Source organism: Sphingomonas palmae (assembly GCF_900109565.1).
Taxonomy (GTDB): domain Bacteria; phylum Pseudomonadota; class Alphaproteobacteria; order Sphingomonadales; family Sphingomonadaceae; genus Sphingomonas; species Sphingomonas palmae.
This window is the reverse complement of record NZ_FNZZ01000001.1, coordinates 57202-170341: the sequence shown is the minus strand read 5'-3', so window position 1 is coordinate 170341 and position 113140 is coordinate 57202. Positions and strand designations below refer to the sequence as shown.

At 67.1% G+C, this 113140-nt stretch carries 110 protein-coding genes and 2 tRNA genes (1 of these 112 cut by a window edge); 58 read left to right on the top strand and 54 right to left on the bottom strand.

Annotation, left to right across the window (positions count from 1 at the left end):
• Together mltA and BMW51_RS00800 are read right to left on the bottom strand one after the other, a co-directional pair.
• Positions 1-316, bottom strand: the beginning of a protein-coding gene (gene mltA / locus BMW51_RS00805; RefSeq protein ID WP_245708220.1) for a murein transglycosylase A. Its footprint begins 992 nt before the window's first position; the window shows 316 of its 1308 coding nt (coding positions 1-316); it begins with the start codon at positions 314-316; its stop codon lies beyond the left edge, outside the window.
• Entirely contained in the window at positions 313-957 is a 645-nt protein-coding gene (locus BMW51_RS00800; RefSeq protein WP_143051772.1) for a Tim44/TimA family putative adaptor protein, read from the bottom strand. The genes mltA and BMW51_RS00800 overlap by 4 nt, the downstream gene beginning before the upstream one ends.
• 166 nt (positions 958-1123) lie before the next feature.
• Here BMW51_RS00800 and secB point away from each other — a divergent pair, with 166 nt between their 5' ends.
• The 4 genes from secB to BMW51_RS00780 all read left to right on the top strand — a co-directional run bounded on the left by secB (position 1124) and on the right by BMW51_RS00780 (position 4725).
• A complete protein-coding gene (secB, locus tag BMW51_RS00795; protein WP_093002420.1) occupies positions 1124-1636 on the top strand; it encodes a protein-export chaperone SecB in 513 nt (170 codons plus the stop codon).
• 29 nt (positions 1637-1665) lie between these two features.
• Positions 1666-3255, top strand: coding sequence for a murein biosynthesis integral membrane protein MurJ (gene murJ, locus BMW51_RS00790; protein ID WP_093002418.1), 1590 nt, complete (start codon positions 1666-1668; stop codon positions 3253-3255).
• 5 nt (positions 3256-3260) lie between these two features.
• Positions 3261-4268, top strand: a complete 1008-nt coding sequence (gene trpS / locus BMW51_RS00785) for a tryptophan--tRNA ligase (RefSeq protein WP_093003738.1) — start codon at positions 3261-3263, stop codon at positions 4266-4268.
• 154 nt (positions 4269-4422) lie between these two features.
• Positions 4423-4725 (top strand): PspC domain-containing protein, encoded by a 303-nt coding sequence (locus BMW51_RS00780; protein ID WP_093002416.1) that lies wholly within the window; start codon positions 4423-4425, stop codon positions 4723-4725.
• Positions 4726-4730: 5 nt separating this feature from the next.
• Here BMW51_RS00780 and dnaA read toward each other — a convergent pair whose 3' ends face one another.
• The 3 genes from dnaA to mutM all read right to left on the bottom strand — a co-directional run bounded on the left by dnaA (position 4731) and on the right by mutM (position 7841).
• Positions 4731-6194, bottom strand: coding sequence for a chromosomal replication initiator protein DnaA (gene dnaA / locus BMW51_RS00775; protein WP_093002414.1), 1464 nt, complete (start codon positions 6192-6194; stop codon positions 4731-4733).
• 444 nt (positions 6195-6638) lie between these two features.
• A complete protein-coding gene (gene rpsT / locus BMW51_RS00770; RefSeq protein ID WP_093002412.1) occupies positions 6639-6902 on the bottom strand; it encodes a 30S ribosomal protein S20 in 264 nt (87 codons plus the stop codon).
• 96 nt (positions 6903-6998) lie between these two features.
• Complete coding sequence (gene mutM, locus BMW51_RS00765; RefSeq protein WP_093002410.1) at positions 6999-7841, bottom strand: bifunctional DNA-formamidopyrimidine glycosylase/DNA-(apurinic or apyrimidinic site) lyase; 843 nt, start codon at positions 7839-7841, stop codon at positions 6999-7001.
• A 122-nt stretch (positions 7842-7963) separates the two neighbouring features.
• Between mutM and BMW51_RS00760 the strand changes: the two genes are divergently transcribed.
• Genes BMW51_RS00760 through BMW51_RS00730 form a run of 7 tightly spaced genes read left to right on the top strand, consistent with a single transcriptional unit; the run spans position 7964 to position 14032 of the window.
• Entirely contained in the window at positions 7964-8701 is a 738-nt protein-coding gene (locus tag BMW51_RS00760; protein ID WP_093002408.1) for a class I SAM-dependent methyltransferase, read from the top strand.
• Positions 8698-10236: a 2-polyprenylphenol 6-hydroxylase gene (ubiB, locus tag BMW51_RS00755; RefSeq protein WP_093002406.1), complete on the top strand. Its 1539-nt coding sequence runs from the start codon at positions 8698-8700 to the stop codon at positions 10234-10236. Before BMW51_RS00760 ends, ubiB begins: the two co-directional genes overlap by 4 nt.
• Entirely contained in the window at positions 10230-11264 is a 1035-nt protein-coding gene (locus BMW51_RS00750) for a hypothetical protein (RefSeq protein ID WP_093002404.1), read from the top strand. Before ubiB ends, BMW51_RS00750 begins: the two co-directional genes overlap by 7 nt.
• A 24-nt stretch (positions 11265-11288) precedes the next feature.
• Positions 11289-12467, top strand: a complete 1179-nt coding sequence (gene coaBC / locus BMW51_RS00745) for a bifunctional phosphopantothenoylcysteine decarboxylase/phosphopantothenate--cysteine ligase CoaBC (protein ID WP_093002402.1) — start codon at positions 11289-11291, stop codon at positions 12465-12467.
• Positions 12457-12906, top strand: a complete 450-nt coding sequence (dut, locus tag BMW51_RS00740) for a dUTP diphosphatase (protein WP_093003736.1) — start codon at positions 12457-12459, stop codon at positions 12904-12906. The genes coaBC and dut overlap by 11 nt, the downstream gene beginning before the upstream one ends.
• Positions 12906-13265 (top strand): hypothetical protein, encoded by a 360-nt coding sequence (locus BMW51_RS00735; protein WP_093002400.1) that lies wholly within the window; start codon positions 12906-12908, stop codon positions 13263-13265. The genes dut and BMW51_RS00735 overlap by 1 nt, the downstream gene beginning before the upstream one ends.
• The gene (locus BMW51_RS00730; protein WP_093003734.1) at positions 13262-14032 is read left to right on the top strand and encodes a HesA/MoeB/ThiF family protein; all 771 of its coding nucleotides are present in this window, start codon (positions 13262-13264) and stop codon (positions 14030-14032) included. Before BMW51_RS00735 ends, BMW51_RS00730 begins: the two co-directional genes overlap by 4 nt.
• A gap of 4 nt (positions 14033-14036) precedes the next feature.
• Here the strand turns inward: BMW51_RS00730 and galU are convergent, their stop codons facing one another.
• Complete coding sequence (gene galU / locus BMW51_RS00725) at positions 14037-14906, bottom strand: UTP--glucose-1-phosphate uridylyltransferase GalU (RefSeq protein WP_093002398.1); 870 nt, start codon at positions 14904-14906, stop codon at positions 14037-14039.
• 194 nt (positions 14907-15100) lie between these two features.
• Between galU and BMW51_RS00720 the strand changes: the two genes are divergently transcribed.
• Positions 15101-15814 carry a metallophosphoesterase family protein gene (locus tag BMW51_RS00720; protein ID WP_177171467.1) on the top strand — a complete coding sequence of 238 codons (714 nt, stop codon included), beginning with the start codon at positions 15101-15103 and terminating at the stop codon, positions 15812-15814.
• Between the two features lie 106 nt (positions 15815-15920).
• Entirely contained in the window at positions 15921-16160 is a 240-nt protein-coding gene (locus BMW51_RS00715; protein ID WP_245708219.1) for a hypothetical protein, read from the top strand.
• A 383-nt stretch (positions 16161-16543) separates the two neighbouring features.
• On the opposite strand, the gene BMW51_RS00710 is transcribed toward BMW51_RS00715, so the two are convergent.
• The 3 genes from BMW51_RS00710 to BMW51_RS00700 all read right to left on the bottom strand — a co-directional run bounded on the left by BMW51_RS00710 (position 16544) and on the right by BMW51_RS00700 (position 18344).
• Positions 16544-17098, bottom strand: a complete 555-nt coding sequence (locus BMW51_RS00710) for an FKBP-type peptidyl-prolyl cis-trans isomerase (protein ID WP_093002391.1) — start codon at positions 17096-17098, stop codon at positions 16544-16546.
• Between the two features lie 103 nt (positions 17099-17201).
• Complete coding sequence (rpsU, locus tag BMW51_RS00705; protein WP_007404630.1) at positions 17202-17408, bottom strand: 30S ribosomal protein S21; 207 nt, start codon at positions 17406-17408, stop codon at positions 17202-17204.
• A gap of 111 nt (positions 17409-17519) precedes the next feature.
• On the bottom strand, positions 17520-18344 hold the full coding sequence (locus BMW51_RS00700) for a carbon-nitrogen hydrolase family protein (RefSeq protein WP_093002388.1): 825 nt from the start codon (positions 18342-18344) through the stop codon (positions 17520-17522).
• 105 nt (positions 18345-18449) lie between these two features.
• Between BMW51_RS00700 and cysS the strand changes: the two genes are divergently transcribed.
• The 12 genes from cysS to BMW51_RS00640 all read left to right on the top strand — a co-directional run bounded on the left by cysS (position 18450) and on the right by BMW51_RS00640 (position 29263).
• Positions 18450-19877: a cysteine--tRNA ligase gene (gene cysS, locus BMW51_RS00695; protein ID WP_093002386.1), complete on the top strand. Its 1428-nt coding sequence runs from the start codon at positions 18450-18452 to the stop codon at positions 19875-19877.
• Positions 19874-20812 carry a D-2-hydroxyacid dehydrogenase gene (locus BMW51_RS00690; RefSeq protein WP_093002384.1) on the top strand — a complete coding sequence of 313 codons (939 nt, stop codon included), beginning with the start codon at positions 19874-19876 and terminating at the stop codon, positions 20810-20812. Before cysS ends, BMW51_RS00690 begins: the two co-directional genes overlap by 4 nt.
• Before the next feature lie 730 nt (positions 20813-21542).
• Positions 21543-22913 (top strand): class II 3-deoxy-7-phosphoheptulonate synthase, encoded by a 1371-nt coding sequence (locus tag BMW51_RS00685; RefSeq protein ID WP_093003732.1) that lies wholly within the window; start codon positions 21543-21545, stop codon positions 22911-22913.
• A gap of 109 nt (positions 22914-23022) precedes the next feature.
• Positions 23023-23097, top strand: a tRNA-Glu gene (locus BMW51_RS00680).
• Positions 23098-23193: 96 nt separating this feature from the next.
• Positions 23194-23898, top strand: a complete 705-nt coding sequence (locus BMW51_RS00675) for a response regulator transcription factor (RefSeq protein WP_093002382.1) — start codon at positions 23194-23196, stop codon at positions 23896-23898.
• Positions 23867-25441: an ATP-binding protein gene (locus BMW51_RS00670; protein WP_093002380.1), complete on the top strand. Its 1575-nt coding sequence runs from the start codon at positions 23867-23869 to the stop codon at positions 25439-25441. The genes BMW51_RS00675 and BMW51_RS00670 overlap by 32 nt, the downstream gene beginning before the upstream one ends.
• Complete coding sequence (locus tag BMW51_RS00665) at positions 25438-25878, top strand: HPr kinase/phosphorylase (protein ID WP_093002378.1); 441 nt, start codon at positions 25438-25440, stop codon at positions 25876-25878. Before BMW51_RS00670 ends, BMW51_RS00665 begins: the two co-directional genes overlap by 4 nt.
• A 2-nt stretch (positions 25879-25880) precedes the next feature.
• A complete protein-coding gene (gene rapZ / locus BMW51_RS00660; protein WP_093002376.1) occupies positions 25881-26780 on the top strand; it encodes an RNase adapter RapZ in 900 nt (299 codons plus the stop codon).
• Between the two features lie 17 nt (positions 26781-26797).
• Positions 26798-27205, top strand: a complete 408-nt coding sequence (locus BMW51_RS00655; protein WP_093003730.1) for a PTS sugar transporter subunit IIA — start codon at positions 26798-26800, stop codon at positions 27203-27205.
• A complete protein-coding gene (locus BMW51_RS00650; RefSeq protein ID WP_093002374.1) occupies positions 27202-27471 on the top strand; it encodes an HPr family phosphocarrier protein in 270 nt (89 codons plus the stop codon). Before BMW51_RS00655 ends, BMW51_RS00650 begins: the two co-directional genes overlap by 4 nt.
• Before the next feature lie 22 nt (positions 27472-27493).
• Positions 27494-28291, top strand: coding sequence for a TrmH family RNA methyltransferase (locus BMW51_RS00645; RefSeq protein ID WP_093003728.1), 798 nt, complete (start codon positions 27494-27496; stop codon positions 28289-28291).
• 48 nt (positions 28292-28339) lie between these two features.
• The gene (locus tag BMW51_RS00640; protein ID WP_093002372.1) at positions 28340-29263 is read left to right on the top strand and encodes an arginase family protein; all 924 of its coding nucleotides are present in this window, start codon (positions 28340-28342) and stop codon (positions 29261-29263) included.
• A gap of 3 nt (positions 29264-29266) precedes the next feature.
• Here BMW51_RS00640 and BMW51_RS00635 read toward each other — a convergent pair whose 3' ends face one another.
• From BMW51_RS00635 to recR, 3 genes are all read right to left on the bottom strand, one after another.
• Positions 29267-30685 (bottom strand): DNA recombination protein RmuC, encoded by a 1419-nt coding sequence (locus BMW51_RS00635; RefSeq protein ID WP_093002370.1) that lies wholly within the window; start codon positions 30683-30685, stop codon positions 29267-29269.
• A 158-nt stretch (positions 30686-30843) separates the two neighbouring features.
• On the bottom strand, positions 30844-31401 hold the full coding sequence (gene def, locus BMW51_RS00630; RefSeq protein ID WP_093002369.1) for a peptide deformylase: 558 nt from the start codon (positions 31399-31401) through the stop codon (positions 30844-30846).
• A 46-nt stretch (positions 31402-31447) separates the two neighbouring features.
• Positions 31448-32044 (bottom strand): recombination mediator RecR, encoded by a 597-nt coding sequence (recR, locus tag BMW51_RS00625; protein ID WP_093002367.1) that lies wholly within the window; start codon positions 32042-32044, stop codon positions 31448-31450.
• An 81-nt stretch (positions 32045-32125) separates the two neighbouring features.
• On the opposite strand from recR, the gene fmt reads away from it, so the two are divergent.
• Entirely contained in the window at positions 32126-33040 is a 915-nt protein-coding gene (gene fmt / locus BMW51_RS00620; RefSeq protein ID WP_093003726.1) for a methionyl-tRNA formyltransferase, read from the top strand.
• A complete protein-coding gene (gene truA, locus BMW51_RS00615; protein WP_093002365.1) occupies positions 33037-33774 on the top strand; it encodes a tRNA pseudouridine(38-40) synthase TruA in 738 nt (245 codons plus the stop codon). The genes fmt and truA overlap by 4 nt, the downstream gene beginning before the upstream one ends.
• Here truA and BMW51_RS00610 read toward each other — a convergent pair.
• From BMW51_RS00610 to dapA, 11 genes are all read right to left on the bottom strand, one after another.
• Entirely contained in the window at positions 33768-34940 is a 1173-nt protein-coding gene (locus BMW51_RS00610) for a class I SAM-dependent RNA methyltransferase (protein WP_093002363.1), read from the bottom strand. The genes truA and BMW51_RS00610 overlap by 7 nt on opposite strands.
• 31 nt (positions 34941-34971) lie before the next feature.
• Entirely contained in the window at positions 34972-36354 is a 1383-nt protein-coding gene (locus tag BMW51_RS00605) for an NAD(P)H-hydrate dehydratase (protein WP_093002361.1), read from the bottom strand.
• Positions 36351-36761: a hypothetical protein gene (locus BMW51_RS00600; protein WP_093002359.1), complete on the bottom strand. Its 411-nt coding sequence runs from the start codon at positions 36759-36761 to the stop codon at positions 36351-36353. Before BMW51_RS00600 ends, BMW51_RS00605 begins: the two co-directional genes overlap by 4 nt.
• On the bottom strand, positions 36742-38463 hold the full coding sequence (gene ilvD / locus BMW51_RS00595; RefSeq protein WP_093002357.1) for a dihydroxy-acid dehydratase: 1722 nt from the start codon (positions 38461-38463) through the stop codon (positions 36742-36744). Before ilvD ends, BMW51_RS00600 begins: the two co-directional genes overlap by 20 nt.
• Positions 38464-38554: 91 nt before the next feature.
• Positions 38555-38902: a response regulator gene (locus BMW51_RS00590; protein ID WP_093002355.1), complete on the bottom strand. Its 348-nt coding sequence runs from the start codon at positions 38900-38902 to the stop codon at positions 38555-38557.
• A 63-nt stretch (positions 38903-38965) separates the two neighbouring features.
• The gene (locus tag BMW51_RS00585) at positions 38966-41338 is read right to left on the bottom strand and encodes a hybrid sensor histidine kinase/response regulator (RefSeq protein WP_093002353.1); all 2373 of its coding nucleotides are present in this window, start codon (positions 41336-41338) and stop codon (positions 38966-38968) included.
• A gap of 13 nt (positions 41339-41351) precedes the next feature.
• The gene (locus BMW51_RS00580; RefSeq protein WP_093002351.1) at positions 41352-43403 is read right to left on the bottom strand and encodes a M13 family metallopeptidase; all 2052 of its coding nucleotides are present in this window, start codon (positions 43401-43403) and stop codon (positions 41352-41354) included.
• 73 nt (positions 43404-43476) lie between these two features.
• Entirely contained in the window at positions 43477-44010 is a 534-nt protein-coding gene (locus BMW51_RS00575; protein ID WP_245708218.1) for a DUF2062 domain-containing protein, read from the bottom strand.
• A 14-nt stretch (positions 44011-44024) separates the two neighbouring features.
• Positions 44025-44507, bottom strand: a complete 483-nt coding sequence (smpB, locus tag BMW51_RS00570; RefSeq protein WP_093002347.1) for an SsrA-binding protein SmpB — start codon at positions 44505-44507, stop codon at positions 44025-44027.
• Between the two features lie 101 nt (positions 44508-44608).
• Positions 44609-44914 carry a hypothetical protein gene (locus BMW51_RS00565; RefSeq protein WP_093002345.1) on the bottom strand — a complete coding sequence of 102 codons (306 nt, stop codon included), beginning with the start codon at positions 44912-44914 and terminating at the stop codon, positions 44609-44611.
• A gap of 52 nt (positions 44915-44966) precedes the next feature.
• Entirely contained in the window at positions 44967-45848 is an 882-nt protein-coding gene (dapA, locus tag BMW51_RS00560; protein WP_093002343.1) for a 4-hydroxy-tetrahydrodipicolinate synthase, read from the bottom strand.
• A gap of 88 nt (positions 45849-45936) precedes the next feature.
• Here dapA and BMW51_RS00555 point away from each other — a divergent pair, with 88 nt between their 5' ends.
• The 5 genes from BMW51_RS00555 to BMW51_RS00535 all read left to right on the top strand — a co-directional run bounded on the left by BMW51_RS00555 (position 45937) and on the right by BMW51_RS00535 (position 51225).
• On the top strand, positions 45937-47922 hold the full coding sequence (locus BMW51_RS00555) for a lytic transglycosylase domain-containing protein (RefSeq protein WP_093002341.1): 1986 nt from the start codon (positions 45937-45939) through the stop codon (positions 47920-47922).
• Positions 47923-47954: 32 nt separating this feature from the next.
• The gene (locus BMW51_RS00550) at positions 47955-48437 is read left to right on the top strand and encodes a GreA/GreB family elongation factor (protein ID WP_093002339.1); all 483 of its coding nucleotides are present in this window, start codon (positions 47955-47957) and stop codon (positions 48435-48437) included.
• A 48-nt stretch (positions 48438-48485) separates the two neighbouring features.
• Entirely contained in the window at positions 48486-48713 is a 228-nt protein-coding gene (locus BMW51_RS00545) for a hypothetical protein (protein ID WP_093003724.1), read from the top strand.
• A gap of 74 nt (positions 48714-48787) precedes the next feature.
• A complete protein-coding gene (locus tag BMW51_RS00540; RefSeq protein ID WP_093002337.1) occupies positions 48788-49597 on the top strand; it encodes an NYN domain-containing protein in 810 nt (269 codons plus the stop codon).
• Positions 49597-51225, top strand: coding sequence for a M28 family peptidase (locus BMW51_RS00535; protein WP_093002335.1), 1629 nt, complete (start codon positions 49597-49599; stop codon positions 51223-51225). Before BMW51_RS00540 ends, BMW51_RS00535 begins: the two co-directional genes overlap by 1 nt.
• A gap of 6 nt (positions 51226-51231) precedes the next feature.
• Here the strand turns inward: BMW51_RS00535 and BMW51_RS00530 are convergent, their stop codons facing one another.
• The 11 genes from BMW51_RS00530 to BMW51_RS00480 form a co-directional block, all read right to left on the bottom strand.
• Positions 51232-51618, bottom strand: coding sequence for an Hpt domain-containing protein (locus BMW51_RS00530; protein WP_093002333.1), 387 nt, complete (start codon positions 51616-51618; stop codon positions 51232-51234).
• Positions 51615-52259 carry a LuxR C-terminal-related transcriptional regulator gene (locus BMW51_RS00525; RefSeq protein WP_093002331.1) on the bottom strand — a complete coding sequence of 215 codons (645 nt, stop codon included), beginning with the start codon at positions 52257-52259 and terminating at the stop codon, positions 51615-51617. The genes BMW51_RS00530 and BMW51_RS00525 overlap by 4 nt, the downstream gene beginning before the upstream one ends.
• A gap of 110 nt (positions 52260-52369) precedes the next feature.
• Positions 52370-52654 (bottom strand): hypothetical protein, encoded by a 285-nt coding sequence (locus tag BMW51_RS00520; RefSeq protein WP_093002329.1) that lies wholly within the window; start codon positions 52652-52654, stop codon positions 52370-52372.
• 98 nt (positions 52655-52752) lie between these two features.
• On the bottom strand, positions 52753-56190 hold the full coding sequence (locus tag BMW51_RS00515) for a PAS domain S-box protein (protein WP_093002327.1): 3438 nt from the start codon (positions 56188-56190) through the stop codon (positions 52753-52755).
• Positions 56191-56242: 52 nt separating this feature from the next.
• Positions 56243-56878 (bottom strand): glutathione S-transferase family protein, encoded by a 636-nt coding sequence (locus tag BMW51_RS00510; protein WP_093002325.1) that lies wholly within the window; start codon positions 56876-56878, stop codon positions 56243-56245.
• On the bottom strand, positions 56875-57714 hold the full coding sequence (locus BMW51_RS00505) for a class I SAM-dependent methyltransferase (RefSeq protein ID WP_093002323.1): 840 nt from the start codon (positions 57712-57714) through the stop codon (positions 56875-56877). The genes BMW51_RS00510 and BMW51_RS00505 overlap by 4 nt, the downstream gene beginning before the upstream one ends.
• A gap of 101 nt (positions 57715-57815) precedes the next feature.
• Entirely contained in the window at positions 57816-58889 is a 1074-nt protein-coding gene (recA, locus tag BMW51_RS00500; protein WP_093002321.1) for a recombinase RecA, read from the bottom strand.
• Between the two features lie 103 nt (positions 58890-58992).
• Positions 58993-59721: an enoyl-CoA hydratase/isomerase family protein gene (locus BMW51_RS00495; RefSeq protein ID WP_245708217.1), complete on the bottom strand. Its 729-nt coding sequence runs from the start codon at positions 59719-59721 to the stop codon at positions 58993-58995.
• The gene (locus tag BMW51_RS00490) at positions 59694-60521 is read right to left on the bottom strand and encodes a 4-(cytidine 5'-diphospho)-2-C-methyl-D-erythritol kinase (protein WP_093003720.1); all 828 of its coding nucleotides are present in this window, start codon (positions 60519-60521) and stop codon (positions 59694-59696) included. Before BMW51_RS00490 ends, BMW51_RS00495 begins: the two co-directional genes overlap by 28 nt.
• A 23-nt stretch (positions 60522-60544) precedes the next feature.
• Positions 60545-62155 carry a tetratricopeptide repeat protein gene (locus BMW51_RS00485; RefSeq protein ID WP_245708216.1) on the bottom strand — a complete coding sequence of 537 codons (1611 nt, stop codon included), beginning with the start codon at positions 62153-62155 and terminating at the stop codon, positions 60545-60547.
• Positions 62156-62207: 52 nt separating this feature from the next.
• The gene (locus BMW51_RS00480) at positions 62208-63869 is read right to left on the bottom strand and encodes an electron transfer flavoprotein-ubiquinone oxidoreductase (protein ID WP_177171466.1); all 1662 of its coding nucleotides are present in this window, start codon (positions 63867-63869) and stop codon (positions 62208-62210) included.
• Between the two features lie 117 nt (positions 63870-63986).
• On the opposite strand from BMW51_RS00480, the gene BMW51_RS00475 reads away from it, so the two are divergent.
• Genes BMW51_RS00475 through BMW51_RS00460 form a run of 4 tightly spaced genes read left to right on the top strand, consistent with a single transcriptional unit; the run spans position 63987 to position 68211 of the window.
• Positions 63987-64757, top strand: a complete 771-nt coding sequence (locus BMW51_RS00475; RefSeq protein ID WP_093002317.1) for a uracil-DNA glycosylase family protein — start codon at positions 63987-63989, stop codon at positions 64755-64757.
• 50 nt (positions 64758-64807) lie between these two features.
• The gene (locus tag BMW51_RS00470) at positions 64808-66550 is read left to right on the top strand and encodes a lytic transglycosylase domain-containing protein (RefSeq protein ID WP_245708270.1); all 1743 of its coding nucleotides are present in this window, start codon (positions 64808-64810) and stop codon (positions 66548-66550) included.
• 4 nt (positions 66551-66554) lie between these two features.
• On the top strand, positions 66555-67082 hold the full coding sequence (gene moaB / locus BMW51_RS00465; RefSeq protein ID WP_093002313.1) for a molybdenum cofactor biosynthesis protein B: 528 nt from the start codon (positions 66555-66557) through the stop codon (positions 67080-67082).
• A gap of 46 nt (positions 67083-67128) precedes the next feature.
• Positions 67129-68211 (top strand): PA0069 family radical SAM protein, encoded by a 1083-nt coding sequence (locus BMW51_RS00460; protein ID WP_093002311.1) that lies wholly within the window; start codon positions 67129-67131, stop codon positions 68209-68211.
• Here BMW51_RS00460 and dnaE read toward each other — a convergent pair.
• Entirely contained in the window at positions 68208-71711 is a 3504-nt protein-coding gene (dnaE, locus tag BMW51_RS00455; protein WP_093002309.1) for a DNA polymerase III subunit alpha, read from the bottom strand. The two genes, BMW51_RS00460 and dnaE, sit on opposite strands and share 4 nt — an antisense overlap.
• Positions 71712-71801: 90 nt before the next feature.
• Between dnaE and BMW51_RS00450 the strand changes: the two genes are divergently transcribed.
• Positions 71802-72377 (top strand): HdeD family acid-resistance protein, encoded by a 576-nt coding sequence (locus tag BMW51_RS00450; protein WP_093002307.1) that lies wholly within the window; start codon positions 71802-71804, stop codon positions 72375-72377.
• Positions 72378-72381: 4 nt separating this feature from the next.
• Here the strand turns inward: BMW51_RS00450 and BMW51_RS00445 are convergent, their stop codons facing one another.
• The 6 genes from BMW51_RS00445 to BMW51_RS00425 all read right to left on the bottom strand — a co-directional run bounded on the left by BMW51_RS00445 (position 72382) and on the right by BMW51_RS00425 (position 78339).
• A complete protein-coding gene (locus BMW51_RS00445) occupies positions 72382-72861 on the bottom strand; it encodes a glutathione peroxidase (protein ID WP_093002305.1) in 480 nt (159 codons plus the stop codon).
• Entirely contained in the window at positions 72858-73064 is a 207-nt protein-coding gene (locus tag BMW51_RS16215) for a GNAT family N-acetyltransferase (RefSeq protein WP_245708215.1), read from the bottom strand. The genes BMW51_RS00445 and BMW51_RS16215 overlap by 4 nt, the downstream gene beginning before the upstream one ends.
• Positions 73065-73115: 51 nt before the next feature.
• Entirely contained in the window at positions 73116-73451 is a 336-nt protein-coding gene (locus tag BMW51_RS16210) for a GNAT family N-acetyltransferase (protein ID WP_245708214.1), read from the bottom strand.
• Positions 73448-74167, bottom strand: coding sequence for an ABC transporter ATP-binding protein (locus BMW51_RS00435; protein ID WP_245708213.1), 720 nt, complete (start codon positions 74165-74167; stop codon positions 73448-73450). Before BMW51_RS00435 ends, BMW51_RS16210 begins: the two co-directional genes overlap by 4 nt.
• Positions 74168-74177: 10 nt before the next feature.
• Positions 74178-75428 carry a lipoprotein-releasing ABC transporter permease subunit gene (locus BMW51_RS00430; protein WP_093002303.1) on the bottom strand — a complete coding sequence of 417 codons (1251 nt, stop codon included), beginning with the start codon at positions 75426-75428 and terminating at the stop codon, positions 74178-74180.
• A gap of 403 nt (positions 75429-75831) precedes the next feature.
• On the bottom strand, positions 75832-78339 hold the full coding sequence (locus BMW51_RS00425) for a TonB-dependent receptor (protein ID WP_093002301.1): 2508 nt from the start codon (positions 78337-78339) through the stop codon (positions 75832-75834).
• A 203-nt stretch (positions 78340-78542) separates the two neighbouring features.
• Between BMW51_RS00425 and BMW51_RS00420 the strand changes: the two genes are divergently transcribed.
• Entirely contained in the window at positions 78543-79010 is a 468-nt protein-coding gene (locus BMW51_RS00420) for an Hsp20 family protein (protein ID WP_093002299.1), read from the top strand.
• A gap of 96 nt (positions 79011-79106) precedes the next feature.
• Here the strand turns inward: BMW51_RS00420 and BMW51_RS00415 are convergent, their stop codons facing one another.
• The 3 genes from BMW51_RS00415 to secG form a co-directional block, all read right to left on the bottom strand.
• Positions 79107-79322 (bottom strand): hypothetical protein, encoded by a 216-nt coding sequence (locus BMW51_RS00415; protein WP_093002297.1) that lies wholly within the window; start codon positions 79320-79322, stop codon positions 79107-79109.
• Positions 79323-79467: 145 nt separating this feature from the next.
• A complete protein-coding gene (locus BMW51_RS00410; RefSeq protein ID WP_093002295.1) occupies positions 79468-81102 on the bottom strand; it encodes a CTP synthase in 1635 nt (544 codons plus the stop codon).
• A gap of 128 nt (positions 81103-81230) precedes the next feature.
• Complete coding sequence (gene secG / locus BMW51_RS00405) at positions 81231-81611, bottom strand: preprotein translocase subunit SecG (RefSeq protein ID WP_093002293.1); 381 nt, start codon at positions 81609-81611, stop codon at positions 81231-81233.
• Between the two features lie 280 nt (positions 81612-81891).
• On the opposite strand from secG, the gene BMW51_RS00400 reads away from it, so the two are divergent.
• The 8 genes from BMW51_RS00400 to eda all read left to right on the top strand — a co-directional run bounded on the left by BMW51_RS00400 (position 81892) and on the right by eda (position 89304).
• Entirely contained in the window at positions 81892-82221 is a 330-nt protein-coding gene (locus tag BMW51_RS00400; protein WP_093002291.1) for a MarR family transcriptional regulator, read from the top strand.
• Positions 82222-82243: 22 nt separating this feature from the next.
• A complete protein-coding gene (locus tag BMW51_RS00395; RefSeq protein ID WP_245708212.1) occupies positions 82244-82606 on the top strand; it encodes an SH3 domain-containing protein in 363 nt (120 codons plus the stop codon).
• The gene (argC, locus tag BMW51_RS00390; protein ID WP_093002289.1) at positions 82603-83532 is read left to right on the top strand and encodes an N-acetyl-gamma-glutamyl-phosphate reductase; all 930 of its coding nucleotides are present in this window, start codon (positions 82603-82605) and stop codon (positions 83530-83532) included. Before BMW51_RS00395 ends, argC begins: the two co-directional genes overlap by 4 nt.
• Positions 83533-83610: 78 nt before the next feature.
• Positions 83611-85074, top strand: a complete 1464-nt coding sequence (zwf, locus tag BMW51_RS00385; protein ID WP_093002287.1) for a glucose-6-phosphate dehydrogenase — start codon at positions 83611-83613, stop codon at positions 85072-85074.
• Between the two features lie 44 nt (positions 85075-85118).
• Complete coding sequence (pgl, locus tag BMW51_RS00380; protein WP_093002285.1) at positions 85119-85826, top strand: 6-phosphogluconolactonase; 708 nt, start codon at positions 85119-85121, stop codon at positions 85824-85826.
• 102 nt (positions 85827-85928) lie between these two features.
• Positions 85929-87740 (top strand): phosphogluconate dehydratase, encoded by a 1812-nt coding sequence (gene edd / locus BMW51_RS00375; protein WP_093002283.1) that lies wholly within the window; start codon positions 85929-85931, stop codon positions 87738-87740.
• Positions 87737-88705 (top strand): glucokinase, encoded by a 969-nt coding sequence (gene glk, locus BMW51_RS00370; protein WP_093002281.1) that lies wholly within the window; start codon positions 87737-87739, stop codon positions 88703-88705. Before edd ends, glk begins: the two co-directional genes overlap by 4 nt.
• On the top strand, positions 88702-89304 hold the full coding sequence (gene eda / locus BMW51_RS00365) for a bifunctional 4-hydroxy-2-oxoglutarate aldolase/2-dehydro-3-deoxy-phosphogluconate aldolase (protein ID WP_093002279.1): 603 nt from the start codon (positions 88702-88704) through the stop codon (positions 89302-89304). Before glk ends, eda begins: the two co-directional genes overlap by 4 nt.
• A 12-nt stretch (positions 89305-89316) precedes the next feature.
• Here eda and BMW51_RS00360 read toward each other — a convergent pair whose 3' ends face one another.
• From BMW51_RS00360 to BMW51_RS00330, 7 genes are all read right to left on the bottom strand, one after another.
• Entirely contained in the window at positions 89317-90255 is a 939-nt protein-coding gene (locus BMW51_RS00360; RefSeq protein WP_245708211.1) for a serine hydrolase, read from the bottom strand.
• 375 nt (positions 90256-90630) lie between these two features.
• Positions 90631-91599, bottom strand: coding sequence for an endolytic transglycosylase MltG (mltG, locus tag BMW51_RS00355; RefSeq protein WP_093002277.1), 969 nt, complete (start codon positions 91597-91599; stop codon positions 90631-90633).
• Positions 91600-91609: 10 nt separating this feature from the next.
• Positions 91610-92866 carry a beta-ketoacyl-ACP synthase II gene (gene fabF / locus BMW51_RS00350; protein WP_093002275.1) on the bottom strand — a complete coding sequence of 419 codons (1257 nt, stop codon included), beginning with the start codon at positions 92864-92866 and terminating at the stop codon, positions 91610-91612.
• Between the two features lie 144 nt (positions 92867-93010).
• Positions 93011-93247 (bottom strand): acyl carrier protein, encoded by a 237-nt coding sequence (locus BMW51_RS00345; protein ID WP_017979028.1) that lies wholly within the window; start codon positions 93245-93247, stop codon positions 93011-93013.
• A 132-nt stretch (positions 93248-93379) separates the two neighbouring features.
• On the bottom strand, positions 93380-94120 hold the full coding sequence (gene fabG / locus BMW51_RS00340) for a 3-oxoacyl-[acyl-carrier-protein] reductase (RefSeq protein ID WP_093002273.1): 741 nt from the start codon (positions 94118-94120) through the stop codon (positions 93380-93382).
• 22 nt (positions 94121-94142) lie between these two features.
• The gene (gene fabD, locus BMW51_RS00335; protein ID WP_093003710.1) at positions 94143-95102 is read right to left on the bottom strand and encodes an ACP S-malonyltransferase; all 960 of its coding nucleotides are present in this window, start codon (positions 95100-95102) and stop codon (positions 94143-94145) included.
• Between the two features lie 65 nt (positions 95103-95167).
• Positions 95168-96622, bottom strand: a complete 1455-nt coding sequence (locus BMW51_RS00330) for a glycosyltransferase family 39 protein (RefSeq protein ID WP_093002271.1) — start codon at positions 96620-96622, stop codon at positions 95168-95170.
• Between the two features lie 206 nt (positions 96623-96828).
• On the opposite strand from BMW51_RS00330, the gene BMW51_RS00325 reads away from it, so the two are divergent.
• From BMW51_RS00325 to rplI, 4 genes are all read left to right on the top strand, one after another.
• Positions 96829-97188 (top strand): RcnB family protein, encoded by a 360-nt coding sequence (locus BMW51_RS00325; protein WP_093002269.1) that lies wholly within the window; start codon positions 96829-96831, stop codon positions 97186-97188.
• Positions 97189-97349: 161 nt separating this feature from the next.
• Entirely contained in the window at positions 97350-97787 is a 438-nt protein-coding gene (gene rpsF, locus BMW51_RS00320; RefSeq protein WP_093002267.1) for a 30S ribosomal protein S6, read from the top strand.
• On the top strand, positions 97787-98011 hold the full coding sequence (gene rpsR, locus BMW51_RS00315; RefSeq protein WP_010163758.1) for a 30S ribosomal protein S18: 225 nt from the start codon (positions 97787-97789) through the stop codon (positions 98009-98011). Before rpsF ends, rpsR begins: the two co-directional genes overlap by 1 nt.
• Positions 98012-98023: 12 nt before the next feature.
• Complete coding sequence (rplI, locus tag BMW51_RS00310; protein ID WP_093002265.1) at positions 98024-98617, top strand: 50S ribosomal protein L9; 594 nt, start codon at positions 98024-98026, stop codon at positions 98615-98617.
• Between the two features lie 312 nt (positions 98618-98929).
• Here rplI and BMW51_RS00305 read toward each other — a convergent pair whose 3' ends face one another.
• Together BMW51_RS00305 and mutL are read right to left on the bottom strand one after the other, a co-directional pair.
• Positions 98930-99421, bottom strand: coding sequence for a MarR family winged helix-turn-helix transcriptional regulator (locus BMW51_RS00305; RefSeq protein ID WP_093002263.1), 492 nt, complete (start codon positions 99419-99421; stop codon positions 98930-98932).
• Between the two features lie 76 nt (positions 99422-99497).
• The gene (gene mutL, locus BMW51_RS00300; RefSeq protein WP_093002261.1) at positions 99498-101267 is read right to left on the bottom strand and encodes a DNA mismatch repair endonuclease MutL; all 1770 of its coding nucleotides are present in this window, start codon (positions 101265-101267) and stop codon (positions 99498-99500) included.
• 135 nt (positions 101268-101402) lie between these two features.
• Between mutL and BMW51_RS00295 the strand changes: the two genes are divergently transcribed.
• From BMW51_RS00295 to BMW51_RS00270, 6 genes are all read left to right on the top strand, one after another.
• Positions 101403-102443, top strand: a complete 1041-nt coding sequence (locus tag BMW51_RS00295; RefSeq protein WP_093002259.1) for a rod shape-determining protein — start codon at positions 101403-101405, stop codon at positions 102441-102443.
• A 16-nt stretch (positions 102444-102459) separates the two neighbouring features.
• The gene (locus BMW51_RS00290) at positions 102460-103377 is read left to right on the top strand and encodes a rod shape-determining protein MreC (RefSeq protein WP_245708210.1); all 918 of its coding nucleotides are present in this window, start codon (positions 102460-102462) and stop codon (positions 103375-103377) included.
• A complete protein-coding gene (gene mreD, locus BMW51_RS00285) occupies positions 103377-103883 on the top strand; it encodes a rod shape-determining protein MreD (protein ID WP_093002257.1) in 507 nt (168 codons plus the stop codon). Before BMW51_RS00290 ends, mreD begins: the two co-directional genes overlap by 1 nt.
• On the top strand, positions 103880-106024 hold the full coding sequence (mrdA, locus tag BMW51_RS00280; protein WP_093002255.1) for a penicillin-binding protein 2: 2145 nt from the start codon (positions 103880-103882) through the stop codon (positions 106022-106024). Before mreD ends, mrdA begins: the two co-directional genes overlap by 4 nt.
• Positions 106021-107127 (top strand): rod shape-determining protein RodA, encoded by a 1107-nt coding sequence (gene rodA, locus BMW51_RS00275; protein WP_093002253.1) that lies wholly within the window; start codon positions 106021-106023, stop codon positions 107125-107127. Before mrdA ends, rodA begins: the two co-directional genes overlap by 4 nt.
• A 121-nt stretch (positions 107128-107248) precedes the next feature.
• Positions 107249-107324 (top strand) — tRNA-Lys (locus BMW51_RS00270).
• A 603-nt stretch (positions 107325-107927) separates the two neighbouring features.
• On the opposite strand, the gene BMW51_RS00265 is transcribed toward BMW51_RS00270, so the two are convergent.
• Positions 107928-108653: an SDR family oxidoreductase gene (locus tag BMW51_RS00265; RefSeq protein WP_093002251.1), complete on the bottom strand. Its 726-nt coding sequence runs from the start codon at positions 108651-108653 to the stop codon at positions 107928-107930.
• Positions 108654-108801: 148 nt separating this feature from the next.
• On the opposite strand from BMW51_RS00265, the gene BMW51_RS00260 reads away from it, so the two are divergent.
• Together BMW51_RS00260 and BMW51_RS00255 are read left to right on the top strand one after the other, a co-directional pair.
• Positions 108802-109698, top strand: a complete 897-nt coding sequence (locus tag BMW51_RS00260; protein ID WP_093002249.1) for an AraC family transcriptional regulator — start codon at positions 108802-108804, stop codon at positions 109696-109698.
• A 180-nt stretch (positions 109699-109878) separates the two neighbouring features.
• A complete protein-coding gene (locus BMW51_RS00255) occupies positions 109879-113010 on the top strand; it encodes a hybrid sensor histidine kinase/response regulator (RefSeq protein ID WP_143051771.1) in 3132 nt (1043 codons plus the stop codon).
• The last annotated feature ends 130 nt before the right edge of the window (positions 113011-113140 follow it).

The window sequence follows — 113140 nt, the reverse complement described above, 5'->3', positions numbered from 1 at the left end:
ATGCCTGCAACGCCAGCGCGGCATTGTCGGGCGAGATCGGTAGTGCGCTCCACTCCACGCCCCGCGTCGTCCCCGCCTGCACCGCGGTGAGCGCGCCAGGTGTTGCAACGGCAGGTACCGGAAGGATCGGCACCGACGCGACCGGCTGACGCGGGCCCGGCTCGTCATCCTGGCGCGGCTGGTCACGATCACGCTGCGACCACGATGGAGGCGGCGGAACCGCACCGATCCCGCGGTCGGATGACGAAACCCCGCCGACGCACGCCGACAACGCCAGCGCGCCGGCCAGCGCAACTACCCCCCGACGGTACCTCACGCTTCGTCGGTGTCCGCGAGCATCCAGTTCGGATCGGTGCTCTTGAGCGTGCGGGTAAAGGTCCACAAGTCATGCGTCTGCACTGCGTCGCTCAGCGAGCCCGCGACCACATTGCCGTCGGTGTCGCGCGTGACCGCCGCGATGTCGGCGTCGAACCGGACTGCAATCTGCGCGGCCCGGCCGTCGACCGACGCCGAGACGATCGATGCGCGCTCGATCGTAACCAGACGATTGTCGAGCACGTGACCCGCGTCGCGGCGCGCTTGAATGGCCTCCACGAACGCTTCGCGCACGTCGGGGACGACCAGATCGGCGAGCGCGTCCTCGTCACCGCGCCAGAACGCCTCAAGGATCATGCGGTACGCCGCCTGCGATCCGTCGATGAAGCGCGTCACGTCGAAGCCCGGCTCGGCTGCCGCAACGGCGCGAAGGCCGCTCTCGGCGCCGCTGTCAAACGGACGAACGGTGGCACCGCGCACGTCGGGCACGTTCTCGACCGTTCGTGGCTGCCCGACGGCCGCTACACGCTCTTCGGCTGCGCGCGGCAGCGATTGCTCGTGACCACCGCGCTTGCCGAGCACCGAATATAAGCGAAGCGCCAGGAACGCGGCGACCATCGCTAGCAGGACAACGTAGAACACCGGGCCTCCGATCAGCAGACGCACAACATAGTCCGAGCCTGCGCGAACTTCAAATCGACGAGCAGGCACGTTGTATCCACGGGTTCGCGCTGCTAGTCGCCCCGCAATTGGGCTAGGCGCGCGGCATTCGGCGCGACGGCGCTCTTTTCTCGCAAGGATCAGGATCATGGACGAGCAGGACAATGGCGTAACGCAGGACGGCAACCCGTTCGAGAACGGTGCCGACCAGACGCCCGCGGCCGGGCTCATCTCGCAGTACGTGAAGGATCTGTCGTTCGAGAATCCGAACGCGCCCGCGATCTACCAAAACGAGACCCCGCCCGAGATCAACGTGCAGTTCGATATCGGTGCGAATCAGGTCGGCGAGGAAGTGCACGAGGTCGTGCTGAAGATCGAGGTCAAGGCGACCTCGAATGGGCAGACCGCGTTCATCACCGAGCTGAGCTACGCCGGTCTGTTCGGGTTGCGCAACATCCCGGCCGAGCACGTTCAGCCATTCCTGCTGGGCGAAGGCCCGCGCCTGCTCTTCCCGTTTGCGCGCCGCGTCGTGTCGGATGCGATCCGCGACGGCGGCTTCCCGCCGCTGGTGCTCGAGCCGATCGACTTCAACGCGCTGTTCCTCCAGCAGGCGCAGCAGCAGGGCATCCAGTTCGGCGACGGTCAGGTCGGCCACGCCTGATCCCTGACGGGCCGGGAGCGACGTAGCCGATGAACCTGGCCCGTGCCCTCGGCTCGGTCGGCGGGCTGACGCTCGCCAGTCGCGTGCTGGCGCTGGTGCGCGACACGCTGCAGGCGACCTATGTCGGCGCGAGTTTCGCGTCCGACGCCTTCTTCGTCGCGTTTCGACTACCCAACATGTTCCGCGCGCTTTTCGCGGAAGGCGCCTTCTCCGCCGCGTTCATTCCGCTGTTCAACCGCAAGGTGGCGGACGGCGGCGGCACCGCGGCGGGCGTAGACTTCGCCGAGCGCGCCCTGGCCGTGCTGTTCCCGGTGCTGGTCGCGTTCACCGCAATCATGCTGATCGCCGCTTATCCGATCACCTGGGGGCTGTCGGGTGGGTTCGAGCGGCAGCACCCGAACCCGGCGCAGTTCGCCTTCGCGGTGACGCTTTCGCGCTTCACCATCCCGTATCTGATGCTGATCTCGCTGGTGTCGCTGCTGGGCGGCATTCTCAACTCGCTCAACAAGTTCTGGGTCAACGCCGCCGCGCCGATCCTGCTCAACGTCGCGATGATCGCCGGGCTGCTGTTCTTCCACGGCGACAATGCGTACGAGACCGCGCGCGCGCAGGCGATTTCGGTCACCGCGGGCGGCGCGCTGCAGCTTCTTTGGTTGATGTGGGCGTGCCGGCGCGCTGGCGTGTCGCTGCGACTACGCTTTCCGAAGCTCGACGACGACGTGAAGCAGTTGATGAAGCTGATCGTGCCCGCCGCCGCGGGTGCGGGCGCGGCGCAGATCAACCTCGCTATCTCCACTGCGTTGGCAGGCGGGCTGCTGTCGGCGGGATCGATCTCGGCGATCTATTACGCCGACCGGCTGAACCAGCTGCCGCTCGGTATGATCGGCATCGGCCTCGGCACCATCCTGCTCCCCGTCGTGTCGCGCCTGCTGAGCGAGGGACGCGAGGCGGAGGCGATGGAGACGCAGAACCGCGGGCTCGAACTCGCGCTGTTTCTGACTTTGCCCGCAACCGCCGCCTTCGTCTTCGCGGCCGAGCCGATCGTGCGCGGGCTGTTCCAGCACGGCGCCTTCGACGCCGCCGACACGACACGCGCCGCGCTGGCACTGTCGGCCTTCTCGATCGGCCTGCCGAGCTACGTGCTAGTCAAGGTGCTGACCCCCGGCTTCTACGCGCGCGCGGATACCAAGACGCCGGTGCGGCTGGCGCTGTGGTCGGTCGCGATCAATCTGGTCGGCAATCTGATCCTGATCCCGGTGCTCGGCCGCTACGACATCGGGCAGGTCGGACCACCGCTCGCCACCGCGATCGCGTCGACGGTCAACGTTTCCTCGCTCTACGTCACGCTGGCGCGACGCGGGCATTTCACGCTCGACGCGCAGGTGCGGCGCAAGGCTCCCCGCCTCGCTATCGCTGCCGCGCTGATGGGTGCGACGCTGCTGCTCGTCACGCCGCGGATTGATCCCTATCTGACGGGCAGCCTGCTGACGCGTGGCCTCGCCCTGGCCGTGCTGGTCGGCGCGGGCGTCCTCGTCTACGCGCTCGCCTGCTTCGCGACCGGGGCGTTCCGCGTCGCAGATCTTCGCTCCCTCCTTCGCCGCAGAGCCTCTTCCCGATGACGAATATGCGCGTTGTTTCCGGCATCAAGCCGACCGGCAATCTCCACCTCGGCAACTACCTCGGTGCGGTGAAGCAGTGGGTCGCGATGCAGGATCAGATCCTGTCGCAGGGCGGCGAGACGATGTACTTCATCGCCGACCTTCACGGCCTGACCGAATGGATCGCGCCCGCGGACCTGCGCGCCAACACGATCGAGATGACCGCGACTCTAGTCGCTGCCGGGATCGATCCCGAACGCTCGATCCTGTTCAACCAGGCCCGGGTGCCGCAGCACAGCGAGCTGTCGTGCCTGCTCAACAACGTCGCGCGCGTCGGCTGGCTGAACCGCATGACGCAGTTCAAGGACAAGGCGGGGAAGAACCGTGAAGGCGCGAGCGTCGGTCTGTACGATTACCCGGTGCTGATGGCGGCGGACGTGCTGCTCTACAATGCGACGCACGTGCCCGTCGGCGAGGATCAGAAGCAGCACCTCGAGCTCGCGCGCGACATCGCCACGAAGTTCAATGCCGATTACGAAACCGAGCTGTTCACCCTGCCCGCTCCGCTGGTGAGCCAGGCCGCGCCACGCATCATGAGCCTGCGCGATGCGGGCGCCAAGATGTCGAAGTCGAACCCGTCCGAGCAGTCGGTCGTGAAGCTGATCGACTCGGACGAAGTGATCGCGGACAAGTTCCGCCGCGCGAAGACCGACCCCGACCTGTTGCCCGAAACCTGGGAGGAGCTGGGGAGTCGCCCCGAGGCGCGCAATCTCGTCACCATCTTCGCCGCGCTGGCGGATCGCACGACCGCCGAGGTCGTGGCGGAGTATGCCGGCAAGGGGTTCGGGCAGTTCAAGCCCGCGCTTGCCGACCTAGCGGTGGCGAAACTCGGTCCGATCCGCGACGAGATGACGCGGCTGCTCGCCGATCAGGGCGCGATCGACGCGATCCTCGAACGCGGGGCGGAGCGTGCGCGGGAACTGGCTGCGCCATTGCTGCGGCGAGCACAGGAGGCGATGGGGCTGCTCGTCTAAGCGTGTCCCCACGCCAGATATTGGCGCATCGCACCACGTCAAATTTTGCAAGCGCCTGCGGTTAGCGCAAAGTCAATGACTTAGCGACTTGGCACGATTGGTGCTGAGCAATCCGTATCGAGGCTGCGGCCTCCCATGATGCGGAGCGAAGACCATGACCAATCAGGCGAACTCGACCAGCGTAAAACCAGGGCGCGACAGCATCTTTGGCGTCTGCGCCGCGCTTGCCGCCGATTTCGGGTTCAATCCGCTGTGGCTGCGCCTCGCGATCGGTGCGGGGCTGATGGTAAACATGGAAGCAGCGCTCGCCGCTTATGTCGTGCTCGGGGCAATTGTGGTGATCAGCCGCGTTGCTGCTCCGGATGCCAAGACGCGCCTGCCGCCTGCCCCGGACGTTGCCGCAGTCGCCTCCTCCGAGCAGGACGTCGAGGAGGTACCGCTCACCCGCGCCGCCTGAGCGTGTCAGGCCTCGAGCTGGTGGATCAGCGTGCGCACCGCGCCGTCGACATCGCGGTCGGTGTCGCGCAGCTCCTCGATCCGGCGGACCGCGTGAATTACTGTGCTGTGATCGCGGCCGCCGAACTTGCGGCCGATCTCGGGCAGCGAGCGCGTCGTCATCCGCTTGGCAAGGTACATCGCGATCTGACGCGGCCGGGCGACGGCGCGCGCGCGGCGGGCAGAGACCAGGTCGATCTGCTTGATCTCGAAATGCTCGGACACGAGCTTCTGGATCTCGTCGATCGTCACGCGCCGCTGCACGCCCCGCAGCGTGTCGCCGAGCACGCTTTGTGCGAAGCCGAGATCGATCACCTCACCCGTTAGCGACGCGTAGGCGACCACGCGGTTGAGCGCGCCTTCGACCTCGCGGATCGACGAAGCAATCCGACACGCGATCATATCCACGACATCTTCGGGTACGATCGCGTCGGGTAGCTCGGCGAGGCGCTGCGCCAATACCGCGCGCCGCAACTCCAGCGTCGATCCCTTCACGTCGGCGACCAGGCCCGCGCTCATTCGACCGAGAATGCGCGACTCGACCCCGTCGAGTGCCTGCGGCGCGCGATCGGCGGAGATCACCAGCCGCTTGCCCGCGGCCATGATCTCGTTGATCGTGTGGAAGAACTCTTCCTGCGTCGCGTCCTTGCCGGCGATGAACTGGAGATCGTCGATCAGCAGCAGGTCGCAGCCGCGCAGCCGCGACTTGAACGCGTGCGTGTCACGCGCGCGCATCGCGGCGACGAAATCGAACATGAAACGCTCGGCCGACATGCACAGCACGCGCGCGTCGGGGCGGGCTTCGAGAAAGGCGTGGCCGATCGCGTGCATCAGGTGCGATTTGCCCTGCCCGGTGCCGCCGTGGATGAAGAGCGGGCTGAACCGGACCGGACCCGGCTCGGCGAGCGCGCGCGCGGCATTCAGCGCGACGCGGTTGGACGGATCAGCGACGAAACGCTCGAAGGTATAGCGCGGGTCGAGCTGCGGACGCTCGATGTGAAGGACCGGCTCCGAGGCAGCGCGCGGCGCGGCGGGCACCGGCGCGGCGGCGAGATCGAGCAGGGGAGTCGCCGCGGCCCCCGCAAGCGCCGCCGGGCGCTGCGCAGGCGCGGGCGCCGCGATCGTCATCACCTCGGGCGCAGGCGTCGCGCGGCGGGTCTCGATCGCCACGCTACGCACCCGTGGCAGCAGCGCGCGGAATTCATGCACCAGCCGTTCGGCATAATGGTTGCGGACCCAGTCGGTCATGAAGGCGGAGGGCAGCGCCAGACGCACGTCCTCGCCGTCACACGGCTCCACCAGCGACATCGGGGCGAGCCATTGATCGAACAGGCGAGCGCCGGCGGACAGGCGCAGGTTGGCGCGGACGCGGGCCCATGCCCGGCCCGTATCGCTCAACCCCGTCTGATCACCGCCGTGAAGCACGCACAACTCTCCCGTTGCCGCGAACGGGTGTTCGCGACGTACCATCTTCGAAGGTCAGAACTGCCCGGACGCGGTCCCCACCACGTCTGGTCGCCAAGCTGATCCGTTTGCCCCAACCGAGCGAACGCCGGCCTGGAGCGACAGGATTAGGAACAAGGGCGTGAGTCGATCAAGTCCGCGCGCGGACACAAAAACGAAATAAAGCGGATTGACACGGAATTCGGCGCTGAAACGCGTCGGAATTCTTACAAGTCTCTGATTACGCGACTATTTGTTCAATCGTGCATGACGTCGGCCAACACGAATCGCGGACTTACCTAGCTTTTCCGAAACGCGACAAATCAGCTGCCATTTTGGTCGCCGAATGTTCCGTTCATCCAACGCCGGGCATGAAAAAAGGCCCGCCGGAACAACCCCGACGAGCCTTTAACAATCGCGTTGAGGCGCTGATCAGGCGAGCGCGGTCAGACGCTTCGTCAGGCGCGAGAATTTGCGCGACGCGGTGTTCTTGTGGAGCACGCCCTTGGCAACGCCACGCGCCAGCTCGGGCTGCACGGCCGCGAGCGCGGTGGTCGCCGCTGCCTTGTCACCGGCCGCGAGCGCTGCCTCGACCTTCTTCACGAAGGTACGGATGCGGCTGACGCGGGCACCGTTCACTTCGGCCCGGCGCTCGTTGCGACGGATGCGCTTCTTGGCTTGCGGCGTGTTCGCCATGTATGTCCTCTGGTCTGCTGAAACGTTGACAAAGGGCGCGGGAACGGCCCGCCACCCTCGTGAAGGTGCCGCGCATAGCGATCCGCCGTGGAAGCGTCAACTCTTGCGACGACTTGGCCGCGGCTTTCCCTCCTGACAGGTCGGGCACCAGAAGGTCGAACGGCCACCCTCGGCGTAACGCGCGACCGTCCCGCCGCATCCGCACGCCTCGCCTTCGCGCCCGTAGACCGCGAACTGTTTGGAAAAGTAGCCGAGCTCGCCGTCGGGCCGCGCATAATTGCGCAGGGTCGAACCACCTGCCATGATCGCTGCATCGAGCACCAGGCGGATAGCGTCGATCAGCCGGACCAGGTGGGCGAGGCCGATCTCCCCCGCGGCGCGATGCGGATCGATCCGGGCATCGTACAGTGCTTCGCACACGTAGATATTGCCGAGCCCCGCCACGACGCGCTGGTCAAGCAGCGCGAGCTTGATCGAGGTGCGCTTGCCCGCGAGCGCGGCGTGCAGATAGGGCGCGTCGAACGAGGGATCTAGCGGCTCCGGCCCGAGCAGTTGAAAGGCGGGAAACGTCGGCAGCGTATCGGTCGCAACCAGGTCAACCGAGCCGAACCGCCGCGCGTCGTTGAGCGCGAGCCGACGCCCCTGCCCCGTCTCGATCACCAGATGGTCGTGGGTCTGCAGCTCTTCCGGATCGACCCGCCATCGCCCCGACATGCCGAGATGAAAGATCATGGTGTCGCCGCGGTCGGTGCCGATCAGACCGTATTTGGCGCGCCGGCCAAGCGAGACGACGCGCGCGCCGGTCAAGCGCTGCCGCAAGTCATCGGGAAAGGCGCGGCGCAGATTGGCACGGCGCGCCTCGACCGCGGTGATCACCTGATCCTGCAGCACGGGGCGCAGTCCCCGCACCGTGGTCTCTACTTCGGGAAGCTCTGGCACGCTGGGCGAGCTAGGTTGCGTTTGCCCGACCGGCAAGGCTTGGCTAGAGCGGCGTCATCTGTCCCGCACAGCGTGCGCATCCGCGCCACGCCCGCTGGCACCGACGACGAACGGATGAAACGTTGAGCGAGCAAGAAACCGTCTCCTTCGGGTACGAAGACGTGTCCCCGACCGAGAAGACGCAGCGCGTGCGCGGCGTGTTCTCCAACGTGGCGAGCCGATACGACCTGATGAACGATGCGATGTCGGGGGGCATGCACCGTTTGTGGAAGGACCGCTTCGTGCGCCGCGTGAAGCCGCGCCAGGGCGAGCAGATCCTCGACATGGCGGGTGGCACCGGCGACATCGCGTTCCGCATGGCGCCGTCGGGCGCGGCGATCACGGTTGCCGATATCAACCCGGAAATGCTCGGCGTGGGCATGAAGCGCGCGCAGGAGCGCGGGCTGACCGGCCTCGTGTGGACCGAGGCGAATGCCGAAACGCTGACCTTTCCCGACAAGTTCTTCGACGCCTACACGATCGCGTTCGGCATCCGGAACGTGACCGACATTCCGAAGGCGCTGCGCGAGGCACACCGGGTGCTGCGACGCGGGGGTCGCTTCTTCTGCCTCGAATTCTCGACGACCACCTGGCCGGGCTTCGGTGAGGTCTACGACGCTTACTCGCACAAGGTCGTGCCGCAACTGGGCAAGCTGCTGGCGAACGATCCCGACAGCTACCGCTACCTGATCGAATCGATCCGTCGTTTCCCCGATATGCCGTCGTTCGAACGGATGATCGGCGAGGCGGGCTTCGTGCGCACGCAGGTCGAGCCGATGCTGGGCGGGCTGGTCGCGATCCACAGCGGCTGGAAGATTTGACCTCTCCGATCGTCCACACCTGGCGATTGCTTAGCTGGGGCCGCACACTGGCGCGCCACGGGGCGCTGCGCGGGATCGAGCGTGATCCCAACACGCCCGCGCGGCTGCGGCGGCTGCTGCGGCTCGCCCGGTTCGGCGCGCGCGTGCCCGAGCAGCCGCGCTACGCCGACGCGTTCGAGGCGCTGGGACCGGCCGCGATCAAGCTTGGCCAGACCCTCGCGACGCGTCCCGATATCGTCGGCGAGGATGCCGCGACCGGCCTGCTACGGTTGCAGGACGCGGTGCCGCCCATCCCTTTCTCTGTCGTTTGTGCGCAGTTGAAGGCGAGTTTCGGCAGACCGCTGGACGAGCTGTTCGCCGAGATCGAGGAGGTACCGGTCGGCGCCGCGTCGATCGCGCAAGTGCACCGCGCGACCACGACCGACGGGCGGCGGGTCGCGGTCAAGGTGCTGCGTCCCAACGTCGAGGAAGATTTCGCGCGCGCGATCGACACCTATGAATGGGCGGCGGCGCAGATCGAGCCGATGGGCGGCGAGATCGCCCGGCTGCAACCGCGGCTGGTGATCGAGACGTTCAAGCGCTGGACCGCGCGCGAACTCGACCTGCGACGCGAGGCGGCGTCGTCGTCCGAACTCGCCGAGAATATGTCGGCCGAACCCGGCTTCCTTGTCCCCGCGATCGACTGGCAGCGCACGACCGGCAAGGTGCTGACCAGCGAGTGGATCGACGGGATCAAACTCTCGAACCGCGCGGCGCTGATCGCCGCGGGCTACGACCTGCGCGAACTGGCGCGCGTGCTGATCCACGCGTTCCTGCGGCAGGCGATCGCCGACGGCTTCTTCCACGCCGACATGCACCAAGGCAATCTGTTCGCGGTGCCCGGCAATCGCGTCGTCGCGATCGATTTCGGCATCATGGGGCGGATCGACCGGCGCGCGCGCGTCTGGCTGGCGGAGATCCTCTACGGCCTCATCACCGGCAATTACCGGCGCGTCGCCGAGATCCATTTTGAGGCAGGCTACGTCCCCGCGCACCACGACGTCGGCGAGTTCGCGACCGCGCTGCGGGCGGTCGGCGAGCCGATGCGCGGGCTGCCGGTCAAGGAAATGTCGATCGGCATGATGCTCGACTCGCTCTTCTCGATCACGCGCGACTTCGACATGATCACGCAGCCGCACCTGCTGCTGCTGCAGAAGACGATGGTGATGGTGGAGGGCGTCGCGACCAGCCTCGATCCCGACATCAACCTGTGGGAAACGGCGGGTCCATTCGTCGAGGAGTGGATCCGCAACGAACTGGGTCCCGAGGCCGCGATCGCGGATCGCCTCGTCGCCGACGTGCGGACGCTGGCGCGATTGCCCGAGCTCGTCCGCCGGATCGAGGCGCGCTACCCGGCCCCGGGCGGCGCGCCGCCTGCCCCGCCGCTGCGACAGATTGAGGTGGTGCGGATCGGCGCCGGCTGGCGCTACGTCGCGGTAGCCGCAGTGAGCGCGGCGGTCGCGGTCGGCGCGATGCTCATCGGCACGGCGTGGTAGCGATCGCCGACCGCCGCGCCGCGCTCGCGGCGAACCGCGTGACGGGAATGCGACGCACGACTGCGCGGATCGTGCTGGCCACTGCCACGCTCTTGATCGTCGGTGCCGCGCTGCTGGCCGGACCTGCGCTCACGCTCGGTGACCAGGACCATGTCGCTGTGGTGTCGGCGATGCGCGACGGTAGCGGCTTCTACGGGCTGATCGCCGGGATCGTGCCCGCCGGCGCGTTTGCGGGACGGCTAGTGCCGCTACCGACGCTGGCGGTCATCGAGAGCCACGTCGACGTGTTCGCCCTGACGATCCTGCTCTGCGCAGTGCTCGCGTCTATTCTGCTGGTCGGCTGGAACCGGCTCGGGGAGCTCTGCACGCATTTGCCTGCACGCCTGACCGGCGCGTTGCTGTTGTTCGGCGGGAGCACGCTGGGCGCGCTGTTGACCATTGTCGAGCCGCACGCGGGCTGGACCGCGCTTCTGATCGCCTGGTCGTTGCTGCTGCGGCGCCGCGGACGATGGGTGGAGGCGGCCGCGCTCGGCGCTGCGGCGACGACGATCGATCCTGCGGCGCTGCCATTCGTAATCGTCATGGCAGCGGCTGCGATGCGCGAAGGCGAGGCACGCGATTCGGGTGGTTGGCTGCTCGCGGCGGTGCTTGGCCTGGGGACGTGGATCGCGCACCGGGTGGCGCTGTTAAACCTGGGCGTCGTGACAATCGGAGTTGGTGCACCGTCGGCCCCGATCGACGTCGCGGCCGCAGCGTTCCTGCCCGGTCTTCCGGCGTGGCTGAGCGCGGCAAGCTGGATGTTCGCTTTGCTAGGCTGGTTTTCGGTGCGCAACCCGCTCGCTGTCCGTGTGGCGGTGACCACGACCGTGGCGATGCTGCTAGCACTTCTGCCGGGCATGCAATCGGCAGCCACCCTCACCGTCGTCCTGCTTCCCCTCGGGTTGATGTTCGCGGTAGATGCATCCGCGTCGCTGATCCGTCAGGCATCGAGCCGGCGCCGCATCACCGTGACGCGCGTGGCGCGTTGAGCACGAGCGAGGTAGGTTGAGCAGGTGAGCCGGATATTGCTGATCGTCGGCGGCGGCATCGCGGCCTATAAGGCGTGCGAGATCGTGCGCGGCCTGCGCAAGCGGGGCCATTCGGTGCGCTGCGTGATGACCGAGGCCGCCGGGCATTTCGTCACACCGATGACGCTGGCTGCCCTCTCGGAGGACAAAGTCTACACGACCTTGTGGGACCTGAAGGACGAGGCCGAGATGGGTCACATCCAGCTCAGCCGTGAAGCCGATCTGGTCGTGGTCGCGCCCGCCTCTGCCGATCTGCTAGCGCGCATGGCGGGCGGGATCGCCAACGATCTGGCGACGACGCTGCTGCTCGCGACCGACAAGCTTGTGCTTGCCGCGCCGGCGATGAACGTGCGGATGTGGCACCACGCCGCCACGCAGCGCAACGTCGCGCAGCTCCGAGCCGATGGGATTGTCGTCATGGAGCCCGACGAGGGCGCGATGGCGTGCGGCGAATGGGGAGCGGGCCGACTGCCCGAGCCGGACGCGATCGTCGCGGCGATCGAGGCGGCATTGGTTCCTGCGTCCGACCGACCGCTCGCCGGCAAGCGCGTGATCGTCACCGCCGGCCCGACGCACGAGCCGATCGACCCGGTCCGCTACATCGGCAATCGCTCCTCGGGAAAACAGGGCTTCGCGATCGCCGCGTCACTGGCGGCGCTCGGTGCCGACGTGCGGTTAGTCGCCGGACCGGTGACGCTGCCCACACCTGCGGGCGTGACGCGCGTCGACGTGGAAACCGCGCGCGAGATGGCGCTCGCGGTCGAGCACGCGCTCCCAGCCGACGCCGCGGTGATGGTCGCGGCGGTCGCCGACTGGCGCGTCGACGCTGCTGCGGGACAGAAGATCAAGAAGGGCGAGGCACAGCCGGCACTGACGCTGGTGGAGAACCCCGACATTCTTGCCGCGCTGGGGAAGAGCGATCGTCGTCCCGGATTGCTGATCGGCTTCGCGGCCGAAACCGAGCGCGTGGTCGAGCACGCCACCGCGAAACGTCTGCGCAAGAGCGCCGACTGGATCGTCGCCAACGACGTGTCCGGCGATGTCATGGGTGGTGACGCCAATACCGTCCATCTCGTCACCGCCGACGGGGTTGAAAGCTGGACCAGACTGCCGAAGCGCGATGTGGCGCAACGGCTCGCACGAAGGATCGCCGATGCCCTCTGACTTGATCCGCATCGCGGTGCAGCGCCTGCCCAACGGTGATGATCTGCCGTTCCCCGCCTACGCGACCGACGGCGCGGCTGGCATGGACGTCGTCGCGGCGGAGGATATCGTGCTCGAACCCGGCGCACGCGCGGCGATCGCGACGGGTTTTGCACTCGCGATCCCAACGGGTTATGAGGTTCAGGTGCGTCCACGCTCCGGTCTTGCCCTCAAACACGGCGTCACGTGCCTGAACACGCCGGGCACGATCGACAGCGATTATCGCGGCGAGGTGAAGGTTATCCTCGCCAACCTCGGTCAAGAGTCGTTTGCCGTGTGCCGCGGGGACCGGATCGCGCAACTCGTGCCCGCCCCCGTCCTACGCGCCGAGCTGGCCTTGGCAGAGACGCTCGACGATACTGCGCGCGGCGCCGGCGGGTTCGGCTCCACCGGGCGCTGATGCTGTTCGCGCTCTTCCTACAGGTCGCCGCGACGATCAACAGCCCGCCGGCTGACTGGAGGACGCTCCCGGCCTTGCGTGCGCCCACCACCGAGGCTGCGGAACTCGTATCCGACTACGTGCGCGACGAAGTTCGCGCGGGACGCTGCGCGGCGCCGCAGCCAGGCACGCTGTCGATTGATCTGGCGGTTTATGTCGCCGAGACCGGACGTGTGCGTCGCATCGTCCCACGCGCGATCAATTGCCCAACTGTGGAGCAATATGCCTCCGGTGTCGCGTTGCGCAGCCTTCGCGGTCAGATCGAGCCGCCCGAGATGGTCGGCTGGCACCGGATGACGATCGCCTTCACGTGGCGGTGACGCTCTCCGCGGACGAAGTCGCCCGCTACGCGCGCCACGTCGTCCTCCCCGAAATCGGTGGCCCCGGTCAGCTTCGATTGAAGCGCGCGCACGTTGCCGTGATCGGCGCAGGAGGTATCGGCTCGCCCGCGCTGCAATACCTCGCCGGGGCCGGTTTCGGCCGCATCACCGTCATCGACGACGACCGGATCGATACGTCGAACCTTCATCGCCAGACGCTGTTCTCGGGCGATGAACGCGGCGACGCCAAGGCAGCGCGCGCTGTCGAGGCGATCCAGCGGATCAATCCTCACGTTGAGGCTTATGCCGCGATCGAGCGGATCAATGCCGCCAACGCCGACCGCTTACTCGATAGCGCCGACGTCGTGATCGACGGTAGCGATAACTTTGCGACAAGGCTCGCGGTGGCAGATACGGCGCTGGCGCGACGTATTCCACTCGTCTCCGCCGCGGTTAGCCGGTTCGAAGGTCAGGTCGCCGTGTTCCGCGGCTGGGAAGCCGGCAAGCCGTGCTACCGCTGCTTCGTCGGCGACGATCCGGCGCGCGAGGGCCTGACCTGCGCCGAGGAAGGCGTGCTCGGTCCCGTGACGGGCGTGCTCGGCAGCATGGCCGCGCTGGAGGCAATCCGCGCCGTCGCGCCCTTCGGTGACGATAGCGCGGGCACGTTGCTGCTCGTCGATCTGCTCGCGCTGCGCTTTCGTACGCTACGCCTGCCCAAGGACCCTGGATGCCGTGCGTGCGGCGGCGCGGACGTGCGCGCCGCCTGACGCATCAGGCGAGCAACTCGCTTGCGAATTTGCGCACCGCCGGTCCGATGTCCTCGCGCGCGAGCGCCAGCGCGAGGTTCGCCTGGATGAAGCCTTCCTTGCCGCCGCAGTCGTAACGCTCGCCGTCGAAGGTGAAGCCGTGGAACGGCTGACGACCGATCAGCTGCGCCATTGCGTCGGTCAGCTGGATTTCACCGCCGGCGCCGGTCTCCTTGGCATCGAGGATGCGCATCACCTCGGGCTGTAGGATGTAACGGCCGGGGATCATCAGGTTCGACGGCGAGGTGCCTTTCGCAGGCTTCTCGACCAGCGCGGTGACCTCAGTTAGCCGGCCGTCGACCTTGCCCGGCGAGATGATGCCGTATTTGCTCGTCTCCTCGTCCGCGACCTCGAGCGCGCCGATGACGTTCCCGCCTACCTGATTGTACGCATTGACCATCTGCGCCGTGAAGTTGGGGCTGCCCACCATCAACTCGTCGGGAAGCAGCACGGCGAACGGTTCGTCACCGACGATCTCGCGCGCGCACCAAACCGCATGGCCGAGACCGAGCGGCTCCTGCTGGCGCACGTAGACGGGCGAGCCGGGCTGCTGGCGGATATGCTCGATCAGCGACAGGCTCTTGCCCCGCTCGCGCATCGTCGTCTCGAGTTCGTAGGAGATGTCGAAGTGATCCTCGAGCGCGGCCTTGCCGCGGCCTGTGACGAAGATGATCTGCTCGATCCCGGCCTCAAGCGCTTCCTCGACCGCGTACTGGATCAACGGCTTGTCGACGACCGTCAGCATTTCCTTCGGCATCGCCTTCGTCGCCGGCAGGAAACGGGTGCCAAGCCCCGCCACCGGGAACACTGCCTTGCGCACCCTCTTGATCGTCATGCGTATCCCCGTTTCGATCTCTTGTCGTGGCGCTCTAACGGCCGCAGCCGAGGCGAGCAAACGCCATATCATCCAAAGCGATACGGCCTGATCGCCGGGCTTGCCGGCTGCGATCACACCCGTTAACCGGCTGACCTTCGTCTATGCTGCGTAAACTCTTTCGCGGCGGCCGTGCGTCCGCTGCTCCGCCCCCGATGATCCCCGCAGGCCAGCGCGTGTACGCGATCGGCGACGTGCACGGCTGCGTGGTCCAACTGCGACAGCTGTTGGCGATGATGGCCGCCGATGATGCCACGCGCGGTGCTGCCGAAACGACGATCATTCTGCTCGGCGATCTGGTCGACCGCGGTCCGGGGTCGGCCGCGGTCATCGACGAGCTCATCGCCCTGCGCGAGCGTGCGCCGGCCACGCGCTTCATCGCCGGCAATCACGAAGAGGTCTTCCTTCACGCGCTGGAAGGCGACGAGCAGGCCTTGCGCATGTTCTGTCGCATCGGCGGCCGCGAGACGATCATGAGTTATGGCCTGAGTGGGCCCGAGTACGAGCGGCTCGATTATGTCGAGCTTGCCGGCGAACTGCAGCGGATCGTACCGCCTGCGCACACCGCCTTTCTCCAGTCGTTCGAGGATGTGATTGCGATCGGCGACTATGCCTTCGTGCACGCCGGCGTCCGACCCGGCGTCGCCTTGTCGGAGCAGAAGGTGTCCGACCTGCGCTGGATCCGCAGCACGTTTCTCGACTTCGCCGGCCGGCACGAGAAGATGATCGTGCACGGTCATACGATCACACCCGAGGTGGAGCGAAAAGCCGGGCGAATCGGGATCGATACCGGAGCCTATGCCGGAGGGCCGTTGACCGCACTGGGGCTGGAGGGCGAGGACAACTGGGTCTTGCAGGCTACGCCCTAGTCTCTTTTCACCAACGCGACCCGCGAAACGTCACAACTCCTGCCACAGGGGTTGATTTTGCTGCATTGGCGCTATATCGGCCGGCGGGAAGCAAAGGGAGTTTCACATGCGTCTTGCTAAGTACATGCTCGCCGCCGCTGCGGCGTCAGTTTCGGTTGCTCCGGCGATGGCCGCTCCGGTGAACCCGGCCAGCAGCCTGTCGGTGTCGCGCGCTGCTGCGCCGTCGGCGAAGAAGAACGAACTCGCCGGTGGCGGCGTGATCATCGCGATCGTCGCGGCTGCAGCCGTGATCGCGGGCATTGTGGTTGTCGCGACCGACGGCGACGACACGCCCGACAGCAACTAAGTTCAGCCACAAGCTGAAAAGAGATAGCGGCCTTCGGGCCGCTATTTTTTTGTCCAGCGATCGCCGGTCCTCGTTCCCGCACGTTCGCTTTAAATAGCGCGCATGGACTTCTCGCCCACGAGAAGACGTTCTCGGGCATCGCTGCAACAGCTAGAACGGGCTAGCGCGCTGACCAGGACGCGGGCGGCACTCTGGTTAGGACTTTAACAGCACGCAGCGCTGACCGGACACCAAGCAGTGCTGAAAGTTCAACCCCCATGCGCCAATCCGCCGACTGAGGCGCGCGGCATCAAGCCGATAGGTAAGCGACTCGACAAGCACGAAAGAGGCGGGCTCGACCCTGTCGAACCCGCCTCTTGTATATCGATGTGGTTGAGCGCGGATCAGCGGCCCTGCGGCTCGCCTCCCGGAACGGCGCTGCCCGCTGCGGCGCCACCAAGCATGCCGCCCTGCTGCTGCATCATCATCTGCTGCATGGCGCGGATCTGCTCTTCCGACATGAAGTCGACCAGTTCGACGTCGAACTGCAGCGTCGAGTTCGCCGGGATCGGCCCCTTGTCCTCGGCACCATAGGCGAGTTCGGGCTTGATCCAGAAGCGGTACTTCGCTCCCTTGCTCATCAGCTTCAACCCCTCCGTGAAGCCCGGGATCATGCGCGCGACCGGTAGCGCCGTCGGCTGGTCGGCCTTATCGAAGACGGTACCGTTCATCAGCCGGCCTTCGTAGCGCACCAGCGCCACATCAGCGTCGGTCGGGTGCGGCCCGCTGCCCTGCTTCAGCACCTTGTAGCGGAGCCCAGACGCGGTCGTCTGGATGCCGGTCGAACCCGCCTGTGCTAGCGCGACACCCGCGACGAGCGCAAAGGCGAGCCCGAGCCACAGCCACAACACGTAGGCGCGCTTCACCGGGGCAATCGGAACGGCGGTGACGGTCGACATGGATCAGGACACCTGCATTTGGCGCGGTCACGCCGGACCGCCATCACCCGTGAAGGTCAGAAGCCGCACCCCAGCGTTTGCGCGTGGGGTGCGCCCCTGATGCTTACCGTGCGCCGTCGCGCTCGGCGCGCTTGCGCTCCAGCTTGCGTGCGCGACGGACCGCCGCGGCACGCTCACGTGCGCGCTTTTCCGACGGCTTCTCGTAGTGACGACGCAGCTTCATCTCGCGGTACACACCCTCACGCTGCAGCTTCTTCTTGAGCGCGCGAAGGGCTTGGTCGACGTTGTTGTCGCGAACGATGATCTGCATAAAACCAATGAACTCCGGGAAAACGGCTACAGCGGCGACAGGCAGGCCTGCGCCGAACGCGCCGCGTCTATCAGCTAGGTAGCGGCTCCGCAAGGCGCGAAGCACGCTCACTCACTCGATGCGGAGAACCTCGCCGATCGTTCTGCGGTGGCGAAGTACCGGAACGCGCGCCTGAACGCGATCGATCGCGGCAAGGTCGAGATCGACGTAGCCGATGCCTGGCTGATCGCCCATGTCGAGCAGCACCTCGCCCCAGGGATCAACCACCAGCGAATGGCCAAAGGTTTCGCGTCCATCCTGATGCACGCCCGTCTGCGCCGCGGCGATAACGAATGCGCCGGCCTCGATTGCGCGGGCACGGAGCAGCACGTGCCAATGCGCCTTCCCCGTCGGGCGCGTGAAGGCGGCGGGGACGGAGAAAACGCGCGCGCCGGCGTTGCTCAAGGCACGAAACAGGTCGGGAAAGCGCAGATCGTAGCAGATCGTCATGCCCAGCGGTCCGAGCGAGCTGCCGACGACCACCGCCTGCTCGCCCGACACGTACGCAGCTGATTCGCGCCATGCCTCACCCGTCGGTAGGTCGACGTCGAACAGATGCATCTTGTCGTAGCGCGCCTTGATGCCGCCGGCCGCATCGATGACGAAGCCGCGGTTGGCGAGCATGCCGTCCGCTCGCCGGAGCGCGAGCGAGCCGAGGTGAACCCAGATGCCGGCGGATCGCGCCGCCTGCCTCACCGCCGCGAGAACCGGATCGTCACCCTCGGCGTGGATGGCACTGGCAGCACGCGCGCGGTCGCGGTCGAGCAATCCCGACATCTCGGGCGTGAACAGCATCACGGCGCCCGCTCTGCCCGCTTCCTCGATCGCGGCGACGAGTGCGGCAGCGTTGGCGTCGGGATCGATGCCGGTGGTGGTCTGGGCAAGTGCGATCTTCATGGGGTCGGTTGTGCCACAGGCAGTGCTTGGACGCCCGCGCTTTCAACGCCGATGAGCCGAAGCGAGCGGCTTGGCGCAGGCGCGTGCCTGCGGTTAAGAGGCCGCATGACCGGCGCTCCCCTCACCTTCTACAACAGCCTGACCCGCGCCACCGAACGGTTCGTGCCGATCGATCCCGGCAACGTGCGGGTCTATTCGTGCGGGCCGACCGTCTACCATTACGCACACATCGGCAACCTTCGCGCTTACGTCTTCACCGATACGCTCTCGCGCGTGCTGACGTGGAAAGGCTTTCCGCTGACGCACGTCATCAACATCACCGATGTCGGACATCTAACCTCGGACGCGGACGCGGGCGACGACAAGATGGAGGCTGCGGCTCGCGCGAGCGGACGCGACATCTGGGAAATTTCCCGTCACTATACCGCTGCGTTCAAACGCAATCTCGTCGACCTGAACATCCGCGAGCCGAGCCGCTTTCCGCTCGCGACCGATCACGTCGCGGAAATGATCGAGTGGGGTCAGGCGATCGAGGCCAAGCACTGCTACCGGCTCGATGACGGGTTGTACTTCGACACGACCACTGTGCCCGACTATGGCGCGTTAGCGGGCGCGGCAGACGATGCCGCGGCGGGGCGGATCGACGCGGTCGCGGGCAAGCGCCATCCGCAGGATTTCGCGATCTGGCGCACCACGCCCGCCGGCGAGACGCGGCAGATGGAGTGGGACTCGCCCTGGGGTCGCGGTGCGCCGGGGTGGCATCTCGAATGCTCGGTCATGGCCGCGAAATATCTCGGGCCATCGTTCGACATTCACACCGGCGGGATCGATCACCGCGAGATCCACCATCCGAACGAGATCGCGCAGAACCAGGCACATTGCGGCTGCGCGGACACGGGCGCGACCTTCTGGATGCACAACAACTTCCTGGTCGATCGTACCGGAAAGATGAGCAAATCTTCGGGCGAGACACTGACGCTCGACCTATTGGTGTCGCGCGGCTTTCACCCGCTCGCTTATCGGCTGATGTGCCTGCAGGCGCATTATCGGTCCGAACTGGAGTTTTCCTGGGAAAACCTTGCCGCGGCGCAGGTGCGGTTGAAGCGGCTGGTTCACGCCGTTGGCGCGCTACGCGACCGCCCGGCCAAGCCCGGCGCGACGGTGACCGCTTACCTCGAGCAACTCGACGCCGCGGTATCGGATGATCTCAACACCGCGAGGGCGTTGCCGGTGCTCGACGCGATGCTCGCCGACAAGAAGGTTTCGCCACCCGATCGCCTGGCCGCGCTCGCCGACTTCGACGCAGTGCTGGGGCTCGGTCTGACGAAGCTGACACGCGAGGCATTGCGGGTCCGTCCCGCCGCCGCCACGATCACCGCCGACGAGGTCGAGCTGCGACTGGCTCAGCGTCGCGAGGCCCGCGCGGCAAAGGACTTCCCTCGCTCCGACGCAATCCGGGATGGGCTGGCGGCGGCCGGGGTCGAGGTGATGGACGGCGACCCGCTCGGTTGGGATTGGAAGGTGACGCTATGAAGGCCGTTCTGCCCGCGATCGCGCGTCCGCTGCTGGAGCCGCATTTGCCCGCCGACATCGAGGTCGCGTGGTTTTCCTCGCCCGACGAGGCGAAGGCGATGATCGCCGACGCGGAGATCGCCTGGGTCGATATGCAGCCGACCGAGCATGTCGCCGAGGCGATCCGCGCGTCGGGCCATGCGCTCAAGTGGGTATCGACGATCTACGCCGGGCTGGACGCCTTTCCGCTCGATCTGCTGCGCGAGCGCGGCGTGACGCTGACCAACGGAAACGGCATCAACGCGATCGCGGTCGCCGAATATGCCGTCATGGGCGTGCTGGTTGCGGCCAAGCGCTTCGACGAGGTCGTGCGCGCGCAGGACCGGTGCGAGTGGCCGAAGGATGCACCGGGCAAGGTGGAACTCGCTGATACAAGTGCGCTGATCGTCGGCATGGGGGCGATCGGTCGCCTGATCGCGGAGCGATTGCAGGCTTTCGGGGTCGAGGTGACGGGTGTCACCCGATCCGGTCGCGACGGAACGTTGACGCCCGATGCGTGGCGAACTCGCCTCAACGAATTCGACTGGGTCATCCTTGCCGCTCCGTCGACTGACGAGACCAAGGCAATGATCGGCGCCGACGAGCTCGCTGCGATGAAGCGCGATGCGTGGCTGATCAACATCGCGCGCGGCGACATGATCGACGACGAGGCACTGCTATCGGCGCTGAACGAGCGACGGATCGGCGGCGCGTTCCTCGACCCGACCAGTCCCGAGCCGCTGCCGGCAAACCATTCGCTATGGCGCGCGCCGAATTGCATGATCACCATGCACCTGTCGGGACGCAGCCAGACCAAAATGTTCCAGCGCGCAGCGGCGCTATTCCTCGACAATCTCGCTGCTTACCGGTCCGGCGGGAGGCTCAAGAATGTAGCCGATCTGGACGCAGGCTACTGATCCTGCCGGGCAGCTTGGGACTATTCCTAGACCTTTGGCCTACGGGTCCTATAGCATATCTCGTATCCGATCATTGCGGCCAGCGAATATTCTTCCTACGACGGTCCCGCTTTGAACCGGGAGTTTAGAGTTGGAAGCTAGACTAATGTTGGCTTACGGTCTGATCGCCGCAATCGCGATCGTCGGAAGCATCGCTGGCCTGATATGGTCGCGCAAGAACAAGGCACGCAAGCGGCGGCTGCGTGGAATCAAATCGTACACGCCGGCGAGCGAGCGCTCGGCCGCGCGCTAGGATTTCACCATCCAGGAAATCTGAGTGCGCGACCCTGCGGGCTGCGTGCAAGCGCGTGCTCTCCTTACGATTCAATGCGGAAAGCATGCCCAGTGCGGCGTGCGGGCGCTTCGTCGCAGCGCTTGGCAGGCGTGACTCGCGGTGACACTCCCCGCTGCTCAGCCGCGGTTCAGCAAACCGGGTGCACCTCGCATCTGCCGGGACAGGCAGGCGATCGATCATGCGACGCGGTACGCAGTGGACGTTGTTGTGGGCCTTCTGCCTTTGCGGATGGGCGCTCGCGATTGCGTATATGATCTTCGATGTCCGTGGTGGTGCGCTCGACCTTTTCTGATGCGCCGCCACAACAGAGCGTGACTATCTGCAAGGTTTCCTTCGTTGCGTGTAGAGGGTAACGGACGCACGGATTATTGCTCGAACATCAAGATGGAATTGATCATGGCCGCGAATTGGGCCCCCGACAGCTGGACCCGTCACGAGGCACGCCAGCTTCCCGTCTACCCCGACGCGGCGCGCTTGCAGGATGCGACAAACCGGTTGTCCAACTTCCCGCCGCTGGTCTTCGCGGGCGAGGCGCGCAACCTGACCGGCGATCTCGCCCGCGTCGCAGAAGGGAAAGCATTTCTGCTACAGGGTGGCGATTGCGCGGAGAGTTTCGCTGAATTCCATCCCAACAACATCCGTGACACGTTTCGCGTCATCCTGCAGATGGCAGTGGTGATGACCTTCGCCAGCAAGCTGCCGGTGGTCAAGCTGGGGCGCATGGCGGGCCAGTTCGCTAAGCCACGCTCGGCACCGAACGAGGTGATCGACGGCGTCGAACTGCCGAGCTACCGCGGCGACAACGTCAACGACATCGCGTTCACGCCCGAGTCGCGATTGCCCGACCCTGAGCGGATGGTGCGCGCCTATGCGCAGTCTGCCGCGACGCTAAACCTGCTGCGCGCCTTCGCACAGGGCGGCTACGCCAACCTGCACCAAGTGCATCGCTGGACGCACGACTTCATGGGTCGCAGCCCGTGGGCGAAGAAATACGCCGAAACTGCCGATCGCATCGGCGAGGCGCTCGACTTCATGGAAGCGTGCGGGATCGGCCCCGATACCGTGCCGCAGCTGTCGCAGACCACCTTCTACACCAGCCACGAGGCGCTGCTGCTGCCGTTCGAGCAGGCAATGACGCGACAGGATTCGCTGACCGGCGACTGGTACGACACGTCGGCGCACTTTCTCTGGATCGGTGATCGCACGCGCTTCGAAGGCTCGGCCCACGTCGAATTCCTGCGCGGGATCGGCAATCCGATCGGGATCAAGTGCGGACCGAGCCTTGAGCCCGACGCCTTGCTGCGGATGCTCGACACGCTCAACCCCGCGCGCGTGCCCGGCCGCATGACGCTCATCACCCGCTACGGTCACGACAAGATCGAGGCGCATCTGCCGCGTCTCGTGCGCGCGGTGACACGCGAGGGCCATCCGGTGATCTGGTCGTGTGACCCGATGCACGGCAACGTCGTGAAGGCGGCGAACGGCTACAAGACGCGACCGTTCGATCGCATCCTGACCGAGGTGCGCGGCTTCTTCGCCGTACACCGCGCCGAAGGAACGCACGCCGGCGGCATCCACGCCGAGATGACGGGGCAGAACGTTACCGAATGCACCGGCGGCGCAATCGACGTGACCGAACAGAGCCTGGCCGACCGCTACCACACGCATTGCGATCCGCGCTTGAACGCAGGTCAGAGCCTCGAGCTCGCCTTCCTGCTGGCGGAGATGCTCAACACCGAGATGGCGGAGCGTCGCAAGGCTGCCTGACTACCCACGCTGGCAGAGAACGGCGGCGCCGCTCTCCGCCAGCGCGCGTCCAAAAGGGTGCTTGACGAGGCTGACAGCCACCCGTATCAGCGCGCCTCACACCGCGCACGGCCCCTTCGTCTAGCGGTTAGGACGTCGCCCTCTCACGGCGAAAACACGAGTTCGATTCTCGTAGGGGTCACCAGCTCAGTCACGCGGTTCACGTCACCATCATGCAACGGCCTGCTCGGCGCATCGTAGCGCATTGAGCCTCGCCGTCGTTTGGACTAGCGAGCGCGTCATGAGTGCAACGATCGCCCTGGTCGACGATGATCGCAACATCCTGATCTCGGTCTCGATCGCACTGCAGGCGGAGGGCTTCCTGACACGCCTCTATCCTGACGGCGAAGCGGCGTTGAAGGCGTTGATCGAGAACCCGCCCGATCTCGCGATTCTCGACATCAAGATGCCCCGGATGGACGGGCTCGAGCTGCTGCGTCGCCTGCGCGAGAAGCAGACGACGCCGGTGATCTTCCTGACCAGCAAGGACGATGAGCTTGACGAGGCGCTGGGCCTCGCCCTCGGTGCAGACGATTACATCGCCAAGCCGTTCAGCCAGCGACTGCTGATCGCGCGTATCCGTGCAATCCTGCGGCGTACCGAATTGTCCGCCGGCCACGACGCCGACCAGGCCGAGGCGAACGGACCGATCGAGCGCGGTCGCCTAATCATGGATCCAGCGCGGCACCGGGTTTCGTGGAACGGCACGCCGGTTACGCTGACCGTCACCGAGTTCCTGATCCTGGAGACGCTGGCGCAGCGGCCCGGCATCGTGAAGACGCGCAACCAGTTGATGGACGCGGCGTACCAGGACGACATCTACGTCGACGATCGCACGATCGACTCGCACATCAAGCGCGTCCGACGCAAATTCCGCGAGGTCGACCGCGACTTCGATTCGATCGAGACGCTGTATGGCGCCGGCTACCGCTTCTCCGAGGAGTGATCCGCGCGACCCCACCGCGCGGTGGTCGGATCAGGTATCGCTGACGCCGCGTATCCTGGCGGTGAACGTCTTCGCGCTGCTGCTGCTCGGCGGCGGGTTCTTCTATCTCGACTCGTTCCGCACGCGCATCCTCGACAGCCGGGTCGATCAGGTCAGGCGCGAGGCGGGGCTGATGGCGGAAGCGCTCGCCACCGCCCCCAAGGCCGCACGACCTGCCTTGCTGACGCGACTGGCGCGTGACACGGGTGCGCGTCTGCAACTGCTCGCGCCCGACGATGCTGTCCTGCTCGACAGCGAGCAGTTGGGCGGTCCCGCCTTCACGCTGGTTGACCCGCGCACCGACGGGTTGAGCCAGCGCGCCGCGCGGTGGCTCGATGCGGGCATCGACTTCATCGTTCGCGCACCGTCCTCTCCGACCTACGATCCGGCACGAAACGGGATGCCACCCGATCCCGACATGGCACGCAGCACGCATGCGCTGTCGGCAACGGTGTGGCGCGCGCCCGATCGTACCCCCGTCATCACCGCCGCTGCCGTGCTACCCAATCGATCGACCATCCTGTCGACGATCAACGCGCGCGACATCACCGAGCGGGTTCGTGTCGAGCGATATCGCCTGAGCCTGGTCGTGCTGACGGCGCTGCTGATCTCGGTCGCGCTCTCGCTGTTCCTCGCACGCACAATCGTCGATCCGTTGCGTCGCTTGGCGCGCGCGGCGGTACGTGTCCGCCTCGGCCGCGCCCGTGAGGTCGTCGTGCCCCGCCTGCCTGAGCGACGCGACGAGATCGGGATGCTCGCGCGCGCGCTATCCGACATGAGCCTTGCGCTGCGTGCGCGAATCGACGCGACCGAGGCGTTCGCTGCCGACGTGACGCACGAGTTGAAGAACCCCCTCGCCTCGCTCCGCAGCGCGGTCGACGTGCTCGCCCGAGTCGACGACCGCGACGCGCAGGCGCGACTGCTCGCGATCGTCGCCGACGACGTGCACCGGCTCGATCGCCTGATCACCGACATTTCGGAAGCCTCGCGATTGGACGCGCAGTTGAGCCGCGCGAAGTTCGAGCGGATCGACCTGATCGCGATGATCGAGGGCCTGCTCGCACAGCGCAATCAGCGCGGGTCGACGCGCGGCATTCGCCTTCATCTCGACTTGCTGCCCGGCGCGGAGGTGCCGGTGATGGCGGAGGGCGCGCGGCTGGAACGCGTCTTCGACAATCTGCTCGACAATGCGCTGTCCTTCTCGCCCGACGGCGGCATCGTCTCGATCGCCGTCCGCCGCATCGATCACGATGTCGAGGTGCGGGTGGAAGACGAGGGGCCGGGCGTTCCCGCCGAGGCGCGCGAAGCAATCTTCCGTCGCTTCCACTCGGTTCGGCCGAGCGAAGAGGCATTCGGGAAGCACTCGGGGCTGGGGCTGGCGATCGCGCGAACGATCGTCGAGGCGCATCAGGGCAGCATCGCGGTCGAGAGCCGGGAGGATCGCCTGAGTGGTGCCCGCTTCGTGGTACGACTGCCGATCGCCGAGCGCGACGACTCGGCGTGAGTGCGGAATCGCCCACCTCATGTGTCCACGCGACCACGATCGCGATCGATGGGCAGGGCGTGATGCTCACCGGTCCCTCAGGCGCGGGCAAATCCGATCTGGCGCTACGCTTGATCGATCGCGGCGCGTTGCTGGTCAGCGACGACTACACTGATCTGGTTCGCGCCGGCGACGCGGTGATCGCCTCTCCGCCGCCCACTATCGCCGGCAAGATCGAGATACGCGGGCTGGGCATCGTAGAGCGCGCGTTTGCGGCCTCCACCCCGGTGAAATTGGTGGTAAGCCTCGGCGATGAAGTCGACCGTATGCCCGAAGCGCGCTGGCGCATGATCGCGGGCCTTCGCGTACGCGAGGTCGTGATTGACCCTCGCCCTCCCTCCGCCCCGATCAAGGTTGAAGCGACGCTGCGGCAGATCATCGCCGAGGTAGACGCGTGACGATGCAGGTGCTGCTGGTCGTCGGCATGTCGGGCGCCGGTAAGTCGACGGTGCTGAAGACGCTGGAAGACATCGGCTGGGAGACGGTGGACAATCTGCCGCTGACGCTCCTGATGCGGTTCCTGCACGGCACGCAGCCCGATGCTGGAGGAGAGAACCGCCCACTCGCGCTCGGCTTCGGATCGCGCACGCGCGACTTCGATCCCGACGCGTTCATCACGCAGGTGACGGCGCTGCGCGAGCGTGCCGATTTGGACATCGGACTGCTGTTTCTCGATTGCTCCAGCGACGAGCTCGCGCGTCGCTACGCCGAGACGCGACGCCGCCATCCGATGGCGGAGGACCGACCCGTCCGCGACGGTATCATCGCCGAGCGCGGTCTGCTCGCGCCGCTGCGCCGCTGGGCCAACCGGCTGATCGACACGACCGATCTGAAGGCGAATGCGCTGGCCCAACAGGTGCGCGCGCTGTTCGAACGTCGAGCAGAGGCCGCGACGACGCTGACGATCGAGTCGTTCGGTTTCTCCCGCGGCGTCCCGCACGAGGCCGATCTGATGTTCGACATGCGCTTTCTGCGCAATCCACACTGGGAGCCGAGCCTTCGCCCCAGAACGGGACGCGATCCGGCGGTCGCCGCCTACGTCGCCGCCGACCCGGCGTATGAAGAGGCGGTGAGCCGGATCGAGGAGCTGCTGCTGCTGTTGCTGCCGCGCTACCGAGCGGAGGGAAAGCCCTATGTTACGGTCGCGTTCGGGTGTACCGGGGGAAAACATCGATCGGTGCACGTGACGGAGCGAGTAGCGGCGCGGTTGCGCGACGCGGGGTTTTCGCCCACCATCCTGCACCGCGATCTGGCGGTAGCACCGCAGGACACGCTTGAGGGGCGACCGCAGGGTCAATGAACGGTAAGTCAATGCAGATCATCGGGCTGGTGCTCGTCACGCATGGCCGGCTGGCCGATGAGTTCGTCACCGCGATGGAGCACGTCGTCGGTCCGCAGAAGCAGGTGGCGACCGTCGCGATCGGTCCCGACGACGACATGGAAGCGCGCCGCGCCGACATCGCGCGCGCGATCGCCGATGTCGATGGCGGGCGCGGCGTGATCGTGCTGACCGATCTGTTCGGCGGCACGCCGTCCAATCTCGCGATCTCGCTGATGGAACGTGGCCGTATCGAAGTGATCGCGGGCATCAATCTGCCGATGCTGATCCGGCTAGAATCGGCACGCAAGGCGATGTCGGTCGTGGCCGCGGTTGCCGCCGCACGAGAGGCGGGGCGCAAGTATATCTCGGTCGCCTCCGAAGTGCTCGGCGAGGCAGCGGCGTGACCGCGTCGCGCACCGTGGAGATCACCAACCGCCGCGGGCTGCACGCGCGTGCCAGCGCCAAGTTCGTGACGCTCGCCGCCGCACAGCCGGTTCCGGTCGAAGTGGCGCGTGGCGGCTCCACCGTCACCGGCACGTCGATCATGGGGTTGATGATGCTGGGCGCGGCGAAGGGCGACACGATCACGATCAGTGCGGCCGGCGACGATGCCGAGATGGTCGTCGCAACGATGTGCGCGCTGGTGGAGGACAAGTTCGGCGAGGATTGATCCCGCCTGACGAGTGTACGCGATGCCACGCACGATTACCGCTTATTCCAACCCGCTGATCAAGCAGGTCCGCGACCTGCGCGACAAGCGTCACCGTCGCGAACAGGGCCTGTTTCTGGCGGAGGGGCTGCGTATTCTGACCGAGGCGCGCGAGACCGGTCGCGTGCCGCGCTACCTTTTCTTCGCCGCGGCATCGGCTCGGCACCCGCTCGTCGAGGCGCTGATCCACGCCGTCGAGGGTGCCGGCGGCGAGGCGATCGAGACGACGCCCGACATTCTCTCCAAACTGTCCGGGAAAGACAATCCGCAGGCAGTCGTGGGCGTCTTCGCCGCGTTCGAGACCGGGCTCGCCGATCTCGATCGCCGTGCCGCGCCGATCTGGCTGGTGGCGGAGCGGCTGCGCGATCCCGGCAATCTCGGCACGATCCTGCGCACCGGCGACGCGGTCGGCGCAGGCGGGCTGATCCTGATCGGCGAGTGCGTCGATCCATTCTCGGTCGAGGCGGTGCGCGCCAGCATGGGGGCATTGTTCACGGTGCCGATCGTGCGGACCGAGTGGACGCCGTTCGTTGATTGGCTGCGCGGCGGCGCCGGCCAGCTCGTCGGATTGAGCCTGCAGACCGAGCATGATTATCGCAGCGCCGATTATGCCGCGCCGACATTCCTGCTGACCGGCAACGAGGCGCAGGGGCTGCCCGAGGCTTACGAGGCGGAGTGCGATCTGCTGGTCAAGCTGCCGATGCTGGGCAAGGCCGACAGCCTGAACGCGGCGGTGGCAACCGCGGTGATGGCGTACGAGGTGCTTGCCCATCATCGCTGAACCGCGAGACAGCGGCAACGAAGCGGGCGCCCGGCAGTTTGCAGCGGCGTGACCATCGGTTTTCCCACATTCCTCCGCCTTCCCGCCGCCACGCTCGACAACCTGCCCGACACGCCCGTCGTGGTGCTGGGTGCGGCGGAGGCAACGCCGTACGATCCCGCTCGCCGCAGCCACTCGGCTGATGCACCCGGCGCGATCCGCGCAGCATCCCAGCAGTTTGCGGGGCAGGTCTTCCAACACGATTTCGACCTTGATGCGACGCTGCTGGTGAAGGGTGAGCGCCGCGAAGCGATCGGCGTCGACGCAGGCGACGTCGTGACGGAGGTGCAGGACGCCGCGGGCAATCGCCACCGTATCGCCGCCGCGGTCGAGCAGGTGCTGGCGGCGGGCGCGCTGCCGGTTGTGCTGGGCGGCGACGATTCGGTGCCGATCCCGGTGATCGCCGCCTTTGACGGCTATGGTCCGATCACCGTGGTGCAGATCGACGCGCATGTCGATTGGGGCGACACGATCCAGGACGAGGATAACGGCTACGGCTCGCCAATGCGGCGGGCGGCCGAGATGCCGTGGGTGACGGGCATGGTGCAGGTCGGCATCCGGGGCTTAGGCAGCGGCGAAGCGTGGCAGCACGACGATGCACGCGGGTTCGGCGACCAGATCGTCACCGCGCGCGAGTGGCACCGCCGCGGTGCCGACGCGGTGCTGGCGGAGCGACCCGGGGGCGAGCGCTACGTCGTGTCGATCGACTGCGACGGGATCGATCCGGCGGTGTTTCCGGCCGTGGCGATGCCGACGCCGGGCGGACTCAGCTACGAGGATTGCCTCGACCTGCTCCACGGACTCGCCGCGCGCGGCACGATCGTGGGTCTGATCCTCGCCGAGTACGTCCCCGATCGCGACGATCCGCACCGCTTGTGCGCGCAGATCGCGGCGCGGCTGGTGACGGTGGCGATGGGGCTGATGCGGCGCTGACGCTTACTCGGCCGCGGCGTCGTAGCTGAGCTTGGTGAGCGGGCGCACCGCCTGCTCGCCCACGGGAAGCGTCTCGATCGACTTGGTGCCGGTGTCGATGTTGAGCGCCTCGAACCGCCGCGCGCTGGTCAGCACCTGACTCTCGAGGCTGCCGACGAACGAGTTGTACGCGCCCATCGCGGTGTCAAGATTCTTGCCCAACTTCGCAACGTGCCCGCCCATCACCGCCAGGCGGCTGTAGAGCTCCTTGCCGAGCGTTGCGATCTCCTGCGCCTGCGCGGCGAGCTTCTCCTGGCGCCACACTGCCGACACGGTACGCGCGATCGCGATCAGATTGGTCGGCGTCGCCAGCAGCACCTTGCGATCGAAGGCGTCGTCCCAGAGCTTCGGATCATGCTCGAGCGCGGCACCAAGGAAATGCTCGCCGGGCACGAACATGATGACATAGTCGGGCGCGTCGTCGAACTGGCTCCAATAGGCCTTGTTGCCGAGCGAGGTGACGTGGTTGCGCATCGACAAGGCGTGCGCGGCGAGGCCCAACTGGCGCTCGTTCTCGTCCACCGCTCCGAACGCGTCCTGATAGGCGTTGAGCGACACCTTGGCATCGATGATGAGCGACTTGCCGCCCGGGATGCGGACAATCGCATCGGGGCGCAATCGCGCGCCGTCGTCGAGCGCGACACTGACCTCCATCTGAAAGTCGGTGTGCTCGGCGAGACCACACGACTCGAGCACGTTGCGCAATTGCTGCTCGCCCCAGCGGCCGCGCGCCTTCGGCGCGTTGCGCAGCGCATTGACGAGCTTCGCCGCCTCGCCCGAGACGCGCTCCTGCCCGGCGCGCATTGCCTCGATCTGACCGTGAAGCTGGCCAAACGCATCGCGGCGCTCGGCCTCGATCCGCTGGACGCCCTCCTCGTAGCGCAGCAGGCGATCGTTTACCGGCTGAAGCAGCGCCTTGATCCCCTGCCCCGTCGCTTCCTCGCTCTGGCGCAGCCGAGCCTCGGCACGTTCGAGGAACTGCTTCTGCGCGTCCCCCAGCGCCGATTGCGCGACTTCCTTGAAGCGCAGGCTCATCTCGTCGGCGGCGAGTTTCAGGTCGGCGATCCGCTGCTCCGCGGCGCGTCCTTCCGCCTCCAGCCGCGACACGTGGAGCCGCGCGGTTTCGCGCTCGTCGCGGGCTTGCGCGAGATCGTGGCGCAACTGCTCGGCGGCGCGTGCGCGCTCCTCGGCGCCTGCCAGATCGGCGATCGCGCGGCGGAACTGCTCGGCCTGCGCGTCGCGCTCGGCGCGTGCGGCATCGCGCTCGGTACGGACCTGATCGCGCTCCGCCATCACGCCGCTTGTCCCCTGCCGCGCCAGGAACCAGCCGAGCGCCACGCCGACGACCAAGGCAACAAGGGCGATCAGCAATGTCTCGGCCATGCGGGACTCCGGTGGAAAGTCACAAAGGTCACAGCCCTACGCAGGTGCGCGCGGGCGTATGCGCGCGAATGCGCCGCGCGAAGGGAACATAGAACGAACGTTTGTCGTAGGAAAGCGCGAATGTACCCGCGGGTTCTACTACCGCATCACGCCGGCACTCAGCCGTTGCGGCGCATCTTCTCGAGCTTCTTCATCAACATGCCGCGCTTCAACCGCGAGATATGGTCGGTGAAGAGCACGCCGTTCAAATGGTCGATCTCGTGCTGCATGCAGGTCGCCATCAGCCCGTCGAACTCCTGCTCGCGCGATTGACCGTCGGTGTCGAGCCAGCGAACGTGGCAGCGCGCAGGGCGGGTCACCTCGGCATATTGCTCGGGGATCGACAGGCAGCCCTCGTTGTAGGTCGAGGTTTCCTCGCTGACCGACACCAGTTCGGGGTTGATGAACGCGTGCGGGTTGCGCGTGCCGCCCGCGTCAGCCTCCGCGGCGTCGTCGGCCGGCTCACCCTCGCCTTCTGGCCGTTCCTGCAGATCGATCACGACGATCCGCTGGAGGATACCGACCTGGCTCGCTGCCAGGCCGATGCCACGCGCGTCGTACATCGTGTCGAACATGTCGGCGACGATGCCGCGCACCTCGTCGGTGACCTGCGCGACGGGCTCGCACACCTTGCGCAGGACGGGATCGGGAACTTCGACGATCGGGAGAATGGCCATGACCGCGGCAGCTAGGTCGCTGTCATTCCAGCGTCAAGCGATGCGGTCAGGCGACAGGACGGCGAGCCCGCAGCGCCTGCGCGAGCGTACCCTCGTCGAGATAGTCGAGCTCACCGCCCACCGGCAAACCGTGCGCCAGCTGCGTCAGTCGTACCGGATAACGCTCCAGCCGGTCGGCGACATAGTGCGCGGTCGTCTGCCCCTCCAGTGTCGCGTTCATCGCGAGCACGACCTCATCGATCTCGCCTTTCGCGACGCGCGCGACCAGCGGCTCGATCGCGAGATCCTCGGGCCGGACGCCTTCCAGCGCCGACAGTCGCCCGCCCAGCACGTGGAAGCGACCGGGGAACAGACGCGATCGCTCCAGCGCCCACAGGTCGCTCACGTCCTCCACCACGCACAGCGAGCGCGGATCGCGTCGTGGGTCGGCGCAGATTGCGCACGGATCGCTGGTATCGACGTTCCCGCACGTCGAGCAGGTCGACAGCCGCTCCTCAACCGCCGCGAGCGCGCTGCGCAGAGGAACGAGCGCATTTTCGCGCTTCTTGACCAGGTGCAGCACCGCGCGCCGTGCGGATCGGGGACCGAAGCCGGGCAGACGGGCGAGCGCCTGCGTCAGCGCCTCGATCTCGGGGGATGCCATATCCGGTATATGGCAACGCGGCGGCGTTCGCGCCAGCGTGTGGGGTGACGCGACCCGCGCGTTGTGGAAAAGGCGGCGCTTATGCGGATCGTCTTCATGGGAACCCCCGACTTCGCGGTGCCGACGCTCGACGCGCTGGTCGAGGCGGGACACGAGATCGTCGCGGCGTACAGCCAGCCGCCGCGACCGGGCGGGCGACGCGGGCGCGAGCTGGTCGCCTCGCCGGTGCAGCGCCGGGCGGAGGCGCTCGGCATTCCGGTGCGCACGCCGGTGTCGCTGAAGGGCGCGGAGGAACAGGTGGCGTTGGCAGGCCTGAACGCCGACATCGGCGTCGTCGCCGCCTACGGGCTGATTCTGCCGCAGGCGGTGCTCGACGCGCCGCGGCTCGGGTGCCTGAACGTCCACGGCTCGCTGCTGCCGCGCTGGCGCGGCGCGGCGCCGATCCAGCGCGCGATCATGGCGGGTGACGCGGAGACGGGCGTCGGGATCATGCAGATGGAGGCCGGGCTCGACACCGGACCGGTGCGGCTGGAAGGGCGTACGGAGATCGACGGAAAGACCGCGGGCGAGCTGACGGTCGAGCTGGCGCACATGGGGGCGAGACTGATGGTCGAGGTGCTCGCCGACGTGGACGCGCATCCGCCGGTGCCGCAGCCCGACGCGGGCGTCACCTACGCCGCGAAGATCAGCAAGGCCGAGGCGAAGATCGACTGGACGCGCAGCGCGCGCGAGATCGAGCGGCTGGTGCGTGGGCTTAACCCGGCCCCCGGAGCGTGGTTCGAGGTTTCGGGTGAGCGGGTAAAGGTGCTCGCCGCCGACGTGCTGCCCTTCACCTTCCCGGGTGGCGAGGGCGTCACGGTCGACGCGGCGCTGACGATCGGCTGCGGCGACGGCGCGCTGCGCCCGAGGCTGGTGCAACGCGCAGGGCGGGGGATGACGAGCGCGGAGGAGATGCTGCGTGGCTTTCCGGTTCGGTCGGGGACCGAACTGACGTGACGCGCTTCGCGCTAACGGTCGAGTTCGACGGGCGGCCGTTCATGGGGTGGCAGCGCCAGCCACACGGCGCCAGCGTGCAGGGCGCGATCGAGGATGCGCTGCACTCGGTTACCGGCGAGGCGGCGACGGTCCACGCCGCCGGGCGGACCGACGCGGGCGTCCACGGTCTCGCAATGCGCGCGCACGTCGACGTGGCGAAGGCGATCACGCCGTTTCGCCTGATGGAGGCGCTCAACGCGCGGCTCAGGCCCGCTCCGGTCGCAGTGCTGGCATGCGAGGAAGTGGCGGACGACTGGCACGCGCGCTTCTCGTGTCTGGGGCGTGCTTACGAATACCGCATCGTCAACCGCCGCGCGCCGCTGACGTTCGAGCGCGGTCTCGCGTGGCAGGTGCCGCAGCCGCTCGACACAGGAGCGATGGCGGAGGCCGCGCAGGTGCTGGTCGGTCGCCACGACTTCACCACCTTTCGTTCGGTGCACTGCCAGTCGGCCAGCCCGGTGAAGACGCTCGCGCGGCTCGACGTGCGACGTGTCGGTGACCGCGTGATGGTGGAGGCGGCGGCGCGGTCATTTCTCCATCATCAGGTACGATCGATGGTCGGGTGCCTCGTGCTCGTCGGCCTCGCGCGGTGGAGCGTCGAGCGGCTGCGCGAGGCTCTGGTCGCGGCGGACCGCGCGGAGCTCGGGCTCAACGCGCCGCCCGATGGGTTGTTCTTCGTCGCCGCGGATTATTGACGCGAGAAGCGCGCGGCGAGTTCGGTATGGGTGGACCACCGGAACTGACCCACGGGCACGATCCAGTCGAGCCGGTATCCGCCCTCGCACATGATCTTCGCATCGCGCGCGAAGCTGCTGGGATTGCAGGAGACATACGCGATCACCGGCACGCGCGCGGCGGCCAGCGCGTCGATCTGCTCGCGCGCGCCGGCGCGCGGCGGGTCGAGCACGACCGCGTCGAAGCGATCGAGTTCGGCGGTCGTGAGCGGGCGGCGATACAGGTCGCGGTGCTCGGTGAAGACAAGCCGTTGCGCACGGTCGGCGCCGGCCTTGAGCGACAGGATCGCGTCGCGCCCGCCTTCGGCGGCGTAGACACGCCCTGGCAGCGACAGCGCAAAGGTGCCGAGCCCGGCGAACAGATCGGCGGTGATCCGCGGGCTACCGATCGCTTCACGTACGGCAGCGACCAGCGCCGCCTCCCCCTCGCGTGTCGCCTGCAGGAACGCGGCGGGGGGCAGCGGGACCGGCTTGCCGCCGAGCGTGATCGTGACTGCATCAGGCTCCCAGTGCGTCTCGGGGCCGAGCCCGTCATCGAACGCAATGCGTGCAATGCGATGCGCCTGCGCGAAGTCGGCGATCGCATCGGCGTGCGCCAGCCCAGACGGCGTCACGCCGGTGATCAGCACGTCGACGCCCTGATCGGCGAGGATCAGGTGAAGGTCGAGTCGGCACTTGGGCTTGAAGACCGGCAGCAGCCGCTTGAGCGGGCGCACCAGCGCGAACAGTTCGGGCGCGAGCACGTGGCACTCGTGCAGGTCGATCAGCTGGTGGCTTTTCTCGGCGGCGAAGCCGAGGCGGCCGGCGGGGTCGTAGTGGAGCGTCGCGCGACGACGCGTGCGCGGTGGCGAAAGCTGCGCGGCGCGGATCTCGGTCGACAGGCCCTGCGCGGCGAGTGCGCCGGCGATGCGGTCGGTCAGGAACGCGGACCAGCTTTCGTCGTCCAAATGCTGCAGCTGGCATCCGCCGCAGGTTGGAAAGTGGCGGCACGGCGGGCTCTGATGGTGGAGGCCGGGCGTGATCGCGCCATCGGGGCCGAGCGTGTCGCCGGGCGCAGCAAAGGGCACGTGGCGACCGTCCTCGGCAACGCCCTCGCCGCGCGCTGCGACGCGTATAATCGTGGTCATGCCGGCGCCCTAGAACGGTTTGCCCCGCGCGTCACGTCAGCGCGGCGCGGGCCTGCGTCAGCGCGCGTGCGAGATCGTCGGCGATGAAAGCCGCACCGCAGCGCCTTGCCGCCTCGCCGTGGAGCCACACGCCCGCCGCTGCCGCAGCGAGCGGGTCGAGACCGGCGGCCAGGCAGGATGCGATCGCACCTGCGAGCACGTCACCGCTACCCGCGGTCGACAGCCAGTTGTTCGCCGCCGGGGCGAGCCGCGTCCGGCCGTCGGGTGCCGCGATGACCGTGTCGGGACCCTTGAACACCACGGTCGCGCCTGACGCGTTCGCGGCGGCGCGGGCGCGGTCGAGTTTGCTGCCGTCACTGCGTCCGAACAGCGCCTCGAACTCGCCGGCATGGGGCGTCAGGATGATCTGCCCGCCGCGCGTGCGCAGTTGCTCGGGGGTGACGAGATGAAGCGCGTCGCCGTCGATGACGAGCGCGTGCTCGCTGGCGAGCGCCCGTTCGACCAGCGCGCGCATGTCGTCGTCGCGACCCAGCCCCGGTCCGACGACCAGCGCGGCGATGCGGCGATCGGCGAGCGCCTCGTCGTCGAGCCTGCGCCGGACCAAGGCGTGCGGTGCACCGGGCATCGACGCGCCGAGCAGCGCGACATAGCCTGCGCCCGCGTGCATCGCCGCCGTGGCGCATAACTCCGCCGCACCCGCCATCCGCCCGCGCACGACCGCGACCATGCCGCGGTTGAACTTGTGCGACTGCGGACCGGGCTCCGGCAGCGTTGGTGGTCCAATGACTTGCGCCGTTGCGGAAGCGTCGACTCCGATGTCGAGCAGGCGCACCGTGCCACACAGCGCCGCCGCGGGTTGCAGCAGGTGTGCGGGCTTGAGCGCGCCGAGTGCCAGCGTGAGGTCGACCGGTGCCGGACAGCCGAGCCGCGCGCCGCTGTCACTGTCAACGCCGCTCGGCAGATCGACCGCGATCGTCAGCCGTGCCGCCTCGCCCAGGCGCGAGAGCGCAGCCACTACCGTGTCATCGAGTGGACACGATATGCCGATGCCGAACAGCGCATCGACCAGCACCGGGGCCGGGAAGGCTTCACCGAGCGCCTCGACCGGACGATGCCAGCCGGTCCGCGCCTGCACCGCCGTGTCGGTGTTCGGCGCACCCAGAGCCGCGACCCGGACCGGCTGCCCGGCAGCCGCCAGGCTCGCCGCGATCACGTAACCATCGCCGCCGTTATTCCCCGGCCCGCACAGCACCAGCACCTCCGCGCCGGCGGAGAGACGGCCGACCGCTGCGGCGCACGCGTGCCCCGCGCGCTGCATCATTGCGACTGCGTCATCGCCGCGGTCGAACGCACCCGCCTCTGCCGCGCGCATCTCGACTGCGGTCAGCACCGCGGCGCCGGCGATCTTTCTCACTGGCGCTTGAGGTCGGTCGGCTTCACCGTGACCGGCAAGCGGTAGATGTCGTCGCCGAGCGCGACCTCGATCTCGTTGGTGCCGACGAGCGTCACCTGCGCCTGCTGCGCACCGTCCGCCGCGACCACGCCGTGCCCGTCCTTGGTCACGAGCAGACGCCGGAAACCCCCATCAGGGTGCCGCACCGTCAGCAGCAGCCCACGATCGCTATCCTGCCGCTCGACACTGCATACGCGCGACAAGGTCGCCGCGGCGCCGACCGCGCAGTTGATCAGCCCGTCATCGGCCGCTTCCTGGTCCTGCGCCGCCTCGACATTCGCCAGCACCTGCGTGTTCGCGGTCTGCTCAGGCGAGCAGGCGGCGGCGACCGTGGCGAACAGCAGAGCGCTAGATATCCGCGTAGACATGCGTTTCCGCAGCGGCGCCGGGGTGGGTGACAGCGCCCTTGCAGGCAGGACCGACATTCTGAGCATAACGCCACAATGCGCCCGAGCCGTAGTCGTTGCGCCGCGCCTGCCAGCCAGCGCGCCGACGTGCGAGCACATCATTGGCGACGTCGAGATCGATCGTGCCTGCGTCGGCGTCGATACGGATCGTGTCGCCGTCCTCGACCAGCGCGATCGGCCCGCCCTGGGCCGCCTCCGGTCCGACGTGGCCGATGCAGAAGCCGCGGGTACCACCCGAGAAGCGGCCGTCCGTGATCAGTGCGACCTTCTCGCCCAATCCGAGCCCGTAGAGCGCAGCGGTGGTCGACAGCATCTCGCGCATGCCCGGACCGCCTTTGGGTCCTTCGTAGCGAATGATGACGACCTCACCTTCGTTGATCGCACGCGCCTCGACCGCGGCAAAGGCATCCTCCTCGCAGTCGAAACAGCGCGCCGGCCCCTCGAACTGCAGTCGGTGCATGCCGGCGACCTTGACGATCGCGCCATCGGGCGCGAGGCTGCCGCGCAGACCGACAACACCGCCGGTTGGTGTGATCGGGGTACGTGCGTCGTAGATCACCTTCTGATCGGGGTTCCACGTCACCTGGTCGATGTTCTCGGCGAGCGTCCGGCCCGTTACCGTCAGGCAGTTGCCGTAGAGCAAGCCTTCGACGAGCAGCGTCTTCATCAGCATGTAGACGCCCCCGGCCTCGTACATGTCCTTGGCGACGTACTTCCCGCCAGGCTTGAGGTCGGCGACGTAAGGCGTTGTTTTGAAGATGTCGGCGACGTCGAACAGGTCGAACTCGATGCCCGCCTCGTGCGCCATCGCGGGCAGGTGCAGCGCGCCATTGGTCGATCCGCCGGTCGCCGCGACGATGCGCGCGGCGTTGACGAAGGCTTCGCGCGTGCAGATGTCGCGCGGGCGGATGTTGGCGGCGAGCAGCTCCATCACCTGCGCGCCGGCCGCAACCGCGATCTGCTCACGCGAGGTGTAAGGTGCGGGCACCATGTTGCTGTTCGGCAACGACAATCCGATCGCCTCGCCGACGCAGGCCATCGTGTTGGCGGTATACTGCCCGCCGCAGGCGCCGTGTCCCGGACAGGCAACCTTCTCGAGCGCGTGAACCTCGCTGATCGGACACGTTCCGGCGGCGTACCGGCCGACGACCTCGAATACGTCGACGACAGTCACGTCGCGGTCCTCGAACCGACCGGGCAGGATCGACCCGCCGTAGACGAAGATGCTGGGAACGTTGAGGCGGAGCATCGCCATCATCATGCCGGGCAGCGACTTGTCGCAGCCGGCGAAACCAACCAGCGCGTCGTAGCAGTGACCGCGCACTGAAAGTTCGACCGAATCGGCGATTACCTCGCGGCTGACGAGGCTGGACTTCATGCCTTGATGCCCCATCGCGATACCGTCGGTGACGGTGATGGTGTTGAAGCGCCGCGGCATGCCCCCGCCCTGCTCCACCCCGCGCCGTGCCGCGTCGGCCTGCGCGTCGAGCGTGGTGTTGCACGGGGCGCTGTCGTTGCCCGCCGAGGCGAGTGCCACGAACGGCCGAGCGATCTCCTCTTCGGTGAGCCCCATCGCGTAATAATAGCTGCGGTGCGGCGCGCGCTCGGGTCCGACCGAGACGTGGCGGCTGGGCAGGCGGTTCTTGTCGAAACGTGTCGTCATGGCGCGCGCTATGCTGCGCGCGCGCAAGCTATGGCAAGCCTAGAAGCGGGTTGATGACAGAAAAGTTCGTCGACACCGCTGCGGCAGCAGGTCAGCCGAGCTTGGCCAGCGCCTGCTCAACGCCTTCCATCGTATAGGGCTTGGGCAGCATCGGGCGATCACGGTACTCGGGCGCGATGTCATCACCGCCGCCGCCGCTCGCGAAGACGAACGGAATGTTCTTTGCCGCCAGCGCGTCGGCGATCGCGAAGCTCTTCTCGCCGCCACGCAGGTTGACGTCGAGAATCGCGGCGTCGAGCGCCCCTTCCTCGACCATCGGCAGCGCCGCCGCAACGCTGTCGGCGGTACCGGCATGCTGGCGGTCGAGTGCGTCGAGGAAGTCCTCGAGCATCATCGCGATCAATGGTTCGTCTTCGACCAGGAGCACGCGCATCGTCATCGCGCGAAGCCATAACGCCCGTTCGGGGGAGTGCAACCGCTGCCCCCGCGGCATTGATCCAGATCAACCATTCGCGAGCGCGTCGCGCGCGGCCTCAGCCAGCTGCTGGACCGAGAAGGGCTTCGGCAGGAAGGCGACGTGATCGAGGTCGATCGAGCGACGCAGCTGCTCCTCGGCATAGCCCGACATGAACAGGATCGGGATGTCGGGATAACGCTCCCGCACCGCACGTGCGAGCGTCGGGCCATCCATCACCGGCATCATCACGTCGGACACGATCAGGCTTGGCCGCTCGGCGGTTTCGAGCAGCTCTAGCGCCGCCTCGCCGTGGTCGGCGGACAGCACCGTATAGCCCTGCCGCGTCAGCGCGCGCTCTGCGATCGCGCGGACCATGTCCTCGTCCTCGACCAGCAGGATCGTGCCGCTGCCCCAGGTATCGGTCGTTTTGGTCCGCGCCGGCGTGCGCGGCACGGCAGCCTCGTCCCCGGCGGCGTGGACCGGGAAATAGATCGTGAAGGTCGCGCCCTGCCCCGGCCGCGAGTCGGCGAAGATGTACCCGCCCGATTGTTTGACGATGCCGTAAACGGTGGAGAGGCCGAGCCCGGTCCCCTTGCCGACTTCCTTGGTGGTGAAGAAGGGCTCGAATATCTTTGGCAGTACTTCGGGCGGAATGCCCGTACCCGTGTCGGCGATCTCCAGCGCGGTATAGTCGCCGATCGGCATGATGTCGGTGCCGCGTTGGCGTAGTTCTGCGATGGTCGCAGCGCGGGTCTGGATCGTGACGCGACCGCCCGCGCCCTTCGCCAGCATCGCGTCGCGCGCGTTGACCGCGAGATTCACGACGACCTGTTCCAATTGCCCCGGATCGGCGCGCACCGCGCCCAGGTCGCGACCATGCTTGACCTCCAGCACCACCGTCTCGCCGAGCAGGCGGCGCAGCAGCGTCGACACCTCCGACACCACGTCGGGCAGCTGCAACACCTGCGGCCGAAGCGTCTGCTGGCGCGAGAAGGCGAGTAATTGCCGCGTCAGGCTCGCCGCGCGATTCGAATTGGCGCGGATCTGCTGAATGTCGTCGTAATCGCTGTCGCCGGGCGAATGGCGCATCAGCATCAGGTCGCAGTGGCCGATGATCGCGGTCAGGATGTTGTTGAAGTCATGCGCGACGCCGCCCGCCAGCTGGCCGACCGCCTGCATCTTGGTCGCCTGCGCGACCTCGCGCTTCAAGCGGTTCTCCTCGCCATTGTCCTTGAACGACAACAGCACCGATGCGCCGCCGAAGCCCCTCGTCGCCGCGATCGACAGCGCCACCGTCTCGTCGGGATGGTCCTTCAGCCGGATCGCGAGATCGGCCGATTGCGCGCCGCCTGTCGTGAAGCGGCGGACCGCGTCGGCAACGGCGGCCTTGTCCTCGCGAACGACCAGATCGCCGGGATAGAGCGGCGGCGCGGCGGGTTCCGCGCCGGCCATGCGCGCGAAGGCCGCGTTCATCGCGAGGAAGCGCCCTTCGCGATCGACCAGCGCTAGTCCGAATGGGATCACCGACAGCAGCGTCTCGACGTCGTGCGGATCGCCGACCGCGGCGGCGCTGCCCGCATCTTCGATCAGCGCGACGAGCGTCGGCGAATGATCGCCGCTGCCCAGCGCGACCTGCAGCAGGCGCACTGCGCCCGCGTCCTCGTCCTCGCGTGCGAAGCGGATGCCGCGCTGCGCGTCGCCGACGAGCAAGTTGGCCAGATCCTGTCCCTCGATCGGCGCGTTGGCACGTCCGAAGGCGCGCGCGCGCAGCGCACGGTTGCCGGCGACGACCTTGCCATCGGCGTCGAGCAGCGCGGCCATCAGCCCCGCCTCACCCATGCGGTCGCCCATGACGCCGTCGAGTTCGTCGGCGATGCCGCCCAGCATGTCGATCGTGCGCTGCCCGGTGAAGCGCCAGACGAGATGATCGGCGGCGTGGCCCGAGCGTGTCACCTCGACCGAGACCGGCTGTCCCGCGATCTCGATCCGCGCAGCAGCGGCATGGCCGTCGCGCCACGCGTCGCGCCCCGTCGCGGTCAGCCGCGCCAGATCGGGGTCGGACAGCGCGAGTGCGGGCGGCGTCGGAAACCCGCCGCACATGGTCTCGTAAGCCTCGTTCGCGCAGACGAGATGCCCCGTGCGCCCGGTCACCGCAACCGCGTCGGCATTGGCACCCGCCAGCGCCGCGGCGAGCGACCAGTCGGCGGTCTGCTGGCTGACCGGCGGCTTCGTAACTGCTACCCGCAGCGCGACCGCGACGCCTGCGACCACGACCGCCGCAGCAAGGAATGTGCCCGCGACGACGATGCTGCCGATCAGCCACAGCACGATCCCGCCCGCGACCGCGCCGGCGGCGAGCGCGATCAGCAGCGCGTCGCGGGGTCCGCCGATGATCTCTCCTGTTTTGCCGCCGCGCATCGACGCGTGATCGTTACCAGATCTTCACGCGCGCGTCGGGCGCAAGGTACAGCTTGTCGCCGGGCTTGGGCTGGAACGCCGGGTACCACGGGTCCATGTTGCGAACGATGTCGGTGCGCTGTTCCGATGGCGCGTGCGGGTCGGTCAGCAGCCGCTGGCGCAGGTTCGCCTCGCGGTAGTTGCGCCGCCACACCTGCGCCCAGCCGAGATAGAAGCGCTGGTCGGGGGTGAAGCCGTTCAGCACCGGAGCGGGCTTCCCGCCGAGCGACGCGTGATAAGCGTCGTAGGCGGCAGAGAGCCCGGCGAGATCGGCCGAATTCTCCCCCAGCGTCAGCGCGCCCTTGACGTGCATCCCGGGCAGCGCTTCGTACGCGTCATACTGCTTGACGAGCCGCTGGCTGAGCGCGTTAAAACGCCGCACGTCGGCGTCGGTCCACCACTGCGTCAGACGGCCGTGTACGTCATATTTCGCACCCTGATCGTCGAAATGGTGGCTCATCTCGTGGCCGATCACCGCGCCGATGCCGCCATAGTTGACCGCAGGGTCGGCCTTGGGATCGAAGAACGGTGGCTGCAGGATCGCTGCCGGGAAGGTGATTGCGACCAGCCCGAAATCAGCCTGCGCGTTGACCGTCATCGGGGTCATGCCCCACTCCCAACGGTAGATCGGCTTGCCCAGCTTGGTCGCGTTATAATCGTGACGCCACTGGTTCGCGCGCAGTTCGTTGCCGAACGCGTCGCCCGCCTTGATCTCCAGCGCCGAATAATCGCGCCATTTCGATGGATAGCCGATCCTGGGCGTAAAGGCGGCGAGCTTCGCGTGCGCCTTGACCTTGGTTTCGGGCGCCATCCAGGTCAGCGCGTCGATGCGGCGGTTCATCGCCTGAATGACGTTCCGGACGAGCTGATCAGCCGCTGCCTTGGTCTCGGGCGGGAAGTAGCGCGCGACATAGACCTTGCCGACCTCGTCGGCGAGCGCGCCGCTGGTGAAATCGACCGCGCGCTTCCAGCGCTCCTGCTGCTGCGGCGTGCCGCTCAGCGTGGTACCGTAGAAAGCGAAACTCTCCTGATCGACCGCGCGCGGCAGCACGTCGGCGAAGCCGTCCAGGCTGCGCACCAGCAACTGGTCGCGCAGCACCGCGATCGGTGCCGCGCCCACGGCTTGCGCGATGCCGGTTATCGCGGTCGGCTGCGCGACGATCAGCGTGTCGGCCACGGTCCCGTTCGCGCGCATGAAGGTTGCGAAATCGAACCCGGCCGCGGACTGCTGCAGCTGCGCCAGAGTCATCTTGTTGTAGGTCTTGTCGGCGTCGCGGCTGTCGACGCGGGTCCAGCTGACCTGCGCGATCTGCGTCTCGAACGCGACCAGCGCGGCGGCGCGTGCCTCCGCGTTCGGCTCACCCGCCAGCGTCAGCAGCTTGGCGAGATGTGCCTGATACGCGGCCTTGGTCTGCGCCAGCTTCGGGTCGGTGCTGAGGTAATAATCGCGGTCGGGCATGCCGAGCCCGGCCTGCGACAGGCTGACCGCGTAGGTGTCCGGGTTCTTGTCGTCCTGCCCGACGTAGACGCCGAACGGCGTGTCGACGCCGTTGCGATTCGCCTCGGCCAGCAGCGCGGCATAGCCCGCCTTGTCGGTCGCCTTGATCTTCGCGAGCCACGGCCGGATCGGCGCCATGCCGGCGCGCTCGATCGCGGCGGTGTCGAGGTAGCTCGCATAGGCGCGGCCGATCTTCGATCCCGCATCCGCCCGCGCCGCCTCGAGCAGCCCGCGCGTCCGCTGGCGCGACAGGTCAGCGAGCACGGAGAAGGCGCCGTAGCTCGCCTCATCGGCCGGGATCGCGGTCGTCTTCGCCCAGGTGCCGTTGGCGTAACCGTAGAAATCGTCACCGGGCTTGACCGAGCGATCCATGCCGGCGGTGTCGAAGCCGAACGTGCCATAGCGCGGACCGGCGCGCGGTGCCTCGTCGGCGGCTGGCGCAGGCTGCTGCGCAACCGATTGGGCGAACAACGCGGCCGGGATCAGTGCCGCGGCGGAAAGTGCAGGAAACAGGATCGAACGACGCATGAACAATCACCTGTACGAGGAATGATCATTCCTTAGGCCCGGCCGCGAAGCCGCGCCAGTCTGCCCGTCACGCTCAATCGCGCTGGTGGCGCGCCTTCCACTTGCGTGCGATCCACAGCCGCCAGCCGAGCGCGGCCAAGCCGTAGCCCAAGAGCGCGCAGACGGTGGTGATCAGCAGCAATCCGAGCACCAGCGGCGGCCCTGCGTTCCACAACCATTGCAGCCAGCCGGTCGCCGCCTCCGCCACGGGCTGCGCCACGGTCGGCGCGTTGGTGCGCAGCAGCCAGGCGCCGACCTGATAGGCCGCGAACAGGATGAACGGCGTCGTTAGCGGATTGGTGATGAAGGTAGTCAGCGCTGCGACTGGCACGTTGGCGCGGAACGGCAGCGCGATCAGCGCCGCGATCGCGATCTGCCCGACCGGGAACAGGATGCCCGCGACCATGCCGAGTGCGACGCCGCGCGGCACCGAACGCCTGGTGAAGCGCCACAGTTCGGGCGCGAGCACGCGGTGCGCGACCGGGCGCAGGATGCGGCTCTTTTCCATCGATTCGCGCGTCGGCAGGTTGCGCCTGCTCCACGCCGCGAACCGGTCCCACGTCGTCATCGGCCGCGTCGCCATCAGCCGTGGTCGCGCATGATGCGCCCGGCATCACGCTTCCACTCGCGCTCCTTGATGTGTTCGCGCTTGTCGTGCGCTTTTCTGCCCTTCGCCAACGCCAACTCCACCTTCGCGCGACCCTGCCCGTTGAAATACACGGTCAGGGGAACGAGCGTCATGCCCTCGCGCGCGACCGCACCGTGCAGCTTGTTTATCTCGCGCTCGTGAAGCAGGAGTTTACGCGGGCGCTTCGCTTCGTGGTTGAAGCGGTTGCCGTGGCTGAATTCGGGAACGTTGGAATTGACCAGCCACACCTCGTCGCCGCGCACCTCGGCGTAGCTTTCCGCGATCGATCCCTCGCCGAAGCGGAGCGATTTCACCTCGGTGCCGGTCAGGACGATGCCCGCCTCGTACACGGTGTCGACCGCGTAATCGAACCGCGCGCGGCGGTTCTCGGCAACGATCTTCTTCTTGTCGAAGGTGGCAGGCTTGGGACGCGACATGGCTGCGATGTAGGCACAAGGGTGCGCGGCGGCAAAGGGCGTTCGTTACGATTGGCCGCGTTCGCTGACCGATCGGCCCCGCAAGCGTGCGCGTACGCAGATCAGAACGGACGCTTCAACCGCAGCATAACGCGGTTGCTGGTGAAGCCGCCGACGTCGCCCTGCTCGGTTTCCGCCGCCACCGTGTTGTCGCTGATCTTCAACGCCGCCTTGGGCAGCGCCTGCGGATCGGATGAGTAACGCTCTGGTACTGCGCGCAGGCGGAACTCCTCCTGCCCGCGGGCGCAGACGACGATCGAGGCATCGCCCGGCTGAGCCTTAGGACATTCGCGCGGCAGCACCGACTTTGGCTCGGGGAGGACCGGGCCGGACACCGCGGCCTGTAGGAACAAGGCCGCGATCAGCATCGCGTCATCTCTCGTCGGGAAGGCTGCCGCATCGCTTCCTCCCCGACCACCATCACAGTCCCGCGTGGGCCAGGCCGGCGTCAACCGCGTGGCGTGACGCCTCGCCCGGCCATGTCATGGGCAGCCGGAGGCCGCGCGGGAAGTCAGGCCGCACTTTGCTGACCGCGTACTTGACCGGCCCCGGCGAGGCATCGGTGAACAAGGCGGTGTGGAGCGGGAACAGCCGGTCGTGCAGCGTCCGCGCTTTCGCGTAGTCACCGCTCGCGCACGCAGCCTGGAAGTCGGCGCACAACCTGGGCGCGACATTGGCGCTGACCGAAATGCAGCCGACACCCCCGGTGGCATTGAAGGCGAGCGCGAGATCGTCGTTGCCCGACAGTTGGCAGAAATTCTCACCCAGGCTGGCACGATGCTGCGACACGCGGGTGATGACGCCCGAGGCATCCTTGACCGCGACGAACACCTGCGGGAACGCCTGAACGATCCGCGCGAGCGTATCGGGCAGTATGTCGGTGACCGTGCGCGCGGGCACGTTGTAGAGCACGATCGGCAGCGGGGCGTCCTGCGCCAGCGTCTCGAAATGGCGGAAAATACCCTCCTGCCCCGGCCGGTTGTAATAAGGCGGCACCATCAGCGCGGCGTCGGCGCCGGCCTCTTTAGCGGCGAGCAGATTGGCGCGTGCGACGCGGGTGTCGTTCGAGCCCGCGCCCGCGATCACCGGTACGCGTCCGCGCGCCTGATCGACGCAGACGCGGACGATCGCGAACTGTTCTTCCTTGGTCAGCGTCGCCGCCTCGCCCGTCGTTCCGCACGGCACCAGCGCGGATGATCCTTCGGAAATCTGCCACTCGATGAAGTCGCGGTAGATCTGCTCGGCGAAGGCCCCATCGTCGTCGAACGGGGTGACCAGCGCGGGGATCGAACCTGTGAACATAAGACGGACGCTCTCTCCGGCGCGATGAATATTCGAAGTCGTTCAGGACAGATACGGGTTGGATCGCTATCCTGTCCACCGATCTGGAATGGTGATGAAGGCGGGCGTGTTGATCGGTATCGTGGCGGGAGTTGGGGCGGCGCTGTTACTGGCGCAGGGCCAGGTCGGTTCTGTGGGGCAATATCCCGCGAGCGTGCAGCCGAACGCGCAGGCGCAGGCCGCGGGCCTTGCGCAGGCGGTCGCGCAGTGGAAGGTGTTGCAACAGAGCGACTCGCTGCCGTTCGACACCTACGCCAATTTCCTGCTCGCGCATCCCGGCTGGCCCAACCAGACCGCCAATCGCCGCGCCGCGGAAAAGCAGGCGGCGAGCGGCTATGCCTCGCCCGCGAACGTCATCGCCTTCTGCCGGCGCTTTCCGCCGCTGACCGGCGGCGGATGGGTGGCGTGTGCGCGTGCCTATCAGGCGAGCGGCAATCAGGGTGAGGCCTATGCCGCGGCGCGCGCGGCGTGGCGCAGCGGCAGCCTGTCGCCGACCGACGAGAGCGCGGTGCTGACCGGCTTTTCGGGAGCGCTGACCCCGGCCGACCATGACGCGCGCATGGATACTTTGCTGTGGCAGGGGCAGACCGGCGCGGCGGCGCGGCAGATCGCGCTGACCAGCGCGGGCGCGCGGCCACTGTTCGAGGCGCGGCTCGCGTTCCGCACCGGCGGGGAGAATGCGTCCGCGCTCGCCTCGGTCAACGATGCGGCGGGCTCCGCGGACGCCGGGTACATCGCCGACAAGGCGGTGTGGCTGCGCAACAGCGGCGCTTCGCCCAGCGCGCGCAGCTGGCTGGCACGCGCGCGGCAGGGCATGATCCAGCCGGGCAATGTCGAGAAATTCTACGAGGTGCTGCTGACCAACGCCCGCGGCGCGGCGGCGGATCACCAGTGGCAGACCGCCTACGACATCGCGCGGCAGGTCGACGACGCCTACCCCTCGGGCACGGACATCTCGACCAAGCCGTACGGCGAGCGCGACGATTACACGAGCCTCGCCTGGCTCGCCGGGCAGACCGCGCTCAAGCAGCTCAACCGTCCGGCTGACGCGGCCTTCCTGTTCCAGCGCTACGGCGAGGCGAGCCAGTCGCCGCAGACGAGAGCCAAGGGGTTCTACTGGGCGGCCCGCGCGGCGGAGGCGGCGGGGAAGCCCGAGGCGCGGGGGCTGTTCGCGCGCGCGGGCGGCTACCGCGACCAATATTACGGCCAGCTCGCGCTCGAGCATCTGCGCCAGCCGCTGGTCGCGCCGCCGGCGGTGCCGCAGCGCGCGATCGATCCGGCGGTGCGTGCCGCGTTCTTCAACCAGGAAACGGTGCGCGCGGCGCAGCTGCTGGGACAGACCGGGCAGCGGCAGGACCAGACCGCGTTCATCCGCCTGATCGCCGCCGACGCGACCAGCGATACCGACCACCTGCTCGCCGACGAACTGTCGCGCCAGCTCGGCCGCCCGGACCTGGCGGTGCTGGTCGGGCGCAGCGCGATGCAGAACGGGTTGACCGAGTATAGCGCGGTTGCGTTCCCGACCGTGCCGGTGCCGGGCGGATACGAGAACCAGTGGACGATGATCCACGCGGTCAGCCGGCAGGAAAGCCAGTTCGATCGCGAAGCGCGCAGCCCCGTGGGTGCGAGCGGGCTGATGCAGCTGATGCCCGCCACCGCGCGCGAGCAGGCGAGCAAGCTGGGACTGCCGTATGACGCGGGCCGGCTTACGAGCGACACGAGCTACAACGTCATGCTCGGATCGAGCTATTTCCAGCGCATCTTCGGGCTGTACGGCAGTTATCCGCTCGCGATCGCGGCGTATAATGCTGGTCCGGGCAACGTGAATAAGTGGCTGCGCGCCAACGGCGATCCGCGCACCGGCGGGGTCGACATGGTCGATTGGGTCGAGGCGATCCCGTACAATGAGACGCGCAACTACGTGCAACGCGTGCTGGAGAATGCGGTCGTCTACGACCTGATGAATCCGGCGCGTGCGAAGAGTCGTGGTCCGGCGAACCTCAGCTGGTACCTGGGGCGCAGCAGGACGGGGTGACGCGGCTGTGCCCGGTCGGCTAGTCGGGCGCGATGGATCGACCCAATCACATCACCCCGGCGGGCTATGCCGTGCTGCGCCGCGAGTACGAGCAATTGTTCGCGATTGAGCGGCCCAAGCTGGTCGAGACGATCTCCTGGGCGGCGGGCAACGGCGACCGCAGCGAGAACGGCGACTATATCTACGGACGCAAGCGGCTGCGCGAGATCGACCGGCGGCTCGGCTGGTTGTCGCGGCGAATGAAGGCGGCGAAGGTGGTCGATCCCGCCGCCGCGCCCGATCGCTCGCGCATCTTCTTCGGTGCGACCGCGCGGATCGTCGACGAGGACGATCACGAGCGCGAGCTGACGCTGGTCGGCGACGACGAGGCGGATGCGGGCAAGGGGCTGGTCGGGTGGAACGCGCCCCTCGCCCGTGCGCTGCGCGGGGCCGCGGTCGGCGACGTGCGCCGCGTGACGCTGCCCGCGGGCGAGCGCGAATATGAGGTGTTGTCAGTCTCCTATCCCGATCCTTGAGGAACGCGGGCGCGCGCCCGTCCGTTCGTGTGCGTGAAGGAGACGACCATGACCGAGCAGACTCGCACCGACACCGCGCGCGACCACGACGACAAGGATTTGATCGAGGGAATGATCCCCGCCGGAGAGGCGCAGACCGGCACCAGCGGCGGCGCGCTCGCCCGCGATATCGGGTCGCAGGCCGACATGAAGACCGTGACCGATCCCGACGGCACCACGCGCGCGACCAAGCAGGACGACATCGACGCGGGCGTCGCCTACGACAGCGATCGATAAGAAGCGTTAGCCCGCGCGTTGAACCACGACGCGCGGGTTGACCTCGCTGCCCCGCCGGTCGACACCGCTGAACGATGCCGACTGACGATACCCCCACTCGCAACATCGCGCTGCTGATCGACGCCGACAATGCGTCGTGGCACGCGCTTGACCCCGTGCTGACCGTGCTGGCGGAGCTTGGCACCGTCAACATCCGACGCGTCTACGGTAATTGGTCAAAGCCGGGGCTGAAGGGCTGGCGCGACATGAGCGTGCGCCACGGGATCGAACCGCAGCAGCAGTTCGACTTGACCAAGGGCAAGAACGCCACCGACATGAAGATGACGATCGACGCGATGGACCTGCTGTTCCGCGGCCGCGTGCAGGGGTTCGGGATCATGTCGTCGGATAGCGACTTCATGCCGCTCGCCACCCGCATCCGGCAGGACGGCCTGCCCGTCTATGGGTTCGGCACTGCCAAGACGCCGCAGGGTTTTCGCCAGGCGTGCAGCCGCTTCATCGACGTGGCCGCGCTGGAGCAGGCGAATGGCGCTGAGGCAGCGCCCGCCACTGCCGCAGAGCCGACCGCCGAGACGCCGTCCAACGACCTAGGGCTGACCGATGCGCTGCCGCCCTCGATCGGCGCGAAGCCTGCTGCGGCGAAGAAGGCAAAGCCGCCGGTCGATCAGGAACTGCTCAAGCTGCTGATCGATGCCTATGACGCCTCGAAGCGCGACGAGAAAGGCTATGTCAGCCTGTCGGCGATGGGACAGCTCGCCGCCAACCGCTCGTCGTTCGACGTGCGCAATTACGGGTTCAAGCGGCTGTCCGACCTGGTCGAGTCGGTGCCGAATTTCCAGATCGAGCGGCGTGACGGCCGCGCTCTCGTCAAAAGGGTTCGTTGATGCGCTCCATCCTGCTCGCCGGCGTCGCCGCGGCGCTGCTGTCGGCTGCCGCCGTGGCGCAGACCGATCCGGCGCGCCTGTCAGAGACGGTGAAGACGCTCGCATCCGATCGCTTCGGCGGCCGCGCGCCGGGCACGGCGGGCGAGAAGGTCACGGTCGACTGGCTGGTCGCAAAGTTCAAGTCGCTGGGGCTGGAGCCCGGCGGGGAGAACGGCGCGTGGACGCAGGCGGTGCCGATGATCCACACGCAGATCGCCGCCAACGCCGCGCTGCGCGTGGGCAAGACCGTGCTGACGCAAGGCAAGGAGATCGCGGTCACCACCGTGCGCGCCGCGCCGAGCATCGCGATCCGCAACGCGCCGATGGTCTTCGTCGGCTACGGTGTCTCGGCGCCCGAGGCGAAATGGGACGACTTCAAGGGACAGGACCTTCGCGGCAAGGTCGCCGTGTTCCTGGTCAACGATCCCGACTTCGAAGCGAAGGCGGGTGACGACGCGAAAGGCCGCTTCGGCGACCGGCGCATGACCTATTACGGCCGCTGGACTTACAAGTTCGAGGAAGCCGCGCGGCGCGGAGCAGTGGCGGCGCTGATTGTTCACGACACCGGTGGTGCGGGATATCCGTGGTCGACGGTGAATGCCTCGAACGGCGAGAATTACGACATCGTCCGTGCGGCGAACGACCCGCGCGTGCCGTTGCAGGGCTGGATCGAGCATGACGCCGCAGATCGCCTGTTCAAGGATGCGGGGTTCGATCTCGCCGCCCTGCGTGTCCAGGCGCGATCGGCGTCGTTCCGGCCGGTCGACATAAAGACGGGCTTCTCCGCCGACGCCAAGGTCGCGGTCGAGCGCATCCAGAGCGCCAACGTGCTCGCCAAGATCTCCGGCAGCAAACGTCCGCGCGAGAGCGTGATGTTCGGTGCGCACTGGGATGCGTACGGCGAGGGTCCGGCGGACGCGAGCGGCGCGACGCTGCGGCCCGGTGGCAACGACGACGCGCTCGGCATTGCCGGGATCATCGAGCTGGCGCGGCAGTTCAAGGCAATGCCGGCGCCCGACCGCACGTTGGTCTTCGCTGCATGGACGGGCGAAGAGCGCGGGCTGCTCGGTTCCGAATATTACGCGACGCATCCGGTCTATCCACTCGGCCTGACTGCGGCCAACCTGACGCTCGATATCCTGCAGACCGCGGGGCCGGCGCGAGACGTAATCCTGATCGGCAAGGGGCAGACCTCGCTCGATGATCTGCTGGCGCGCGCGGCAGCGGGACAGGGGCGCACGATCACGCCCGAGACGTTCAGCGAGCGCGGGCTGTTCTACCGTGCCGACCATTTCTCGGTCGTGCGGCGCGGCGTGCCGTCGTTGCTGCTGATGGCGCTGGGCGGTGCACCCGACCTGCGCGACGGCGGCGCGGTTGCGGGGCAGAAGTGGCTCGACGGCTACATGGCCTGCTACCACAAGACGTGCGATCGCTGGTCGGCCGACTGGAACCTCGTCGGCGCCGCGCAGGACGTCGACCTGTTCCGCGACATGGGTGAGCGGTTGAGCCACGCCGGCGTCTGGCCGACGTGGAGCGCCGGGTCGGAGTTCGCTGCGACCCGCGCGCAGACCGCATCCGAGCGCCGCTAGCGCGCCTCAGGCAGCGTCGCGCAAATCGGCCTGCACCGTTTCCAGCTCTGCCAGCGTGTCGAGCGCGCATGCCGGTAGCTCCTGCGCCTGCATGACGATCGTGTCGTCTGCGGCATGTTCGACCGTGTCGGCGATCAGCGCGATCCGGCGCGCACCGATGCTGAGCGCGGCACCTTTCAGGAAATGCGCCGCCGCGCGCGCGTTAGCGAGGTCGCCCTGGCGCGCGAGGTGGAGCACCATCGACGGACGCGTCTCCAGTTCCTTGGTAAAGGTGCGGATCAGCTGGAGCACCTGCGCGCCCGGTAGGAAGTCCGCGTAATCGCGCAGCTGAGCCGGATTGATCAGCGGAGCGTGTTCGCAGTCGATCGCGGCAGGATGGAGGGTGACGGTCACGATTGTGCTCGCTGTAGCATGAGGATGGCCTGTGTGCGGTTGGGCACCGCCAGCTTCTTCAGAATGGCTTTGACGTGCGCCTTCACCGTGATCTCCGACAAACCGAGGTCGAAGGCGATCTGCTTGTTCAGTCGCCCGCTCTCCATCGCGTTCAGCACGCGAGACTGTGCGCCGGTCAGCGATGACAGCCGCGCGAAGTCGCTGTCGGCAGGCATGGTGGCGTCGGCGAGGGGGAAGGAGAACCACGCCTCGCCCGCGATCACCGCGCGGATCGCGTCCACCATGACTGAGATCGGCGTCGCTTTCGACAGATAGCCGTGCGCACCGGTCGCGGCGACCTGCTGCTCAATATCGGGATTGAGCGCCCCGCTGATCACCAGCATCCGAAGGTGCGGGAAGCGCTCCAGCAAGGCTGGCACGCCGAGCACCGATTTATTGTCGGGCAGCGCCAGATCGAGCGTCATCAGTGTCGCATCCGCCGCATGCTCGCTTGCCTCGGCCAGCGACGCGGCCTCCACCACCGTCAGCTGCGGCGCCGCCACACCCAGCGCCATCGCGGTCGCCTGTCGGCACATCGGATGGTCGTCGACGACGATCGCGAGTGCCGGGGTTTGGCGGAATGCGAGAGGGGCGGCGGACATGAAAAGCGGCTCCGATTGGTTCGCACCCGTACAGCGGTGCGATCGATCGGCGATTAGGGCAGCAATGGTAAGCAAAGCGGTAACGATGCCCGGAGGCGCGTCCGCGCCGATCAGTTGATGCTGGCGATCAGCGCGCTCAACTGACGGCGGCCGAGGTCGTTGACCGAGATGTTGGTACGCGACGCCGCGGCCTTCTGACCCACCGTGCGCAGCAGCGTCGCCTGATAGCTGGCGCACCCGGCGCTCTCTGCCGTGCGCAAGCAGACGGTGCTGCCGTCCATCGCGGTGCGGGTGATAACGGCGCGCGACGGGACGGCGCGACCGGTGTCGGCCTGTGCGCTGCCAGCCAGCGTGGCGGCAAAGGCGGCGGCGGCGATCAGGGTCTGGCGGATCATGGTTCGGCTCCGTGGTATCTGGTTGTCGGGGCGACTGACGCCCTCTCGATGGTCCGCTTCTGCCCGGTCTGACGAGCGCGCGATATTACCCCTTGGGGTCAGGCGGCGCGGGTCAGTTCACTCAATCCGCGCGCGAGCACCTCGGGCAGGTCATCGCCGACGCAGCCCGCCACCGCCTGCTCGACATCGGCGGCGGCATCGGCGAGCGGCGAGGTACCGCTTGCCGCCAGTGTGCGCAGGTGCGCCGAAATCTCGATCAGCGTCGCTTCCTCGAACGCGCCGGTGCGGATCAGCCGCGACAAGGTTTCCAGCACGTCCTTGCAGTCGGGCGTTGCCGCCCTGCCCCAACGGTCGAGCACCTGCTGCAGCTCGGCAAGCCGCAGCGGCTTCGCCAGGTGCGCCTGCATCCCCGCCGCCAGGCACAGGTCGATGTCGTCGGCGTAGGCATTCGCGGTCAGCGCGACGATCGGCAGCGTGTCGGGTCCATGTCCGGCGGCACGCAGGCGACGCGTCGCCTCCAGTCCGTCGACCTCGGGCATCTGCATGTCCATCAGCACGAGTGCGAACGGGTCGCCTGCCGCCTGCGCCTCGGCAACCGCGGCCACTGCGGCGGCGCCGTCCGCCGCGACGACGCAGCGCGCGCCCAGCCGCTCGAGCATCGCCGATGCAAGCATCTGGTTGATCTCGTGATCCTCCGCCAGCAACACACGAATGTCGGGCGACCCGCCGCGGGCCGGCAGCGCGAGCGGCGCCACCGCAGACGTGGGCGCGGCCTCGGCGGCGATCAGCGGCACACGCAGCACGAACGAGCTGCCCTCGCCCGGCACACTTTCCAACCGCAGCGCGCCCCGCATCAACCGCGCGAGCTGCGCGCCGATCGCCAGACCCAGCCCCGACCCGCCGAAGCGGCGCGCGGTGGAGGTGTCCGACTGCGTGAACTTGTCGAAGATCGCGGCGTGGCGGGCGGGATTGATCCCGATGCCGGTGTCGCGAACCTCGATCTCCAGCCACTCGCCCTCATCGTCGCTAACCACGTCGGCACGAAGCGCGACTGATCCCGCATCGGTGAACTTGACCGCGTTGCCGAGCAGGTTGAGCACGATCTGGCGCAGCCGCAGCCCGTCGCCCTCGATCCGCGCGGGCACCGCGTTGGCGACCTCGCAGGTAAGCGTCAGCGCCTTCTGTTCGGCGAGCGGCGCCATCAGCTTCGCACAGCCGCGCAGCGCGTGGCGCAGGTCGACCGGCTCGGCCGCGATCTGCATCTGCCCCGCGTCGATCTTCGAGAGATCGAGAATGTCGTTGAGCAGCCGCATCATGGCGCGGCCCGAATCGGCGATCACTTGCACGCGGGCGCGCTGCGCTGGATCGAGCTTGCCGTCGAGCAGCAGCTCGGTCGCGCCGATCACCCCGTTCATCGGCGTGCGGATTTCGTGGCTCATGTTGGCGAGGAAGGTCGCCTTCGCCGCGCCCGCGATCTCGGCGGCATCGCGTGCCGCGGCGAGTTGCAGTTCCAGCTCCTTGCGCCCGGTCACGTCGCGGATCGAGACGATGATCTCCTGCGCCGCACCGGTCGCGGGATTGCGGACCAGCCCGCAATTCGCCTCCAGCCAGCGCCACGTACCCGGACGATCGACCGGTTCGGAACGATAGCTGACCACCATTTTGTCGATGATGCCGCGCGCAAGGTCCCGATACGCGCCGCGAACGATCGCGTCGTCGTCCGGGTGGAAGCGCGACAGCATCGAGGCGCCCAGAAGCTGCTCCGGAGGTGCGCCGATCACATCACGCACCGATGGCGACGCGTAGAGGCAGGTGCCGTCGAGCGTCAGGCGGAACACCGCGTCGGTGGCGTTGCTGGCGAGCAGACGCAGCTGGTTCTCGCTGTCGGCCAGCGCGGCGGCAGCGAAGGTGCGCTCGCTGATGTCGATCGTGACCCCGATGTGACCGACGGGGCAGGCGAACAGGTCGCGTTCGACTGCGCTCATTGCATCGGCCCAGATCTGCGTTCCGTCGGCGTGCACGAAGCGGAACTCTCCGCGGTAATTGCCGCTGGTTGCCGCGGTCGCCTGCCAGTCGGCGAACACCTTCGCGCGGTCGGCGGGATGAACCGCGTTCGCCCAGCCGTCGCCCGCTGCCTGCTCGGGCGTCTGTCCCGCGAGCACGTACCAGGCGCGGTTGGCGTAGGTGAGGCCACCCTTCGCATCGGTGCGAAAAATGCCGACGGGCGCCAGATCGGCGAGCGTTTGGAAACGATGCTCGCTCTCGCGCAGCGCCTGCTCGAATAGCAGACGATCGGTCACGTCATTGAGCGAGCCAACCGTCGATTGCGGCACGCCGTGCTGATCGAACAGGATACGTGCGCTCACGTCGACGTGCCGGATCGCGCCGTCGCGACGGATGATGCGCAGGCGCCCGACCTGTCCCTCGAGCGTTTGCGCGACGAAGCGCCGCTGCATCGCGGCCAGGATCGGCAGGTCGGCGGGGTGGACGGCATCGCGGACGTGCGAGCCGAGCGCCTCGCCGACCGGCACGCCCGTCAGCTTCTGCCACGCGGGATTGAGGAACGACCAGCGACCATCCGCGTCGATGCGGTAAAGTACCTCCTGCATGTTCGCGAGCATCGCCTGCGCATTGTCGTTGCGCGAGCGCAGGTCGTTGCGCGCACGCTCCAGTCTTTTCAGGATTGCGGCGATCGGCAGCCCCATGCTGAAATTGACGGCGAGGAACAGCTGCAGCACCAGCATACGCCCGTGTGCGCCGCCTTGGGCGAGCGTGATCGGACCAATCCCGACGTAGGTGAAGATCGACGCTACGACCGCCAGGATCGCAACGGTGATCGCGGCTCCCACCGCGCCGAGTCGAAGCGCCGCGAGCATGACGACCGGCCCGGTCATGAACAGCAAGGGGTAGCGCGATTGCGAGAACAGCAGCACGGCGAGGACGAGGGCAGCGGTGCCGAACGCGGCAATCTCACCGCGGCGCACGAGTACGTCGTTGTTTTTGCCGCTCACCGCGTCGTGGAAGACGCAGACGAGCGGCGTCAGCAACACGAGGCCCAGTGCGTGCGCCCCCGCCCAGGTCAGCCCCGTCGCTATCGCGAAAGCAGCACCAGCCGACCAGAATGCGCCGACGATCAGCAGCGACAGCGTGAGCGGCGTCAATGCGGATAGCAGGGTGAAACGGCCGAGCTGGCGCAGGCTGTCGAGCCCGCGCGCGCGCCCGCGCCGCTGCATGCCGAGCGCGACGATCAGTACTTCCGCCAGGTTGATGCTCGCGCGCACGGCGATCTGCGGCATGCTCAGGTCCGCGCTGAGCAGCGCCGCGATCAGCAACGCCGCGCCGCTCAAGGCGAACAAACGCCATCTGATCGCACGCGACTGGATCAGTACGCCGACGAGCAGCGCGTTGGGCAACCACACGATCGCTACCGGCGAGCTCTCCCGCCCTAGCGCAAGGCACAGCCACGCGACGATGCCGAACACGGCAGCGAGGGCGAGATCGACGGCGAGCGAGCGCGATAGCCGGACGGGGGTCATGCTCCGGGCCTAGCCGCCGGTGGTTAACGAGCGGCTAACGCACTCTATTCATTCACGCATAAGCGTAGGGACCACCCTCCTCCAGCGCCTTCTGATAGGCCGGACGCGCATGGATCTTCTCCAACCACGCGATCGTGTTGGGTCGGCTCTTGTCCAGCCCGCCCCGGCTGCGCGCGGCCTCGAGCGGAAAGCTCATCATGATGTCGGCGGCGGTCAGTTGATCGCCCGCGAACCAGGATCGGCCAGCGAGCGACTGTTCGACGAAATCGAGGTGGACGTCGATCATCGGCTGGATACGCCGGGTCGCGGGCTTGCCCATCAAGGGTATGCGGCCGAGCACCAGCTTGAGCAGCAGCGGCGGCATCAGCGACCCTTCGGCGTAATGAAGCCAGAAGCGGTAGGAGAGCGCATCGTCGCGCTTCGCCGGCGCGCCGAGCTTGCCGTCCGCCTTATCGACCAGATATTCGACGATCGCCCCCGTCTCGGCGATCACGCGGCCACCATCGTCGGTGTCCTCGATGACGGGCGATTTGCCGAGCGGGTGGACCCGGCGCAGCTCGGGCGGCGCGAGCATCGTCTTCTTGTTGCGCTCGTAGCGTTTCACCTCGTGCGGCAGCCCGAGTTCCTCCAGCATCCACAACACACGCTGCGAACGGGAATCTTCGAGATGATGGACGATAATGGTCATGCGTGCTCCCCTGCGGCGCGAGCGGTCCAGATCCAGGCCGATGCCGGTATCTCGACCCGCCCCGAGACGGCATAACGCGCGAGCCGCCCTCCGATCCGCTCGAGCAAATCGCGGCGCGCATCGCCAGCTGCCGCGCGGATCGCCGCCGCGGCGGGACCAATCCGTTCGAAGAAGTCCAGCGCGTCGGCGAGGGCGTCCTCGTCGCTCGCCCCCTCGCCCGCGACATAATCGAAGTCGGCCCGCTCCACCGTAACGACCTCCCAACCGGCATGCGCCAACATGTCGGCGACAAAGGCGCTGTCGGCGAAGGCGAACGGTCCGGGCGAGTAGCTCGCACCTTCGCACCCCGGTGCGCCAATCGCACGATCAAGTTCGTCCACCCACCGGTTTTCACCTCGTGCGCGGAAGCAGGAGAAGACCAGCGGCGCGCCGGCGACTGCTCTGCGACGCAGGTGACCGAACGCGGCTTGCGGGTCGCCGAAGAACATGACGCCGTGGCGCGAAAAGATCAGGCCAAGCGGCGGCACGTCGAGCGTCAGGGCATCGCCGGACAGGAAACATAGGTTGGGCAGCGCGTGGCGTTCGCGTGCAATCGCCACCATCGGCTCGGACAGGTCCACACCCGCTACCGACGCGAGCGGACGCGCCTGCGCCACATCGGCGCTTGTGCTGCCAACGCCGCAGCCCAGGTCGAGGAACTGCCCCTGCTCGGGTGCGACCGCGAGGATTGCGCGGGTGAGCTGCGGAGCGAGATACGAGAAGCTACGCTCCGTTCGCCGCCACTCCCGCGCCCAGACATCGCCGACCTTTCCGGTCCAGTCACCCGCTGCGGTCATCTACGCCTCCCTCCTCCACCGATCCGCGCCCGGACTGCAAACACGAACGGCCCGCCATTGCTGACGAGCCGCGCTTAACTGCTTATCAGGGTCGACCCGGATCAGATGTCGTCGTCTTCCGACGGTCCCGCCATCATCTCCTCCGCTACCGCCTCGGTGCGCGCACGAATCGCCTTCTCCAGACGATCGGCCATTTCCTTGTTGTCGCGCAGGAAGTTCTTGGCGTTCTCACGCCCCTGCCCGATCCGCACGCTGTCGTAAGAGAACCACGCGCCCGACTTCTCGACCAGCCCGGCCTTGACGCCGAGATCGAGGATCTCGCCGATCTTGGAGATGCCCTCGCCGTACATGATGTCGAACTCGACCTGCTTGAACGGCGGCGCGACCTTGTTCTTCACGACCTTCACGCGGGTCGAGTTGCCGGTCACCTCGTCGCGGTCCTTGATCGCGCCGGTGCGGCGAATGTCGAGGCGGACCGAAGCGTAGAACTTGAGCGCATTGCCGCCCGTCGTCGTCTCCGGGTTGCCGTACATTACGCCGATCTTCATGCGCAGCTGGTTGATGAAGATCACCATGCAGCGCGAGCGGCTGATCGAGCCGGTCAGCTTGCGCAAACTCTGCGACATGAGGCGAGCCTGGAGCCCGACGTGGCTGTCGCCCATCTCGCCCTCGATCTCCGCGCGCGGAACGAGCGCCGCGACCGAATCGACCACCAGCACGTCGATCGCGTTCGAGCGGACCAGCGTGTCGGTGATCTCCAGCGCCTGCTCGCCGGTGTCGGGCTGCGACACGATCAGCTCGTCGATGTTGACGCCCAGCTTCTTGGCGTAAACGGGATCGAGCGCGTGCTCAGCGTCGACGAACGCCGCGGTGCCGCCGTTCTTCTGCGCCTCAGCGATGACGTGAAGCGCGAGCGTCGTTTTCCCCGAGCTTTCCGGGCCGTACACCTCGATCACGCGGCCGCGCGGCAATCCACCGACCCCGAGCGCAATGTCGAGCCCGAGCGATCCGGTCGAAATCGCCTCGACCTGCATCGCTTCCTTCTGCCCGAGCTTCATCGCCGAGCCTTTGCCGAACGCACGGTCGATCTGCGCGAGGGCGGCGTCGAGTGCCTTTTGACGGTCGTTAGTCGCGGTTGCCATGCCGGTATCGATCACCTGAAGTTTTGCGGCCATTGCCGATCCCTTTCGCTAGAGCACCCGCGCACGACGTTCAACGCGTTCCTGCTCGTGTACACACTTTGTTCCACGTGAACAAGTAGGGAACATGCGCGCGTGATCAAGCCTTTCTGTAACGATCGGTGCCGGCGGCGAAGCGAGGGGAGCCGAACGAATCCTCGAAGGCGCCGTCGTGTGCGGGATCACGCGGGTCGACGAGCATCCGCTTAAGCAATCGGAGCGCCTCGCCATCATTGGTTGCGATCGCTGCCGCGATCTGCGCCGGGTCGCCGATCACATCGACCAGGCCGATGGGCAGCGCCTCGTCCGCGTTGATCGTCTCCGCGGTGAACAGCAGCCGCGCAGCCTGACCGCGCCCGACGCGGGCCGACAGGCGCGCCACGTCCTGCGCCGGATAGCCGATGCCGAGCCGAGCGGGCGGGATCGCGAAGTGCGCCGCGGGACCGGCGACGATCAGGTCGCAGGCGAGCGCGACCGCCACGCCGGCGCCGTGACAACCGCCCTCTACCCCCGCAATTACCGGCATCGGCAGGCTGGCTAACGCCTCGATGCCGTCCCGCATCGCCGTGCGGAAGGAGGCACGTGCGGGAACATCGTCGGCGAGCCGGGCGAGATCGCGCAGGTCGGCGCCGGCACAGAAGATGCCAGGTACGTCGGAGGCGAGCAGCACGGCGCGCGCGTTGGCGGGCACCTGCGCCACCACACGGGCAAGTTCGAGCCAGCCGGTCGTCGGTAACGCGTTGCGCGCCGCGGCGCGATCGAGCGCGATCCGCGCGACGCCTGCCTCGACCGAGAGCCGGATCATTGCACCGTGGTCGCGAGCTGCCACCAGTCCGGCTGCGCCGCCGCAATCGCGAGCGCGGCGGTATCACGCAACGAAGGCGTCTCGAACAGCGCGAAGCAGGTCGCCCCCGACCCTGACATGCGCGCGAGCCGCACGCCGGCTTGTTGCGTGAGCACGCTCATGACCTCGGCGATCACTGGCGCAACCTGCTCGGCAGCTAGCTGAAGGTCGTTGCGACCGCCGATCGCGCGCTCCAGCGTGTCGCCGTCGGGCAGCGCTCCGCGATCGTGACGGTCCCAACGCGCGAACACCGCGGCGGTCGACACGCCCACGCCGGGATTGACCAGCAACGCAGGCATGTCGCCCAACCCGGCGATCTTCTCCAGCGCGTCCCCCTTCCCACGCCCGAACGCTGCGTGGCCGAGCAGGCAGGCCGGCACGTCGGCGCCGAGCGAGGCCGCGAGCGCGAACAATCGCTCGTCGTGTGCCGCGATGCCATGCAGCCGCGCCAGCGCGCGCAGCGTCGCCGCCGCATCGGCCGAGCCGCCGCCGATCCCCGACGCGATCGGCAGATGCTTGTCGAGCGTGATCGCGTGGCTCGCGTCGATGCCGAACGTCGCCTTGAAGGCGCCTTCCGCGCGCAGGATCAGATTGTCGGGGCCGCTGCCCAAGCCGTTGGCGAACGGGCCGGTGATCCGTAGCGACGCTTCTCCAGGCGCCACGGTCACCGTATCGCCATCGCGCGCAAAGGCGAAGATCGTGTCAAGCTCGTGATAGCCGTCATCGCGGCGTCGGCGGACGTGTAGTGCGAGGTTGAGCTTCGCCGGCGCTGTTTCGACGATCACCTGCCCCGCCACACTGCTTCCTTCTACAATCCGTTCGCGACCTTGGCCGACAGACGCGCGGCGACGACGAGTGTCTCGGCCGTAGCGCGCGCGGCGGTCCAGGCATAGCGCGCCTCGTAGCGACGACCGATGCGCCAATAAACATCGCCCAGATGCTCGCCGATCTCGGCATTGGTCGGGTCGGCCGCGGCTGCGCGCTCGATCAACGGCAATGCTCGCGCGGTCTGCCCGCGCCGGAACAAGGCCCAGCCGAGCGAATCGGTGATCGCGGGATCGCCCGGTTTCGCACGCGCGGCGCGCTCCAGCATCGCCTGCGCCTCTGCCATACGTTCGTTGTGCTCGATCAGCGCGTAACCGAGATAATTGAGCACCAGCGGCTGCTCGGGCGCACGCGCGTAGGCCTGTTTCAGCGCAGCGCGCGCCGCGGGCCAATCACCGGCGCGGTCGAGCGCGGCGCCATATTGCAGCCAATCGGACCAATCGGCGCCCGCGCGCTCTGCCAGCCGGCGATACAGCGGCGCCGCGTCGCTCGGCCGGTTCAGCCGCAGGTACAGGTCGGCCAATTGCTGCACGTCGGTCAGGTCGCCGTCGCTCGGGCTTGCGAGCAGTTGCGCCAATCTGAGCGCCTCCTGCGTTCGCCCCGCCTCGGCGAGTATCTGCACGCGCCCATCGATCGCCTGCGCGGCGTAGATGCCACGAGGATCGACCTGATCCAGCACCGCCAGCGCCCGCGCCGTCGCTCCATCCTTCGACAAGGCACCCGCGAGCAGCAGGCGCGCGCGGTCGTTACCCGGATCGGCGCGAAGCGCGGACTGGACGAGCGTATAGCTGAGCCCGGTCGGCTTGCCGAGCGCGAGGTCCGACGCCACGCGGGTCAGCAGCCACGACATGCCGAAGCTGAGCCCAGGCCCAAGCCGCGCGCGCGGCCGTTCGCGCAGGGCGACCACCGGCGGCGCATCGCCGACGAGCAGGCTGCGCGCGAGGTCGCGCTTGCCCCGCGCGATCAGCAGTCGTGCGGCGGCGATGCGGGTGTCGGTGCTCGCCTGGTCGTTGCCGAGCAGCGGGCGCAGCGCCGCCACGCCCTCCTCGCTTCGGCCCTGCGCGAGAATGATCAGCGCGCGCGTTTCGGCGACGAAGCGGCGGGCGACCGCGTCGGCGGGCTGGACGGCGAGCGCGGCCGCCGGGTCGCCCTTCCACTCGAGTGCCGCCCAGGCACGCAGCGGTGCCGACAAGATCTTGAGCGGCGTCGCGTCAAGCGCAGTCAACGCGCGCTCGGGAGCGGCGCGATCATCGGCGCGCGCGGTCGCGGCGAGCGCGAGCAGCGGCGCGTCGCTCGGCAACACCCCCTTGCGGGCCAACACCGCGGCGGCGCGGTCGGCGAGCGCGTAATCGCCCGCACGCACCGCCTCGCGATAGGCGCGGATCGCGACGATCGGGTCGTTGGATGACGCGCCGAGCGCTGCATCATAGTCGCTCGCGGCGAGAGCGACCTTCCCGTCCGCATCGGCCACTCTGGCGCGCAGATAGGCCGCGACCTCTGGTTCGGCGACGCTCCTGTCCGCGCGATCGACGACGGCGGTGTCGGCAACATTGGTCTGCGCGAGCGCTGGCGTACCGAACAGCAATCCCGTCAAGAACAAGAGGCTCGCCGCCGCAGGGTGGCGGCGGCGAGCGGATCGGGCAAAGTCACATGTTCGGGTAATTGGGTCCACCACCGCCTTCGGGCACGACCCAGTTGATGTTCTGCGTCGGGTCCTTGATGTCGCACGTCTTGCAGTGGACGCAGTTCTGCGCGTTGATCACCAGACGGGGATCGTGCGTGTCTTCGCCCACGATCTCGTAAACGCCCGCAGGACAATAACGCTGCGCCGGTTCGTCGTAGAGCGGCAGATTGTGCTCGACCGGCACCGCCGCGTCCTTGAGCGTCAGGTGAACCGGCTGATCCTCCTCATGGTTGGTGTTCGACAGGAACACCGAGGACAGCTTGTCGAACGTCAGCACGCCGTCGGGCTTCGCGTACTCGACCTTCTTCACCATGTCCTTGCGCCACAATGTTTCGTGGTCTGGATGATGGTGCATGGTGAACGGCATCTTGAGCCCGAGATACTCGGACCACATCGTGATGCCGGCGAGGCCCGAGCCCATGAAGTCGCCGAACTTCTTCACCAGCGGCACGACGTTGCGGACGATCGACAGCTCTTTTTTCACCCAGCTGTTCTCGAACGCGTCTGGGTAAGCCGTTAGTTCGTCGCCCTGCCGCTGCGACAGGATCGCGTCGACCGCGGCCTCCGCCGCCATCGTGCCCGACTTCATCGCGGTATGGGTACCCTTGATTCGCGGCACGTTGAGGAAGCCGGCGCTGTCCCCGATCAGCGCGCCGCCGGGGAATACGAGCTTGGGGATCGACTGCAATCCGCCGTCCGAGATCGCGCGCGCGCCGTAGCTGACGCGCTTGCCGCCCTTCAGAAGTGCCGCGACCTCGGGATGGGTCTTCCACTTCTGCATTTCCTGGAACGGCGACACGTACGGATTGGTGTAATTGAGCCACGTGACGAAGCCGATCGACACCTGCCCGTTCGCCTGGTGGTAGATCCAGCCGCCGCCGTTTGAGCCATCGGTTTCGCTCAGCGGCCACCCTTGCGTGTGGATGACTTTACCCGGCGTGTGGAGTTCGGGATCGATATCCCACAATTCCTTGATGCCGAGACCATAGACCTGCGGATCGCAACTGGCGCGCAGGTCAAAGATGCGCATCAGTTCCTTTGACAGATGCCCGCGGCATCCTTCGGAAAAGAAGGTGTATTTGGCGTGCAGTTCCAGTCCCGGCTGGTAATCGCCCTTGTGCGTGCCGTCGCGCGCGACGCCCATGTCGCCGGTCGCGACGCCCTTGACGCTGCCGTCCTCGTTGAACAGCACCTCGGCAGCGGCGAAGCCGGGGAAGATTTCGACGCCCAGCTCCTCGGCCTTGCCCGCCAGCCAGCGGCAAAGGTTGGCGAGGCTGCCGGTATAGGTACCCTTGTTGTGGAGGAACGGCGGGGTCCAAAGGTGCGGCAGGTTGACCTTCTTGTTCTTGGTCAGCACCCAGTGAATGTTCTCGGTGACGGGTACTTCGGCCAGCGGGCAGCCGTCGTCGCGCCAGTCGGGCAGGAACTCGTCGAGCGTGCGCGGATCGATCACCGCGCCCGACAGGATGTGTGCGCCGACCTCTGAGCCCTTCTCGAGCACGCAGACCGAGATATCGGCCTCCTTCTCGGCGGCGAGTTGTTTGATGCGGATCGCCGCCGACAGCCCGGCGGGGCCGGCGCCGACGATCACCACGTCGTACGGCATCGATTCGCGATCGCTCACTTCACACTCTCCTCTCGCGCGGGCGCGCTCCTCGTCGCACCGCAGCACCATCCTGCCTGTGCTGCGGTGCCAGTACATTGACCTTCGCGTCAACCGCGCATCCTATGCCGCGCGACAATGGGGGCAGATCAGCACATCGACTGGTCCGGTGAGAACTGGACCGAACTTGCGGCGAGCACGCTCGACTGGTGGCGCAACGCCGGGGTCGACGTGGTGGTGGGCGACGAACCCGTCAACTGGTTGAAGCAGAACAATTTACCGCCTGCTGACCTGGCCAGCGCGACGCACGCCGATCCTGTCGGCCGATTGTCTTCTTCGGTCGCGGCGCCGTCCGCCGCGATGCCGGCGACGCTGGCCGAGTTCGTGACCTGGCGCGCGGGGAAGGACGCGCCCGACGCCGCGTGGTCGGGCGAGCCGATCGACGCGACTGGGCCGGCCGACGCGGCGCTGATGGTGCTGGTCGACTGTCCGGAGCGCGGCGACCGTGACCAACTGCTCGGCGGCGAGACGGGCAAGCTGTTCGACAACATGTTACGCGCGATCGGCCTGACGCGCGGCGACGTGCTGCTCGCCTCGGTCTGCGTGCGCCGCCCGACGATCGGCCGCGTACCGCGTGATCTCGAGCAGCGACTGGGCGAGGTGACGCGCCATCATCTGTCGCTCGCCGCTCCTGCGAACCTGCTTGTCCTGGGCGATGCGGCGACCCGTGCGGTTCTGTCGACGAACGTGGCCAGCGCGCGCGAGCGTTTGCACGCCTTTAACCATAAGGATGGCACCAGCACGCGTGTCGTTGCAAGCCATCATCCCCGCGTCCTGCTGGACCGGCCGGCGTGCAAGGCGGAAGCGTGGAAGGATCTGATCTTGCTGAACGAGGGGCTTCGGAAGTGAGAACGGGGTTGAAGCGGGCATGGTTGGCCGCGGCCTGCACTCTGGTGGCGATGGCCGCGCCCGCGGTGGCGGAGCCGGCTGCTGCCGCGCGCCGGTCGGGTATTCCGCCGCAACTGACGCCCGAGCAGCGCGACGGCTATCGTGCCGTGTTCGCCGCGATCAACGAGAGTCGCTGGAGCGACGCGCAGATTGCGCTCGACAGCATGCCGCAGGGGCCCCTGCACGCCTACGCACGCGCAGAACTCTACACCGCAAAGGGCAGCCCCAAGGTCGAAGCCGACGCGCTGCTCAAGCTCATCAACGAAGCACCCGAATTGCCGCAGGCCGACCAGCTGGAGCGGATCGCCAAGCTGCGCGGCGTCACCGAGTTGCCGCCGCTTCCCGCGCAGCAGCGCCTGATCTGGAACGATGGCGCCCCCGTCCGTGCCCGCGCGAAGGCCACCAAGAGCGACCTGATCGCCGCCGATCTCGCAACCAGGATGCAGCCGTTCATCAAGGCCGATTCCGGCGCCGAGGCCGAGGCGCTGCTCGACCAGACGCAAGGGCTCTCGCCCGAGGCGCAGACCGAGTGGCAGGCACGCATCGCGTGGATCTACTTCCTCCAGGGTCTCGATACCCAGGCGCGGGCGCTGGCGGCAAAGGCGGAGAGCGGCGCGGGCGACTGGACGATCCAGGCGCGCTGGACCGGCGCGCTCGCGGCGTGGCGGCAGAAGGATTGCGGCGCGACGGCCCCCGCGTTCGAGAATGTCGCGGCGCGCGCGCCCGACACCGACCTGCGCGCGACCGCCCTATACTGGGCCGCGCGCGCCGACATGATGTGCGGCCGACCCGACAAGGTCGAGGCTAGGTTGAAGCAGGCGTCGCAGTTCGGCGAAACTTTCTACGGCCTGCTCGCGCGGCAGGCACTCGGGATCGATCTCGCGAAATCGCGTCCGCAGCGCGTGACCGACGACTGGGCCGCGCTCGAACGCCGCCCCAACGTCCGCGTCGCTGCCGCGCTGGTCGAGATCGGCGAGGATGACGAGGCCGACACCGTGTTGCGTCAGCAGGCGCGGATCGGTTCGCCGAGCGAATTTGGCAGCCTGACGCGGCTCGCCGAGCAGCTCGATCTCGCGTCCACGACCGTGTGGCTGGCGCACAACATGCCGCAGGGGGTCACCGCGCTCGCCGAGGCGCGTTATCCGCAGCCGAGCTGGACGCCCGACAGCGGCTGGCGGATCGACAAGGCATTGGTCTACGCGCATACGCTGCAGGAATCGGGCTTTCGCACCAAGGTGAAGAGCCAGGCGGGCGCTTATGGCCTGATGCAGATCATGCCCGCGGCGGCGACCGATTACATGCGCGAACGTGGGGTAACAGTTGATCAGGCCGCGCTGACCCGTCCGTCGACCAATTTCGACATCGGTCAGCGTCACATCGAGCGGCTGCGCGACATGGGGATGACCGGCGGGCTGCTGCCCAAGGTGATCGCCGCCTATAACGCGGGCCCGCAGCACGTCGGCGAGTGGAACGGCATCGTTCGCGACGGCGGTGATCCGCTGCTCTACATCGAGAGCATTCCCTATTGGGAGACGCGCGGTTACGTCGTGACGGTGCTGCGCAATTACTGGATGTACGAGGCGCAGGGCGGCAAAGCCGCCTCGCCCAGCCGGTCGGCGCTGGCGCAGGGCATGTGGCCGCGATTCCCCGGCCTGCCCGGTGCGACCGCGGTGCGGATGAACGCGCAGGCGCCCAACACCGCGATCGCGGTCAACGGCACCGTCAGCCCCGCCTCCTCTACCCGCGCCGAATAGTCGCGTGCCGATCGACGAGAGCCGCACCTTCACGCCCGTTCGCATCGCGGTGCTGACGGTATCGGACACGCGCGGGCTGGCGGAGGACAGATCGGGTGACACCTTGGTCGCGCGGCTTGAGGCAGCGGGGCACCTGCTCGCCGACCGGGTGATCCTGCGCGACGACGCCGACGCGATCGTCGATCAGCTCGATCGCTGGATCGATGACACCCAAGTCGACTGCGTCATCACCACTGGCGGCACCGGCGTGACCGGGCGCGACGTGACGCCCGAGGCGGTCGAGCGTGTCGCGGACAAGATGATCCCCGGTTTTGGCGAGCTGTTCCGCTGGTTGTCCTACCAGACGATCGGCACCTCCACCGTGCAGAGCCGCGCCTGCGCGTGCGTCGCGCGTGGCACCTACATCTTCGCGCTGCCGGGTTCGACCGGCGCGGTGAAGGACGCGTGGGACGGCATCCTCAAGGACCAGCTCGACAGCCGTCACCGGCCCTGCAACTTCGTCGAGCTGATGCCGCGGCTGATGGAGCGCTGACGCCAATGTTCTTGCTATGTTCCGACGGCTTTTCTAAGCTCGGAACATGGCAGCTCAGAAGAAACGGAGCACGCGAGGCGCGACGCTCAACGCGGAGAGCCGTCGTTTCAACCTGCCGCAGAGCGAAGCCGATGGCGACTGGCTCGATCTACGTGAGGATATCGACGGCGCTGCACCGCCCGTCGGCACCACGGTCTTGATCGAGCATCCGCGCACGATCATCTCGCGCAACACCTCGCCCGACGTGCCGTTCGATCGTTCGATCAATGCTTACCGGGGCTGCGAGCACGGCTGCATCTACTGTTTCGCGCGGCCGAGCCACGCTTTTCACGACCTCTCGCCCGGGCTCGATTTCGAGACGAGGCTGTTCGCCAAGCCGGACGCCGCCGACCTACTCAAGGCCGAGTTGCGCAAGCCCGGCTATGCCTGTGCGCCGATCGCGATGGGTACCAACACTGACCCGTATCAGCCGATCGAGCGCGAGTGGCAGATCACGCGCGCGCTGCTGGAGGTGCTCGCCGCGTGCGACCATCCGGTGGTCATCACGACCAAGTCCGACCGGGTGGTGCGCGACCTCGATCTCTTGGCGCCAATGGCGGCAAAACGGCAGGTGGCGGTCGCGATCTCAATCACCTCGCTAGACCCGCGGATCGCGATGACCGTCGAGCCGCGTGCGCCGACTCCGGCACGGCGGTTAGCGGCGGTTCGAACGCTCAGCGACGCGGGCGTGCCGGTCTACGTCAACATGGCCCCCGTCATTCCCGCGATCACCGATCACGAGGTTGAAGCGGTCGTCGCGACGGCAGCCGACGCGGGTGCGCTGGGCGTATCGTACATCCCGGTGCGCCTGCCGTGGGAGGTAGCGCCCCTGTTTCGCGCGTGGCTCGACACGCATTTTCCCGATCGCGCGGGCAAGGTGATGGCGACGATCCAGAGCTTGCGCGGTGGCAAGGACAATGATCCCGGCTTCTTCTCACGTATGCGCGGGCAAGGCGTGTGGGCGGAGCTGCTGCGCACCCGCTTCCGCATCGCGCGGGCGAAACACGGGTTTTCCGACGATCGCCGGCGGTTGAACCTCGACTGCTCACGCTTCCGCCCACCGGCGGGCGCGCAGGGCGAGTTGTTCTAGCCGACCGCACGCAGGCGGACTTCCTCCACGTCGAAGCTGACCGACGTGACCCCCGCCAGCCCCTCGATCTGTTCGGCGAGTTCAGCGTCGAGCGAGAAATCGTGTCCCAGCAGCACGCGCGCGGTGCTGCCGTCCCCCGCCGGCACGCTCAGCGTCACCTTGCCGCGCTGCCCGCGCCGTTCGCCGATCAGCGCGGCGAGCGCCGGGATGGCAGCGGCGTCACTCACCGAAACGTCGAGCGCGAAGCGGGTCGTCGCGGCGAGCGTCTCGAACGGCTTGATCGCCTTGATGCTGACGCGTGGCGTTTCCTCACCCGGCCGGCGATCGAGTTCGACCGTCAGCAGCCCGCAACCGCCGATCCGCGCCGCCTCCTCGAGATCCTCGGTCGTACCGTCTTCGAAGCAGGTGGCGGCAAACTGCCCCGTCGCGTCGGAACAGGTCGCCATCATGAACCGCCGCCCGCGCGCCGAGGTGCGCCAGCGCGCTTCCTCGACCAGCACCGCCAGCGTCGCGCCGACGCGCGCGCCATCGGCGATGTGCAGCTCGTTCAACGACGCGAAGGTGCGTGCACCGTGCATCTTGGCGAGCATGCGGTGGCGATCGACCGGGTGCGCGGAGAAATAGAAGCCGAAGGCGTCTTTCTCCTGCTCCATTCGCTCCATCAGGCTCCAGCGCGCAGTCGTCGGCAGCTTGATGACGTCGCCGGCGTGGCTCTCCTCGCCGAACAGCCCTCCCTGCCCGCTGGTGCGGCCGTGATGCGCGCTGGCGGCAACCGCCAGGATCGTCTCGGCCACCGCGTGAACGCCGGCACGATTGGCGTCGAGGCCGTCGAACGCACCCGCCGCCGCCAGCGTCTCTAGCTGGCGTTTGTTGATAAGGCGCGGATCGACTCGGTCGGCGAGATCGCTGAGGTTCTTGAAGGCGCCGCCTTGGTCGCGCGCCTCAACCAGCCGCTCCATCGCGCCCTCACCCACCGACTTGAGCGCCGCGAGCGCGAAGCGGACCGCGAGGCCACCGTCCGCAGTTGTCTGCACGTCGAACTCGGCCTGGCTGGCGTTGATGCACGGCGGCAGAAGCTCAACGTTCATCCGCCGCGCATCCTCGACGAAGATGGCGAGCTTGTCCGTCAAGTGCAGGTCGTAGCACATTGAAGCGGCAAAGAATTCGTGCGGATGGTGCGCCTTCAACCACGCGGTTTGGTAGGCAAGCAGCGCGTACGCCGCGGCGTGGCTCTTGTTAAAACCGTAGCCGGCGAACTTGTCGATCAAGTCGAACAGCTCGTTCGCCTTGGCCTTGGGAATGCCGTTCACCTCCTGGCACCCGGCGACGAAGATCGAGCGCTGCGCGTCCATCTCCGCCTTGACCTTCTTGCCCATCGCGCGACGAAGCAGGTCGGCGCCGCCGAGCGAATAGCCCGCCAGCACCTGCGCCGCCTGCATCACCTGTTCCTGATAGACGAAGATGCCGTAGGTTTCGGCGAGGATCGGCTCGAGCAGCGCGTGCGGGTATTCGATCGGCTCGGTGCCCTGCTTGCGTCGGCCGAACGACGGAATATTGTCCATCGGACCCGGTCGGTAGAGCGAGACGAGCGCGACGATATCGCCGAAATTGGACGGACGTACCGCCGACAGCGTGCGCCGCATGCCCTCGGATTCGAGCTGGAACACGCCCACGGTGTTGCCGCTTTGAAGCAGATCGTAGACCGCGGTATCGTCCCACAGCAATGCGTCGAGATCGACCGAGACACCGCGCTTCGCAAGCAGTTGGACGGCTTTCTTGAGAACCGACAGCGTTTTCAGGCCGAGGAAGTCGAACTTCACCAACCCTGCGCCCTCGACATATTTCATGTCGAATTGCGTCACCGGCATGTCGGAGCGTGGATCGCGGTAGAGCGGCACGAGCTGCGCCAGCGGTCGGTCGCCGATCACCACGCCCGCGGCGTGCGTCGACGAGTGGCGCGGCAGCCCCTCCAGCTGTGTCGCCAGGTCGAGGAGGTGCCGGACCTGATTGTCGTTGGCATATTCCTTGGCCAGCTCGGGGACGCCGTTCAGCGCGCGCTTCAGGTCCCACGGATCGGTCGGGTGATTGGGAACGAGCTTGGCGAGGCGGTCGACCTGACCGTAGCTCATCTGGAGCACGCGGCCGGTGTCCTTCAACACCGCGCGCGCCTTCAGCTTACCGAAGGTGATGATTTGCGCCACCTGATCGCGGCCGTATTTCTCCTGCACGTAGCGGATCACCTCGCCGCGGCGCGTTTCGCAGAAGTCGATGTCGAAGTCGGGCATCGAGACGCGCTCGGGATTGAGGAAGCGTTCGAACAACAGCCCGAGCTTGATCGGATCGAGGTCGGTGATCGTCAGCGCCCAGGCAACCGCACTGCCCGCGCCCGATCCGCGGCCCGGACCGACCGGGATGTCGTGCGACTTCGCCCATTGGATGAAATCGGCGACGATCAGGAAGTAGCCCGGAAAGCCCATCTGAATGATGACGTCGAGCTCGAACTCGAGCCGGTCGCGGTAACCCTGCTTCCAGTCCGGCGCGAGCGGTTCGGCCACGTCGGCCAGCTCCTCGATCCGCGCGAGCCGCGCTTCCAGCCCCTCGCGCGCGCGATCGCGCAGCATCGCCGCCTCGCCCTCGCGATCGCCGGCGAGGCTGGGCAGGATCGGCTTACGCTTGGGTGCCGCGACGGCGCAGCGCTGCGCGACGATCAGCGTGTTATCGATCGCCTCAGGCAGGTCATGGAACAGCGCGCGCATTTCAGCCGCCGGCTTCATCCACGCCTCGGGTGAGCTACGAGGCCGATCCTCCGTCTCGACATAGGTCGAATTGGCGATGCACAGCATCGTGTCGTGCGCTTCGCCGAAGCTCGCCTCCTCGAAGCAGGACGGGTTGGTCGCGACGAGCGGCAGGTCGCGCGCGTAGGCTAAATCGATCAGCGCCTCTTCAGCCGCCTCCTCCACCGTGTCGCCGCGCCGGACGAGTTCGACGTAGAGCCGGTCGGGGAACAATGCCTGCAACCGGTCGGCATAGGCGGTGGCACGTGCGGGCTGATCCTCCGCAAACAGCCGGGCTAGTGCTCCTTCCCCACCCGCGGTCAGCGCGATCAGCCCGGCGGTATGCCGCTCAAGCGCGTCGAACGTCACGTGCGGCGCGTGCTCGAGCGGTCGGTCGAGATGCGCCTGGCTGACCAGCGCGCACAGATTGTCGTAACCGGTGGCATCCTGCGCGTAGAGTGCGATCCAATCGACCACCGGAGCACCACCATCCGGCATGTCCGGGCGGCAGATGCCCAGCATCGTCCCGATCACCGGCTGCACGCCGGCCGCGAACGCACCGTCCGAGAAGGCCATCGCGGCGTAGAGCCCGTTGCGGTCGGTCAATCCCGCGGCAGGGAAGCCGAGCTTCGCCGCGCGCTTGGCGATCGCCTTCGGATCGATCGCGCCATCGAGCATGGTGTAGCAGGAGAAGATGCGGAGCGGCACGAACCCGGAATGCGGCATTACCACAACCTAGGCGTGCCCGCGTGATTCGGCCAGCGCGGAACCGTCCACTCGTGCGTCCGTTCGGCGGCGCAGACAGGAGATTGGACGATGACGGACGTGCGCGGTGCCGGCGGGATCGCCGGGGTCGAAATGGGACGCGGCTGGGGCTGGATCATGGCCTACGGCATCGTGTCGGTGCTGCTCGGGATTGCCGCCTTCGTGTGGCCATTCGCCGCTACATTCGCCGCGACCGTGGTGATCGGCGCCTTCTTCTTCGTCGCGGGCGGCTTCGCGGTCGCGGCGGCGCTGTTCGGTCACGGCAGTGCGCATCGCGGTTACTCGATCCTGTTCGGCATCGTGTCGCTGATCGTCGGACTGATCATGATGCTGGAGCCGGCGACTGGCGCGTTGTCACTGACGTTGATGGTCGCCATCTGGCTAAGTGTGCGCGGCGTGCTCGAGCTGGTCTATGGTTTTCGGCTAAGACGGCAGCGCGGCATGCTGATCGCGCTCGGCATCATCAACATCCTGCTCGCGCTGTTCATTCTTGCAACCGTCCCGTTCTCGGCGCTGACCCTGCCCGGCTACATCCTCGGCATCAGCTTCCTTTTCGGCGGTGTCACCTCGATCACCAACGCGGCGGATCATCGCAAGGGCGCGAGCGCGTTCGGCGTTCCGGCCTGATCGATCAGAGCAGTGCCTCGATGTCGCGGCGGATCTCATCAGGCTTCGTGGTCGGGGCGTAACGTCGAACGACCTCGCCGGCGCGATCGATCAGGAACTTGGTGAAGTTCCACTTGATCGCCTTGGTTCCCATCAACCCCGGCGCCGCTGATTTGAGCCGGTCGAACAGTGGATCGGCCGCGGCGCCGTTCACGTCGACCTTGGCGAAGACCGGAAAGGTCACGTCGTAGGTCAGCGAGCAGAAGCTGGCGATCTCGGTCGCGTCACCCGGCTCCTGCGCGCCGAACTGGTTGCAGGGAAATGCCAGTACCTCGAACCCGCGTGGACCAAGCTCGCGGTGAAGCGCCTCCAGCCCCTCATATTGCGGCGTGAAGCCGCACTTGGACGCGGTGTTGACGATCAGCAGCACCTTTCCGCGCCATTGATCGAGCGAAATGGGCGTGCCGTCGGCGACACGAACGGTTATGTCGGTGATCGTGGTCATTGAGGCTCCCCGCGTGACAACAGGTGGTCGAGATTGCGGCGCACCTGCGGCCATTCATGCGCCAGTACCGAGTAGACCGCGCTGTCGCGCACCTCACTACCAGGGGTGAGCATGTGCCCGCGCAGGATGCCGTCGAGCCTTGCGCCCAGGCGCTCGATCGCGGTGCGTGAGGCGCGGTTGAGCACATTGGTGCGAAGCTGCACGCACTGGCATCCGAGCACGTCGAAGGCATGGGCTAGCAGCAGGCGCTTCGCCTAGGTATTGAGGCCGGTGCGCTGGACACGCCAAGCGTAGACGGTGCCGCCGATCTCGATGCGGCGATGCGCCTCGTTCATCCGCAGAAAGCGCGTGACGCCCGAAACTGTACCGCCTGCATCGAGCACGACGAAGGGCAGCGCGCGACCGGCCGCGACCTGCTCCTCGATCGCATCATACCAACGATCGATCGTCGACGCGTCGGGTACGATGGTGGCGAAGCTCAGCCCGACATCGGCAAGCGCGGCGACAATCTCGTCGCGGTCACCGCGCGAGAGCGGGCGAAGCGTGACGTACCGGCCCGAGAGCGTCACCGCCTCGCGCCAGACGCTCACTGCAGCTGACCCTCGTGCAGCCGCACGACCCGGTCCATGCGCTTGGCCAACCGCTCGTTGTGGGTCGCGATCAACGCGGCCGAGCCTTCTTCGCGTACCAGCCGAAGGAACTCGGCCAGCACCACGTCGGCGGTATGTTCGTCGAGGTTACCGGTCGGCTCATCCGCCAGGATCAGCGCGGGCCGATTGGCGAGCGCGCGGGCGACGGCTACGCGCTGCTGCTCGCCGCCCGACAGCTGTGAGGGGCGGTGCGTCAAACGATGGCCCAGCCCGAGCACGCTCAGCAGCCTCGTCGCGCGGGCCTCCGCCGCCGGACGCTCGGCGCCGTGGACGAGCTGCGGCAGGATCACGTTCTCGATCGCGTTGAAATCGGCGAGCAGGTGATGGAACTGGTAGACGAAGCCGAGCTGATCGCGACGCACCGCGGTGCGGCCGGCGGCGTCGAGTCTGGCCGCTTCCTCGCCGGCGATGCGGATCGATCCCTCGAACCCGCCTTCGAGCAGCCCGATGGCCTGAAGCATCGTCGACTTGCCCGAGCCGGAGGGGCCGAGCAGCGCGACGATTTCACCCGGCGCGATCGACAGATCGACGCCGCGCAGCACGTGGATCGTCTCCGATCCTTGCGTGAAGCTGCGGGCGAGACCGCGAGTCTCAAGGACAGCGCCGCTCGATCCCTGCCTCTCACCGGTCGCGGCTCCGATAGGCCGACCGGTCACGCCGCCGTCGCTATTCATAGCGTAGTACCTGCACCGGATCGGTACTCGCCGCCTTGTAGGCAGGGTAGATCGTCGCGAGAAAGGTCATGATCAGCGTGATGACGACAATCGCCGCAATCTCCACGGGATCGGGTTTCGACGGCAGCTCGGTCAGATAGCGGATCGAGGGGTCCCACAGATTCTGTCCCGTCACGAGCTGCACGAAATTGACCACCGCCTGCCGGTAGAACAGGAACACCGCACCGAGTAGCAGCCCCGCGATCGTGCCGAGCACGCCGATCGTCGTGCCGACCGTCATGAAGATGCGCAGCATCGCCCCCCTGCTCGCCCCCATCGTGCGCAGGATCGCGATGTCGCGCGTCTTGGCGCGCACCAGCATGATGAGCGAACTGGCAATATTGAACGCGGCGACGAGGATGATGATGCACAGCACGACGAACATCGCGACGCGCTCGACCGCCAATGCATCGAACAATTCGGCGTTCAGCTGCCGCCAATCGCGGATGATCGCGTAGCCCTGCACCTTGGGCGCGAGGGGGGCGAGGATCTCGCCCACTTTGTCGGCATTCGCGGTCTCAAGCTCGATCATGCTGACCGAATCGCCCATCAGCAGCAGCGTCTGCGCGTCCTGGATCGGCATGATCACATAGGCCTTGTCGTAATCGTAGATGCCGACCTCGAAGATCGCGCCGACGGTGTAGCTGACCTGCCGCGGCACGGTGCCGAACGGCGTCGACTGACCCTGAGGGTTCCAGATCGTGATCTGCGACCCAACGGTCGCGCCCAGCGCCTCCGCCAGCCGCGCGCCGATCGCGACATTGCCGCTGCCGGGCGTTACCGAGTTGAGGCTGCCGACCAGCACCTTCGACCGGATCGTCGCATTGTCGCGGATGTCCTGCACGCGCATGCCGCGCAGCAGGATGAACTCGGCGCGGCCATTGTAGGTGGCGAACAGCGGCTGTTCGATCAGCGGGGTCGCTTCCGTCACGCCGGGTGTCGCGCGTGCCTCGCGCACCACCTGCTGCCAGTCGGGCAGACGACCACCGACCCCTTGCACCACTGCGTGGCCGTTCAGCCCGACGATCTTGTCGAACAGCTCGGCACGGAAACCGTTCATCACGCTCATGACGATCACCAGCGCGGCGACGCCGAGCATCACCGCGCCCAGGCTGAACCCGGCGACCAGGACAATGAAGCGTTCACCACGGCCGGGCAGCAGGTACCGGCGCGCGATCATGCTCTCGTAGCGCGACAGCAACATGGCTGCCGCTCTACGGCGGGTGCAGGCGGCTGGCAACGGGCAGCCGCCGCACTTGCGCAGACACCGGGCTGTGGCGAATACATCACAGCCGCGCCACAATCGGTTTAGCCGGCATTCATAACAGTCGACAGCCAACCCCGGCTAACCTAGCAATGATCGCACTGGCACACAGGCAGAAGCCGTGGTTCGGGGAAAGCAGACCAGCCCCGCCTCATCGATGATGCGGCGTGCGGGCGGAATGCAGGATTAGGGGGCTGACGAGTTGATCGTCACGCAGGCGCCCGGGTCGGAAACGGCCCGGGCGTTTGCTTTGTAACAACAATCGAACACTTGCGCGTTCAGGTTCTCGCCTGCGCTGCTCAAGACAAGATCAGCCACGTCTGCCGCTCCGGCGTCATCAAACTCAAAAGGACGCCGAGAAGGTCACGCCGTAGGTGCGCGGGTCACCCGGTTGACCGACGACGAGGCCGGTGTTGCCCGACTGAGTCGCTAAAAGCTCGAAATAATCCTGGTCGAACACATTGCGTACCCAGCCGAATATGTTGAGCCGGCTGCCCTCGCGATAACCGACGCGCACGTTGGAGATCGAATAGCCGTCCACCCGCGTGTAGATCGACTCGGACGGATTGGACGAGAAGTTCGAGCGGTAGCTGCCGTCATAGCCCAGGTAGACGTTACCCTCGTTCCCGCCGAAGTTGGTCGGCACGCCATATTCCGCGCCGTAGGAGAACGCCCATTTCGACACGCCCGGAATTCGCTGTCCCGACACGTTGCAGAACGGCAGGCTGTTGCCCGGCGTCCCCGCGGCGGCGGGGGTGCCGATGATCTGCCCGTTCACGATCGGTAACGCGGTGCCGCCCGACAGCTCGGGCGGGCAAGGCGCATCGGTGAAGCGCTGGTACTTGGCGTCGGTATAGGCGGCGTTGCCGTAGACGTTCAGCCGGCTGGTAGGTCGGAACGCCGAGTCGATCTCGACCCCGCGGGTGCGGACATGGCCGGCATTGGCGAGATAGCCGCGCAGCACGCTCAACTGGCTGTTGGTGACGGTCGCCTGATAGTCGAAGATGTCGGTCCAGAACGCGGCCACGTTCACGGTCGCGCGACGGTCGAGGAACTGGTTCTTGAGCCCGAGTTCGTAATGATTGACCGTCTCAGGCTTGACGGTCGCGGTGGCTAGCAGCGGAAGATTGTCCCCGCCCAGTGGCAAGCCCGACAGGTTGATCCCGCCCGATTTGTAGCTGCGCGCGTAGGTCGCGTAGAAGTGATTGTCGGCGGACAGGTCGTAGGCGAGCGTGACGTCGCCTGACACGTTCCAGTCATCGAAGTCGGGTTGATAGCGCTGCGGTGCCAGCACCCCGCAGCGGTCGCGCGTCACGCTGCTAAGCCCCTGCGCCGCCGCCGAGCAGTCGAGCGTCGCGCCGCTCCCCGTCGTCACCAGCGACAGATAGTCACCCTTCTTCTTGTCGTAGTTGACGCGCAGACCCGGCGCGAGCGACAGCCGGTCGGTCACGTGCCACGTCAACTTGCCGAACGCCGCCGCGCTGGTGTTGCTGAAGCCAATCGTGTTGCGCGAGGTGAGCCCATTCAGCACCGCCGGATTGCACGCGTTGGCAGTGCTGGTGGGCGTGCAACCGCCGGCGGGCGGGTTGAGCAACCAGCGGCTCGCCGCCGATCCCTGCACCTGCAACCCTTGCGTGTCGATCGTCTGGTGAAAATAGAACAGCCCCGCGACGTAATCGACCTCGCGTCGGCCGTTCGAGGCCACGCGCAGTTCCTGGCTGACCTGTTCCTGCTGCGACGGGTTGGCCGACACGGTCGTAATCGGCAGCCCGATAAAGTCACGATCGTTCGACGGCTTCCAGTCCCATTTACGCCACGCGCTGACCGAGGTGAGCGACGCCGCGCCGAGGTCCAGTTCGCCGACCAGCGACACGCCGCCCAGCTCCTGCTGTGCGCGCAACGGGGTATCGAGGTCGGTCACGCGGTCAAAGGCGTCACGCGACGGCGGATGATAGCCGAACGCGGCGGCGAGCGCCTCGTACTGGCGCGCGACTGGGCGCTGCGTCGCGCCGACGCGGACGTAATATTGCGCGCAGCAATCCGGGTCCTGCTGGTTGTAGTCGGCGGACAGCGTCAGGTCGAGCGTGTCGGTCGCGTGCCAGTATAGCTGTCCGCGCAGGCTCTTGTTGTCCTGGGCGTTGGCGCGCACGCCGGTGCGGACGTTGTCGATCGTGCCGTCGCGTCGCGTGACCGACGCGGACAGTCTCACCGCGAGCTTGTCGTCGACCAGCGGCCCCGACGCCGACGCCTTGGCCTGAACGAAGTCGTAATTGCCCGCGGTCAGCTCGACGCGCGCCTCGGGGGTGAAGCTGGGTTTGCGTGTCGTGATGTTGATCGCGCCCGCGGTCGTGTTCTTGCCGTAGAGCGTGCCTTGCGGCCCGCGCAGGATCTCGATCCGCTCGGTATCGGTAAAGTCGAACGTCGCGGACGCAATGCGGCTGTAATAGACCTGGTCGACGTAGATGCCGACGCCCTGCTCGATCCCGTCGTTGGTAAGCCCGAACGGCGCGCCGAGACCACGGATGTTGGCGGCCGAGTTGCGCGGGTTGGTAGAGTAGAATTGCAAGCTCGGTTGCAGCTGCGTCAGCCGGTTGACGTTGTACGCGCCCGTATCCGCCAGTGATTGCCCGCCGATCACCGAGATGGCGATCGGCACCTGCTGCACCGTCTCGCTGCGCCGCCTTGCAGTCACGACGATGTCGCCCCCGCTCTGCTGTGCGTTGCCGAGTCGCCCGCTCGCGGCGTCGTCCTCGGTACCGTCCTGGGCCGCTGGTGTTGGTTCGGCTACCACGGGCGCCGTCGGCAGCTGGGAAGCGGTCTGAGCAAGCAGCAACGCGAGCGTGACGGTCATGGCAATGATCCCCTCTTCTGCCCCGGAACGTAGATCGGCGCTGCAAACCCTATCAATGAAGTAGATGTTTAGAGGGCGCTTGAAACGCTTCGTCGGTTTACCATCTTGGTTGGTGCGCGGTGCCGCTCGGTCGGGCCGCGCGATGCCGGCGTCGCGGACATCCGGACGCTGCTTTTCAACTCGCTCATAGAAGAGGATTTGAGATGCGTTTCGACCTTACCCCCTATCGCCGCTCGACCATCGGGTTCGATCGTCTGTTCGACATGATCGAGGCCAATGCGCGCGGCGCCTCAGAGAATTACCCGCCGTTCAATCTCGAGCGGATCGCCGATGATCGCTACCGCATTACGCTGGCGGTCGCCGGGTTCAGTCGCGACGAGGTGGAGATCACCGCGCAGCAGAACCTGCTGCTGGTCGCCGGGCGCAAGGACGACAAGGCCGAGGGGCCGAGCTTCCTGCACGTCGGCATCGCCAACCGCAGCTTTGAGCGGCGGTTCGAGCTCGCTGACTTCGTCTTCGTCGAGGACGCGCGGTTGAACGACGGCTTGCTGGTGATCGATCTGGTGCGCGAAGTGCCTGAGGCGATGAAGCCGAAGAAGATTGCGGTGCGGACCGGTGCGCCGCTCGCCGCGGTCGAGAACGAGCCCGCCGGCGAGGCGCAGGCCGCCTGACCGCCTAGACGGGTCGACAAGTTCGGCGCCTCTTTGCTCCCTTTCGAGGCGTCGTGGGGCGTCCGGGCGAACAGCCCGGGCGCCTTTATTCCATCATCAGCCGGTAATCACGCGCAGCACGGCCAGGCCGGCGGCGGTGAGTACGACGTGACCCATGAAGTGGCGCGTCAGCCCAAGATCGAACAGCAGCGACAGGATCGATCGATCGGTGTCGGGCGGGAGGAAGTGACGCGGTCCGGCCTGCCTGGCCGAGCAGATCGCCGATCGCGCGGGTTGCGGCAGGCCGGCGGCCGCCGTTGCTGCAAATGACATGGATTCGATCCCCACCGGTCCCAATGCGCCGGGTACAGCATGGCCACTGCGCCCCGATCAACCTGCCCGGTAGCACGAAGCGATGAACGACAGCTTGACCGGGACAGTCCGAACGCGCGTGAAGATCACCGACGTTGCGTCGGCGTCAGACCAGCCGGCTTTGCTTGACTGCGGCGGCGATGAAGCTGGCGAACAGCGGGTGCGGGTCGAACGGCTTTGACTTCAATTCCGGGTGGAATTGCACGCCGACGAACCACGGATGGTCGGGCCGCTCAACGATTTCGGGCAGCATGCCGTCGGGCGACAGGCCCGAGAAGACGAGCCCGCCCGCCTCGAGCCGTTCACGATAGGCGGTGTTGACCTCGTAGCGGTGGCGATGGCGCTCTTCGATCTCGTCCGCGCCGTAGACGGAGGCGACGACGCTGTTGCCGGTCAGCTTGGCGGGATAGGCACCCAGCCGCATCGTGCCGCCCAGGTCACCGTCAGCGGCGCGCTTCTCCAGCCCGCGCTCGCTCATCCATTCGGTGATGAGGCCGACGACTGGTTCGTCGGTCGGGCCGAACTCGGTCGACGACGCATGTTCGATGCCGGCCAGATCGCGCGCGCCCTCGACGCACGCCATCTGCATGCCGAAGCAGATGCCGAAATAGGGCACGCGGCGCTCGCGTGCGAAGCGGACCGACTCGATCTTGCCCTCCGCGCCGCGCGAACCGAACGCGCCGGGGACGAGGATGGCGTGGCACGGCTCGAGCTGGGCGGCGATCTCCGCCTCGTCGCCCTCGAACAATTCGGCGTCGATCCAGCGGATGTTGACCTTGACGCGGTTGGCGATCCCGCCGTGGACCAGCGCCTCGTTGAGAGACTTATAGGCGTCCTGCAGCCCGACGTACTTGCCGACGACGCCGATCGTCACCTCGCCCTCGGGATGTTCCAGCCGCTCGACGATCTCCTCCCAGCGGCTGAGGTCTGGCGCGGACGACGGCGTGATGCCGAACGCGCGCAGCACCTCCGAGTCGAGCCCTTCGCCGTGATATTGCAGCGGCACCGCGTAGATGCTCTTCGCATCGAGCGCGGGGATGACTGCGGTTTCGGGCACGTTGCAGAACAATGCGATCTTGGCGCGCTCGGACGGTGGGAGCGGCTGCTCGCAGCGGCACACCAGCACGTCGGGCTGGACGCCGAGTGCCGCCAATTCGCGCACCGAATGCTGCGTCGGCTTGGTCTTCAACTCGCCCGCCGCGGCGATGTAGGGCACCAGCGTCACGTGGATGCTGATCGCGTTGCCGCGGCCAAGCTCGTTCTTCAGCTGGCGGATCGCCTCGATGAAGGGCAGCGACTCAATATCGCCGACGGTGCCGCCGATCTCGCACAGCACGAAATCGACGTCGTCGGTCTCAGCAAGCGCGAACGCCTTGATTGCGTCGGTCACGTGCGGGATCACCTGCACCGTGGCACCTAGATAGTCGCCGCGCCGCTCACGCTCGATGATCGTCTTGTAGATGCGGCCCGAGGTGACGTTGTCCGACTGGCGCGAGGCGACGCCGGTGAAACGCTCGTAATGGCCGAGGTCGAGGTCAGTCTCAGCGCCGTCGTCGGTCACGTAGACCTCGCCGTGCTGATACGGGCTCATCGTGCCCGGATCGACGTTCAGGTAGGGATCGAACTTGCGGATGCGGACGCGGTAGCCACGCGTCTGCAACAGTGCGGCGAGGCTCGCCGCCATGAGACCCTTGCCGAGCGAGGAAACCACGCCGCCGGTGATGAAGATGAACCGCGCCATGACGATAAACGCCTAACCCTGAAATACGAACGACCACAAGCGCGCGGTCGCCCACGCGCGGCGAAAATCACGATGAACTGCTTGTCGACGCCACTCGTGGTGTCGACAGCTAGACAATCAGACGAAGCTCAGCGCGCGAGCGGCACGCCGTTGTCGGCCTGCGCCGGCGCTGCTGCAGCCGCGGCGTTGCGCGCCGCGTCGGACAATGCGTCCTGACCGGTCGGCGCAGGAGCGGCGGCGGCAGCGGGCGCGCGCCGCTGGAGCGAGGTGTCGACCGAGGTCGCGTTGCGGTTCGCCGCCAGGAACGCGAGCAGGATCGAGAGAAGAATAAAGGCGCCGGCCAGTACCGATGTCGCGCGCGTCAGGAAATCGGCGGCGCCACGTGCCGACATCAGGCCCGACGGGCTGCCGCTCGAGGTCAGGCCACCGCCCTCCGACCGCTGCATCAGGATGACCGTGACGAGCGCGGCGGCGACGATCGCGTGAATGACGAGCAGAAAGGTGAACATGGAGCGAGCGCGCACTTCTTTGGACGGGAGCGCCTTGGCGGCGCGACGCGCGGCGACATAGGCGAGAGCGCCCGCGCAATCAACCGCGGCGCCCCCTCGTCTGCCAGCGCGGCGACCCGTTTGCGCATGGCGGCGAAGGCCGGTCAATTTCATGACGTTGCTGAAACCAGTGCGTGGACAGGACGTTAAGCAAAGCAACAGAACCGGAACGACTTTCCGGGACGCGAACAATCGGGACGAGGCAGTGGCAGGTCTTATTCAGCCCGAACTTGGTCAGTGGATGAATGCGCTGGTCGATTACGTGCGGTCGGGCGAGCCCGATCTCACCAACCGTCAGATGGCATTGCTGCTGGTCGTTTATCTGCGGCCGGGTCCGCATACCGTGCGCGGATTGGCGCGCGCGCTCAACGTGTCGAAACCGGTCGTCACTCGCGCCTTGAACAGGCTGGGGACGCTCGGCTATCTGCGCCGGCAACGCGACGACAGCGACAAACGCAACATCTTTGTCGCGCGCACATCCGAAGGGGCAGATTTTCTTGAGGAGTTCGGGCAGTTCATCGGTGACGGCGACAGCCACGCCACATCCGTCAGGGCCGCAGTCAACGCCTGATCTGGCTCTGGCTGGTGGATCGATGGGCCGCACCGCCGCCGCTCATTCCGACTCCGTTTCGGCACGCGAGGCACGGCGCACCTTCGCCTTGTCGGGCCCTTCGGTCCGGCTCGATCCAACGACCAACGCCGTTCGCGCCGACATCGCCGATGTGCGACTCGCCGACCGCGTGTTCGCACCGCATTACGCCGCCCCGCTGCGTCGTACAGTGGTGCGCGACACCGGGCTTCGTGATGGTCGCGCCATTGACGGGGCGGTGATCGCGTCGCTGGCGTCCGGCTCCGCCTTCGACCTGCTCGATCTGACCGGCGGCGTCGCTTGGGGCATCGCGGTTGATGCAGGGCTGGTCGGCTACGTCGATGCGGACGACGTGGCAGCGAAGTGAGTACGTCGGTCTTCATCGACGGCGCGGTCGGCACGACAGGGTTGGAGATCCGCGAGCGACTGTCGAACCGGGCGGACGTATCGCTGCTGATCCTCGACGAGGCGCGCCGCAAGGACGCGGTCGCGCGTCGCGAAGCGCTGAACGACGCCGATGTCGTCATCCTGTGCCTGCCCGACGATGCGGCACGCGAGGCCGTGGCGATGATCAACAACGACACCACGCGCGTCATCGACGCGTCGACGGCGCATCGGGTGGCGGATGGATGGACCTACGGCTTCGCAGAGCTCGAACCCGACCAGGCTGAGCGGATCGCGCGCGCCCGCTTCGTCGCCAATCCAGGCTGCTACCCCACTGGTTTTCTGGCGCTCGTGCGTCCGCTGGTGCGCGAAGGGTTGCTGCCGGCCGACGCACTCGTGATGGTCAATGCGACCTCCGGCTATTCAGGTGGCGGCAAGTCGATGATCGCCGAGTTCGAGAGCGGTGCGGCGAACACGGCCTTCCGCCCCTACGCGCTCGCGCTCGGACACAAGCACGTGCCCGAAATGACGAGGCACGCCGGCCTGTCGCACGGCCCCGTCTTCCAGCCCGCGGTCGCCAACACCTTTCGCGGCATGGTGGTCGAAGTGCCGTTGCACCTCGCGCAGCTTGCGAACGGCGCCGATCGGCAGGCGGTCGAGCAGGCGCTGCGCGAGGCCTACGCCGGCTGCGACCTGGTGCGCGTCTCCGACACGGCGCCGGCCACCATCACGATCGAGGACGATGCGAATAGCGATCGCATGACGCTCCACGTCTTCGGCAACGACGACCTGCGCCAGCTACGCCTCGTCGCGACGCTCGACAACCTCGGCAAGGGCGCGGCGGGCGCGGCGGTGCAGAACCTGAATTTGATGGCGGGGCTGGACCCGTTGGCCGGGCTCACGCGCTAACGCCGCTGACCAACTCAACCCGCCCGTGCGGTCGCGCCTACCCGGGTGCACCGCGGGCACAACGACCACGGAGCCACCATGCAGCGCAATCCCGTCGGCAAACTCCTCCTGTTCGGCGCCACCGGCGACCTGTCGAAGCGTATGCTGCTGCCGTCGCTGTTCGGCCTTCACGCCGACGGGCTGCTGCCCGAAGGCCTGACGATCACCGGATCGGCACGCGGCGACGAGGATGACGACAGCTTTCGCGAGATCGCGCGCGCGGCACTCGACGAGTATCTGAGCGACGACCGCAAGGACAAGGAGAAGATCGCTTCCTTCCTGCAACGCCTGTCGTTCCAGCCCGCCGACCTGTCCGACGAGTCGACGTTCCAGGCGCTCGCCGACAAGATCGGTGACATCTCGGGCGGGCTCGCGATCTTTCTGTCGACCGCGCCGTCGCTGTTCGAGCCGGCGGTGAAGGGGCTGGAGAAGGTCGGCCTCGCCGGCGACACGGTGCGGATCGGGCTGGAGAAGCCGCTGGGCTACGACCTCGCCTCCAGCCGCGAGATCAACGACACCGTCGCGGCGGTCTTCCCCGAGGACCGGATCTTCCGCATCGATCACTATCTCGGCAAGGAGACGGTGCAGAACATCCTCGCGCTGCGCTTCGGCAACAGCTTCTTCGAGCCGGTGTGGAACGCGCAAGGGATCGACAACGTCCAGATCACGATCGCGGAAACGGTCGGGCTGGAGGATCGCGCCGGTTACTACGAGGGCGCGGGCGCGCTGCGCGACATGATCACCAACCACACGCTGCAACTGCTCGCGCTGATCGCGATGGAGCCGCCCGCACGCTACAGCAAGGACGACATCCGCGACGAAAAGGCCAAGGTGTTCCGCTCGCTGCGCGTGATGACGCCGACCGACGTGCCGCAAAACACGGTCACCGGCCAGTATGAGGAAGGCGCGGTCAGCAGCAAGGTCGTCAAGGGCTATGACGACGAGCTCGGCTACGACTCGGACGTTGAAACCTTCGTCGCGATCAAGGCGCACGTCGACAATTGGCGCTGGCAGGGCGTGCCCTTCTACCTGCGCACCGGCAAGCGGATGGCAAAGCGGCGCAGCGAGATCGCGATACAGTTCAAACCGGTGCCGCACTCGATGTTTTCGGGGCGAGGCGGGCTGCTGCAACCCAATACGCTCGTCATCCGCTTGCAGCCGGAAGAATATATCGAGCTGCTGGTGATGGCGAAGGAGCCCGGGCTCGACCGCGACGGCGTCCGCCTGCGCGAGGTGCCATTGAAGCTCAGCCTCGATACCGAGTTCGCGGGTCAGCGCCGCCGTATCGCCTACGAGCGGCTGCTGCTCGACCTGATCGAGGGTGACCAGACGCTGTTCGTCCGCCGCGACGAGGTGGAGGCGCAGTGGGTCTGGACCGACGCGATCCGTGCCGGCTGGGCGGCGAACGGGACCAAGCCGAAACATTATCCCGCGGGCACCTGGGGTCCGTCGGCGGCGATCGCGCTGACCGAGCGCGACGGCGTAACCTGGCAGGACGATTGAGCGCGGTACAGCCTCCTGCCCCAATTCAACACGAGTAACTGACGATGACGACCGAAATCGAATGGTGGGAATATGACGACGCGGCCGAGCTGGCCGACGCGGTCGCGGGCGACATCCAGTTCGTGATCGAGAGCGCGATCGACGCGCGCGGCTCCGCCGTGATCGCGCTGGCGGGCGGAAAGACCCCGCTGCCGGCGTACGCAAAGCTGGCTCAGGCGAAGCTCGACTGGAAGCGGGTAACGATTATCCCCAGCGACGAGCGGATCGTGCCGCTGGGCGACGCGCTGTCGAACGTCACCGCGCTCGGCAAGACGTTCATTCCGAAGGGCGCGCGCGTGATGCCGATCGTGCCCAAGGCAACCGACGACTATAAGACGGCGGGCCGCTCCGCCGACGCGCTGATGCAGGACCTGCACTGGCCGCTCGACCTGTGCGTGCTGGGCGTTGGCGGTGACGGTCATACCGCATCGATCTTTACCGGCCCCGACTATGACGAGGCGTTGAACGGCCCGCGTGAGCGCCGCGCATTGGGCGTCATGCCCGATCCGCTGCCGCCCGAGGCGCCGGTCGCGCGCGTGACGCTGAGCCGCGCCGGGATTATCACCGCGCGCGCGCTGTTGATCGCGGTGACGGGCGATGCCAAGCGCAAGGTGATCGAGGACGCGATCAGCGAGGGTGCGGGGTCGCCCTACCCGATCGGTCGCGTGCTGGCCGATGTCGAGCTGCCGGTCGACATCCACTGGGCGCCCTGACCCCGCACGCATGTGCGGCATAGACCACGTACCGCATTGTCCTGACGCCCTGAGCGACTAGAAGCGCCCTTCGACCAGCTCAGGGCAGATGGAAGTTTTCGCATGAACCCCGCCGTACAGGCTGTCACCGATCGCATCATCGCGCGCTCGCAGCCGAGCCGACGCGCCTATCTCGACCTGATCGAGCGCGAGCGCGACACCTGGATCGGCCGCCCGCGGCTCGGTTGCGCGAATCTCGCGCACGCTTATGCCGGCACGCCCGAGGATCGCGCCGCGATGCGCGACGGCGCGGGCATGAACATCGGCATCGTCACCTCGTACAACGACATGCTGTCGGCGCACGCGGTCTATTACCGCTATCCCGAACAGATGAAGGTGTGGGCGCGTGAGGTCGGGGCGACCGCACAGGTCGCAGGCGGCGTGCCCGCGATGTGCGACGGCGTGACGCAAGGCTATCCGGGGATGGAGCTGTCGCTGTTCAGCCGCGACACGATCGCGCTGTCGACCGCGGTTGCCCTCTCCCACGGCACATTCGAGGGCGCGGCGTTGCTCGGCATCTGCGACAAGATTGTGCCTGGATTGCTGATGGGGGCGTTGCGCTTCGGACATTTGCCGATGGTGATGGTGCCGGGCGGTCCGATGCCCTCCGGCCTATCGAACAAGGAAAAGGCCGCGGTGCGCGAGCGCTTCGCGGTCGGCGAGGCGGGGCGCGAGGAACTGCTGGAGGCCGAGATCGGCGCCTACCACAGCCAGGGCACCTGCACCTTCTATGGCACCGCCAACACCAATCAGATGATGATGGAGGTGATGGGCCTGCACATGCCCGGCGCCGCGTTCGTCAACCCGGGCACGAAGCTGCGGCAGGCACTGACCCGCGCGGCGGTGCATCGCCTCGCCGCGATCGGCACCGCAAGCGACAATTACCGCCCGCTCGGGCTGTGCGTCGACGAGAAGGCGATCGTCAACGCCGCAGTCGGGTTGCTCGCGACCGGCGGTTCGACCAACCACCTGCTCCACGTGCCCGCGATCGCGCGTGCGGCGGGGATCGTCATCGATTGGGAGGATTTCGACCGGCTGTCAGCCGCCGTGCCCTTGCTTGCACGCGTCTACCCCAATGGCTCCGCCGACGTGAACGCGTTCGAGGCGGCGGGCGGCATGCCCTATGTCATCGGCGAATTACTCGCGAGCGGGCACCTCCACCGCGACATCACGACGGTCGCGGGCGACGACCTGTCCGCCTACGCGAGCAAGCCCGTGCTCGACGGCGACGCGCTCGCCTGGGCACCGCCGGGTGCGAGCGGTGACGAGACAATCCTGCGCCCCGCTGCTGCACCCTTCTCGCCCGACGGTGGGATGCGTATTCTGCAGGGCAACGTCGGTCGCGCCTGCATCAAGGTGTCGGCCGTCGAGCGTGAGCGCTGGATCGTCGAGGCGCCCGCGCGCGTGTTCGACGATCAGCTAGACGTGATCGAGGCGTTCAAGTCGGGCGAACTCGACCGCGACGTGGTCGTCGTGGTCCGGTTCCAGGGTCCGCGCGCCAACGGCATGCCCGAGTTGCACAAGCTGACCCCGCCGCTCGGTGTGCTACAAAACCGCGGGCACAAGGTCGCGCTCGTCACCGACGGGCGCATGTCGGGCGCGAGCGGCAAGGTGCCGTGCGCGATCCACGTCAGCCCGGAAGCGCTCGGGGGAGGAAACATCGGCCTGATCCGCGACGGCGACGTGGTGCGCGTTGACGCGGTCGCGGGCACGCTCGACATGCTGGTCGACGCCGAGACGCTGGCTGCGCGCGAGCGGCCTGCCCCGCCGCCCGCACCGTCGGGCATGGGACGCGAGCTGTTCGGCATGTTCCGGGGACAAGCCGACGAGGCGGAAAAGGGAGCGAGTGCGATGCTGGCGGGAGCGATGCTGTGACCGAAATCGTGACGGCCGACATCGGCGGTACCAACGCGCGATTCGCGATCGCCGAGGTAGAGGGCGGCAAGGTCGTGTCGCTGGGCGATCCGGTAACGCTGCGCACCGCCGACCACGCCAGCCTGCAGACCGCGTGGCAGGCTTTCGCCGCGACGCTCAACCGCCCGATGCCCAAGGCGGCAGCACTGTCGGTCGCCTCGCCGATCACGGGCGACGTGATCCGCATGACCAATAACCCCTGGGTGATCCGTCCCTCGCTGATCCCGGAGCGGCTCGACGCCGAAATCTACACGATCATCAACGATTTCGGCGCGGTCGGCCACGCCGTGGGGCAGTTGCCGCACGAAGATTTCGAGCATCTGTGCGGTCCCGACGTGCCGCTGCCGGCGGAGGGCGTGACCACCGTCTGCGGCCCCGGAACCGGCCTGGGCGTGGCACAGGTGTTCAAGACCGGAGGCCGCTATCTCGTGCTGCCGACCGAGGGCGGGCACATGGACTATGCCCCGCTCGATCCCATCGAGGACGCGATCCTCAAGCGCCTGCGCCGGACCTTCACGCGCGTATCGACCGAACGGATCGTCGCGGGTCCCGGAATCGTCGCGATCTACGAGACACTCGCGAGCCTCGAGGGGCGCGCAATCCGCGAGCGCACCGATAAGGAAATCTGGACCGACGCGCTCGACGGCGACGACTCGCTCGCGCTCGCTGCGCTTGACCGTTTCTGCCTGGCGCTCGGCGCCGTGGCGGGCGATCTGGCGCTCGCGCATGGTGCCAAGGGCGTCGTGATCGCGGGCGGGCTGGGTCTGCGCATCAAGGACAAGCTGCTCCGCTCCGGCTTCGACCAGCGTTTCGTTGCCAAGGGGCGGTTCCAACAGTTGATGGCCGCGATCCCGGTCAAGCTCATCACCCATCCCCAGCCCGGCCTGTTCGGCGCCGCGGCCGCTTTCGCGCAGGAGCACACATGAACATTCAGGACATCATGCAGACTGCGCCGGTCATCCCGGTGCTGGTGATCCACGACGCCGCGCAGGCACGTCCGCTCGCCGAGGCGCTGGTCGCGGGCGGTTTGCGCGTGCTCGAAGTGACGCTGCGCACCCCCGCCGCGCTCGATGCGATCCGCGAGATGAAGCAGGTGCCGCGCGCGATCGTCGGCGCGGGCACGGTCGTGTCGCCCGATCAGTTCGACCAGGCGGTGGACGCCGGCGCGGAGTTCATCGTCTCGCCGGGGCTGTCGCATCGCCTCAGCGAGCGGATCATCGACAGTAAGCTGCCCTATCTGCCCGGCGTCGCGACCGCGGGCGACATCATGCGCGGCCTCGACCTGGGCCTGACCCACTTCAAGTTCTTTCCGGCCGAGACATCGGGCGGGGTCAAGGCATTGAAGGCGCTCGCCGCACCCTTCTACCAGTGCAAGTTCTGCCCGACCGGCGGGATCAGCGCAAAGAATGCGCCTGACTGGCTCGCGCTCGATCCCGTGCTCTGCGTCGGCGGCAGCTGGGTGACCGAGGGCACGATGCCCGAGGTGATCGAGCGCGCGAAGAAGGCCGCGGCGCTGAAGGGCTGAGCCGCCCGCCGCCTAACGGGCGGCGTTCGCAACGATCGCGCGCGTGACATTGCCCATCAACCGCATGCGCGTGGGGATCGGCTGGTGTGTGCTCGCGATCATCACCGCGACCGCGTAGCGGTGACCGTCGGGTGCGACGAGCAGCCCGACATCGTTGTAGCCGGTCGACCAGCTGTTCAGGTCCTGACCCGTCCCGGTCTTGTGCGCCAGCGTCCAGCCGGGTCGCAGGCCTGACTTGAGCCGCAGCGGCCCGGTCTTGCTCGACCGCATCAGCGTCAGCAGCGACGCGGTCGACCGTGGCGTGAGCAACTTGCCTTCCGCCAGCAGCGACAGCCCCAAGGTCACGCCGTTCGCCGATGCGCCGTCCATCGGTGCCGCCAGGTAGCGCCGCAGCGCCTTCGCACGCGCTTCGTACGTCATCGCCGCGCGGGCCTGCAGGAAACCCCAGCCGCCGGCCCATTTCGGTTTCCATTCCAACCCTGCGGTGCGTGCCTGCAACTTGCGCTCACCGGGGCCAAACTTCACCCCGTCGATGCCCTTCTCTCGCAGCATGCGGTTGATCGCGGACGGGCCACCCACCTTCCACAGCAGCACGTCGTTGCAGGTGTTGTCGCTGCGCGTCATCGCGCCGCGCAGCAGCGCGCCGATCGTGGTCGTGTAGCCATTCTTGCCGACCAGCGCGCGTATGGGCTGGTGAAACAGCGTGAGGTCCGACCGCCTGACCGTTACCCGATCAGCGAGCGACAAGCGCCCGTGCTCCACCGCGTCCATGACCGCGATCGCGACCCACAATTTGCTGACGCTCTGTTGCGGGCGGGCGCGGTCACCTTCCCACGCGACCACCCAGCCTTCGTCGATGTTGCGCACGCTGATACCCACCGCACCCTTGAAGCCGCGACCCAGCGCCTGCACCGCGTTGACGAGGCGCGCGGACGGCTGCGAGCGCGACACAGGCCGATCAGGTCGCGCGAGTGACGGAGCCGGTGCGTCCTCAGGAGGTGTCGACTGCACCGTGATCGGCACTGCCGCGGCAGGGGCGGCGGGTGGACGGCCAGCGGGGACACAGGCGGATAGAATGGTCGTGCCGGCCACGAGGCAGGCACAGCGAAACGGCAGGTTCAACGGCAACGATGCTTCCCTTTTGCCGCCTTCTACCGGCTAGGCGCGTGCGCGGCACCCTTGCTCGCCGTACCAGAGGCTCGGTTCGACGCGGCACGCGCTCAGCGTTGCAAGATCAACGTTTTAGCAGAAGAGCTTACGACCGTGCGGCATCACAAATCGCACTTGATCAGATGCTTGGAGGAACGTGCTCCGAAGTCCGCGCGATCACATTTCGCCGCGAGCGCGACGGATCGCGTACCACTTCTTCACGTTCGCGTTATGCTCGGCCAGCGTGTCGGCGAAAACGTGCCCGCCGGTGCCGTCCGCCACGAAATACAGCGCCTTGGTATGCGCCGGGTCGAGCACCGCGTCGATCGACAGCCGCCCCGGGTTGGCGATCGGCCCGACCGGTAGACCGGGTGACGCATAAGTGTTGTAGCCGTTCTTCGCGCGCAGCTCGGACTGGCGGATACGCCGACCCAGCGGACGTCCCTTCGTGATCGGATAGATGACGGTCGGGTCGGCCTGCAGCGGCATGCCGATCCGCAGTCGGTTGGAATAAACGGCGGCGACCATCCGCCGCTCGGACGGCTTGCCCGTCTCCTTTTCTACGACGGATGCGAGGATCACTGCCTGTTCGGGTGTCTTCGCGACGGTGGTGGGGCGCCGCTTGGCCCAGGCCTGCGCCACGTAGCGTTTCATCGCCGCCTGCATCCGCGCCAGCACCGCCGCACGCGTCTCGTCCCGCTCGAACGAGTAACCGTCGGGCAGAACCGATCCTTCGGCGGGCACAGCGACGCTGCCGGTCAGCGCAGGCGCTGTCATCAGCTTGTCGCGCACCATCACCGATGGCAGCCCCTCGGGGATCACGACCAGCCGCTGCACCGCCTTGCCGCCCTGCAAGATCGACAGGATGGTCGACTCGCTCGCACCGGCAGGGATCGCGAACTCGCCCGCCTTGATCGATCCCGAACCGCCGAACAGCCGCGCGCGCAGCCGGAAGCGCGAGGCCGAGCGGATCGCCCCCGCCTTCTCCAGCTGCTCCGCCGCGCTCGCCAGGCTAGAGCCTTGCGCGATCTCGACGTTCATCGGCTTGGCGGCCGGGCCGCTGCCCGACCAGCCGAGCAGCACCCACGCGCCCGCCACGATGATGACCAGCCCGGCGATCAGCGCCAGACAACCGGGACGGCGCATCGATGCTATCTCAGATCGCCTTCATCACGAGCGACGCGTTCGTTCCGCCAAACCCGAAGCTGTTGTTGAGTACCGCGCGCACCTCACGCTTCTTGGCCACGAGCGGAACGAGGTCGACGCCCTCGGTACCCTCGTCGGGATTGTGGAGGTTGAGCGTCGGCGGCACAACCTGGTCGCGCAGCGCCAGAATGCAGAAGATGCTCTCCACTGCACCGGCCCCGCCGAGCAGGTGGCCGATCGCCGACTTGGTGCTCGACATCGACGCACCCGACAGATCGTCGCCGAAAACGCGCTTGGCCGCCGCCAGCTCGATCGTATCCGCCATCGTGGAGGTGCCGTGCGCGTTGATGTAATCGATGTCGGCAGGCTCCATGCCCGCCTTGCGCAGCGCCATGCGCATGGCATTCTCCGCGCCCTTCCCTTCGGGATGCGGCGCGGTCACGTGATAGGCGTCGCCCGACAGACCGTAGCCGACGACCTCGGCATAGATCTTCGCGCCGCGTGCCTTGGCATGCTCGTACTCCTCCAGCACAACGACGCCCGCGCCCTCGCCCATCACGAAGCCGTCGCGGTCCTTGTCGTAAGGACGGCTCGCCTCAGTCGGGCGGTCGTTCATGCTCATGTTGAGCGCGCGCGCCTGCGCGAAGCCGGCGACGCCGAGTGGGTTGACCGTGCTCTCAGCACCGCCCGCCAGCATGATGTCGGCATCGTCGTCGCGGATCATGCGAGCGGCGTCGCCGATCGAGTGCGCGCCGGTCGAGCAGGCGGTGACGACCGCGTGGTTCGGCCCCATCAGCCCGTATTTGATCGACACCTGCCCGCTGATCAGGTTGATCAGCCGACCGTGAACGAAGTGCGGGCTTACGCGCCCCGGGCCGCGCTCGTGCAGGTTGATCGACTCGATCTCAATTCCTGGCAGTCCGCCGATGCCCGACCCAATCGAGACGCCGGCGCGCAGCTTGGTCGCCTCGTCCATCTCGGTCAGCCCGGCATCCTCCAGCGCCTGACCGGCGGCGTCGATGCCGTAGATGATGAAGGGATCGACCTGACGCTGGATCTTGTGATCGACACGCTGGTCAGGATCGAAGCCGTATTCGTGATCCTTGGGCTTCACCTCGCAGGCGATCTGGCACTTCTGGTTCGACGCGTCGAAGCGCGTGATCGGCCCGGCGCCCGACTTGCCGGCGATGAGGTTGGCCCAGGCGGTTTCCACGTCCGCGCCGAGCGGCGTGACGAGGCCCAGACCGGTGACGACGACGCGACGCATAGGCATTCCTTCTTCACCCCCGCCGACGCGAGCGCTGACGCGCGCGGGTGCTTTCAAACTGAAACGGCTCCCCGCCCTCTGGCCGAGGAAGGGGAGCCGCTCAACATCTCGACTCTCCGGGTTAGGGGATCAGCCCCTTGTCCCTTAAGCCTTGTGCTCGTCGATGTAGGTGATCGCGTCCTTGACGGTCGTGATCTTCTCGGCGGCGTCGTCGGGGATCTCGACCCCGAATTCTTCCTCGAACGCCATCACCAGCTCGACGATATCGAGGCTGTCCGCGCCCAGATCGTCGATGAAGCTGGCATCCTCGGTCACCTTGTCGGCTTCGACGCCCAGGTGCTCGACGACGATCTTCTTCACGCGGTCGGCAGTCTCGCTCATGGTATTCCCTCTTCTTCTTGGGGGGTCAGTAACTTCCTGAACGCAGGTAGAACGGGGAGCGTTTCGTGACAAGTGCGACGTTTACCGGCCACCTGCACCACGTCGCCGCAATCCCCGTCATCGCGTTCCGCGTCACACCATCGCCATGCCGCCATTGACGTGCAACGTCTGGCCGGTGACGTAGCCCGCCTCCCTTGACGCGAGATAGACGATCGCGGCGGCGATGTCTTCGCCGGTGCCCAGGTCGCCATTGGGAATGCGGCCGAGAAGCGCGCTCTTCTGCGCATCGGGCAGCACGTCGGTCATCGCCGAGCGGATAAAGCCCGGCGCGACGCAATTGACCGTGATGTTCCGGCTGGCAAGCTCCTGCGCCAGCGCCTTCGACATGCCGACCAGCCCGGCTTTCGACGCGGCATAGTTCGCCTGCCCCGGATTGCCGGTCTGGCCTACCACCGAGGTGATCGAGACGACGCGGCCGAAACGCTGCTTCATCATTGGCTTGGCCGCCGCGCGGATCAGGCGAAACGCGGCCTCAAGGTTGACACGGATCACCGTGTCCCATTCCTCGTCCTTCATCCGCATCGCCAGATTGTCACGCGTGACGCCGGCGTTGTTGACGAGGATGTCGAGCCGCCCGCCCAGCGCCTGCACCGCCGCGGGCACGAGCCCGTCGACCGAGGAAGCGTCGGACAGGTTGGCGGGCACTGCGACGTGGTCGCCGTCCAGCGTGGCGCGGAATGCCTCCAGTTTGTCGGCGTTCGAGCCCGATACCGCCAATCGCGCGCCCTGCGCCGCGAGTCCGCGCGCGATCGCCGAGCCGATCCCGCCCGAGGCGCCGGTGACCAGCGCGGTCATGCCTGAAAGATCGAACATGCTTCTTCTCCTCAGCCGGGTGTCAGAGCGATTTAGTCACCGCTTCGACGTCGTCCATCGTCACCACGCTGGTAACGGTCGCGTCGGGAACGATGCGCTTGACCATCGGGCCGAGCACCTTGCCGCCGAACTCGACGAACTCGGTCACGCCCGCGTCTGCCATTGCGAGCACCGACTCGCGCCAACGTACGCGGCCGGTCACCTGCTCAACCAGCAGGCGGCGGATCGCGCCGGGGTCAGCTACCGCGGCGGCATCGACATTGGCAAAGACGGGAAAGAGCGGCGCGCGCAGGTCGGCCTCGGCGAGCGCCGCCTCCATCGCGGTCGCAGCGTCGGCCATCAGCGCGCAGTGGAACGGTGCCGACACGGGCAGCAGCACCGCGCGTTTCGCCCCCATTTCCTTCGCTAACGCGACCGCGCGCTCGACCGCGGCACGGTGGCCGGAGATTACAACCTGGCTCGGATCGTTATCGTTGGCGACGGTGCAGACCAGCTCCGCGCCGCCCTCCGCCAGGATAGAGTCGACCGCGGCGCCCGCGATCACGCCCGCCTTCTCGACATCGGCACCGAGCAGTGCCGCCATCGCGCCCTCGCCGACTGGAACCGCTGCCTGCATCGCACGCCCGCGCAGCTTCAGCAGCCGCGCAGTGGTGGCAAGGTCGAGCGCCTCGGCCGCGCACAAGGCGCTATATTCGCCGAGCGAGTGACCCGCGACATAGTCCGCCTTGTCGGCCAGCCGCACGCCGCCTTCTTGGGTGAGCACGCGCAAGGTCGCGATCGCGTTCGCCATGATCGCGGGCTGCGCATTCTCGGTGAGGGTGAGGTCGTCCGCCGGCCCTTCCCACATCACACGGCTCAGATGCTGGCCGAGCGCGTCGTCGACCTCCTCGAACACCGCGCGCGCGACCGGCGACGCGTCGCTGAGCGCTTTGCCCATGCCGACGGCCTGGCTGCCCTGCCCGGGAAAAATGAATGCGCGCATCGCCCTCTCCATGCGTGAAGGGCTGCGCTGCTAGGCGGGCAGGCGAAAGCGGTCAACGGCTCGGGTCAATCGGGGCGGCGGACCAGCACGGCCTCCGGGCTCGGCGCGAACATTCGTCGGGCGATAGCGTGCGGGACCAGCGGCTCCAGTCCTAGCGCCCGAAAAATCGCCCCCACCTTTGTCGCCGGCGATGGATAGCGCGCCACAACCTGCCCCGCTGGCGCGTGCTCCGCATCCGCAATCTCGAGCCCGCCCGGCCGCGCAGGTGCGTAGCGCAGGTTCTCGCGGCCCGCGTAGAGCATCGGAATCAAGGCGCGGCGGACCGTCTGCGGATCGGCCGCGATCAGCTCGCGCGGATGCTGCCCCGACGCCTCGACCATCGCCTCCATCACCCAGCGCGGGTGCGCGTTGCCGACGCCCATCAGCAGAAGGTTGCTCCCCACGATTGCGGCGAGCAGTAGCATGCGCCAGCGCGGCGACAAGCCCGCCGCCCAGATCGCGACGATCACCACCGCCGCGAGTGCGGGCAGCGTGAAGTAGCGCGGGTTGAGCACCAGCTTTCCGTAGAGCACCGCGACGAGCAGGAACATGGCGCCCGCCATCGCGCTCAGCACCACCATTCGTCCGCGCTGCCCGACCGGCACCATCCGCCACGCACCAAGGGCGAGCGCCGCACCCGCCGCCCAGAACAGCAGCCCGAAATCGTCATTGACCAGCAGCACCAGCAGCGGGTCGATCGGCGGCCACAGCAACAAATTGCCTTCCATGTTCGCGGCGCGGTCGATGTGGTCGTCGTGATTGAACGCGATCGTGTAGCGGCGCAGTGGATCGCCGGTCAGCGCCCATTGGTACAGTGCTTCGCCACCCAGCACGACCGCGACACCAACGCCGACCGCGACCAGCACCCCGCGCGGCACTGGACGCCCCAGTAGGAACAGCGGCACCAGCCCGACGAGCGGCAAGACACTCGTCTCTCGGCACAGCACCGCCACCCCGAACGCGACGCCGGCAGCGACACCGCGCACATAACCGGCACGATCCGCCCGCGCGCCGCCCAGCAGGGTGATGCCGAGGATCAGCGCCGCCGCCTCGATCAGATCGACCGACACCGTGGTCGCGTGGCTGACGATCACCGGCAGCGTCGCGGTGAGCAGTGCGGCGATCCAACCGCTGCGCGCGCCCGCGACCTTGCCGGCGAACATGCCCGTGACGGCAACGACGCAGGCGTAAAAAATCATCGCGGTCACTGCGAAGGCCGCGAACCCCTGCCCCATCAAGCGCAGCATCGCGGCAAAGGTGATCGTCAGCGGAAAACGAGTCGTCCAGTGATTGTCGCCCGGAAAAGGCGGCTGCGTCATCACCTTCATCGCGCCCTGCCAGTAGAGCGAATCGTCCGACGCCTCGAACCCGATCCAGCCGATCCACAGCGCGAGCGCTGCACATCCGAGTAGCAGTAGCAGCCACGGCAGCGTTCGCGTCCGGTCCGCGGCGTCAGCGCGAAAAGTGTGGTGCATCTTCATGCGCGCGAGCCTAGCGTACCGCCGCTTGCGATTTGGTTGAAGCGCTTCGCATCGGCGTGTTTCTGTCGCCTCGTTCAGCAACGAGGCCTTTTCGCGACACTTTGCGACCAAATCGCGCTGCGACCGACACGGGAACGCGACACGCGCTTCCTAATTTAACTCTCGACGGCGGGTGACGCCGCCGCAGATCAACGGGAGCCAAGATCATGTTCAAGAAGATCATCCTTTCCGCCATTTCCGCTTCGGTTGCGCTGACGCCGATCGTCGCTGCCTCCGCCGAAGCGCAGACCCGCACCGTCACCACGGTGAAGGAGCGTCGCAACGGTACGGTCGTGCAGCGCACGGTGACGACACGGCAGAACAATGCACGCAACTGGCGCGCCGGTCAGCGCTTCGATCGCCGCTACGCGCCCAATTACCGGGTGATTGACTATCGCCAGTATCGCGGCCGCGGCCTCTACGCGCCGCCGCGCGGCTATCGCTGGGTGCGTTCGGGTCGTGACGCGGTGCTGGTCGCGGATCGCGGCGGAACGGTCCGCACAGTGGTGACGCGGATCTACCGCTGAGCCTCACCACCCTTGCGCCGGACGCGGTGATCCGGCATAGGGCATGACGCTTCGGGCGGGACGGTTCATCCGTCCCGCCCTTCGCTTGTTCGAAGACGACAGCCGGAGGGGCGGTGCGCATGGGGCGTCCGTCAGCGATCGGCCAACATAGAAGGTAGCACATGGCTCTCTACGAGCACGTGTTCCTTGCGCGCCAGGATCTGGCACAGGCGCAGGTGGACACGCTGGCCGAAAACGCCAGCAAGATCGTGACCGACCACGGTGGTCGCGTCGTGAAGACCGAGAATTGGGGTCTGCGCAGCCTCGCGTACCGCATCGCGAAGAACCGCAAGGCGCACTACGTGATGCTCGAGATCGACGCACCCGGCGAGACTGTCGCCGAGATCGAGCGTCAGGCCGGCATCAACGAAGACATCATCCGCTACATGACCGTCCGCGTCGACGAGCTGGAGCAGGGTCCGACCGTCATGATGCGCAAGCAGGAGCGCGACCGTGAGCGTCGTGCTGACCGCGGTGAGCGCGGCGATCGTGGTGATCGTGGCGAGCGTGGTGGCGACCGCGGCGATCGTGGCCCCCGCCGTGAGGAGGAGTTCGCGTAATGGCCCGTCCGTTTTTCCGCCGTCGCAAGTCGTGCCCGTTCAGCGCCAAGGATGCGCCCCGGATCGACTACAAGGACGTCCGTCTGCTCCAGGGCTTCGTGTCCGAGCGCGGCAAGATCGTGCCGTCGCGCATCACCAGCGTGTCGGCCAAGAAGCAGCGTGAGCTCGCGCAGGCGATCAAGCGTTCGCGTCACCTGGGCCTGCTGCCCTACATCGTGAAGTAAGGAGTAGCAGACATGGACGTCATTCTGCTCGAGCGCGTCGAGAAGCTCGGCGCCATCGGCGACGTGGTGAAGGTGAAGGACGGGTTCGCCCGCAACTTCCTGCTCCCGCGCAAGAAGGCGCTGCGCGCCAACGAAGCGAACCGCAAGGTGTTCGAGGCCAACCGCGCCCGCATCGAGGCCGACAACGCGGCACGCCGCGGCGACGCCGAGAAGGAAGCCGGTTCGTTCAAGGACGCGCAGGTCACGCTGATCCGCCAGTCGTCGAACACCGGTCAGCTCTACGGCTCGGTCGCGGTGCGCGATCTGGTCGAGGCGCTGGTCGCCGAGGGCTACAAGGTTTCCAAGAGCCAAGTCGTGCTCGATCGTCCGATCAAGGCGATCGGCCTGTACGACGTCAAGGTGCAGCTGCACCCCGAGGTCGTGGTGAACGTCAAGGTCAATGTCGCGCGCTCGCCCGAAGAGGCCGAGATGCAGGCATCGGGCGTCGACGTCATGCAGCAGGTCTTCGAGGAAGGTCGCGACCAGGGCGGCTTCGTCGAGGCGTACGACCCGAACGCGGAGCCCGGCGCGACTGCCGAGGTCCAGCAGGAGCAGGCGCAGGGCTGATACCCTCGCCGCTTCGGCAACAAAAAAGGCCGCTCGGGCAACCGGGCGGCCTTTTTCGTTTCGTAGTGAAGCGCGCCGTTACGGGTTCATCAGAACCGCGGTGACCACGGCCGAGAACGGGATCAGCGCCATCATGACGGGGAAGAACTGCTTCATGACTTTACCCTGCAACAACGTGTCGCGCGATAGAATGCACGAGGCGATTTAGGGTTTCCCAAAGATTAACAGACGCGTCGTCCCGAGATGACGCAGTCCGGACGCTAATGTGCTGCCCGAGCTGCGTACCCTTGTTCGAAGCGCTGCGTTATCGCGTTAGAGGCCCTGCACCGCGCGGAACTGCACGCGCGCTTCTTCCCCCATGAGATGCTGCATCACGATCCACGCGCCGGTGACCGCGTCCGGACCCGCGGCGGTATAAGCCCGTGCGACATTGTCGTGCAGCTCGTCGAAGATCGCCTTTTCCAGCTTGGCGCCCTCCGGCGTCAGCATCATCAGCCGCTGCCGCCGGTCGCGCGCGCCGGCGTGCTGCTCCATCAGCCCCTTGGTGATCAGCTGCTTGGCGACGCGGCCGAACGATTGCTTGGTGATGCCGAGGATCGCGAGCAGCGCGGTGACGTTGATCCCCGGCTGGCGCGCGACGAAATACATGATCCGATGATGCGCGCGCCCGAGCCCGAGCGCCGCCAGCGTCTCGTCGGCGTGGCGCAGGTGGCGCGTGTTGCTGAAGAACAGCAGGTCCATGCCCCCGCGAATCGTCTCTTCGCGCAGGATCTGGTCGCGGGGCGGCATCACGATATCGCTCATGGATGGGAGTGATGCCGTAGTAATTTATGTTACGCCATAGGCAGAATGCACCATATGCCGTCCTGATTTCGGGCGGTCAGCGTCGGCCGAACAGCTTTTCGATATCGCCGTGGGCGAGCTTCACCCAGGTTGGGCGCCCGTGATTGCACTGCCCGGAATGCGGCGTCGCCTCCATTTCACGCAGCAATGCGTTCATCTCCGCGACCGACAGCACGCGCCCCGCACGCACCGATCCGTGACACGCCATCGTGCCAGCGACCGCGTCTAGTCGTTCGCGCAAGCTCAGCGCCTCGTCGAACGCCGCCAGCTCGTCGGCAAGATCGGTCACCAGCCCGCTCGGGTCGGCGCTGCCAAGCAGCGCCGGCGTCGCCCGCACCAGCATCGCGCGTGGACCGAAGCGCTCCAGCTCCAACCCCAGTTCGGCGAGCTCACCGGCACGCGCCTCCAGCCGGTCGCACGCCGGCTCCTCCAACTCGACCACCTCAGGGAGCAGCAACGCCTGGCTCGCCACGGTGCCGCCGGCCAGCGCGCGCCGCATCCGTTCGAGCACCAGCCGCTCGTGCGCTGCGTGCTGGTCGACCAGCACCAGTCCGTCGGCGGCTTCCGCCACGATGTAGGTCTTGCTCACCTGCCCGCGCGCGACGCCGAGCGGGTGCTCACCAGTCTCGGGCGGCGTTCCCCAGGCAGGCTCGGCGCGTGCCTGCGGCGGCGCGCTGATAAAGGTGGGGCGATAGTCGTTCAGGTAGCTTTGGCCGGACGGTCGTTCGAGCAGACTCGCCTGGCCGTCGTGCATCGGAATGGCCGCGAGCGGTTCCGGTCGCCACATCGCGAGCGCGTCCTCGCTCGGCCGCTGCACTGCGCGGTGACCGGCGGCATCCAGCGCGCGGCGCAGGCCCGACACGATGGTGCCGCGGATCATCGCCGGATCGCGAAAGCGCACCTCGGTCTTGGCCGGGTGAACGTTCACGTCGACCAGATCGGCGGGCAGGTCGAGAAACAGCGCCACCACGGCGTGCCGATCACGCGGCATCATCTCGGCATAGGCACCCCGAAGCGCACCGAGCAGCAGCCTGTCCTTCACGGGCCGACCGTTGACGAAAAGATATTGGTGATCCGCCACCCCGCGGTGAAAGGTCGGCAGCCCCGCGACGCCCCCCAGCACCACCTCGTCGCGAACGAAGTCGATCGCCACCGCATTGTCGGCGAGCGCGCGATCGGTCAGCGCGGCGACGCGCTCGGGCCGATCGTGCTGCGCCGGCACCGACAGCGTGCGGCGCGCGTCGTGCTCGACCGCGAAGGCGATCTCGGGTCGCGCGAGCGCCAGCCGGCGCACGACGTCGAGGCAGGCGGCATATTCGGCGCGCGTGCTGCGCAGGAACTTGCGCCGTGCCGGCACGCGAGCGAACAGCCCCTCGACCACCACGCGCGTCCCCGGCGGTAGTGCGGCCGGGCCCTCGCGCACCACCGCGCCATTGTCGACCACGCGTGCCCAACCTTCCGCACCCGCCGGCCGACTCTCGATCGTCACGCGCGCGACGCTCGCGATCGAGGGCAGTGCCTCGCCGCGGAAACCGAGCGTCTCGACCCGGTCGATGTCCTCGTGCGGCAGCTTGGAGGTAGCGTGGCGTTCAAGCGCCAGCGCGATCTCGGCCGGCGCCATGCCACAGCCGTCGTCCGCCACCGCAATCCGTTCCACACCGCCCGCGGACAGCTCCACCGCGATGCGCGTCGCACCGGCGTCGATCGCGTTCTCGACCAATTCCTTCAACGCACTGGCCGGTCTTTCCACCACTTCACCGGCAGCGATACGGTTGACCAAATGCTCGGGTAGACGACGTATTGACACCGCGAAGTCCCTAGCCCAAGCGACGCCATCCCGCGACCCGAAAGATGCACACGCGAAGGCCCCCTGACGCGGCTTCGACGGGCGCGACACAGGCAAGAACCGCCGACCAACGGCGCCACACGGAACGCATCTCACATGGTCTTCTCGCGCTTGTTCAAGATGTCCTCGCACGACATGGCGATCGATCTCGGAACGGCGAACACCGTCGTCTACGTCCGCGGCCGCGGCATCGTGCTCAACGAACCGTCGGTCGTCGCGGTGGAGACGATCAACGGACAGAAGCGCGTCAAGGCGGTCGGCGACGACGCGAAGCTGATGATGGGCAAGACGCCCGGCACGATCGAGGCGATCCGCCCGCTTCGCGATGGCGTGATCGCCGACATCGACGTTGCCGAGCAGATGATCAAATATTTCATCGAGAAGGTGCACGGACAGCGCCGCTTCATGCGCTGGCCCGAGATCGTGATCTGCGTCCCCTCGGGCTCGACCAAGGTGGAGCGCCGCGCGATCCGCGACGCGGCGCAGAACGCGGGCGCGAGCCAGGTGTGGCTGATCGAGGAGCCGATGGCGGCGGCGATCGGCGCCGACATGCCGGTGACCGAGCCGGTCGGCAGCATGGTGGTCGACATCGGCGGCGGCACGACCGAGGTCGCGGTGCTCTCGCTTCGCGGTCTCGCCTACACGACTTCAGTCCGCGTCGGCGGCGACAAGATGGACGAGGCGATCGTCTCCTACGTGCGCCGCAATCACAATCTCCTGATCGGCGAAGCGACCGCCGAGCGGATCAAGCAGGAGCTCGGCTGCGCGAAGCCGCCCGCGGACGGCATCGGCAAGAAGGTCTTCATCAAGGGCCGCGACCTCGTCAACGGCGTGCCCAAGGAGATCGAGATCAACCAGGCGCAGATCGCGGAAGCGGTCAGCGAGCCGGTCGCGACGATCGTCGACGGCGTGCGCATCGCGCTGGAGAATACCGCGCCCGAGCTCGCCGCCGATATCGTCGATCAGGGCATCGTGCTGACCGGCGGCGGCGCGCTGCTGCAGGGCTTGGACGAGGTGCTGCGCGACGAGACCGGGCTGCCGGTCACGATCGCCGACGATCCGCTGATCTGCGTCGCGATCGGCACCGGCCGCGCGCTGGAGGATCCGATGTTCCGCGCCGTGCTCCAGAACGGCTGATCGGACCCGCATCGACATGGCGCCGCCGCGGGATCGGCGCCCGGGTTTCTCGCGACGGGCGCAATATGGTGTGTTCTTCGGCTACATCCTCGCCATTGCCGGCGGGGTTGTGGGTGCGGTGCTGCTCGCGCTGTCGCTGCTGAACCCGACCGGCTTCTCCGTTGCGCGCGCCGCGGTGGCTGAGGTGACGGCGCCGGTGTCGAGCGCGGTAGCGGTCGTCGTCGACAGCGTGTCCGGCATCCCCGACGCGATCGCGTCGTGGTGGGACGTTCACGGCAAGAACGCCGAACTGACCGCGCAGGCGGCACGCGCGCGGCCGGCGCTGGTCGCCGGGCATCTGGCGCAGCTGGAGAACGCCCGACTGCGTCGACTGCTGGCCGTCCGCGACCTCGATCCGGCGGTCGTCGTTACTGCGCGGATTGTCAGCAGCAGCGCGACGAGCACGCGGCGCTACGGCCTGCTCAACGCCGGTAGTTGGCAAGGCGTGCGCGAAGGTCAGCCGGTGCTGGGGCCGGAGGGCCTCGTCGGTCGCGTGCTGGAAACCGGACCCAACACCGCGCGCGTGCTGCTGTTGACCGATCCGCAGAGCATCGTGCCCGTCCGACGCCTGCGCGACGGTCTGCCCGCACTCGCCGCCGGGCGCGGCGACGGGCTGGTCGACATCCGCGTGATCGACACCGACGACGCGCACTTCAAGGCGGGTGACCTCTTCGTCACGTCGGGCAGCGGCGGGATCTTCGGCCCCGGCATGCTGGTCGCGCGTGCGTTGCGCGGCGGTCCCGAGACTGCGCCTGCCAAGCCGTTCGCGCGTCCCGACTCGCTCGACATCGTGTCGGTGCGCCATATCTATTCGCCGCCGCTGCTGCCGGCCCGCGCCGCGGTGCCTGGGGCCGCACCATTGCCATCCGCGACCGCCACCCCACCTGCCCCCTGATGCCCGCCGCCGAGCCATTATTTCGCGAGCCGCTTCCACTCGGCAGCGCGCGCCTGCTGCCGTGGACGACCGTCATGGCGGGGTCGCTGCTGACGATCGTGCCGGTCGGCGCGACCCTGTCGCTGCTGCCGCCGTTCGGGCTGCTCGTCCTGCTTTCGTGGCGGCTGCTCGCGCCGTTCGCGATCCGGCTATGGGCGCCCGCCGCGCTCGGCCTGTTCGATGATATCGTGTCAGGGCAACCGATCGGCAGCGCAATGCTGCTGTGGACGCTCGCCTACTTCCTCGTCGGCGCGATGGAGGCGCGATCGGGCCTGCGCGATTTCTGGCAGAATTGGGCGATCGCCGCTGCCGCGATCGCGCTCTGCCTGATCGGCGGGCGGCTGGTGGCGACGCCGCTCTCCGCACACGTTGAGGTCGCGCTCGGTTTTCAGATCATGCTGTCGGTGCTGATCTTCCCCGCGGTCGCCTTCCTGATCGGGCGCGTCGATGCGAGGCGCGCGCGATGAGCTTTCGCGGGCCGCGCGTCCTGACCGAATCGATGCAGGCGTTCAGCTTCTCGCGCCGCGCGTGGCTGCTGGGCGCGGGGCAGCTCGGCGTCGGCGCGGTGCTCGTCGGGCGCATGGCGTGGCTGTCGGTGGCGGAGAACGAGCGCTACAATCTTCTGTCGGAGAGCAATCGCGTCAACAACACGATGATTCCGCCGCGCCGCGGCTGGATCGTCGACCGGCACGGACAGCCGATCGCCAACAACCGCACCGACTTTCGCGTCGACCTGATCCCCGACCGCATCGTCGACAAGGACGCGACGCTGGCCGCGCTACGCAAGCTGCTCGCGCTCACCGACGAGGACATGCTGCGGATCGAGGCGGACCTGAAGAAAGCGGCCGGGTTCCAGCCGGTGCCCGTGGCCGAGAACATCGACTGGGAACGCTTCGCCGCGGTCTACGTCCGCCAGCCCGAGATGCCGGGCGTCGCGCCGACGCGCGGCTTCGCGCGCAACTATCCCGCGGGCGCCGCGGTCGCGCACTTGACCGGCTACGTCGGCGCGCCGACCGCCGAGCAATATCGCGCGACGCGCGATCCCCTGCTCGTCACCCCCGGCTTCAAGCTCGGCAAGGACGGGCTGGAGAAGACGCTGGAGCCGCTGCTGCGCGGCAAGGCGGGCGCGAAGCGGGTCGAGGTCACCGCGCGCGGCAAGCTGGTGCAGGAACTCGCCACGCGCAAGGATGAGCCCGGCCGCACCGTGCGGCTGACGATCGACGCGGGGTTGCAGGAATATGCCGCCAGGCGTCTGGGCACCAACTCGGGCTCGTGCGTCGTCTTCGACTGTCTCTCGGGTGAGATGCTGGCGATGGTGTCGATGCCCGCCTACGATCCCAACAGCTTCTCCGAAGGCATCAGCCATCTCGAATGGGACATGCTGTCGAAGGACGACCACGTTCCGTTGATGAACAAGGTGACGCAGGGGCTCTATCCGCCGGGTTCGACCGTCAAGCCGATGAACGGGCTCGCGCTGATGGCCGCGGGCGTGAACCCCAACGAACGCGTGTTCTGCTCGGGCGCGATGCGGCTCGGCACCAGCGTGTTCCACTGCCACAAGCGCGGTGGCCACGGTCCGCTCGATCTGAAAAACGCGATCATGCAGAGCTGCGACATCTACTTCTACGAGATGGTCCGCCGCGTCGGCTACGACAAGATCGCGCCGGTCGCGCGCGCGCTGGGGCTGGGGCAGAAGTTCGACCTGCCCTTCGCCACGCAGCGCTACGGCACCGTGCCCGACAGCGCGTGGAAACAGCACAAGTACAACAAGGCCTGGACAGCGGCCGATTCGGTCAACGCGTCGATCGGACAAGGCTACGTGCTCGCCAATCCGCTGCAGCTCGCGGTGATGGCGGCACGGATGGCGTCGGGCAAGGCGCTGGTGCCGACGATCCTGCGCGATCCGTTCAAGCCCGCGGCACAGCCGCTCGCGATCGATCCCGATCATTTCCGCATCATTCGCGAGGCGATGAACGGCGTCGTCAATCTGGGCGGCACGGGTGGCGCCGCGCGGATGCAGGTGCCGGGCGTCGGACTGGCAGCGAAGACCGGCACCGCGCAGGTCAGGCGCATCACGATGGCCGAGCGTCGCTCGGGCGTGCTCAAGAACGGGCAGTTGCCGTTCAAGCTGCGCGATCACGCGCTGCTCGTCTGCTTCGCGCCCTATGACAACCCGCGCTACGCCGCCGCGGTGGTGCTCGAGCATAACGGGCACACGGTGCGCAACCTCGACGCGCCGCTGATCGGGCGCGACATCATGACCTATATGTTCGATCGCGAGCGCGCGATGAAGTCGCTCGCCGAGGTGGAGCCGACCTGGGGCGGCGACATCCGCACGCGCATGGCCGCGCAAGAGGCCGCCTACCGTGCCGCGCATACCACCCCGCCCGCGCAGGCCGCCGCAACCGAGACCGACGCACCCGCCCCGACCGAGGCGCGCGCGGTGGAGGCCGCGACCGACATCCAGAACGAGAGCCAGGCCGCGGTCGAGCGCGATATCGCAAACGGCGCCGGCCCCGCGCAGACCGGCTCGCCCGAACCCGACACCGACGCCTCGCGCATCGATCCACCAGCTGTAACGTCGACCACGGCGCAGCCGCCGCGATGAGGTCGATCATCCCCTCGCCGCTCGCCATCCTGCCGTGGCGGACGCTGCTGCTCGTGCTCGCGATCGGCTGCTTCGGGCTGGTCGTGCTCTATTCCGCCGCGAACGGCAGCCTGCGCCCCTGGGCGCTGCCGCAGGGCGTGCGCTTCTTCGTCTTTCTGGGCGGAGCGCTGGTGCTGTCGCGCGTGCCGCTGTCGTGGTGGCGCAACCTCGCCTTTCCCGCTTACGGCGCGCTGGTAGTCGCGCTGCTGCTGGTCGAGCTGCTCGGCGCGGTACGCGGCGGCAGCCAGCGCTGGCTCGACCTGGGCTTCATTCGCCTGCAACCGTCCGAGTTGATGAAGATCGGCATCGTCCTCGCCGCCGCACGCTTCTACGAAATGCTGCCGGCTGCGGAGACGCGCAAGTTCGTCGCGATCTGGCCGGTCGCGGTGCTGATCGGCGTGCCCGCCGCGCTAGTGATGCTCCAGCCCGACCTCGGCACCGCGCTGATGATCTGCGCGGGCGGCGTGACCGTCATGTTCCTGGCGGGTGTCCCGTTGCGGCTGTTCCTCGGGGGTGCCGCCGCGCTCGCGGTCGCGGCCCCGCTCGCCTTCATGTTCGCGCTGCACGACTACCAGCGCAACCGCGTGCTGATCTTCATGGACCCGGAAAGCGACCCGCTCGGCACCGGTTACCACATCAGCCAGTCGAAGATCGCGATCGGATCGGGCGGCATCTTCGGCAAGGGGTTTCTGAACGGCACGCAGAGCCACCTCGACTATTTGCCGGAGGGACATACCGACTTCGTCTTCGCGACGATGGCGGAGGAATGGGGCCTGATCGGCGGCGTGTTCGTCATCGCCGCGTTCCTGCTGGTAATCCGCTGGGGCATCAACGTCGGCGTCCGCGCGGAAAGCCGGTTTGCCAAGCTGATCGCGGCGGGCCTCTCGACCACCATCTTCTTCTACGTCGCGATCAACCTGATGATGGTAATGGGACTTGCCCCCGTCGTCGGCATCCCGCTGCCGCTCGTCAGCTTCGGCGGCTCCGCGCAGATGACGGTGTTGATCTCGCTCGGCATCCTGATGGGCATCGACCGCACCAACCGCCACACGACCAGCTGGTAAGCCTTGCGCAAGAAAATTAGCCGCTCTCGCAAAAAGGGGGTTTGCAGATCGGAACAGCCGATGTAGAGGCGCGCTTCCCGATCGGAAGCGACACACCAAGCCGCTTCTTTAAACCGGTCATGGACGCATAGCTCAGTTGGTAGAGCAGCTGACTCTTAATCAGCGGGTCCTTGGTTCGAGCCCAAGTGCGTCCACCATTTTATCGTTTGTTTACATAAACTTATGAGCGTTGGAGCCGCTTACCGCGCGTCGCGATCAGCGGGTCTCAGGACACTTCTTTATGTCTAGTCAGGCTCACTTTTAACACGAGCGGCTATGCAAGCTGCTTGAAAAGCAAGCGTCTTTCTTCAGAAGTTGAAGACACACCCGCTAACATTAGCTTAGGTGCTCTTCAACGCATCGTGTAAGTATCTCGGCTCTGCCTCACGACCTTGGGTCAATTGGTAGGCAGTGGGCCGCCCACCGCCATGATAGTCTTTCCAGCTCCATCACGTTCCGCTCGAACACCGCATCTGTGAGCTAGCGGTCCAAGAGGTTATCGGCGCGATGGATCGCAGGACGTCGTCCCTAGGTATCCCATCGATCGGTTTCGACCAGCCTTGCCGCGCAAGCGGCCGTTCCGCGTTTAGCGCGCTGCTGCCGGACACCTCGTTCACCGCATTATGCGCAATCGGCCAGCCGCGACGACCCAGAAGCCGTCAAATCAGCCTCTCTTCTAGGTGCCTCATAGCTGCCGCTCGTTCATCGGAAAGAACTAAGGGTTTGGGCGCGTCGGCTACAGCACCAGCACGCCCAAGCGCTCACATGTCCGCGGCCGTGGGTCGGATGATCACCTCGTTGATGTCAACGCCCTCGGGCTGTTCGAGCGCGTAGCGGACGGCTCCCGCGATGGCGTCTGGAGTCAGCGACTTCTTGCGCCATCCGGTCAGCGCCGATGCGACGTCGGGATCGGTGATGTCGTGCCCCAGCTCGGTCGCGACCACGCCCGGCGAGATCAGCGTCGAGCGGATCTCATCATGCTCCTGCCGCAACCCCTCGGTGATCGCGCGCACCGCATGTTTGGTGCCGCAATAAACGGCGGCAGTCGGCACCACCATGTGCGCGGCGACCGAGGCGACGTTGACGACGTGCCCGCTGCCTTGCGCCAAGAACCGCGGCAGCACCGCTGCGATGCCGTTCAGGACGCCGTGAATGTTGACGTCGATCATCCTCTTCCACTCGTCACGCTTGACCGCAGCCAGCGGTGAGAGCGGCATGACGCCAGCGTTGTTGATCAGCACGTCGATGCGCCCGAACCGCGCTTCGGCAGCCTCGACGAACGCGTCGAAGTCGGCGCCGTCGGTGACGTCGAGTTCGCGCCAGGCAACGGTTCCTCCCAATTGCTCCGCCAGCGCCCTTAACCGCTCTCCGCGGCGCGCGCCGATGAACAGCCGGGCACCGGCTTTCGCGAGTTCGCGCGCGGTTGCCTCGCCGATCCCGCTCGAGGCACCGGTGATGAGGACGACCTTGTTGATGCTTCCTGCCATGATGCGATCCTTTCGTTGCGGTGACGGCAGACAGATGGTCCAATGCCCGTGGCGTGCGGTAGAGCGATCGTCCGAATGGCTTGCACGATCCTCCAAGATCGAGGCCGAGTGCTTGCCCCTGCCCTTCGATTGGGAAAGAAAGGTCGGCATGAACCGGATCGCGGAACTCGCCACCGTCATCGATCGGCACATCGTGGGCACCGGTATCTGCACTACGGCGATACCGCATGTTTCGCTGATCCGCGCCGACGCGCCGAGCACCCCCACGCCCGCGGTCTACGAGGCCTCGATTTGCCTGATCGCCCAGGGGTCGAAGTGTGTGTCGATCGGGGAACACAGCGTCGTCTATGACGCCGCCCATTATCTTCTCGTCTCGGTTGACCTGCCCCTGGTCGGCCATGTCCTCGATGCGAGCCCAGAGCGACCTTATCTCTGCTGCAAGGTCGATCTCGATCGCGCGATGCTGGCTGATCTCATGGTCAGTGAGGGTGGCGCCATGCCTCGGACAGACTTGCCCGTGCTCGGCGTTTACCCCAGCGATCCGGATCTGGTCGACGCCGCGTGCCGGCTGGTTGCGCTGCTAGAACGGCCCGAAACGATCCGCCCGCTCGCACCGCTCATCGAGCGCGAGATCCTGTATCGACTGCTCACCGGTCCGCACGGCCCGATGCTCCGACACGTCGCGACCACCGGCAGCCACCTTAATCAGGTCAGCCGCGCGATTGCCACCATCCGTCATCGTTTCGATGCGCCGATCCGCATCGACGACGTTGCCGCCGAGGCGGGCATGAGCCCGTCATCGCTCCACGCGCACTTCAAGGCGATCACGCGCATGACGCCGTTGGAATTCCAGAAGCAGTTGCGGTTGCAGGAGGCAAGGCGATTGATGCTAGCGCAGGGCGCTACGGCGAGCGCGGCAGGCTTTGCCGTTGGCTACGAGAGCCCGTCGCAATTCAACCGTGAATATAGGCGTCTTTTTGGCGCGCCTCCCCGCACGGACATCGAACGCCTTCACGCCACGCCGGAGGCAGCTATGGCGCTCTAACGAGAGCCGAGCTGCGTGCGACCCTTAGCTTTTCTTGTCGAACCTTAGCTACGCTAAGACCCAAGTGCGGCCGTTCAGTGTCGGTCGCCTACCCTCCAACTCCGGTCACTCGTTCATCTGATCTAATTGAGAAATTTTGCCATCTATTGACACATTGCGGGTTTGTGCCAGGTGGCGACCATGACTACGCGCCTCTCCTGCAACGTGTCACTCACGCCCGAGCTGAAGACCTTTATATCGAACAGTCTGGCCTCCGGTGATTACGCCAACGTCAGCGAGGTCGTGCGAGCAGGGCTGCGCTCGTTGCGCGATGGTCAGGCGCCAGCTTCCCGATCGATGATCCCCGATTGGCCGGTCGCCGGTGGCGAGTGCGGCTCCCTCATCCGCAATCGGGATTGGAGCCGAACACCACTTGGTGCGCCGGAAGGTTGGTCGCCAGAGCTTCGGACAACCGTCTCTAACCTGGTCAACTCGCCAGTGGCCAAGGTGCTGATGTGGGGACCGGACCACATCATGTTCTACAACGATGCCTATCGCGAGATCGCAGGCGATCGTCACCCGTTGGCGCTTGGCACGCCCGTAGCAGAGGCGTTCCCGGAAGTGTGGGACTGGAACCGTCCGGTACTTGCCGCTGTCCTCACGGGAGAAACCAAGTCCTATCTCGATCAGCCGATCGTTTTCCAACGTCCCGCAGGTCCCCAGACCCTCATGCTGGGACTATTCTATACACCCGTCTATGACTCGGGCGGTGCTCCAGGCGGTGTGCTCTGCACCATCATCGACAACAGTGCACGGATCGCAATCGAGCGGAAGCTGTCGGCCAGCGAGGCCGAGCTGCGCCGCATTTCAGACGCTGTGCCGATGCTGGTGTCGTACGTAGACCGCGATCACGTCTACCGATTCGCTAATGCCGACTACGAAGCGTGGTTCGGCATCGCTCTCGAAGCGATGATCGGCAGGCACGTGCGCGACGTGCTCGGCGAGGAAACTTATCGCTCGCGAGCGTCAGACCTCGAGCTGGCATTGAGCGGCAGTCCGCTCGTCGCCGAAACTGTGCTCCACCACCGTGACCTCGGTCCACGTCAGACCGAGCTCCGTTATATCCCGCACACCACCGAAGACGGTAAAACGCTAGGAGTCTACATCCTCGGGATCGACGTTAGTGACCGCGTCGAGCGCGAGCGGGAGATCAAGGCGAGCAACGATCGTTTCCGCACCGCGATGGAGGCCGTGCACGGTGTGCTGTGGACTAACAGCGCCGATGGAAGGATGGTCGGCGAACAGCCGGGCTGGAGCCTGCTGACCGGGCAAACTCAGGATCAGTACCAGGGCTTTGGCTGGGCATCTGCCGTTCACCCTGACGACGCGGCTGCGTCGGTCATTGCCTGGAACCAGGCCGTGGCGACGCGCAGCATGTTCGTGCACGAGCACCGTGTGTGCCGTCACGATGGCGAGTGGCGGACCTTTGCCATTCGAGCCTTGCCCATTCTCGACGGTGTCGGCGAGATCAGCGAGTGGGTTGGTGTCCACACCGACATCACCCACCAGCGCGCCGCGGAGGCAAGCCTGCGCGAGCACGCCGACAGCTTGTCGCGGCAGGTGCGGCATCGCGAGCGTGCGGAGGATCAGCTCCGCCAGCTGAATGAGACACTAGAGAGCCGCGTCATAGACGAGATTGCGGAGCGCCGCCAGGCAGAGGTCAAGCTCGCGCAAGCGCAGAAAATGGAGACGGTCGGTAAGCTGACGGGCGGCGTCGCCCACGACTTCAACAATCTGCTTCAGGTCGTCGGCGGCAATCTCCAGCTGCTCATGCAGGACGTGGCCGGAAACGAGCGGGCCGAGAAGCGCGTCAACAACGCAATGTCCGGTGTCACGCGCGGCGCGAAACTCGCTGCTCAATTGCTCGCATTCGGGCGGCGTCAGGCGCTCGAACCCAAGGTCGTCAACGTCACCCGCTTCGTTCAAGGCATGGACGACATGCTACGCCGAGCGATCGGCGAGGCGATTGAAATCGAAACCATCTTCTCGGGTGGTCTCTGGAACACCTTCATCGATCCTGCACAGATCGAGAATGCGTTGCTCAATCTTGCGATCAACGCGCGCGACGCGATGGAGGGGCGTGGCAAGCTGACGATCGAGTTGGCGAACGCGCATCTCGATGACGCATACGCACGCCTCCACGAGGAAGTTACGCCAGGGCAGTACGTCATGCTTGCAGTGAGCGACACCGGTTCCGGCATGTCGCCCGAGATCATTGCCAAGGTATTCGAGCCCTTCTTCTCGACCAAGGCGGAGGGTAAGGGCTCGGGCCTTGGCCTCTCGATGGTCTACGGCTTCGTCAAGCAGTCCGGCGGCCACGTGAACATCTATTCGGAGGTCGGCGAAGGCACGACCCTCCGGCTGTATCTGCCGCGAGCAACCGAGGCTGAGGACCTCGAGGTGGTCAACGATACGGGTCCGATCACCGGCGGCACGGAAACCGTGCTGGTCGTGGAGGACGACGAAGAGGTTCGTGCAACCGTCGTCGAAATGCTGACCGATCTCGGCTACCGCGTTCTGAAGGCACCGGAAGCGACAAGCGCGCTGGCGGTGATCGAGAGCGGCATCCCCATCGATATTCTTTTCACCGACGTGGTGATGCCGGGTAAGCTCAAGAGCCCGGAACTGGCGCGCAAGGCACGAGAGCGTCTGCCCGACCTGGCCGTGCTGTTCACCAGCGGCTATACCGAAAACTCGATCGTGCACGGCGGAAAGCTCGATCGGGGAGTGGAACTGCTATCCAAGCCTTACACGCGCGACGCGCTGGCCCGAAAATTCCGCCATGTGGTCGCCAATCAGCAGCAGCGCAGGCAAGTGATAACGGAGGGGTCAGCGAAGCCTGAGCTGATTTCGACGTGCTCGGCGCCCATCGCTCCGTCCTCCACCATCCGGCAGACGGCGCTCTTGGTCGAGGACGACGATCTTATCCGAGTGACGACCGGTGAGATGCTCGAAGCGGCCGGCTTCGTTGTGGTAGAAGCATCGAGCGCTGAAGAAGCGCTCATGGCCTTGCAGACGGCACCGGTGGATGTTTTGGTTACCGACCTTAATTTGCCGGGAGCTTCGGGGCGTGAACTGGCCGACAGGGCGCGTGACCTTCGCCCCGACGCCGTGGTCGTGTTTGCGACCGGCGATCCTGCTGCCGTGGCAAACGAAGCGAATTGTGTGGTCCTGTCCAAGCCTTACGACGCTGAGGCGTTGATTGCGGCCATACGAACAGCTGAAACAGGAGAAGGCGTCGCGCAGACGCCTGTGAGGCTCGGCACGTCCTGAAATATGGGCAACCAAGCTGTGGATCACCGCCACTGCTTTGCCCCGACTAGCTTTCAAAAAGAGGCGGGATCATAGGCAGATTGCGGGATCCAAGCGGACAGCTTAATGGTGCTTGGGGTTTGCGGCCCCT

Excerpts from the sequence above, each read along its gene's own strand:
- BMW51_RS00295 (WP_093002259.1), top strand. The coding sequence starts at position 101,403 with ATGGTCTTCTCGCGCTTGTTCAAGATGTCCTCGCACGACATGGCGATC.
- BMW51_RS00290 (WP_245708210.1), top strand. The coding sequence starts at position 102,460 with ATGGCGCCGCCGCGGGATCGGCGCCCGGGTTTCTCGCGACGGGCGCAA.
- BMW51_RS00325 (WP_093002269.1), top strand. The coding sequence starts at position 96,829 with ATGTTCAAGAAGATCATCCTTTCCGCCATTTCCGCTTCGGTTGCGCTG.
- fabG (WP_093002273.1), bottom strand. The coding sequence starts at position 94,120 with ATGTTCGATCTTTCAGGCATGACCGCGCTGGTCACCGGCGCCTCGGGC.
- rpsF (WP_093002267.1), top strand. The coding sequence starts at position 97,350 with ATGGCTCTCTACGAGCACGTGTTCCTTGCGCGCCAGGATCTGGCACAG.
- eda (WP_093002279.1), top strand. The coding sequence starts at position 88,702 with ATGAACATTCAGGACATCATGCAGACTGCGCCGGTCATCCCGGTGCTG.
- fabD (WP_093003710.1), bottom strand. The coding sequence starts at position 95,102 with ATGCGCGCATTCATTTTTCCCGGGCAGGGCAGCCAGGCCGTCGGCATG.
- BMW51_RS00685 (WP_093003732.1), top strand. The coding sequence starts at position 21,543 with ATGGCCGCGAATTGGGCCCCCGACAGCTGGACCCGTCACGAGGCACGC.
- recR (WP_093002367.1), bottom strand. The coding sequence starts at position 32,044 with ATGGCATCCCCCGAGATCGAGGCGCTGACGCAGGCGCTCGCCCGTCTG.
- BMW51_RS00635 (WP_093002370.1), bottom strand. The coding sequence starts at position 30,685 with ATGGCCGAGACATTGCTGATCGCCCTTGTTGCCTTGGTCGTCGGCGTG.
- dnaE (WP_093002309.1), bottom strand. The coding sequence starts at position 71,711 with ATGCCGCATTCCGGGTTCGTGCCGCTCCGCATCTTCTCCTGCTACACC.
- BMW51_RS00510 (WP_093002325.1), bottom strand. The coding sequence starts at position 56,878 with ATGACCATTATCGTCCATCATCTCGAAGATTCCCGTTCGCAGCGTGTG.
- BMW51_RS00545 (WP_093003724.1), top strand. The coding sequence starts at position 48,486 with ATGACCGAGCAGACTCGCACCGACACCGCGCGCGACCACGACGACAAG.
- BMW51_RS00425 (WP_093002301.1), bottom strand. The coding sequence starts at position 78,339 with ATGACCGTCACGCTCGCGTTGCTGCTTGCTCAGACCGCTTCCCAGCTG.
- BMW51_RS00345 (WP_017979028.1), bottom strand. The coding sequence starts at position 93,247 with ATGAGCGAGACTGCCGACCGCGTGAAGAAGATCGTCGTCGAGCACCTG.
- BMW51_RS00410 (WP_093002295.1), bottom strand. The coding sequence starts at position 81,102 with ATGGCGCGGTTCATCTTCATCACCGGCGGCGTGGTTTCCTCGCTCGGC.
- BMW51_RS00700 (WP_093002388.1), bottom strand. The coding sequence starts at position 18,344 with ATGAAGATCGCACTTGCCCAGACCACCACCGGCATCGATCCCGACGCC.
- BMW51_RS00710 (WP_093002391.1), bottom strand. The coding sequence starts at position 17,098 with ATGTCGACCGTCACCGCCGTTCCGATTGCCCCGGTGAAGCGCGCCTAC.
- rpsT (WP_093002412.1), bottom strand. The coding sequence starts at position 6,902 with ATGGCGAACACGCCGCAAGCCAAGAAGCGCATCCGTCGCAACGAGCGC.
- BMW51_RS00780 (WP_093002416.1), top strand. The coding sequence starts at position 4,423 with ATGACCAATCAGGCGAACTCGACCAGCGTAAAACCAGGGCGCGACAGC.
- BMW51_RS00525 (WP_093002331.1), bottom strand. The coding sequence starts at position 52,259 with ATGTCCGCCGCCCCTCTCGCATTCCGCCAAACCCCGGCACTCGCGATC.
- BMW51_RS00575 (WP_245708218.1), bottom strand. The coding sequence starts at position 44,010 with ATGACGACGTGGGACCGGTTCGCGGCGTGGAGCAGGCGCAACCTGCCG.
- BMW51_RS00430 (WP_093002303.1), bottom strand. The coding sequence starts at position 75,428 with ATGTTGCTGTCGCGCTACGAGAGCATGATCGCGCGCCGGTACCTGCTG.
- BMW51_RS00600 (WP_093002359.1), bottom strand. The coding sequence starts at position 36,761 with ATGTCTACGCGGATATCTAGCGCTCTGCTGTTCGCCACGGTCGCCGCC.
- BMW51_RS00645 (WP_093003728.1), top strand. The coding sequence starts at position 27,494 with ATGCCACGCACGATTACCGCTTATTCCAACCCGCTGATCAAGCAGGTC.
- BMW51_RS00580 (WP_093002351.1), bottom strand. The coding sequence starts at position 43,403 with ATGCGTCGTTCGATCCTGTTTCCTGCACTTTCCGCCGCGGCACTGATC.
- mreD (WP_093002257.1), top strand. The coding sequence starts at position 103,377 with ATGCCCGCCGCCGAGCCATTATTTCGCGAGCCGCTTCCACTCGGCAGC.
- BMW51_RS00675 (WP_093002382.1), top strand. The coding sequence starts at position 23,194 with ATGAGTGCAACGATCGCCCTGGTCGACGATGATCGCAACATCCTGATC.
- rpsU (WP_007404630.1), bottom strand. The coding sequence starts at position 17,408 with ATGCAGATCATCGTTCGCGACAACAACGTCGACCAAGCCCTTCGCGCG.
- BMW51_RS00565 (WP_093002345.1), bottom strand. The coding sequence starts at position 44,914 with ATGCTGATCGCGGCCTTGTTCCTACAGGCCGCGGTGTCCGGCCCGGTC.
- rodA (WP_093002253.1), top strand. The coding sequence starts at position 106,021 with ATGAGGTCGATCATCCCCTCGCCGCTCGCCATCCTGCCGTGGCGGACG.
- BMW51_RS00515 (WP_093002327.1), bottom strand. The coding sequence starts at position 56,190 with ATGACCCCCGTCCGGCTATCGCGCTCGCTCGCCGTCGATCTCGCCCTC.
- BMW51_RS00470 (WP_245708270.1), top strand. The coding sequence starts at position 64,808 with ATGGCCGCGCCCGCGGTGGCGGAGCCGGCTGCTGCCGCGCGCCGGTCG.
- rapZ (WP_093002376.1), top strand. The coding sequence starts at position 25,881 with ATGCAGGTGCTGCTGGTCGTCGGCATGTCGGGCGCCGGTAAGTCGACG.
- BMW51_RS00450 (WP_093002307.1), top strand. The coding sequence starts at position 71,802 with ATGACGGACGTGCGCGGTGCCGGCGGGATCGCCGGGGTCGAAATGGGA.
- BMW51_RS00505 (WP_093002323.1), bottom strand. The coding sequence starts at position 57,714 with ATGACCGCAGCGGGTGACTGGACCGGAAAGGTCGGCGATGTCTGGGCG.
- BMW51_RS00735 (WP_093002400.1), top strand. The coding sequence starts at position 12,906 with ATGCTGTTCGCGCTCTTCCTACAGGTCGCCGCGACGATCAACAGCCCG.
- mrdA (WP_093002255.1), top strand. The coding sequence starts at position 103,880 with ATGAGCTTTCGCGGGCCGCGCGTCCTGACCGAATCGATGCAGGCGTTC.
- ilvD (WP_093002357.1), bottom strand. The coding sequence starts at position 38,463 with ATGACGACACGTTTCGACAAGAACCGCCTGCCCAGCCGCCACGTCTCG.
- BMW51_RS00535 (WP_093002335.1), top strand. The coding sequence starts at position 49,597 with ATGCGCTCCATCCTGCTCGCCGGCGTCGCCGCGGCGCTGCTGTCGGCT.
- BMW51_RS00415 (WP_093002297.1), bottom strand. The coding sequence starts at position 79,322 with ATGTCATTTGCAGCAACGGCGGCCGCCGGCCTGCCGCAACCCGCGCGA.
- BMW51_RS00475 (WP_093002317.1), top strand. The coding sequence starts at position 63,987 with ATGGGGGCAGATCAGCACATCGACTGGTCCGGTGAGAACTGGACCGAA.
- trpS (WP_093003738.1), top strand. The coding sequence starts at position 3,261 with ATGCGCGTTGTTTCCGGCATCAAGCCGACCGGCAATCTCCACCTCGGC.
- def (WP_093002369.1), bottom strand. The coding sequence starts at position 31,401 with ATGGCCATTCTCCCGATCGTCGAAGTTCCCGATCCCGTCCTGCGCAAG.
- dapA (WP_093002343.1), bottom strand. The coding sequence starts at position 45,848 with ATGTTCACAGGTTCGATCCCCGCGCTGGTCACCCCGTTCGACGACGAT.
- BMW51_RS00540 (WP_093002337.1), top strand. The coding sequence starts at position 48,788 with ATGCCGACTGACGATACCCCCACTCGCAACATCGCGCTGCTGATCGAC.
- BMW51_RS00420 (WP_093002299.1), top strand. The coding sequence starts at position 78,543 with ATGCGTTTCGACCTTACCCCCTATCGCCGCTCGACCATCGGGTTCGAT.
- rplI (WP_093002265.1), top strand. The coding sequence starts at position 98,024 with ATGGACGTCATTCTGCTCGAGCGCGTCGAGAAGCTCGGCGCCATCGGC.
- BMW51_RS00715 (WP_245708219.1), top strand. The coding sequence starts at position 15,921 with ATGCGTCTTGCTAAGTACATGCTCGCCGCCGCTGCGGCGTCAGTTTCG.
- BMW51_RS00330 (WP_093002271.1), bottom strand. The coding sequence starts at position 96,622 with ATGAAGATGCACCACACTTTTCGCGCTGACGCCGCGGACCGGACGCGA.
- BMW51_RS00265 (WP_093002251.1), bottom strand. The coding sequence starts at position 108,653 with ATGGCAGGAAGCATCAACAAGGTCGTCCTCATCACCGGTGCCTCGAGC.
- BMW51_RS00395 (WP_245708212.1), top strand. The coding sequence starts at position 82,244 with ATGGGCCGCACCGCCGCCGCTCATTCCGACTCCGTTTCGGCACGCGAG.
- dut (WP_093003736.1), top strand. The coding sequence starts at position 12,457 with ATGCCCTCTGACTTGATCCGCATCGCGGTGCAGCGCCTGCCCAACGGT.
- pgl (WP_093002285.1), top strand. The coding sequence starts at position 85,119 with ATGACGACCGAAATCGAATGGTGGGAATATGACGACGCGGCCGAGCTG.
- BMW51_RS00445 (WP_093002305.1), bottom strand. The coding sequence starts at position 72,861 with ATGACCACGATCACCGACATAACCGTTCGTGTCGCCGACGGCACGCCC.
- BMW51_RS00520 (WP_093002329.1), bottom strand. The coding sequence starts at position 52,654 with ATGATCCGCCAGACCCTGATCGCCGCCGCCGCCTTTGCCGCCACGCTG.
- BMW51_RS00460 (WP_093002311.1), top strand. The coding sequence starts at position 67,129 with ATGGCAGCTCAGAAGAAACGGAGCACGCGAGGCGCGACGCTCAACGCG.
- BMW51_RS00585 (WP_093002353.1), bottom strand. The coding sequence starts at position 41,338 with ATGCGCGGCGGCAAAACAGGAGAGATCATCGGCGGACCCCGCGACGCG.
- fmt (WP_093003726.1), top strand. The coding sequence starts at position 32,126 with ATGCGGATCGTCTTCATGGGAACCCCCGACTTCGCGGTGCCGACGCTC.
- BMW51_RS00555 (WP_093002341.1), top strand. The coding sequence starts at position 45,937 with ATGGTGATGAAGGCGGGCGTGTTGATCGGTATCGTGGCGGGAGTTGGG.
- BMW51_RS00305 (WP_093002263.1), bottom strand. The coding sequence starts at position 99,421 with ATGAGCGATATCGTGATGCCGCCCCGCGACCAGATCCTGCGCGAAGAG.
- BMW51_RS00550 (WP_093002339.1), top strand. The coding sequence starts at position 47,955 with ATGGATCGACCCAATCACATCACCCCGGCGGGCTATGCCGTGCTGCGC.
- BMW51_RS00400 (WP_093002291.1), top strand. The coding sequence starts at position 81,892 with ATGAATGCGCTGGTCGATTACGTGCGGTCGGGCGAGCCCGATCTCACC.
- mltG (WP_093002277.1), bottom strand. The coding sequence starts at position 91,599 with ATGCGCCGTCCCGGTTGTCTGGCGCTGATCGCCGGGCTGGTCATCATC.
- BMW51_RS00670 (WP_093002380.1), top strand. The coding sequence starts at position 23,867 with ATGGCGCCGGCTACCGCTTCTCCGAGGAGTGATCCGCGCGACCCCACC.
- secB (WP_093002420.1), top strand. The coding sequence starts at position 1,124 with ATGGACGAGCAGGACAATGGCGTAACGCAGGACGGCAACCCGTTCGAG.
- zwf (WP_093002287.1), top strand. The coding sequence starts at position 83,611 with ATGCAGCGCAATCCCGTCGGCAAACTCCTCCTGTTCGGCGCCACCGGC.
- BMW51_RS00255 (WP_143051771.1), top strand. The coding sequence starts at position 109,879 with ATGACTACGCGCCTCTCCTGCAACGTGTCACTCACGCCCGAGCTGAAG.
- secG (WP_093002293.1), bottom strand. The coding sequence starts at position 81,611 with ATGTTCACCTTTCTGCTCGTCATTCACGCGATCGTCGCCGCCGCGCTC.
- BMW51_RS00720 (WP_177171467.1), top strand. The coding sequence starts at position 15,101 with ATGATCCCCGCAGGCCAGCGCGTGTACGCGATCGGCGACGTGCACGGC.
- recA (WP_093002321.1), bottom strand. The coding sequence starts at position 58,889 with ATGGCCGCAAAACTTCAGGTGATCGATACCGGCATGGCAACCGCGACT.
- cysS (WP_093002386.1), top strand. The coding sequence starts at position 18,450 with ATGACCGGCGCTCCCCTCACCTTCTACAACAGCCTGACCCGCGCCACC.
- fabF (WP_093002275.1), bottom strand. The coding sequence starts at position 92,866 with ATGCGTCGCGTCGTCGTCACCGGTCTGGGCCTCGTCACGCCGCTCGGC.
- edd (WP_093002283.1), top strand. The coding sequence starts at position 85,929 with ATGAACCCCGCCGTACAGGCTGTCACCGATCGCATCATCGCGCGCTCG.
- BMW51_RS00260 (WP_093002249.1), top strand. The coding sequence starts at position 108,802 with ATGAACCGGATCGCGGAACTCGCCACCGTCATCGATCGGCACATCGTG.
- smpB (WP_093002347.1), bottom strand. The coding sequence starts at position 44,507 with ATGTCGCGTCCCAAGCCTGCCACCTTCGACAAGAAGAAGATCGTTGCC.
- BMW51_RS00690 (WP_093002384.1), top strand. The coding sequence starts at position 19,874 with ATGAAGGCCGTTCTGCCCGCGATCGCGCGTCCGCTGCTGGAGCCGCAT.
- BMW51_RS00590 (WP_093002355.1), bottom strand. The coding sequence starts at position 38,902 with ATGACGATGCGCGTGCTCCTGGTCGAAGACGAACCATTGATCGCGATG.
- rpsR (WP_010163758.1), top strand. The coding sequence starts at position 97,787 with ATGGCCCGTCCGTTTTTCCGCCGTCGCAAGTCGTGCCCGTTCAGCGCC.
- BMW51_RS00610 (WP_093002363.1), bottom strand. The coding sequence starts at position 34,940 with ATGACCACGATTATACGCGTCGCAGCGCGCGGCGAGGGCGTTGCCGAG.
- murJ (WP_093002418.1), top strand. The coding sequence starts at position 1,666 with ATGAACCTGGCCCGTGCCCTCGGCTCGGTCGGCGGGCTGACGCTCGCC.
- galU (WP_093002398.1), bottom strand. The coding sequence starts at position 14,906 with ATGACGATCAAGAGGGTGCGCAAGGCAGTGTTCCCGGTGGCGGGGCTT.